This is a genomic window from Dactylosporangium sp. NPDC000555, from assembly GCF_040300025.1.
Lineage (GTDB): Bacteria > Actinomycetota > Actinomycetes > Mycobacteriales > Micromonosporaceae > Dactylosporangium.
This window is the reverse complement of record NZ_JBEPDB010000029.1, coordinates 1-88,993: the sequence shown is the minus strand read 5'-3', so window position 1 is coordinate 88,993 and position 88,993 is coordinate 1. Positions and strand designations below refer to the sequence as shown.

Below are 88,993 nucleotides of genomic sequence, written 5' to 3'. Positions count from 1 at the left end.
TTCCCCGCGCCGGCCGCTTCGCCCGGTCTGGCTCGGCCCCGCGCCGGGCGCTTCGCCCGGTCTGGCTCGGCCCCGCGCCGGCCGCTTCGCCCGGTCTGGCTCGGCCCCGCGCCGGCCGCTTCGCCCGGTCTGGCTCGGCCCCGCGCCGGGCGCTCGCGGCAGGAGCGGTCAGCGAGCGACGCGGCCCGAGTCGGCGTCGGCCTCGGCCGGGACGGCCCGGCGGGCGCGGCGTCACTGCGGCGGGTCCTCGCGGAGGGCGGCGAGCAGGGCCTTGTACTCGCTGTCGACCAGCTCCGGGGCCTGGAGCTGGCGCGGAGCCGCCTCGACCTGCGGTGGCGCGGGCAGCTCCTCGGCGCTCAGACCGAGCTCGGCCAGCTTGCGGGCGCTGACCAGAACCCTGGCCTCCAGGGAGCCAACGGCCCGGTTGTACGACGACACGGCCGTCGACAGCGACGTGCCGACCTTCGACAGGTGCTCGCCCATGGTGCTCAGGCGGGCATACAGCTCGCGGCCCGTCTGGTGGACGGCCAGGGCGTTGGACGTCAGGGAGTCCTGGCGCCACGCGTAGGCGATGGTGCGCAGCAGGGCGACCAGCGTGGCGGGTGTGGCGAGGACCACATTGCGGGCGAAGGCGTGCTCGAGCAGGGCCGGGTCGTGCTGGAGGGCCGCGTCCAGGAACGTGTCGGCGGGGACGAACAGGACCACGAACTCGGGTGCCGGCTCGAAGGCCGACCAGTACGACTTCGCGGACAGCGCGTCGACGTGGGTGCGCAGGTGGCGGGCGTGCTGGGTCAGGCGGGCCGTGCGGGTCTGCTCGTCGGGGGCCTCCAGCGCCGACAGATACCCCTCCAGGGGCGCCTTCGCGTCCACCACCACCTGACGGCCCCCGTGCAGGCGCACGATCAGGTCGGGGCGCACCACGCCGGCGTCTGTGGCGACGCTCACCTGCTCCTCGAAGTCGCAGTGCTCGAGCATCCCGGCGGCCTCGACGATGCGGCGCAGCTGGTGCTCGCCCCAGCGACCGCGGACCGTGGGGGCGCGCAGGGCGGCGACCAGGCGGTGGGTCTCGGTGCGCAGCTCGCCGGAGACCTCGTGCATGGCACGCACCTGCTCGCGCAGCGACTCATACGCGCCGACGCGGTCGCGCTCCAGCTCCGCCACCCGTCGCTCGTATCGCAGCAGCGCCTCGTGCAGCGGCGTCACCGCGTCGGCCACGGCGTCCTGGGTCTGGCCGCGGGCCTCGAGGGTCAGGCTGCGCAGCGACGCCTCCAGGCGCGCCTCGCCATCGCGGGTCGCTTGCAGCGTGGCCTGCAGTTTTGCCACGTCGATGGCGGAGCGTGACCGAGCGACATACCAGCCGAGGGCGGCGCCGGCGAGGAGGCCGATGAGCAGGAGGAGGAGATCCACGCTATTCAGCATGCCGTAGGGGTATGACAGAAACCGGTACCGTCGACGCATGGGTTACTCGTCCTGGTTGGAGTGGTGACGGTGTTCGGCTTCGGGCGCAGGAAGCGCGAGGCGCAGCAGCTGGCCGATGCGCGGGAGGAGGCGCTTCGGTGGTATGAGCGCCTCGGTGGGCAGCTGATGAACCTCTCCGGCGAGGAGCCGGCGGTCAAGCAGGCGCTGGTGGACGCGAGCGAGCGGTACAACGCCGCGGGCGGGCAGCTGGAGCGGGCGACGAGCCTGAAGCAGTACGACCTTGCCCGCGAGACCTCGCTGGAGGGGCTCGCCTACATCCGGGCGGCCCGCACCGCGATGGGCCTCGACGCGGGGCCCGACCTTCCGGCGCTGGCCGGCGCGCGGGCGGGGCAGATCACCAAGGAGCGCGAGATCGCCGTCCAGGGGCACACGTATCGCGCCAGCCCCCAGGCCGGCGACACGACCCCCTACTACTACCCGGGCGGCGCGGTCGCGGGCCGCGGCGTCCCGGCCGGTTGGTACTCCGAGCCCTGGTGGAAGACGGCCCTCGTCGCCGGCGCGTGGGGCATCGGCTCGGTCCTCGTCTTCGACGCGCTGTTCAACTCGAGCTGGGGTGACCACGGCTACGACGCCGCGTACAACGCCGGCTTCGATCAGGGCCTGGACCAGGGCTACGACCAGGGCTTCGACCAAGCCGTCGGCGACGGCGACTTCGATGGTGGCGACGGCGGAGACGGCGGCGACTGGGGCGACGCGGGCTTCGGCGACTTCGGCGACTTCGGCGGCGACTTCTAAGCGGGGATCCGGGCGCTGCGGCGCCCGGACAATCGCGGTGCCGAGAGCCTCAGTAGCGGTGCGCCCCGCGGAACGCCTGCTCGGCCAGGGACAGGTCCGACGCCGCGGCGCGGGCGAAGGGGCTCGTCGGGCCGAGGAGCTCGGCGTAGACGGTCTGGGCCGCGCGGTACTCGGTGATGGCCTCGTCCAGCCGGCCCAGGTCGTGCAGCACGCTCGCGAGGCGGTGGCGCGAGACGGCCGTGTCGAGGTGGACCGGGCCCAGCAGGCGCAGCCGGCTGCCGAGGACCGCCCGGTGCTCGGCCTCGGCGTCCGGGAGCCGGCCCGCGTGGTGCAGCGCCGACGCGAGCAGGCTGCGGCTCATGAGCGTGTCGCGGTGCTCCGGGCCGAGCAGCTGGGCCCGGGCACGCATGACCGTGCGGTGCTCCTCGATCGCCCGGTCGAGCTCGCCCATGTCCTGGTAGACCTTGGCGAGGTTGCTGCGCGAGATCAGCGTCTCCTGGTGGCCGACGCCCAGCACGCGCGTGCGCGACTCCAGGACCCGCTGGTGCTCGGCCTCGGCCCGGATCAGGTCACCCAGCTGGTGGTAGATCGTGGCCAGGTGACTGCGGCTGGTCAGCGTGTCCGGGTGGTCCTCGCCGAGGATGCGCATCCGCGCGGTGAGCGCCTCGTCACACTCGACGAGGGCCTCGGCCAGCCGGTCCAGGTCGCGCAGGACGGTCGCGTGCTGGTCGCGGGCGGTGAGCGTGTCCGGGTGGTCCCAGCCGAGGGCGTGGGCGCGGGCTTCGACGATCTCGCGGTACGCCTCCTCGGCCTCCTGTAGCTGCCCGCGCCAGTGCAGGTCGGTCGCGCGCTGCCAGGTCGCGGAGTCGTCGTAGACGTGGGGCGTGGGGGAGGGGCGGCGGCGTGGCTCCGGGGCCGGCCACCCGACCGGGTCGGTCGCGTTGTCGAGGTGGTCCGCCATGGGAGCGCCGTAGAAGGCGTCGTCCACGCGGGCCGGCTGCTGGACGGGGATCGAGATCGGCGGCTGGGGATGCGGCGGCTGGGGCGGGGCGGTCGGGCGGCTCGGGATCCGCACGGGCTCGAACACGTCCGGCTCGTCGAGGACCTCGGCCGGCACGTCGATCGGGGACTCGTGGTCGCGCCGGCGCAGCTCGTGGCGCAGCGAGACGATCGCCTCGGAGATGGCGTCGGAGTGGTCGCCGATCCGCCACGCGACCACGGCCACGGGCCGGTCCAGCGCGGTGCTCAGCTGCCGGACGGAGCTCAGGATCGGGTCGTCCGGGGAGGCGTTGACGATGACCAGCGCCGCCTGGAACGCCGCGGTCGGGCCGACCAGCAGCGCCTGCAGGGTCGCCTGCATGCGCGCGATGGAGAAGCCGGTGCCGGCCCGGACGTCCACGATGATGTGCGCCTCGGACATGGCGATGGGGCCGAGGAAGTACCCGAAGACGGGCTGCAGCTTCTGCCCCTCGCGCCCGGCGGCCTCGTAGAGCGCGGCGTTGGCGCCCTCGTGGTAGGCGATCGCCTGCGGGGCGTGGCCGCGGATCAGCTGCACGAACCGGTCGTAGGCGCCCTCGGCGTCGCCGTCCTGCTGGGCCCGGCCGGCGGAGGCGAGCCGCTCCTCACGATCGCCGGAGCGAACCACGATCGCGCCGCCGGACAGCCCCGCCAGCCCGACCAGCACGCCCGCGCCCACCAGCGCCGCGGCGCCGGCGGTGCTGCGGAACTGCACCGTCGTCAGCACGCCCAGGGCTACCAGGGCGAGCCCGACGAACACGACGAGAAATCGGGTCTGAGCACTCCATCGTCCGCCAGTCATCGGTCCTCTTCACTCGCGACGTTCGACCCCGAGAAACCTCCGACGTTCAAACCCGAGAACCTCCCGAAGATCACTGCGGGCGACTAGCCGAGATCCGTAGCGTGACGCGAATCCTCCCACGAACCGTGGCGTCCACGGTAGATCGACGCCGCCGAGCCCGCCATTCATGCCGGTCGGCCGGGGGAGCTGTCAATTACCCGACACTCACAACAGCGAGTCGCGCCACTGCGCGTGCAGCTCCGCGTAATGCCCGCCGCCGCCGATCAGGGCGGACGGTGGCCCGTCCTCGACGATGCGCCCGCCGGACATGACCAGCACCCGGTCGGCGATCTCCACCGTGGACAGCCGGTGCGCGATCACCAGCGCCGTCCGGGATGCCAGGATCGTCCGCAGCGCCCGCTGGACCTGCCGCTCGCTCGGGATGTCCAGCGACGACGTCGCCTCGTCGAGAATCAGCACCGCGGGGTCGGCCAGGAAGGCCCGCGCGAAGGCCACGAGCTGGCGCTGCCCGGCCGAGAGCCGGCCGCCGCGCTTGCGCACGTCGGTGTCGTATCCGTCGGGCAGGGCACGGATGAACGCGTCCGCGCCGATCGCGGCCGCTGCCGCCTCGACCTCGGCGCGCGAGGCCCCCGGCCGGCCGAAGGCGATGTTGGCGGCGACGGTGCCGGAGAACAGGTAGTTCTCCTGGGTCACCATCACGATCGCGCGGCGCAGGTCATCCTCGGCGAGCGAGCGCAGGTCGACGCCGTCGAGCGTGACGCTGCCCCCGGTCGGGTCGTAGAACCGGGCCACGAGCTTGGCCAGTGTCGACTTCCCCGCGCCGGTCGCGCCGACCAGCGCGACCGTCTGCCCGGCCGGCACGAGCAGGTCGAGCGCCGGCAGCACGGGCCGCCCGGTGTCGTAGGCGAACGAGACGCCGTCGAAGGTCAGCTCGCCGCGCGGGTCGGCCAGGCGCACCGGCGAGCGCGGCTCGGGCACGGCCGGCCGCTCGTCGAGCACCGCCGCCAGCTTCTCCAGCGCGGCGGTGGCCGACTGCAGCGTGTTGTAGAACTGCGACAGCTCCTGCATCGGCTCGTAGAAGCGGCGCAGGTACAGCAGGAACGCCGCCAGCACGCCCACCTCGGTGCGCCCGTGCAGCACCCGCCAGCCGCCATAGGTCAGCACCACCGCGATCGAGACGTTGCCGATCGTCTTGATGGCCGGCGAGTACGTCGCGACGAGCCGCTGCGCGTGCACGCTCGCCCGCCGGTAGTCGCCGTTCACCGCGGCGAAGATCTCGTCGTTGCGCCGCTCGCGACGGAAGGCCTGCACCGCGCGGATGCCGCCGAGCGACTCCACGAAGTGGATGATGACCAGCGCGATCGTCTCCCGGGTCCGGCGGTACGCCCGCGCGCTGGCCCGCTGGAACCAGCGCGACAGCCACAGCAGGAACGGGAACGACGCCAGCGTGACCAGCGCCAGCGGCGGGTCGAGCCAGAGCAGGATCCCGGCCACGGACAGCACCGACAGCGCGGCGAGCACCAGGTCGTCGAGGGCGCCGTCGACGAGCTCGGAGATGTTGTCCACGTCGCTGGTGAGCCGCGCGATGACCCGGCCCGACGTGAACCGCTCGTGAAAGCCGATGGACAGCCGCTGCAGGTGGTCGTAGACGCGGGTGCGCAGGTCGAGCAGCACGGCGTTGCCGACCCGGCCGGACATCGCCAGAAACGCCCGCCGCGTGCCGAACTCCAGCACGGTGGCCAGCCCGAACAGCGTGGTCACGAGCACGAGCGCCGGCGGGTGGCCGATGCCCCGGTCGATGCCCAGCTTCACCAGATACGGCCCGGCCATTCCGGCGAGGTTCTGGGCCAGCAGCAGTGCGACGAGCGCGGCGATCGCCAGGCGGTGGGGGCGCAGCAGCGAGCCCAGCAGCCGCCGGCTCGCGACGCGCTGGGTCGGGTCGGGCTCCTCCGTCGCGGTGCCCCGCCATTGCTGGACGTCAAGCATCGACGACGTCCTGCCGGGCAAGCACGTCCCGGTAGCCGGGGCACGAGGCGAGCAGCTGCGAATGGGTCCCGATCGCGGCGATCCGGCCGCCGTCGAGGAACGCGACACGGTCGGCCAGCGCGATGGTCGAGGGCCGGTGCACCACGAGCAGCGCGGTGGTCCCGGCGAGCACCGTGGACAGCGCCGACTCGACCAGGGCCTCGGTGTGCACGTCGAGCGCGGACAGCGGGTCGTCCAGCACCAGCACCCGTGGGCGGCCGAGCACCGCCCGGGCCAGGGCGAGGCGCTGTCGCTGCCCGCCGGACAGCGACAGGCCCTGCTCGCCGATGCGGGTGTCCAGGCCCCATGGCAGGTCGTAGGCGAAGCGCGCCTGCGCGATGTCCAGCGCCTCGGCGATCTCGGCCTCGCTGGCGTCGGTGCGGCCCAGGGTGAGGTTCTCCCGCACGCTCATCGAGAACAGCGTCGGGTCCTCGAACGCGGTGCCGACGATGCGCCGCAGCGAGTCGAGCCCGATGTCGCGCACGTCGTGCCCGTCGATGGTGATGCTCCCGGCGTCCACGTCGTACAGCCGCGGCACCAGCGACACCAGCGTCGTCTTGCCGCTGCCGGTCAACCCGACGACCGCCACCGTCTCGCCCGGCTCGACCTCCAGGTCGATGCCGCGCAGCACCGGCCGGCCCGGCTCGTAGCCGAACTCGACGCCCGTGAAGCGCAGCCGCCCCCGCGCCGTGGACAGCGAGACCGCGCCGGGGCGGTCCGCAATGGACGGCTGGGCGTCCATGACCTCGTAGATGCGCGCGGCCGCGCTCATCGCCTCCTGCGCGTTGGCGACGATCCAGCCCAGGATGTCGATCGGCCAGACCAGCATCACCTGCAGCGCGACGAACGCGACCAGCGTGCCGACCGTCAGCCGCCCCTCGGAGACCGCGACCGCTCCGGCGACGAGCACCACCGCGAGCGTGACGTTGGGCACCAGGTCGAACTGCGACAGCGTGCGCGCCACCATCCGGCTCTTGCCGACGCCGAGGTCGTGTACGTGCCGCGCACCGCCGGCGAACTGCGCGCTCATGTGGTCGCGCCGGCCGAACGCGCGGATCACCCGGATGCCCTGCGCCGACTCCTCGATGCGGGTGGTCAGGTCGCCGAGGGAGTCCTGCAGCTCGCGGGAGGCGGCGAAGTATCGTCCGGTGAACCGGCGCGCGATCAGGAACAGCGGGATCGCGCTGAGCGCCACGAACACGCCCAGCGGCCAGTACAGGTGGATCAACAGGACGGACACGGCGATGTACGTCGCGAGGTTGAGCACGAAGAAGAACAGCCCGAACGACAGGAACCGCCGGATCGAGGACAAGTCGGAGGTGGCCCGCGACAGCAACTGCCCGGACTGCCAGCGGTCGTGGAACTCGATCGGCAGCCGCTGCAGGTGCGCGTAAAGGTCCTCGCGCAGCCGGGCCTCCATGCCGACCGACGACGCGGACTGCGCCCAGCGGCGGATGAAGCTCAGCGCGCCCTCGCAGACGCCGAGCGCGACCGCGAGCGCACCGAGCAGGAACAGCCCGCGGGTGTCGCCGTGGCGTACCGGCCCGTCGACCACGCGCTGGATGAGCAGCGGGATGGCCAGGCTCGCGGCGGTGGAAAGCACGGCGGCGACCATCGACCAGGCGGTGAGCGCGTAATACGGCTTCAGGTAGACCCGCATGCGCCAGAGGGCGTCGGCCCGGCCCCGGATGGACCGCCGCGCCTCGGCGGGCGCGGCGGTCGTCGGCATGGGTCAAACGTACGTGCGAATCACATCGGCGCCAACCGATATTCAGATGGCTTCATGATCGAGCAGCCACCGCTTGACCGGCAGGCCCCAGCGGAACCCGCCGAGCGTGCCGTCCAGGCGCAGCACCCGGTGACACGGCACGAACAAGGCCGCCGCGTTGCGCGCGCACGCCATCGCGGCCGCGCGCACCGCCGCCGGCCGCCCCGCCCGCGCGGCGAACTCGGTGTAGGTGACCGGCGCCCCGGCCGGCACCTTGCGCAGCACCTCCCACGCGTGGTTGAGGAACTCGCCGCTGTGCTGCCGCACGGGCACGTCATCGATCGCCGTGAGGTCACCGTCCACATAGGATTGGAGCGCCTTCGACGGCAGGCCCAGTTGCCCGCGATGCTTCGGTTGCCCGGTCAGCCTGGCCGTCGCCGGCGTCAGCAGCGCCAGCGCGCGCACGTCGCTCGTCCAGCCGCTGGCCAGCACGGCCTCGTCCGCGTCGACGATCATCGTGAAGGGGCCGGCGGGGGTGTCGGTCGTCGTGTAGTACGTGCTCACTGCATCCTCCAGAGTCGGATCGCGGCGTAGGAACGCCAGGGCCGCCAGCGCTCGGCGTGCGCGGCCAGGGTCTTCGGTGTGTCGGGCAGCCCGGCGGCCCGCGCGCCGCGCAGCACCCCCAGGTCGGTCGGCAGGAACGCGTCCGGGTCGCCGAGGGCACGCATCGCGGTGTACTGCGCGGTCCAGTCCCCGATCCCGGGCAGCGCCCTGAGTCGCTCGACGGTCTCCGCGCGGTCCCCGCCGCCGTCGAGGTCGAGCTCGCCCGTGGCCACCGCGGCGGCCAGCGTGCGTAGCGTGCGCCGGCGCGACTCGGGCATCGAGAACGCCTCGTCCGGCAGGGCCAGCAGTTCCTCCGCGGTCGGGAACAGCCCGGCGTCGGCGGCGATCAGCCTGCGCAGCACCGTGCGCGCCGCGGCGACCGAGATCTGCTGCCCGACGACGGCGCGCACCGCGATCTCGAAGCCGTCGGTCGCGCGGGGCACGCGTACCCCCTCCTCCTTGAGCACCACGGGCGCGAGGGCGGGGTCGGCGCCGAGCACCGTGTCCACGGCGACCGGATCGGCGTCGAGGTCGAACAGCCGCCGGCAGCGAGCCACCGCGGGTGCGAGGTCGCGCACGTCGGCCAGGTGCAGGGTGGCCGCGACATGGCCGGCCCGCGGCACGAGCGTGGCGCGCCCGGGTCCGTGCGGCAGGCGGAGATTGCGGTGGTACCCCTCGTCGTCGACCGCGTCGATGCCGTCGACCGCCCGATCACGCAGGAACGACAGCAGCGACTCGGCGTGCAGCGGCGCCCGGAACGGCAGTCGCACCGAGATCACGCCCTCGTCCTGCAAGGTCAGGTCCGGCTCGATGGGGCTTCGCGCGGACTGACCCGGAGCGGGCGCCGGCCGGCCGCGGCGGGCGCGCAACTGCGACGGGGTGCGCCCGTAGATCTCGCGGATGGTGTCGTTGAACTGCCGCACGCTGCCGAACCCGGCCGCGAAGGCGATCTCGGCCAGCCCGAGCCCGGTGGTCTCGATGAGCACCCGCGCGGTCTGCGCGCGCTGCGCCCGGGCCAGCGCCAGCGGGCCGGCACCCACCTCCGCGGTGAGCATCCGGTGCAGGTGCCGCTCGGTGTAGCCGAGCCGGCCGGCGAGCCCCGGTACGCCGTCGCGATCGACGACGCCGTCGGCGATGAGCCGCATGGCGCGCCCGACCACGTCGCCGCGCACGTCCCAGTCGGGTGAGCCCGGCGCCGCGTCGGGCCGGCAGCGCAGGCAGGCCCGGTAGCCCTCGCGCTGCGCGGCCGCGGCAGTCGGCAGGAAGCGCACGTTCTCCGCCTTCGGCGTGATCGCCGGGCAGGACGGCCGGCAATAGATCTTGGTCGACTTGATCGCGGTGACGAACACGCCGTCGAAGCGCGAGTCACGGCTGATCGCCGCCTTGCGACAGGTTTCGAAGTCGAGTTCCACGACTCCATCCTGCCCCGTGCGCGGGGCAGCGACTGGCGGTTTTCGGACGCGTATGTTCCGTCGCCCCGACCGCCTACTGTGGTGGCCACCGAACACGCGGAACACGAGACGGAGGCGCCGATGAGCGAGTACGGTTCCGGGCCTGAGACCGGCAGCGCACAGGGTGACGCGTCCCTCGCGCCGGCCGGTGGCGACGGGCCGGCGGACGAACTGTCCGCCGCTGAGCCGAACGTCGTCACGATGCACGGCGAGCACGGCGAGACGATCTACGCGATCGACACGGATGGCGACGGCACCGCCGACATCGTCGCGTACGACGACGACAGCGACGGCCGGGTCGACCGCTACGCGATCGACACCGATGGGGACGGCACCCTCGACACCGAGCTGCGCGACCTCGACGGCGACGGCCGGATCGACGCGGTGTTCATCGACACCGACAACGACGGCGACAAGGACGTGGCGGTGCTGGACACCAACGGCGACGGCCGGTTCGACCGGGTCGTGGCCGACCTCGACAACGACGGCAACATCGACACCGACGTGCGCGACACCGACCACGACGGCGTCGCCGACTACATCGCCCGCGACGTCGACGGCGACGGTCGCCGCGACTACACCGTCACCGACAGCGACCACGACGGGCGGTTCGAGACGGTGCGCTACGACGACCCTCTCGCGCAGGCCTAGCCCACGGAGAACCCGGAGTGTGAGGTGGGCCGCGACGCCGTGCAGGTGGAGGACTGACGGCGCACGCGGCCCAGGGGGTGGGCGGACCGGGCAAAGGGGGTACCGTCCGGGCCACCGACGGAAAGGTGCGGATCACGAGGGTTTTCCGTTACACCTCCCGCCGGCCCGTCAGTGCGTGCCGCGCCGGGTCAGCCACCGCTCGCCGAAGTCGACGAGCTCGCGCTGGCGCATCAGGCGGGCGACGCCTGCGCCGACCGGGCCGGTCCGCTCGCCGCCGGTGATCTCCGCGAAGTCCTTGCCGAGCGGCTCGAACAGCGACGTGTCGTCGGCGAGCTCGCGATACGCCACCCAGCGCCGTTCCCCGTCGACCAGCATGGGCGATCCCTGCCGCAGGTACCGCCCGGGCACCTCGGTCCGGTACTCGGCCAGGTGCAGCGAGGTGTTGTTGTCGTGCCCGACGCCGAGCAGCAGCACCCAGGCGTCCGCCTCGTAGAGCCGGGCGAGCGGCGAGCCCTCGCCGAGCCCGTCGTCGAGCTCGTGCCCCTCGGTGATGCGCGCGGCCAGCGGCCCGAGCGCGGCGAAGGAGACCGTCGGGTGTGCGCTGCGCAGCACGCCGGGGAAGGAGCGGAAGCACTCGACGATCGCCCCCATGTACGCGGTCGGCGTCGTGCGCGGGTCGTAGGCCGGCGTCTCGGCGCGGATGGTCGCCCACCAGTCCGGCGGCACGGGCGGGTTGCCCCAGTCCGCGGGCTCCGTCAGGTGCCGCGAGTGGGCCGGCATGACGAGCGTGCCGTCCGGCCCGATGGCCCGCAGCAGCGCGAGCACCACGGCCTGGGCGCCGCCGGCCACCCAGCCGAGCCGGGACAGCGACGAGTGGGCGATGACCGTCGCACCCTGCGGCAGGCCGAGCTCGCGCAGCTGCCGCGCGATCCCGTCGACGGTGCCCGGGCGGGTCGTGCGCGCCACCGCATCGGCTTCCATCTGTTCATAATGAGCCATGACGCAGTGGAGGCTGTCCGGGTTCGGTGACGAGATCGACGCGGATCCCGCGGTACAGCTGCAGGTGCTTTCGGCTCTTGGCGCGGCGCACGTCGAGCTGCGCAGTGGCTGGGGCGTCAACGTGGCCGACATGTCCGACGAGGACGTCGCGCGGCTGGCGGACCTGCTGGCGCGGCACCGGATGGCGGTCTCGGCGATCGCGTCGCCGATCGGCAAGACCGGCGTCTACGACGACCCGGACACCGAGCTACGCCGGCTGGGACGCGTGGTGGCGGTCGCGCGGCGGCTCGACGCGCCGTACGTGCGGCTGTTCTCGTTCTACCGCCCCGACGGCGTCGACGTCGCCGCGACCCGCGACACGGTGCTGCGCCGGATGCGTGCCTTCGCCGACGTGGCCGAGCGCGAGTCGGTGGTGCTGGTGCACGAGAACGAGAAGGCCATCTACGGCGACGTGCCCGAACGGGTGCTCGACCTGGTCGAGTCCGTCGGCTCGCCGGCCCTGCGCCTGGCCTGGGACAACGCCAACTTCGTGCAGGTCGGCGTGCGCCCGTTCACCGACGGTTACGCGATGCTGCGCCCGTACGTGGCGTATCTGCAGGTCAAGGACGCCCGCGCCGCAGACGGCACGGAGGTGCCGGCCGGACACGGCGACGGCGAGCTGCGCGAGACCCTGACCGCCCTGCGCGACGACGGCTGGACCGGCTTCGCCTCGCTGGAGCCCCACCTGGCCGACCCGTCCCGCCCGGACGTACTGTCCGGCCCGCGCCACTTCGGCGAGGCCGCCCGAGCCTTCGCCGCCCTCACCGCGGAACTGGGCATCCACCTGGCCTGACCACCGCGGTCTTCCCGCGGGGTTCCGGGACGGGCCCCCCGGCAGCGCCCGAGCGAAGCGAGCGCCAGGCTAGGAGCCGGCCTGGCGTGCATGCGCCGAAGGCGCCCGCAAGAGGGGGTGAGGTGGTGCGCCGAGCGCCGTTACGGGACCGCAACCGGGACGCAGGGGCGCGGAGCGCAGGCAAAGGGTGCCGCGCAGCGGCATGGGGGGCTCCGGGGTGGGAACCCCCCGGCAGCGCCCGAGCGAAGCGAGCGCCAAGCTAGAAACAGCATTGCGTAAGCTGACGTGTCGTGGCACTCAGCATCGGCATCGTCGGCCTGCCCAACGTGGGTAAGAGCACCCTGTTCAACGCCCTGACCAAGGGGGACGCGCTCGCCGCGAACTATCCGTTCGCGACCATCGAGCCCAACGTCGGCGTCGTCGGGTTGCCCGACGGGCGGCTCGGGCGGCTGGCCGAGCTGTACAGCTCGCAGAAGGTCATTCCAGCGCCGGTGTCGTTCGTCGACATCGCCGGGCTGGTGCGTGGGGCCTCGAAGGGGCAGGGGCGCGGCAACGCGTTCCTCGCGAACATCCGTGACGCGTCGGCCATCTGCCAGGTGGTGCGCGCGTTCTCCGACCCCAACGTCGTGCACGTCGACGGCAAGGTCTCGCCGCGCGATGACATCGAGACGATCAACACCGAGCTGATTCTCGCCGACCTGCAGACCATCGAGAAGGCGCTGCCGCGGCTGGAGAAGGAGGCGAAGGTCCGCAAGGAGCGGGCCGGCGTCGCCGCTGCCGCGAAGGCCGCGGGGGAGCTGCTCAACGAGGGCACCACGCTGTACGCGGCCGGGTTCGACGTCTCCGAGCTCGGCGAGCTGCACCTGCTGACCGCGAAGCCGTTCCTGTACGTGTTCAACGTGGACGAGGCCGGCCTAGCCGACCCCGCGTTCCTCGACGAGCTGCGCGCGCTCGTCGCGCCGGCCGAGGCCATCTTCCTCGACGCGAAGATCGAGTCGGAGCTCACCGACCTCGACGAGGACGAGGCCCTCGAGCTGCTGGCCTCCATCGGCCAGCCGGAGCCCGGCCTGCACCAGCTGATCCGGGTGGGCTTCCGCACGCTGGGGCTGCAGACGTACCTCACCGCCGGCCCGAAGGAGGCCCGCGCCTGGACGATCCCGATCGGCGCCACGGCCCCGGAGGCCGCGGGCGTCATCCACTCGGACTTCCAGCGCGGCTTCATCAAGGCCGAGGTGGTCTCGTTCGAGGATCTGATGGCGGCCGGCTCGATGAACGCCGCGAAGGCCGCCGGCCGCGTCCGCATCGAGGGCAAGGAGTACGTCATGCAGGACGGCGACGTCGTGGAGTTCCGGTTCAACGTCTAGCGATGTCGTACAACCTGGACGTTGAAGAGGACCAGATCCAGGCGGAACTCGACGCCATCCAGCCGCTCAAGATTGCTTGAGGTTCTGAGCCACCGTGGAGTGGGTGTTCGACGGTGAGGTCATCGAGTGGCGCGGACCGGCGCCGTATTTCTTCGTGGCCATGTCGCAGTCTGACAGCGCCGAACTCAAGGATGAGGCGCGATCGCTGATCTACTGGGGCCAGGTTCCGGTGTGCGTCGTCATCGGGGACACGGAGTTCAGCACGGCGCTCTTCCCCAAGGACGGCCGTTATCTGATTCCGCTCAAGGTCGCCGTCAGGGAGGCGGAGGGCATCAACGAGGGCGACGTCGTGGCGGTGACGCTGCGTCCTGGGCGGCCCGATGACCATCGGTGACGCGACCGTCTGGCCGGCGCTTGTGTTCTTGGCACCGCGGACCTGGCAGGGTCGGGGCCGCCCTTCAGGCAGGCCACGGCCCGCTTCGCCCAGTCTGGCTCGGTCGGCTTCGCGATTCCGACCCAGACCAGGCGCTCACGGGAGGAGCGGTCCGCAGGTGACGCGGCCCGAGCCGGAATCAGGCGGCGCCGGCGATGATGTTCTTGTACAGGTCCTCGATGCGGGCGGCCAGTGTGACCTCGCCCGGGGAGAGGTCCGAGTCGGTGGTGCCGGGGACGCGGAGGCGGAGGCGGATCTGCGTGCGGCCGTCCAGGCGGCGAACGTCCGGGCGGACGCCGACCGCGTCGGCGACCACTTTCATTCGCTCGGTGAGTGCCGCATGCTGGGAATCGTCAAGATGCAGCGTCCGGCGGATCTCGCCGCCGTCGTGCGTCCAGCCCTGCAGTAATGCCAGCGCATCGCTGAGATAGTCACGATGATCGTCGTTCCACCGTGCCCGCATGTCGACCTACCCTCCCACGGCATCGTTGCCGGCTTGTGGCCGTTTCGAAGCCTGCCCGTCATCAACGGTGTATGCAAGTCTGACTAGCAACCGGTGGATCTGTCCACGGCCACATTTCCCGCGTCTGGTGAACAACAGGGCAGAGCCGGCCACCAGAACTTCATTTCGATCTGGCACCCTGGTTGCCTGTGCAGACCGAACGGGTGATGCCAAGGATCATCGTCGGGGCAGCGATCATCTCCGATGGTCGCGTACTGGCGTGCGAGCGTGCCCAACCGCCCGAAATGGCCGGTAAATGGGAGTTTCCCGGGGGCAAGGTCGATCCCGGGGAGACCGAGGAGCAGGCCCTGGTCCGAGAGTGCCAGGAGGAGCTCGGGGTCGACGTCGAGGTGGGGCTCCGGGTCGGCGACGACATCGAGATGCTCGGCGGCACGGCGATTCTCCGGGTGTACGTCGCGACCCTGGTCAACGGCGCGCAACCGGTTCCGCTGGAGCACAGCGACCTGCGCTGGCTGGCCGTCGGCGAGCTGGACAGCGTGCCCTGGCTCCCGGCCGACGCGCCGATCGTGCACGCGCTGGAGCCGTTGTTACCTTCGACCCCGTGAATGTTACGTACCCCGAGGTCGGCGCGACCCGCGAGGGGCCGCTGCCGGACGGCTATCAGCACATCACTCGGCGTGTCCGGCTCGGCTCCGGGGCGGAGCTGTTCCGGGCGGCCGCCGACGCCCTGGCGCGCTGGCAGCCGGAGCGCGGCGCGGGGCTGCGGGTGCGCAGCTCGGCGGACCGGGTGGCCCTTGGGGTGGAGTTCTCCGCCGGGATCGGGGTCGGCGCGCTGCGGCTGTGGGCGCCGTGCCGGATCGTGTGGGTGGTGGACGAGCCGGACCGCTACGGGTTCGGGTTCGGCACGCTGCCCGGGCACGTCGAGACCGGTGAGGAGTCGTTCCTGCTCTCCACGGACGAGACGGGCGACGTGTGGTTCGAGGTGCGGGCGTTCAGCCGGCCGGCGAAGTGGTGGGTGCGGCTGGGCTCCCCGGTGGCGCGGCTGGTGCAGCACAGGGTGACCGACCGGTACGTCGACGCGATGCGGCGCCTCTGACACACGAAGAGCCGCGGACCCGGGCGGATCCGCGGCTCTTGCGTGAATGCGTGACTAGTGGCCGTCGGTCGGGTGCTGGTAGCGCAGCTTCTCCGGCGGCAACGGGAATTCCTGGTCGTCGCCGAACGGGGAGGCCGCCGCGGCACGGTCCAGGTAGAGCTCCGCGACCGTGAGCTTGCCGTCGGCGCCGAGCGCGGGCTCCTGCGGGACGGGGCCCGGCTGGCCCCAGTGCGAGCCCGAGTCCGACGCCTTGCCCGGCGAGGAGTGCGCCAGGGCCGGCTCGTCCAGCTGGTCACGGCGGAAGATCTTGCGCCCAAGCCAGGTCACCGGGTCGTACCTCCGATCAACAACGCGTTCCTTCATCGGAATGATCGCATTATCCGTGATCTTGATGTGCTCGGGGCACACTTCGGTGCAGCATTTGGTGATGTTGCAGTAGCCGAGGCCCTGTTCGGCCTGGGCCACCTCCTTGCGGTCGGTGCGCGCGTCGAGCGGGTGCATGTCGAGCTCGGCGGCCCGGATGAAGAACCGGGGGCCGGAGAAGGCCCGCTTGTTCTCCTCGTGGTCGCGGATCACGTGGCACACGTTCTGACACAGGAAGCATTCGATGCACTTGCGGAATTCCTGCGAGCGCTCGACGTCGACCTGCTGCATCCGATACTCGCCGGGCGCCACGTCCTTCGGCGGCGCGAACGCGGGCAGCTCGCGGGCCTTCTGGTAGTTGAAGTTCACGTTCGTGACCAGGTCGCGGACCACCGGGAACGTGCGCAGCGGCGTGACCGTCACGGTCTCGTTGTCCTCGAACGTCGACATGCGGGTCATGCAGCCCAGCCGCGGCTTGCCGTTGATCTCCATCGAGCACGAGCCGCACTTGCCGGCCTTGCAGTTCCAGCGCACCGCGAGGTCGGGGGTCTGCGTCGCCTGCAGCCGGTGGATGACGTCGAGCACGACCTCGCCCTCGTTGACCTCCACCTGGAAGTCCTGCAACGAGCCGCCGGTGTCGTCGCCGCGCCAGACGCGGAAGTGGCGCTTGGTACCCATCACAGCTCCTCGTCGGTCATGTACTTGGCCAGCTCACTGCGCTCGAACAGGCCCTGGAGCTCGGAGCGCATGACCGGCAGCGGCTTGCGCTCCAGCCGGACGTCGTCGCCGTCGAGCGAGCAGACCAGGTTGATCCGCCGCCAGTTCGGGTCCATCTTCGGGAAGTCCTCGCGGGTGTGCCCGCCGCGCGACTCGTTGCGCTCCAGCGCTGCCTTCGCGGTGCACTCGGAGACGATGAGCATGTTGCGCAGGTCCAGCGCCAAGTGCCAGCCCGGGTTGTACCGTCGGCCGCCGCCGACTCCGACCTTCTTGACCCGCTCCTTGAGCTCGGCCAGCCGCGTGATCGAGTCGCGCAGCTCGCCCTCGCGGCGGATGATGCCCACCAGCGTGCCCATGATCTCCTGCAGGTCGTGGTGCAGGCTGTACGGGTTCTCGCCGCCGTCGCCGCGCTGCAGCGGGGCCAGCGCCGAATCCACGGCCGCGTCGACCGTCGCCGCCGACGGCTTGCGCCGCTTGGTCTGCTCGGCGTACGCGGCCGCGTGCTCGCCCGCCCGCTTGCCGAACACCAGCAGGTCGGACAGCGAGTTGCCGCCGAGCCGGTTGGAGCCGTGCATACCGCCGGACACCTCGCCGGCCGCGAACAGGCCCGGCACGGCCGCCGCCGCGGAGTCGGCGTCGACCTCGATGCCGCCCATCACGTAGTGGCAGGTCGGCCCGACCTCCATCGGCTGCGCGGTGATGTCGACGTCGGCCAGCTCCTTGAACTGGTGGTACATCGAGGGCAGCCGCTTGCGCACCTGCTCTGCCGGCAGCCGGCTGGCGATGTCGAGCAGCACGCCCCCGGCCTTCGTCCCGCGGCCCGCCTTGACCTCGGCGTTGATCGCGCGGGCGACCTCGTCGCGAGGCAGCAGCTCGGGCGGGCGCCGGTTGTTGTCCGGGTCGGAGTACCAGCGGTCCGCCTCCTCCTCGGTCTCCGCGTACTGCTTGCGGAAGACGTCGGGGACGTAGTCGAACATGAACCGCTTGCCGTCGGTGTTGCGCAGCACCCCGCCGTCACCGCGCACCGACTCGGTCACGAGGATGCCCTTGACCGACGGCGGCCAGACCATGCCGGTCGGGTGGAACTGCAGGAACTCCATGTTGATCAGCGTCGCGCCGCTGCGCAGCGCCAGCGCGTGCCCGTCGCCCGTGTACTCCCACGAGTTCGAGGTCACCTTGTAGGACTTGCCCACGCCGCCGGTGGCCAGCACGATCGCGGCCGTCTCGAACAGCACGAACTCGCCCGACTCGCGGTAGTAGCCGAACGCGCCCGACACCGCACCGTCCTCGATGAACAGGTCGGTGATCGTGCACTCCTGGAAGACCCGGATCCGCGCCTCGTAGTCGCCGTGCTCGACGTAGTCCTCCTGCTGCAGCGAGACGATCTTCTGCTGCAGCGTGCGGATCAGCTCCAGGCCGGTCCGGTCGCCGACGTGCGCCAGCCGCGGGTACTCGTGGCCGCCGAAGTTGCGCTGGCTGATCTTGCCGTCCTTCGTACGGTCGAACAGCGCGCCGTACGTCTCCAGCTCCCAGATGCGCTCCGGGGCCTCCTTGGCGTGCAGTTCGGCCATCCTGAAGTTGTTCAGGAACTTGCCGCCGCGCATCGTGTCGCGGAAGTGCACCTGCCAGTTGTCCTTCGCATTGACGTTGCCCATAGCCGCGGCGGCGCCGCCCTCGGCCATGACCGTGTGCGCCTTGCCGAACAGCGACTTCGAGATGATGGCGGTCTTCTTGCCCGCGAGCCGGGCCTCAATGGCGGCCCGCAGCCCGGCGCCGCCCGCACCGATCACCACGACGTCGTAGGTGTGTCGCTCGATGTTCGTCATCGGGGGAGTCCTAATTCCAGATTCGGAGGTCGTTGATCCAGCCGGCCGACACGGCCATGATGTAGGCGTCGGTCAGCAGGACCGTGAACAGCGAGGTCATGGCGAAGGTGCCGTGGCGGGTGTTCAGCTTGGAGATCAGCGTCCACAGCTTGTAGCGGACCGGGTGCTTCGAGAAGTGCTTGAGCCGCCCGCCCATGACGTGCCGGCAGGCGTGGCAGCTGGCCGTATACCCCGCCAGCGCGATCACGTTCACCACGATGATCAGCGACCCGAGCCCGATGCCGAACCCGCCGTCGGTGCCCTTGAACGCGTGCAGCGCGTCCCAGATGTTGATCAGCAGAATGACCGACGCGAGGTAGAAGAAGTACCGGTGCGAGTTCATGAAGACCAGCGGGAACCGCGTCTCGCCGCTGTACTTCTTGTGCGGCTCCTGCACCGCGCACGCCTGCGGCGACAACCACAGCGACCGGTACCCGCTCTTACGGTAGTAGTAGCACGTCACCCGGAAACCGGCCACGATCGGGAACGCGGCCAGTCCCAGCGGCAGCCAGAACGGGAACTCCCCGAACGGCCTGCCGAAGTGCGAGGAACCAGGCACGCAGGAATCGCTCAGACACGGGGAGTACAGCGGCGTAAGGTATCCATACCTCTCGACGAAGTACCAGTCCGCCATGAAAATGCGGATCGTCGAATAGACGATGAAGAACAGCAGAATGGCCGCGATGGACAACGGCGAAGCGCGCCACCCGTCCGTCCGCAATGTCTTGGCGCTGATCGCAGCGCGGGCCCCCGCGCCCGAAACTGACCGAGGCCTGGTAGGCGTGGTCGTCATGGTAGGTACTCCCTGGACGGCCTGGTGAAGAGTTCTCCGAGGTGTTGATCTGTGGTCGGTGCACACGTTACGCCCGACACCCGCAGCGACGTGCGTTGGGAGTCTGGCGCGTGTCGGTACGGCGCCGAAAGACCTTCCTGCAAATCCCCCGCTCGCTGTGGAGAACTTCACTCCCAGCTCATGGGACACGGCAATCCCACAGGCCCCCACCGTTAGGACAACCGTTTGGATCCCTCGGGCCCGCCGCCGCGGTTGCTCCGCTCGCCACTTCGGAAACAGCGCTCCGCACTGATCCGGATGCTCTGTGTGCAGACGCCGTTACCGCACCCCGCGTAGGCCCATGGGCATTTATCTGGATGTCAGATCGACACCTCGCAGTGGCTGGATGCCGTTGCAGTGCGTACGGACGTCGTGCGTACGAGCGCTGTGCGTACGGACGTCGTGCGTACGGACGCCGTCGCCATCCATGGCACAGGGTCGCACGGACGGGTGTGCGCGGCCCCCGGCGCTGGCCCCGACCGCCTGGCTGGCCGGCGCGGGTCCGGCCGTCCAGCCCCCGGCCTCGCGGTCGCCTCAGCCCGACGCGCCCCCGGTGTAGTTCCACGACGCCAACCGCAACGCCGGTGCCACGAATCCCGACTCCGCCCAGGGCCCCGGCTGTTCCACCGCCCGGGTCCCCACCCCGAGCACCGCCCCCGGCCCGAGCGCCTGCGCATACGACTGGGTGAACCGGAAGTTCCGCACCGGCGTGGTGATCACCCCGTCCTCGATCAGCCACACCCCGTTGCGGGTCAGGCCGGTCACCACCAGCGTCCGCGGGTCGAGCACCCGCGTGTAGTGGTTGTCCGTCACGAGCAGCCCGCGCTCGACCCCCGCGACGAGCGCCAGGACCGACGAGTCCGCCGCCGGACCGTCCACCTCCACCGGCGCCGGTCCCTCCGCCGGCAACAGTCGCAGGCTGGAGGCGATCGCCCCGAAGCTGGCGCCGCCCGGGATGGCGTGCCCGGTCGACTCGGCGCCACCGCCGGCCCGGGCCGCCGTGCGCCGGTCGTGCACCACCGCCGCCGAGAGGCCGCCGTCGACCAGCACCACCCGCTTGCGCGGCGTGCCCTCGACATCGAATGGGATCGCCGTCGCGTCCGGCTGGGAGGCGTCCTCCACCAGCGTCACGGCCGGGTCGAACTGCGCCTCGCCCACCTGCAGGAACGACTGGCGGTCGAGCACCATCCTGGCGTTGAACCCATACATCGCCAGGAACTGCAGCACGTCGGCCACCGCCGCCGGCTCGAGCACCACCTCGTAGCGCCCCGGCGGCAGCTCCACCGGATCGGCCCCGGCCCGCGCCTTCGCAGCGGCCCGCGCGCCGAGCACCGCACCGTCGATGTCGGCCAGCCGCACCGCCGCCAGCCGGGCCAGTCCGTCAGACGTGGGGGTGCGCACGATGCCGTCCATCGCCGCGCTGGTCCTGGCCGCGCTCAGGTGCTGCCCGGCCGAGTTGGCGTAGACGACCCGGGTCGTGGACGTGCGGCAATACCCGGCCGCGTCGAGCCCCCGGGCCTGGTCGACGAACGCCCGCACCCGCGCGGCCCGCTCGTCCGGCGAGGCCGCCGCGGTCTCTTCGTCGAGGTTGCCGGTGGACGTCAGCGGTGCCGGTGGTGCCAGCCCCGGCCACGTCGGGTCGGCCGGCGCCAGCCGCATCGCGTCGACCGTCCGCCGGACCAGGTCGTCGAGCCCGTCGAGCACCGTCGTGGACGTGGTCGCCGTTCGCCCGTCGGCATGCAGCCGCAGCCGGACCGAGGTCGTCTCGTCGGCCACGTTCTGGTGGATGTACGAGTTGGCGAACCGGGTCAGCGACAGCGCGTGCCGCTCCACCGTCACCTCGGCCTCGATGCCGGCCCCGACCAGCTCGAGCACCCGCTGCGCCAGGTCGGTCTCCGTCGCCGCCACGCTCATCCCCGCACCCCCACGCGCACGTTCTGGAACCGGGCCGCTGCGGCCGGGTGCCCGGTGTGGCCGATCTGGCCGGGCTGGCCCTTGCCGCAGTTGGGCGTGCCCCACGACACGATCTCCGAGCTGAGCATGTCCATCGACCCCCAGAACCGTGGGCCGATGCCCGTATACGTCGGGTTGCGCAGCATCCGGCCGAGCTTGCCGTTCTTGATCTCCCAGCCGATCTCGCAGCCGAACTGGAAGTTGAGCCGCTTGTCGTCGATCGACCAGGACCGGTTGAGGTCCATCAGCACGCCGTCGTCGGTCGCCGCGATCATCTCCTCCAGCGTGTGCGGCCCCGGCAGCAGCCCGACGTTGGTCATCCGCACCATCGGCAGCCGCGCCCACCCGTCGGCCCGCACGCTGCCCGCGTAGTCGAGCCCGGCGACGGCGGCGGAGTCCCGCCCGGCGAGCGTGCCAACCCAGATCCCGTCCCGCACGGCGAACCGCTGAGTCGCCGGGGTGCCCTCGTCGTCATACCCGAACGACCCCAGCGCCCCCGGGATCGTCGGGTCGATCGTGATGTTCATCAGCTCCGACCCGTAGCGGAGCTGGTTGAGCTTGGCGAGGTCGAGCCACGACGTGCCCGCGAAGGCCGCCTCCCAGCCGAGGATCCGGTCCAGCTCGATCGCGTGCCCCACCGACTCGTGGATCTGCAGCGCCATCTGCTCGCTGCCCAGGATCAGCGTCGTCTCGCCCGCCGGGCACTGCGGCGCCGACAGCAGCGCCCGCGCCTCCTCGGCGATCCGCGCCGCGTGCGCGCTCAGGTCGAGCTCGTCGACGAGCTCCCAGCCGCGCGTGCCGTATTGCCCGCGGTAGGACGGATAGGACCGCCGCTGCGTCTCCCCATCGCCGATCACCGTCGCCGAGATGCCCGCCCCCGACTCGCGGATGTGCTGGTCGATTCGGTGCCCCTGCGACGACACGAACCATTTCCGCGTGTCCCAGACCTGATAGAGCCCCTCCGCGATGTCGGCGCCCGCCTTGTGTGCCTCCGCGGTCGCGCCGGTCAGCAGATCGCCCTTCACCGACAGTGCCACCCCGAGCGGGTCCACCTCGCAGGCGCTCGCCCACGAGTCCACCCGTGCCTCGACGTCGACCAGGTCGAGCGCCGGCCCGGGCACCGTCGCCGATGCCCGCGCGATCGCCGTGGCCCGCTCGCCCGCCCGCCGCGCCGCATCTCGGCCCAGGTCAGGCACCGCGAAGAAGCCCCAGCTGGACCCGACCAGCGCCCGCACTCCGACGCCCGCGTCCTCGTCCTGGCTGAGCTCCTCGATCTCACCGTTGCGCGCCGTCATCGACTCGGACCGCCGGTGCATCACGCGGGCATCGGCATACCGAGCCCCGGCCGCGAGGGCCGCCTCGACCGCCGCGGTCGCCACGTCGAATTGGGTCATGCTTTGACAGTACCGAGGGGGTACGACAGTTTTGGGCGGACAGGACCCTATGCCGACGCCTCGGTTACCCGATCAGCTCGTTGATGTGCCCCGCGAGCGCGATGTCCTTCTCCGTCACCCCGCCCGCCGAGTGCGTCGACAGCCGGAAGGTCACCGTCCGCCACCGGATGTCGATGTCAGGATGGTGGTCGGCCTGCTCGGCGACGTGCGCGACCTCCGCCACCAGCCGTATCCCGTCCAGGAACGAGGGCGCGGTCACCGACCGTTCGATGCCGTCCGCGTCGCCGGACCACCCCGCGAGCTTCGCCAGCGCGGCGGTCACCTTTTCGTTGCCGAGCACATCAGCCATGGCTCCGAACCTACTCCCGGCTTGCCGCCTTTTGCCGTACCGGCTGCTTTCTGGACTCCGCTCACCTGCGCTGCCGGCGGCCGCGGATGATGCTTTGCAGTACCGAGATGAAAACGACGACGACCACCGCGGCCCCGATGGCGGCGATCACGGCGACCGAGCGGTCACCTCCGGCGTCCTTGCCCGGTCCGGCGGAGGGCGATGCCTCGGGCGCCGCACTGGGTGAGGCCGGCGGGACCTCGGCGGTGAGGGCCTTGACGAGGTCGAGAATGCCGTAGCCGTACTCCGGATCACGACCTGGCGCACCGGCGTCCTGCGCGGTGTAGGTGAGCCGCCGAATAACCTCCTGCGCGCTCAACTGCGGATACTTGGCCCGAACGAGCGCGGCAGCCCCCGCGACGATGGCAGCAGCGTCGCTGGTGCCGGTGCCCTTGCGGTATCGCGCGCCGAAGTCCAACGAGACTATGTCGACAGCCGGTGCGGTGATGGCTACCTCGGGACCGGTTGTCGATATCTCCGCGTGATGACCCTGCTGGTCGATGCCACCGACGGCCAGGACTCCCGGCATCCGGGCCGGGTAAGCGACGGTCTTGGTGCCAGGCAGATTGCCGGCGGCGGCGACGATGACCACGTCCGCGGCCAGCGCCTTCTCGAGTGCTGCCCGCATCGCCGGATTCTGGCTGACGTCCAGCGCGATACAGATGACCTTGGCGCCCTGTGCGGTCGCCCATTCGATTCCGGCGGCCAGGTTTGCCGGGTCGCCGCCGAATTCAGGCGCTCGCGACACACGCAGGGGCAGGATGCTGGCCTTGGGGGCGATGCCGAGCACGCCGTCGTCGTGACCCTTGCCCCGCCCCGCGATCAACCCGGCCATGGCGGTGCCGTGGCCGTCGGTGTCGACCCGTCCCTCGCCGGAGCGGCCGAACTCATTGCCTGGCAGTACGGCCGAGGTCAACTCCGGTGCGCTGGCGTCGACGCCGGAATCGGCTACACCCACGACGACACCCTCGCCCTGGCTTATTTTCTGCGCATCCGCGACGTGGAGGTAGGCGAGATGCCACTGCTGGTCACGTGCCGAGTCGGCTGCCGCCGGGGTCGGAGTGCCGGTCACTGCTGCTGTGACGACGATGGCCAGTGCCGCCAACCGCCGCCGGATCAACGATCGAGGCCGATCACGCCTGGAGTGACGTCGTGATACTCCGTGCCGTTCGACGCTTCGAGCAAAGGTGCCACTCCCTCCTCGACCGTCCACTGGTTGTCTGGGTCGCCTTTCCGCTCAGGGCGTCGTCTGGCGTATATCTCATAATCCGGATCGCGCCAGCCGCCTGCCGTTGAGCGCTCCTCGCTTCGGATGTAACGCTGGTCAGCGGCTGCCTGGGCTGTTGACGAGCGGGTCAATGGGACGTGCCGACCGCCAGTTGTCGGCGCCGCAGTCCCCCCTCGGAGTACGCCGTCGGCCGGAAGAACCGACCGATTCAGCGGCTCCGAAAACGGGCGTCCTACGGGCTCGCCGATGACACCGTTGAATCGCGGAGGACCCTGCCGGCGGAGCGGATCAATCAGTGGGGGAGTGCCAGTCGGTGGACGCAGGGTCGTGGGCGACGGCACGGCGTTTGGCGGAAGCCCGGGCAGAGGTGCGGAAATGACCGGCGACGTGGACGGAGGCGGCGGGAACGACGGGACTGTCGTGGGCGCCGGTGTGCCGGCCAGGACCGGCATATCGATCAGGCCGCCAGGTGCGGGTACGACGGCGTTGTCGTTCAGTGACGCCGGGGGATTGAACCGAGGCTGCGCCAGATGTGACCGGGGGCCGCTTCCATCGCCGTCACCGCTGCTGGACTGGAACGTGCTCAGGCCGATTCCGGCGTCCATGCGGTTCATGTGCGTGATCTCGACTTGTTCTGCGGTTGCCTCGGCGATCCGTTGGTCCATGTTCTCCATGACGGTCCGTGCCTGCTGGTCTACTCCGCGTTGGTAATGGGCAATGACATTCGGTGTGTCCGGCACCCAGCTGTCTGGCACCCAGCTCGCGAGCGGATCGGCGGCTCTGGCTGCGTTGTGGTCGTTGTACTTCTCCTGCAGCGGTTCGAGACGCTTCCGCGCTTCCTGCACAGCGTCGGTGATGCGCTCGTAGGTGTGCTGGACCCGGGCTGCGGCGGTGACGGCCTGCCGGATCAGGTCTGTCATCGAGTCCAGCTTGTCGAGGAACAGGCTGGCGGCCGGGCTGCCTTCGGGCTTCCAGTGCTGTGTCAGTTGATCACGCAGACCGCCCAGCAGCTTCAGCTGATCAGTGAGCAGTTCCTGCTTTTCCTGCCACGCCGCGATGTGCCGATCCGCGTCAGCCTGTCGCTCGTTGGCGACCATCTCCCACAGGCGCGGTGTGTCCCACTTGTCATAGGTGCCGGTCATGCGACGCCCCGCTTGACGCCCCGCAGGTCCTTGATCTCGTCGAGATCGGCCTGCCGATCCTGCATCTCGACGGCGCGTCGAGCCGCGACGGCGGCCGCCGTCGCGTCCCGCACCTTCGCCGAAGCGCCCTCCATCACGACGTCGGCGTCTTCGGCGGACAGCTTGTCAGCGTGGTCGTACGCCGTGACGATATCCTGGGTGGCCTGGGCGAGGACGCCGACGTTGTAGACCAGCGTGTCGAGGAATTCGATGGCCCTGTTCATCTGGTCGTAGTACTGCGTCGCGGCCTGCTGCACTATGGGGCTTCCGCTGCGCTCGCCGAACGCGGAGTGCCACATGAGCTGCTGTTTGATGCGATCGCCCCGCGGTGGAATGCCCTTGTCCGCGCTGGCTCGCAGCCGCTCGCCGACGTCGAGGACGCCGGCCTTGTTGATTTCGATCTTGTGTTGGTCCGCCACGGTGCCTCCCCCGTCCGTGCGTTGAAGTTCAACGTAGCCGAGCTGCGCAGGAGTAGAAAAGACGACATGTCGATGGTTGGGGTCACGCGGGAGTTGTTGGTGCGCACTGTGGACACCTGGGCGCCCGGGAATCTGCACGCTGCGCACGGAGCGACATTTCTGCATGCCTCGGGCAACGGGATCGATCACGCGGCGGCCGAAGGGGCGGTGCGGGCGTTCGCCGAGTTCGGGGACCGGCTTCGGGGGCGGCTGACGTTGTTGTTCGTGGCGCCCGGGGTGCAGGCGTTGCAACCGCGTGTTCAGGAAATTCAGCGGGAATTGCGTACGCCGCCGGAAATGGCCGTTCACGTCGTGCCCGGCGGCAATGTCGCGGCGGTGCTGAAGGCGGCCGGCGCAGGGGCGGGGCCGCTGCTTGCGGTCATTGACGAAACCGTCGACAAAAACCTTTCAGCGGCAGCTGTACTCCTCACGGCCCCGGCCGGCACGTGGGGTGCCCAGCGCGCGGAGCTGCGGCGGGCGGGGTTGGAGCTGACGGCCGGCGTGGAGCTGGTGGACGGCGCGGACGAGCTGCTCGTCGGGTTCGGCACGCGGTCGGCGAAGAGCCTGGAGGCGTTCAAGAGCGAGCTGTGGGCCCTCGACGAGTACGCCGGCGTGCGCTACCGCGATCCGCAGGACCCCGAAGGCCACCTCATGGACATCTCGCTGGAGCCGAACCCGGGCGCGCTGCGGCGCGAGATCCTGCAGGAGCTGCGCGGCGGCGGCATGACGGTGACGGAGCTGAAGCGGTTCGCGCTCACCGACACCGTGTATCGCGCCGCCGACGCGCAGAAGGTCGTCACGGCGCTGCTGCACGCGGGCGCCGTGACGCGTTCGCCCGAGGGTGGGCGGCTGGGTGGCGACGTGGTGATCAGCCTAACGACCGGCGGATGAAGTCCAGCTCGATGCGCAGCAGCTTCTCGGCCAGGCCGCCCGCGGCCATGTGCGTGGCGCCCGTCAGCGGGATCATCGAGTGCGGCCGGCCCGCGGCGAGCAGCGCGGCCGACAGGCGCAGCGTGTGCGCGGCGACCACGTTGTCGTCGACCAGGCCGTGGACCAGCAGCATCGGGCGGGCGTCCTCGGGGCGCACCGGCGGCTCGGCGGCCAGCTCGACGAGGGAGTTGTGCGCGTACACGTCGGGCGCGTCGGCGGGCAGCCCCAGGTATCGCTCGGTGTACGCGGTGTCGTAGAGGCTCCAGTCGGTCACGGGCGCGCCGACGACCGCGCAGTGGTACACGTCGGGGCGCCGCAGCACGCCCAGCCCCGACAGCCAGCCGCCGAACGACCACCCGCGGATCGCGACGCGACCGAGGTCGAGGTCGGGGTGCTTGTCGGCGAGGGTCTCGAGCGCGTCGACCTGGTCGGACAGGATCACGTCGGAGAAGCGGCGGTGGATGGCCTTGTCGAAGCTCGGCGCGACGCCGGGAGTTCCGCGGTTGTCGATGGAGACGACGGCGAAGCCCTGGTCGGCCCACCACTGTTTCTCCTGCCAGCGGGCCCGCGCGGCGACGACCTCCTGGTGGCCGGGGCCGCCGTAGATCGCCACGAGCACGGGCAGCTTGCGGCCGGCGACGTGGCTGCGCGGATAGAGCACCCCCGTCGGTACGCGCCGGTCCGTGACCCGTTCGAGCGCCGGCCTCGGCGCATAGGGAGGCGTCGCGGCGAGCGACGGGATCTCCCCGATTGGTTCGCCGTTATGGATGATTCGGCACTGCCATCCATTGCCTTCCAGCGTCTGGGACGCGATCACGACGGTGCGTCCGGCCGCCTGCGCCTGGTGCCACCCCGGCTCGGTCGTCAGCCGCGTCGCCCGGGGGCTGGACTGGGTGACCGGAATATGGAAGACGTGCTGCTCGCTGGGCTCGCCGTCGCTGGCCTCCACCACGAGATCGCCGTCGAGGCGGCCGGCCACCCTCCTGACGTACAAATTGGGGGGTGTGATGAGGCTGCCGTCGGCGAACAGGCAGCGCGCGTCGTAGCCGTCGTGGGCGAGTTCGCCGCCGACCAGCACCCTCCCGTCGGTGAGGTGGGCCGGCGTGCCCGGGACCGGCTCGACCCAGCGCGGATCGGCGAGCTCGGCGTGGACCTGCGTCTCGCCCGTGCGCGGATCGACGGCGATGACGAGGCCGTGCTGCTGCAGGCGACGCAGGACCGTCAGCAGCGGACCGCCCTGCTCGGACCAGGACGCGGCCACGAGATACGGGTAGGTCTCGCGGTCCCAGTGCACGTCGACCCAGCCGCCGTCGAGATCGAGCACGTGCAGCGTGACCTTCGCGTTGGTCGAGCCGGCGTGCGGATAGGCGACCGTGGTCGGCGGCTGCTCCGGCAGCGAGGGGTCGTGGAGGTGCCAGCGGGGCACGCGCGACTCGTCGACCCGGGCCGTGAGGATGCTGCGGCCGTCGGGCGACCACCAGTATCCCCGAAAGCGGTGGAACTCCTCGGCCCCGATGAACTCGGCCAGGCCCCAGGTCACGCCCTCCTCGCCGGCCAGCACGTTGTCGGTGCCGTCGGCCTCGATGACACGCAGGGTGCGGCCGGTGACATACGCGATTCGGCGTCCCGTCGGGTCGAGCCGCGGGTCGACGACCGGGCCGACCGTGTCGAGCTCGGTCACGTCGCCGGTAAGCAGGTCGACGCGGAACAGCCGGCCGCCCAGCGGGAAGACGGCGAGCACGCCGGCCCCGTCGAGCGCGAACGAACCGATGCCGCCGGCGGACAGCCGCAGCCGCTCGCGCAGCGCCCGCTCGGCCGGCGGCAGGTCCGGCTGGTCGCGTAACAGGGTCGCCGGGTCGGCCAGGCAGCGCTCGGTGCGCGCGGCGACGTCGAAGACCCACAGCGCGTCGCTCGGGTCCTCGGGGCCCGACGAGCGCAGGAAGATCACCCGCGCGCCGTCCGGGCTCACCGTGACTGCGCGGGGTGCGCCGTAGGAGAAGCGACGGGTTCGTGCGGCCAACTCCGGATAGTCCACCCCGGAATGTTGACTCGTGGCCGCCGGATTGTCATGTGATTGGGCGGGAACGTCACTCGGGGTGCACATCGGTCTACACGGACCGTGGCGACTGGAAGAACTGTCGGTGGCACGCCGTAGAGTTGCCCACGTGAGTCCTCGGAGCATCCTGTTCGTCCATGCACACCCCGACGACGAGTCGATGGGGACCGGCGCCACGATGGCCCGCTACGCGGCCGACGGCGCCCGTGTCACCCTGGTCACCTGCACTCTCGGTGAGGAAGGTGAGATCCACGTGCCCGCGCTGGCCGGGATCGCCGCCGCCGAGGGCGACCAGCTCGGTGGGTATCGCGTTGCCGAGCTCGCCGAGGCCTGTCGCTGCCTCGGCGTCACGGATCACCGGTTTCTCGGCGGCGCCGGGCGGTATCGGGACTCCGGCATGATGGACACCCCGGCCAACAAGCATCCGCGCGCGTTCTGGGGCGCCGACCTGGAGGTCGCCGCGAGGGAGCTGCTCGAGGTGCTCCGCGAGACGCGCCCGCAGGTCGCCGTCACCTACGACCCCAACGGCTTCTACGGCCACCCGGACCACATCCAGGCGCACCGGGTGCTGACCCGGGCCGTCGAGCTGGCCGACGCCGAGGGGATCGCACCCCAGAAGGTGTATTGGACGGCGGTGCCGCGCAGTGTGCTGGAGGCCGGCATGCGCGAGTTCCGCGACTCGAGCGACAACCCGTTCGCGGAGATCGAACGGCCGGAGGACCTGCCGTTCGGCACCACCGACGAGGGCATCGCGGCCCGGGTGGACGCCCACGAATACGCGGACGAGAAGACCGCCGCGCTCAAGGCCCACGCCACGCAGATTCCGCCGTCGTCCTGGCTGTTCTCGATCGCGGGCAACTTCGGCGCGGAGTTCATGGGCGTGGAGTATTACCGGCTCGCGCGCGGCGCGAAGGGCCCCGGCGTGGGGCCGTACGGGTGGGAGGAGGACCTGTTCGCGGGTCTTGAGGTCGACGCGCGGAGGCCGCTGGAGCCGCGGAAGGTGCCGGTGGGGGTGCTGGAGACCACGGCGCTGGGCGGTTCGGCGCTGGAGGCAGGGTTGTCGTGAATACCAAGCGCAAGGGCCCGCCGCGGCCGGAGGGGCGATCTTCCGCGAAGCTCGCACCCAAGCCGCCGGTGCCGCCGGACTCGGCCGTTGCGCCCGACTTGAGCGAATCGCCCGCATCTGGCGGCCCATCGGCGTCCGGCGCATCGTCCGAGCGGGGCGCGACCACCGGGTCGGCCGAGCGCGGCGCGGGCGGCGGATCCGCTCGGCGAGGCGCGCCAGACGTGACGGATGGCGGGCCGGCCGGGTGGGTGGCGCCCGGACTCGAGGGCGGCTTGGCGGACAGTCGCGCGAGCAGCGAGTCGGACAAGCCTGATGTTACGGATGCGCCGTCAACATCGGGGCCTGCCTGGCCCGAAGGAGCGTTGACGGATGGAGCGGCAGGGTCGGGCGGCGGGCGGCGGAAGCTGTCCTCGGAGTGGGCGCACCGGCTCGACATCGTCATCACGGTGGCCGGGCTGATCGTCGCCACGCTGCTGGCGGTAGCGCTGGCGATCATCGAGGCGCTGTATTCGCCGCTGCGCATCGGGGGCGTCCGTGTGCCCGTCTCGCTGCTGATGGCGGTGGTGACCAACCCGCTGCTTGGGTGGTTCGCATATGCCACGACCGGGCGGCGCTTGGCGGCGCTCCTGCCCGCCGCGGCGTGGTGCGTGATCTGGATCCTCGCCGCGGGCCGCACCTCGGAGGGTGACCTGATCATCACCAACAACAACTGGGTGGGCCTGCTGACCCTGTTCGTGGGGCCGCTGGCGTTCGCGATCGGGATCTACGTGTCGACGATGCGGCAGCGCATCGCCCCGCGCCGGCCGAGCGATCCCGCTTCGGGCTCCTCCTCGTCGAATGCGTCAAGGCCGGCCGACAGCTAGCAAGAGGCTGGCCGACAGCTAGCAAACGCGCCGCTGCCACGCCACCCGAGGCCGGAGCGCAGTCGACCAGCCATCGGCGCGTGGTCGACGAGTCGGCCGACACGTGGCCGGCGGGGCCTGGGCGGTCGCTGGGGCGATCGTCGCTGGTGGGGCCGGGCGGAAGTGCGGCGCATTCGCAGTTGTGGACCGACTCGGGAACGGCCAGGTGCTTTGTGCGCCATGTGAGGAATGCTTCTCGGGGCCGCGTCCGACCGCGGGGGGCGGCGCCATTGCGGTGGTCGAGTAAAGTCGCGCCGCGTTGCTAGGAAACTCCGAGGCGGCGGGTCTTGCGCCACGCAGTGTAGACGGGTAGACACGTTTCCGCGCCGTGCGTTGAGGGTGTCGGCCGATCGGGAACCAGATTGACGGAGGCTTGCGATGAAGGAGCGATTGCTGCCTATCGGGCTCGTCGCGGGGGGCCTCTTTCTGGTCAATGTCGTCGCGCGGCTCGTGGTGCGGTTCGGGGCCGGGGACGACGACGCCAAGCAGATCACCATCGGGCTCTGGGCGCTGATCGCGGTCGGGGCGGTGATGATTCCCGTCGCGTTCTGGTATGGGCGGAAGCACCCGATGGTTCGCGTGATCGGGGAGCTCGGGCTCGCCGTTGTGGTCGCCTGCCTGCTGGCCGTGCTCATCGGGCCGTTCGTGTCGGGGGTCGGGCCGTTCAGCAACGGGGCCGGGCTCGTTTTCCGGCAGTTCTTCTACTTCGTGGGGCTGTCCGCGATCGGGGCCGTGATCGGGCTGCTGCTGTTGATGACCACCGGGCTGGATCACCGGTCGCAGTCGTGGAAGCGGTACATCGAGCGGTCCGGCACGAAGCCGCGCAAGGCCGTGCGCCGATAATCCCGAAATCGGCCTAGAGCAGGCGCCGCGACGAATAGACGTGGTGGGTGGCGAAGCCCAGCCTCTCGTACAGCGCCACCGCCGGCGTGTTTCGCTGCTCGACCTGCAGATAGGCGTCGCGGGCGCCCAGCGCCGACGCCCAGTCGACCAGGGCGGCGATGAGGAGCCGGGCCAGGCCGCGGCGGCGAACGCGTTCGTCCACGCCGATCAGCGACAGGCCCAGCCAGCGCGACTCCGGGTCGGCCACGCAGCCGCGGGCGGTGGCCAGCAGGGTGCCGCTCTCGTCGTACCACTCGGCGAACCGCACGTGCGGCACGGCTGTCAGCACATGGCGGGCGGACTCCGGCAGCGGGCCCTTCCGGCCTCCCACCGCGGCCAGCCATTCGGCGGACGGCGATGTCGCCAGTTCGATCCGGCCGCCCGCCGCGAGCCGCGAGGAGGGCGCGGCGGGTGAGGAGCCGGGCGAAATGCCGGGTGAAGTGCTGCGGGGGGAAGATTCACGGTCAGCGATCAGCTTCGCCAAAGGCGCCGTCATCATCTGGGTCGCCGGCATCGCGGTCCAGCCGTGGCGCTCGAGTTCGTCGTCGAGGCGCTGAAACAACGGTACCGGGACGCTCATGGCGGGGACGAGGGCTCGTTCGCGGTACCACTGCCGCACGAACTCGATCGCGTCGGACAATGGGATGTCGGGGTCGCCGATCGTGAGGGCCGAGTTGGCGCGCTGGGTCCAGCCGTCGGTGGCGCGCAGCAGCCAGTCGCCGAGGTTGGCCTGCTCGCGGGCCGGCCAGCCCAGCGCGGCGGCGGCCTCGAGGGACTCGGTGGGGGTGAAACGGCGGCGCGGAGGCACCGGCTTGGCCCTGGCGATCTCATTGATTGGAACGCGCACCGCGCCCGAGCGGGCACTGATTGTGAGATGCGTCTCGGTGGCCTCGAGCAGGCGGCCCAAGATGTCCGAAAACACGGGTCGTTCGTCTCGCATGCCGACGAATCGGCGCACGACGACGCGCTGCCCCACGTGTTGTGGCCCGAGCACGATCGACCTCCCGTGAACCTGGATACTAGGCTCGTACCGCCGCGGTAGGGATGCGGCGGGGTCTGTCAGCCCAGGCTGGCAGCCTCAGGCGCGAAAGAGGGCGACCCGTGACATACATCATCGCCGAACCCTGCGTGGACCTGCTCGACAAGGCCTGCATCGAGGAGTGCCCTGTCGACTGCATCTACGAGGGCAACCGCATGCTCTACATCCACCCCGACGAATGCGTGGACTGCGGCGCCTGCGAGCCGGTGTGCCCGGTCGAGGCGATCTTCTACGAGGACGACGTGCCGGAGAAGTGGAAGGACTTCGTCGGCGCCAACTACACCTTCTTCGACGAGCTGGGTTCGCCCGGCGGCGCGTCGAAGGTCGGCAAGATCGAGAAGGACGCGCCGTTCGTCGCCGGCCTGCCGCCGCAGGAGCGCGACCACTGACCGGCACCGTTTCCGCAGCAGGGGCCCGGCGCGCACTGGCGGCCGGGCTGCCGGACTTTCCGTGGGACCGGCTCGAGCCGGCCAAGGCGGCGGCCGCCCGCCACCCGGACGGCCTGGTCGACCTGTCGATCGGCACGCCGGTCGACCCGGTGCCCGCGATCATCCGCGCGGCGCTGGCCGAGGCGTCCGACGCGCCGGGGTATCCGCTGACCGCCGGCACCCCGCGCCTGCGCGAGGCGATCCGCGACTGGGTGACCCGCTGGTGTGGCACCGGGTCCGGGTCGTTCGGCGTGCTGCCCACGATCGGCTCGAAGGAGCTGGTCGCCTGGCTGCCCACGCTGCTGGGCCTCGGGCCGGGCGACACCGTGGTGATCCCGCGGGTGTGCTACCCGACGTATGAGGTCGGCGTCCAGCTCGCCGGCGCCGACGTCGTGCGCGCCGACTCGCTGACCTCGCTCGGGCCGGCGCGCGTCGCCATGGTCTGGATCAACTCGCCGTCCAACCCGACGGGCCGGGTGTTGCCCGAGGCGCACCTGCGCAAGGTCGTCGAGTGGGCCCGCGAGCGCGGCGCGATCGTGGTCAGCGACGAGTGCTATCTCCCGCTGCCCTGGGAAGCGTCCCCGGTGTCGATCCTGTCGGTCTGTGACGGCGTGTTCGACAATGTGCTCGCCGTGCACTCGCTCTCGAAGCGTTCGAATCTCGCCGGGTATCGTGCGGGCTTCCTCGCCGGCGACCCCGCCCTGGTGGACGAGATCCTCGCGGTGCGCAAGCACGCCGGCATGATCGTGCCCGACCCGGTTCAGGCCGCCATGATCGCGGCACTGGGCGACGAGTCCCACGTGGACGAGCAGCGGGAGCGCTACGCGCGGCGACGCGCGATCCTGCGCGAGGCCTTCGAGCGCGCCGGGTTCTCGGTCGAGCATTCGGAGGCTGGACTGTATCTCTGGCTGACCCGCGACGAGGACTGCTGGTCCACGGTCGGCTGGCTGGCCGAGCGCGGCATCCTGACGGCGCCGGGCGCCCTCTACGGCCCGGCGGGGGAGCGGCACATCCGGGTGGCGCTGACCGCCACGGGCGAGAGGGTCGCCGCGGCGGCGTCCCGCCTCTGAGCGGCCACTGGCCCGGCACCGGCCGTCGTGGCGCTGACCGCCCACGGGCGAGAGGGTCGCCGCGGCGGCGTCCCGCCTCTGAGCGGCCACCGGCCCGGCAGCGGCCGCCGAGGCATTCGGCTACCGCGCGTGAAGCCTGGCGACGGACCGCTGCCGGGCCCATGGGCCGCCGCGGCGCGCGCCTGCGACGCCGCGGCGGATGGGCATGGGGACCGGCGGGCGCCGGGTCCGGGGCTCAGTTCGCGTGCAGGTCGGCGTTGAGCTCGATGCCGCGGCCCTGGCGCTCGCGCACCTCCAGGCGGCCGCTCACCGAGTCGCGGATGAAGAGCAGGTTGCTCAGGCCGGACAGCTCGCGCGCCTTGGCCACGCGGCCGTCGGGAAGGGTGAGCTTCGCGCCGGCGGTGATGTAGCAGCCCGCCTCGACCACGCAGTCGTCGCCGAGGGAGATGCCGATGCCCGAGTTCGCGCCGAGCAGGCACCGCTCGCCCAGGCTGATGGTCTCCTTGCCGCCGCCCGAGAGGGTGCCCATGATCGAGGCACCGCCGCCCACGTCGGTGCCGTCGCCGACCACGACGCCGGCCGAGATGCGGCCCTCCACCATCGAGGTGCCCAGCGTGCCGGCGTTGAAGTTGACGAAGCCCTCGTGCATCACCGTGGTGCCGGGGGCCAGGTGGGCGCCCAGGCGCACCCGGTCGGCGTCGGCGACGCGCACGCCCGACGGGGTCACGTAGTCGACCATCCGCGGGAACTTGTCGACGCCGAACACGGTCAGCCGGCGCCCGGCGCGGCGCTCGATCGCGCGCAGCTCGTCGACCTGATCGGGCAGGCACGGGCCGGCCGAGGTCCAGGCGACGTTGGCCAGCAGGCCGAACTGCCCGTCGAGGTTGGCCTGGTGCGGCCGGATCAGCCGGTGCGAGAGCAGGTGCAGGCGGAGATACACGTCCGCCGTGCTCACCGGCGCCTCGCCGAGCGACTGGATCTCGACGCGGACCACCTCCGTGCGCAGTCCCAGCAGAGCGCTCGAAGAATCCGGCAGATCAGAAATATCGGAGAAATCAGTGAGGGCGGTGGCGGTGGTGCCGAGGCCCAGGTTGCCTGCCGGGAACCAGGCGTCCAGCACCTGGCCCGAGGAGGTCACGGTGGCCAGGCCCAGCCCCCACGCGGGGGAGTCGATGTAGGCGGTCGTCACGTGACCGAACGCTACCCCATCTAGTGTCAAAGCCATGTTCACCCGTGATGTCCTCGCCGATCCCGTCGCCCTGACCCGTGCTCTCGTCGACATCGAGTCGGTCTCGGGCAACGAGGCCGAAATCGCCGACCGCGTGGAGGAGGCGCTCGCCGCCACCGACCTGAAGGTCGAGCGGTTCGGCCACACCATCGTGGCGCGGACCGAGCTCGACCGGCCGCAGCGCGTGGTCCTCGCCGGGCACCTCGACACGGTTCCGCTGCACGACAACTTTCCGTCGCGGACCGAGGACGGTCTGATGTGGGGCTGCGGCACCGCCGACATGAAGGCCGGCACGGCGATCGCGCTGCACCTGGCGGTCACCGAGGCGGCGCCGCGCCACGACGTGACGTATGTGTTCTACGAGTGCGAGGAGGTCGACTCGGCCCGCAACGGGCTGAGGATCCTCGCCGATCGCAACCCGCACCTGCTGACCGACGCCTCGTTCGCGGTGCTGCTCGAACCCACCCACGGCCTGATCGAGGGCGGATGCCAGGGCACGCAGCGTGTGCTGGTGCGCACCTCCGGCAAGCGCGCGCATTCGGCCCGGTCCTGGCTCGGCGAGAACGCCATCCACAAGGCCGCGCCGATTCTCGAGCGCCTGCGACGGTACCGCGAACGCATCGTCACCATCGACGGCTGCGAGTTCCACGAGGGGCTGAACGCGGTGCGGATCACCGGGGGCGTGGCCGGCAACGTGATCCCGGACGAGTGCGTGGTGGAGGTCAACTTCCGCTTCGCGCCCGACCGGGACGAGGCGGCGGCCGCCGATCACGTGCGCGAGGTCTTCGAAGGCTTCGAGGTCGAGTTCGTCGATTCGGCGCCCGGCGCGCTGCCGGGGCTCGACGCGCCGGCCGCCCGCGAGCTGCTCGCCGCGACCGGCCGCCCCCCGCGCGCGAAGCTGGGCTGGACCGACGTGGCGCGCTTCGCGGTGCTGGGCATCCCCGGCCTCAACTACGGCCCCGGCGACCCGAACCTCGCGCACAAGCAGGACGAGCACGTCGAGATCGACAAGATCGTCGAGGGCGCCGAGGTCATGCGCCGCTGGCTGCGCGCAGACGCCTGACCGGTCCGGAGCGAAGCGGAGGGGCCGGTCAGCATGGGCGCAGCTTGGAGGTCATGCGGCCGGAGCGCAGCGGAGGACGCCTGACCGGTCCGGAGCGCAGCCTGACCGAGCGGCCGCGACGAAGCGAGGACTACCGAGCGCTACACGGCCTCGGTCGGAGACTCCTCGGGTACCGAATCCAATTGACGCATCATCCGGCGGACCGCGACCACCTCGCGGATCCGCCGGTTCATCTGCCGCTTCCGGCGGTCTTGCTCTGTTCCCGTCATGCCCGGTCCCCCCTGCCCTGCCAACCGGTATATCGGGTAGGACGCGGCGAGAGGGCCGAACGTTGCCCCCTGCACCCGTTTTCCTACCGAAACCGGCCCATCATCGGGGCGCGGGTGGCCCGGTGACGAAGGTCTTGCCGTCCGGATAGGGCCACGCGTTGGCGACGCAGCCCTCCAGCCCGAAGCTCTGGCGCGCCATCACGGGGGCGAGGGCGCCATTGCGCGGGCAGACCGCGTGCCCGTTGCCGACGAAGTGCCCGACCTCGTGGTTGACGACCATGTTGCGGTACTCCGCCACGCTCGGATACCACGCGACCGCGAGCAGCCAGCGCTTCAGGTTGATGATGACGTCCCGGCCGCCGCGGCAGGAGACCTCGCCCTTCGTCCGCACGCCGCGCTGGGCGCACATGGTGTCGGTGGTCGACGGCGTGGCCAGGTGCACGGTCAACTCGCTCGCGCTGCCGGCCGGGACGCGCTGGAACGAGAACCGGCCGCCGGCGATCCAGCTGCGTGAGTCGCCGAGGGTGTGCTGCACGGCGTCGGCGAAAACCTGGGGATCCACGCCCGAGCCCTGCTCGGTCGCGACGACGTAGTGCACCAGATGTCCTGCGGTGCCGACGCGCTCGCCGCCGCTCGCCGCATAGTCGAACTTCCCGTTGCCCTTGCTCGGCACGCTCGGCACGCTCGACCGCGCCGATGAGGGGTCCGCCGAAACGGGTCCGTCCTCGAACACGGACGGTGAGGGCTCGGGCGCCTCCGAGGACGGGGCGACAGAAGGCGGCGCCGCCACGAGGGGTCCGGGGGGCGAGGACGGCCTCAGGCCGTACCAGATGAGGAGAGCACCCGCCAGGAGCACGCACAGCGGCGCGAACAGCAGCCATCGCCGACGCGTCATGGCGGTATTGGACCACGCCGAGGCGGGTCTGGTGGGCCCGGTCTCCTGTGATCCACGTACCGTGACAGGCATGAGCGAGCCCAAACACAGCCGGCCGCGGGAACGGCACCGCGGAATGGTGACGCTGCGACGCGACGCGATTCCGCCGAGTACCGCCGACCAGCGGCTGCTCGACTCGCACCTGCGGCACGAGTGGAAGACCAAGGACGCGTGGCGGGCGCTGCGCATCCTCAGTGAGTTCGTCGAGGGCTTCGACACACTCGCCGACGTGCCACCCGCGGTGAGCGTGTTCGGCTCGGCGCGCAGCAAGCCGGAGAGCCCGGAGTGGCGCATGGGCGAGGATCTCGGCGGCGCGCTGGCGCGGGCCGGCTACGCGGTCATCACCGGCGGGGGCCCGGGCGTGATGGAGGCCGCGAACAAGGGCGTGGCCGAGGCCGGTGGGCTCTCGATCGGGCTCGGCATCGAGCTGCCCTTCGAGCAGGGTCTCAACGAGTGGGTCGACATCGGCATCGACTTCCGGTATTTCTTCGCCCGCAAGACGATGTTCGTCAAGTACGCCCAGGCGTTCGTCGTGCTGCCCGGCGGCTTCGGCACGCTCGACGAGCTCTTCGAGGCCGTGACGCTGGTGCAGACCCGCAAGGTCACCAGGTTTCCGGTGGTGCTCATGGGCACCGAGTACTGGAGCGGCCTCGTCGACTGGATCCGCGGCACCATGCTGCCCGACGGCAAGATCGGGCCCGAGGATCTGGACCTGCTGTTCCTGACCGACGACGTCGACGCGGCCGTGCGGCACATCCAGGAGGCCGCCGAACAGCTGGAAGAGGACAACAAGCTGGTCGAAGGGGGCTGAGGTGGCGGCGATCGGTGTGTTCTGCGCCTCCTCGCGGCTGCTCGAGCAGCGGTGGCTGGACCTCGCGTACGACCTCGGCGTGGAGATCGGCCGCCGGGGCCACGGCCTGGTCTCCGGCGGTGGCTGCGTCGGCATGATGGGCGCGGTGGCCGACGGCGCCCGGGCCGGCGGGGCCCGCACGTACGGCGTGATACCGCAGAACCTCCTGGATCTGGAGGTGGCGGACACCAAGTCGGACGAGCTGGTCGTGACCGACGGCATGGCCTCGCGCAAGACCCTGCTGATCGAGAAGGCCGACGCGTTCATCACACTGCCCGGCGGCCTGGGCACGCTGGACGAGCTGTTCGAGGTCTGGACGACGGGCATGCTCGGTCTGCACCGCAAGCCGATCCTGCTGCTCGACGCGGACGGCTTCTACGCCGGCCTGCTCGAGTGGCTGGGCGGCCTGGCCCAGCACGAGTTCGTCCGGCCGTCGGCGATGTCGATGCTGCTGGTGTCGCGCGGCATCGACGAGTCGCTGGACCTGATCGAGGCGTCGCTGCTGGGCGTGGTTCAACGGTGACCTCGCGTAACCGGCGGTAATGTCGATGCGATGAATCGCAGGACAGCGTGATTGCATAGCCGCGTGACCGCGACAGCTTCCCCTCCGGGTCAGCGCCGTGCCTACCGGCTCGTGCGCCGCCCCCCGGTCGCGGCCGTCCCGGTCTACGCCGACCCCTGGCAGCGCCTTGTGATCGAGCACACCGCCGGGCCCCTGCTCGTGATCGGCGGGCCCGGCACCGGCAAGACGAGCACCCTCGTCGAGGCGGTCGCGGCCCGGGTCGACGAGGGGGGCGACCCCGAGGGGATCCTGGTCCTGACCTTCGGGCGGCGCGGCGCGGTGCGGCTGCGCGACCGGATCGAGGCGCGGCTCGGGCGCTCGAGCGGGCTGCGCACCACGGCGGAGCCGATGGTCCGGACCTTTCACGGATACGCGTTCGGGCTGCTGCGCCGCGCCGCCGTCGAGCGGGGCGAGGCCTCGCCCCGGCTGCTGACCGGGCCCGAGCAGGACCTGGTGATCCGCGAGCTGCTCGCCGGGTCGGCGGCGCCGTGGCCGGAGTCGCTGCGCGGCGCGCTCAACACGCGCGCGTTCGCCACCGAGCTGCGCGACCTGCTGCTGCGGGCGGTCGAGCGCGGGGTCGGGCCGGCCGGGCTGGCCGAGCTCGCCAGGGCGCACCGGCGCGAGGACTGGGCCGCCGCGGCGGCGTTCTTCCAGGAGTACCGCCAGGTCCTGGCGCTGCGCGACGCGACCGCGCGTGGATCGGCCGCCTACGACTACGCCGAGCTGGTGCGGGCGGCGAGCGTGATGCTCGCCGACGATGCCGACCTCCTGGAGCGGGAGCGGCGGCGGCTGTCTTATGTGTACGTCGACGAGCTGCCCGACACCGACCCGGCCCAGGTCGAGCTGCTCGAGCTCATCGCCGGCAACGGCAAGCACCTGGTCGCGCTGGCCGACCCGGACGCCTCGACGTTCGCGTTCCGCGGCGCCGACCCGGCGATCGTCGGTGACTTCGCCACGCGTTTCCCGGGTGCGGTACAGGTGACCCTGCCGCACTCCCGGCGGCTCGGCGAGGGGCTGCTGGCGCCGGTCGGGCGGATCGCCGCACGGCTGCGCGGCCCGTCCCGGCACCGGGCGATGCTGCCGCAGCGAAGCGGCGGCACGGCGGAGACACGCACGTTCGCGTCGGAGACGTCGGAGGCGGCGTATATCGCACACCGCCTGCGCGAGGCGCACCTGCTGCGTGGCGTGCCGTGGGCGCGCATGGCGGTCGTGGTGCGCTCCACCTCCCGACAGCTGGCGCCGCTGCAGCGGGCGCTGCACTCGGCCGGGGTGCCGACGGTGACCGAGGCCGAGGACCTGCCGCTGCACCTGCAGCCGGCGATCGCCCCGCTGCTGCTGCTCCTGCGGTGCGCGCTCGACGACACCCGGCTGGACGAGGACGCGGCGGTGGCGCTGCTGCACTCGCCGCTGGGCGGGGCCGACCCGCTGGCCGAGCGGCGGCTGCGGCAGGGGCTGCGCGCGCTGGCGCTGGCCGCCGGCGACCGGCGCGCGTCCGGCGTGCTGCTGCTCGCCGCGCTGCGCGACCCGGCCGAGCTGGCCATGGTCGATCGGCGATGGGCCGCGCCCGCCCGAGCCGTGGCCGGACTGCTGCGGCAGGCCCGCGACGCGGCGGCCCGGCCCGGCGCGACCGCCGAGGAGGTGCTGTGGGCGGTGTGGCACGCCGGCGGCCTGGCCGAGCGCTGGTCCGCCCTGAGCGCCCGCGGCGGGCACCGCGGCTCGGCCGCGGACCGGGACCTCGACGCGGTCGTGTCGCTGTTCGACGCGGCGGCCCGGTTCACCGACCGGCTGCCCGGCGCCGGCACCGACGTGTTCCTCGACCACGTCGAGGGACAGGACCTGCCGGCCGACAACCTGGCGCCGTCGGCGGACCGGGGCGACGCGGTGCGCATCCTCACCGCGCACGCGGCGAAGGGCCTGGAGTGGGACGTCGTCGCCGTCGCCGGCGTGCAGGAGGGCGTCTGGCCCAACCTGCGGCTGCGCGGCAGCGTGCTCGGCTCGGAGCTGCTGGTCGAGGTGCTCGCCGGGCGCGCGATGGAGACGATCGGGCGGCTGTCGGCGCTGCTGGACGAGGAGCGCCGGCTCTTCTACGTCGCCGTGAGCCGGGCCCGCGAGCAGGTGCTCGTCACCGCGGTCGTCTCGGGCGACGGCGAGGAGCAGCCGAGCCGGTTCCTGACCGAGCTGTCTTGGGAAGGACAGGACGCGGAGGACGCGGAGCTGGACGGGCAGCCGGCGTTCGAGCCGCCCCGGGCGCTGACGCTGCCGACGCTCGTGGCTGAGCTGCGGGTCGCGCTCGTCGATCCCGACACGCCCGAGGACCGCCGCGCCGCGGCCGCCGGGCTGCTGGCCCGCCTGGCCGCCGAGGGGGTAGGAGGTGCCGACCCGGACACCTGGTGGGGGCTGCCGGCCCTGTCCGACGACCGGCCGCTGGTCGACCCGGGCGAGCCGGTGCGGGTCACGCCATCGACCGTGGAGAGCGTCGACCGGTGCAGCCTGCGCTGGCTGCTGGAGCGGCACGGCGGCGCGCTGACCCCGTCGCCGGAGCAGTCGATCGGCAACCTCGTGCACGCCGCGGCGATGCTGGCCGCCGACGCGAGCGCGGACCGGGCGCAGCTGGTGGCGTATGTCGCCGACCGCTTCGACGCGATCGAGCTCTCCGCGCGCTGGCTGGCCGGCCGCGAGCGGGACCGCGCGGAGACCATGCTCGACAAGCTCATCGGCTGGCTGGCCGGCAACCCCCGCCGGCTCGTCGCGATCGAGCAGGACTTCCTCGTCGAGCTCGCCGACCCGGAGGCGCCGGTCGAGATCAAGGGCCGGGTCGACCGGCTGGAGTTGGACGAGCGGGGCCGGCTCGTGGTCGTGGACCTCAAGACCGGCAAGTCCATCCCCGCCAACGCCAACCTGGCCGAGCATCCCCAGCTGGCCGCGTACCAGGCCGCGATCGAGCTCGGCGCCTTCGAGGAGTCATCGATGCCGGGGGGCGCCTCCCTGGTGCAGCTCGGCGGCGAGACCAGCGCCGCGCGGGAGCAGGTGCAGCCGCCGCTCGGTGACGCCGACGACCCGAACTGGGCCCAGGCGCTGGTGCGGCGCACCGCGAGGACGATGGCGGCGTCGACCTTCAGCGCCGTGGTGAACAACAAGTGCCGCGTCTGCCCGGTGAAGACCTCCTGCCCCGTCTCTGGCAAAGGCCGGCACGTCGCATGACCGGTCCGGAGCGGAGCGGAGGGGCCGGTCATCGTGGGCGCAGTGTCAAGTCATGCCGTGGCCGGAGCGGAGCGGAGGTTTCGGCATGACCGGTCCGGAGCGCAGCGGAGGGGCCGGTCATCAGCTGGCTCAGTCTTCAGGGCATGCCGACGAGCGAAGCGAGGGGGCATGACCATTCCGAAGTACACGCCGGTGGAGTTGGCCCGGCTGCTCAAGCTTCCGGCGCCCACCCGGCAGCAGGCCGACGTCATCGCCGCGCCGATCGGGCCGCTGCTAGTCGTCGCGGGCGCCGGCTCGGGCAAGACGGAGACGATGGCCGCGCGGGTCGTGTGGCTGGTCGCGAACGGGCACGTGCGCCCGGAGCAGGTGCTCGGCCTGACCTTCACCCGGAAGGCCGCGGGCGAGCTGTCGCACCGCATCCGGCAGCGGCTCGGCCAACTGGTGCGCCGCCTGGGCCGCGACGACCTCATCGCGGGCGAGCCGACCGTCGCCACCTACCACTCCTACGCCGCCCGGGTGGTGCGCGAGCACGGCGTGCGGGCCGGCTTCGAGCCGTCCACCCGGCTGCTCACCGAGGCCGCTTGCTGGCAGCTCGCCGACGCGGTGGTGCGGGCGTACGACGGGGACATGACCGCGGTGTCGTCCGCGCCCTCGACCGTCGTCGACGCCGTGCTGCACCTGGCCGGCGATCTCGCCGAGCACCTGCGCGAGCCCGCGGACGTGGCCGCATGGACCGGACGGTTCTTCGCCGAGGTCAACGCGAAGAGCGGCAAGACGGTCAAGCCGGTGCGCGACGTGCTCTCCCGGCAGCAGGCGCGCCTGCAGCTTCTTCCCCTCATCCGGCAGTACTCCGAGAAGAAACGCCTGCTGGAGGCGATGGACTTCGGCGACCAGCTCTCCCGGGCGGCCACGGTCGCGGTCGCGCACCCCGAGGTCGGGCAGGTCGAGCGGGACCGCTTCCGGGTGGTGCTGCTCGACGAGTACCAGGACACCTCGCACGCCCAGGTCGTGCTGCTGCGCGCGCTGTTCGGCGGCGGGCATCCGGTCACCGCGGTCGGCGACCCGTGCCAGTCGATCTACGGCTGGCGCGGCGCCTCGGCCGGCACGCTGGACCGTTTCCCGACCGAGTTCCCGGTCGAGACCCGGGGCGGTGACACCGAACCGGCGCCGCTGCTGTCGCTGACCACGAGCTGGCGCAACCGGCCGGAGATCCTCGACGTGGCCAACGCGCTGTCGCTGCCGCTGCGCTCCTCCGGCGCCCGGGTCGAGGAGCTCGCACCCGCCGACGTGCTGGCCGAGCCGGCGTCCACCGCGACGGTGCACTGCGCGCTGCTCGACACGTACACCGAGGAGGCCGCCTGGCTCGCCGACCGGGTCCTCGCCTCGTGGCGGCTGGCCGCGAAGGTCGACCCGGACACGTTCCCGTACGACATCCCGGTCGAGGACCGGCCGTCGACCGCGGTCCTCGTGCGCACCCGGGCCCAGATCCCGGCGCTGGAGAACGCGCTGCGCTCGCGGGGCCTGCCGGTCGAGGTCGTGGGCCTCGGCGGGCTGCTGGACACGCCCGAGGTGCGCGACGTCGTCAGCATCATGCGGGTGCTCGCCGACCCGGCCGAGGGCGCCGCGCTGCTGCGCATCCTGACCGGCCCGCGCTGGCGGATCGGCCCGCGCGACCTCGTCGCCCTGTACCGCCGGGCCCGCGCGCTGGCCGCCGCCCGCCGCCACGGCGACGCGAACGCGGAGCCCGAGCTCGCCGACCGCCTCGACGAGGCCATCCTGGTCGAGGCACTCGACGACCTGGGTGAGCCGGAGGCGTACTCCGCCGAGGGACACCACCGCTTCGTGCGCCTCGGCGCCGAGCTGCGCGCCCTGCGCCGCCGCCTCGACCAGACGCTGCCCGACCTGGTCGCCGACCTGGAGCGGGTCACCGGCCTCGACGTGGAGGTCGCGGCCCGCCCTGGCGACGCCGGCCTGGGCCGCGGTCACCTCGACGCGTTCAGCAACATCGCGGCCCGCTTCGCCACGGAGTCGGAGGGTGCGACGCTGAGCGCGTTCCTGGCGTTCCTGGCCGCGGCCGAGAACGAGGAGCGTGGCCTGGCGCCGGGCGAGGTCGAGGTCGTCGAGGGCGCGGTGCAGATCCTCACCGCGCACGCGGCCAAGGGCCTCGAGTGGGACGTCGTGGCCGTCGCCGGGCTGTGCGCCGACGTCTTCCCGGGCCCCAGCAACGCCGGCGACCACTGGCTGCGCGGCCTGGGGGTGCTGCCGTTCCCGTTGCGCGGCGACCACGCCGGCCTGCCGACGCTGGACCTCTCCGGCGTCGCCGACGTCAAGGGCGTGGTGAACGCCCTGGAGACGTTCAACCGGGACTGGCGCGAGCACGACGTGCGGGAGGAGCGGCGGCTGGCGTACGTCGCCGTCACCCGCCCCCGCCGGCTGCTGCTGGCCAGCGGGTACTGGTGGGGAGAGGGCGTCAAGCGGGCCCGCGGCCCGTCGGTGTTCCTGGAGGAGATCCGCGAGCGCTGCCTGGCCGGCGCCGGGGTGGTCGACGCGTGGGCGCCGAAGCCGGAGTCCGACGCGCAGAACCCGACCGCGTTCGACGTGCCCAGCGCGAGCTGGCCAGCCGACCCGCTCGGCCCCCGCCGGCCGCTGCTGGAGGCGGCCGCCGCACTGGTCCGCGCCGCCCCGGCGTACGACGTCCCGTCTTCCGATGCGCACATTGACCCGGCGCCCGACGCGCCGGAGGTGGCCGATTCGGTGGTGGTGCCCGATTCGGTGGTGGTGCCCGATCCGGTGGTGGCGCGCTGGGCCGCGGAGGCCGGGCTGCTCCTGGCCGAGCGGGCCCGGCTCGGCCCCCGCGCGGACGCCGCGGTCGAGGTGTCGCTGCCCGGGCACCTGTCGGTGTCGCAGCTCGTGGCCCTGCGCCGCCCGCTGCCGGCCCGCCCCGACCCGTATGCCCGCCGCGGCACGGCCTTCCACCACTGGCTGGAGCAGCGCTTCCGGGCCGAGCGGCTGCTGGATCTCGACGAGCTGCCCGGCGCCGCGGACGAGGGCGCCGCGCCGGACGCCGCCCTGAGCGAGCTGCAGGCGCGCTTCCTGGCCGGCGAGTGGGCCGACCGGGTGCCGTTCGACGTGGAGGTGCCGTTCGCGTCGGTCATCGCGGGCGTCGTGGTCCGCGGCCGGATGGACGCCGTGTACCGCTACCCGGACGGCCGCTACGACGTCGTGGACTGGAAGACCGGCGGCCGCCCGGCCGGCGCCGACGCCACGGCCGCGGCGGTGCAGCTGGCCGCGTACCGGCTGGCCTGGGCCGAGCTGCGGGGCGTGCCGCTCGACACGGTGGGTGCCGCGTTCTTCTACGTGCGCAGCGGCGAGACGGTCCGCCCGGCCGACCTGCTCGACGAGGACGGCCTGCTCGCCCTCATCGCCTCGCTGCCCTCGTCCCGATAGCCCCGAGGCTCGGCGTGCGGAAGCGCGAACGCATTGGCAAGGTTCCGACAGCTCGCTGTCGGTGGAACCGGTTGCTCCTCGAAGCTGTCCAAGAGGGCATGCGAGGAGAAGCGTTCGGGATGCAGGCATCGCACGTTCGCGAGATCGCCCTGGTGGTCGGGATCGCGGTCGCCGGGGTGCTCACCGTCGCCTTCATCGTCCTCGGGGCCGCCGCGGCGGACGGGCCGCGGTATCCGCAGGTCACCCAGCTGAACCCGCCGCCGCAGCCGCAGCCCTGAGCCGCCTCGAGCAAACCTGACCCGGCCGCCTGCGGGGATCGCTGGCCGTCGTCGCGTCCGGCTGCGACACTTGGGCGTGAGATGACCGAGCAGCGTTCGCCCTGGGCCGTGCCGGACACGCAGACCGTGATCGAACCGGTCGGGAGCGAGTCCGCGCCGCCGTCCCCGACCCGGCCGATCCCCAGCGGGTCGGGGGATCCCGCACGCGTCGCGTCGGGATACGCCTCGGGGCGCGGCTCGCGGCTGGGCACACCGCCGATCGGGCCGCCGCCGGACATGAGCAACTCCGGGCCGGACGATGACGACGACCCGGTCCGGCGCAACCAGCGGATCATGAAGTGGCTCGGCGGGGGTGCCGTCCTGATTGTCGCGATCGGGCTGATCGTGATCCTGGTGTCGGTGCTGACGAACAACGCGACGACGCCGGGCGGCCTGTTCAACCGGCACGCGCAGGCGCCCAGCGACACGCGACCCGAGCTGGCGCGGCGCTGCCCGCCGCCGAGCATCCCGCCAGACAACCCCAACCGGGGCGGTGATGAGGTCCCGGCGGGGCCACGGACCGTCGACAGTGAGTCGGGGATCAGCTACAAAGAGTTCGGATCACCCTGGCGGCCCCTTCAGGAGAACTGGCACGAGCTGGGTGAACTCAAGATCGTCTATCGGATCGGGCAGGACTTCATCACCGAGCCGGACTACGACGGCAACGGCAACAACTACCACGCGACGATCCTCTCCGGGCACGTGCCGGCCGCGGTCAACGACGGCATGGTGCTCGACCTGCACTGCGTCGGCGACCAGATCGCCGCAGACGTGCGGGTCAGCTTCTACCCCAAGGGCAACCAGCTCGAGCAGATCGAGGCCAAGGATCTGACGCTCGGCGGGCGCCCGGCCCGGCTGCTGAAGTTCCGGCTGCACTTCAACCAGGTCGGGTTGCGGGCCAAGAGCGAGCTGGTGTCGATCGCGCTGGTCGATCTCGGCAAGCCCGACGCGGCCATCCTCTACGTATCGATCCCCGACACGCACCGTCAGTACGACCACGTCGCCGACGAGGCCCCCGCCAGCATCCGCCCGGCCTGAGCTGCGCCCGGTCGGGCTCGGCTGGCGCGGGTTGCGCTCATCCGGCACGCTATCGCGCATGAAGCAGCGGCTCGCTCTCGCCGTGGCGATTGGATTCGCCGTGGCTGCCCTGCCGGCCCTTCCCGCCCGGGCGGACGTCATCCGTGACGCCGAATGGCACCTGCGATATCTCGGCGTCGCCGAGGCCAACCAGAGCAGCCGCGGCGAGGGCGTCACCGTCGCGATCGTCGACCGCGGCGTCGACCGCACCCACGACGACCTCGTCGGCGCCGTTCTGGACCCGGTCTTCGTCGGCCGGGGCAACCAGCCCTCGCCCACCGACCAGCCCTCGCAGGGTGACGCCTTCGGCGCCGACCCCGACGGCCACGGCACCGCGCTGGCGGGCGCCATCGCCGGGCACGGCCATGGCAACGGCCGCGGCGACGGCGTGATCGGCGTGGCGCCCGGCGCCAAGGTGCTGCCGGTGGTGCTCGACACGCCGGCCGACCGCCGGCCGGGCCCGGACGACCTGGCCGCCGGCATCGAGCTGGCGGTCTCGCATCGGGCCGCCGTGATCGTGGTCGGGTATTCCGTCGCCCCCGGCGATCGGCTGGCGCAGGCGATCCGCGACGCGCTGGCCGCCGACGCGATCGTGGTGGCCGCCGACGGCGACCAGCCCGGTCGCCAGTTCGAGCCCTACCCGGCCGCCTACGACGGGGTGCTCGCCGCGATCCCGCTCACCCGGTCGGGCGACGTGCGCGTGCGATCGGCCAGCGGCCGGCGGCTCGGCCTGGGCGTGCCCGGGTTCCAGATCATGACCACCAACAGCGGCAACCGATACCGGGTCGACGACGGCAGCGCCTCGCCCGGGCTGCTCGCCGGCGCGGTCGCGCTGGTGCGCTCGGCGTATCCGGGCGCCCGGGCGGACGAGATCGTGCGCCGGCTGATGCTGACCGCGGTCGACGCCGGCCCGAAGGGGGTCGACCCGGAGTACGGCCTCGGTCGTCTCGACCTGGTCCAGGCCCTCACCCGGCGGCTACCGCCACCCTCGCCCTCACCCTCGGTGAGCGCGCCAGCCACCGGCGTGTCGCCGGTCGCCGCGCCGGTTGCGACGCCGCCGCGGCCGCGGTCGCGGGGCGAGTACGGCTGGCTGCTCGGCCTGCCGCTGCTGGCGGTGATCGCGGGTCTGGCCTGCTACGCCGGACTGGCCGAACGCCGAATCCGGCGTTTGTCCCAGGACGAAGTAGATTCGGTGGGTGTCCAGTCGTAGCCCCGCCGTGCGGATCCCGGCGTCCAAGTATCCCGTCGAGCGCTTCACCCTGCCCAACGGCCTGCGGGTGGTGCTGACCCCAGACCGCGCCGCGCCGGTCGTCGGTGTGGCGGTCGTCTACGACGTCGGCATCAGATCCGAGCCGCAGGGGAGCACCGGATTCGCCCACCTGTTCGAGCACCTGATGTTCCAGGGCTCGGAAAACCTCGAGAAGCTCGCGCACTTCCGGCACGTGCAGGGCTCGGGCGGCACGTTCAACGGCTCGACACACTTCGACTACACCGACTACTACGAGACGCTGCCCGCCAACGCGCTTGAGCGTGCGCTGTTCCTCGAGGCCGACCGCATGCGCGCGCCCCGGCTCAACGAGGAGAATCTGCGCAACCAGATCGACGTGGTCAAGGAGGAGATCCGGGTCAACGTGCTCAACCGGCCGTATGGCGGGTTCCCCTGGCTGCGCGTTCCCCCGGTCATGTTCGACACGTTCGCCAACGCGCACGACGGCTACGGCTCCTTCGAGGACCTCGAGTCGGCCACCGTCGCCGACGCCGCGGACTTCTTCGACCGGTATTACGCCTGCGGCAACGCGGTGCTCGCGGTCTCCGGCGACTTCGACGTGGCCGTCGCGACCGAGCTCGTCGAGCGACACTTCGGCGACGTGCCGGCCCGGCCCGCCCCGCAGCGGCCGGACTTCGCCGAGCCCGACCTGACCGCGGAGCGCCGCTCCTCATACACCGACCGCCTGGCGCCCATGCCGGCGGTCGCGGCCGCGTGGCGGGTGCCCGATCCGATCAGCGATCTCTCCGCATATCTGCCGTATGTGGTACTCGCCGAGGTGCTCACCGACGGAGATGCCTCCCGCCTCGTCGAGCGCCTGGTGCTGCGCGACCGGTCGGTGACGAGCATCGGTGGGTACATCGGGTTCATGGGGGAGCCCTTCGCCGTACGGGACCCCACGGCCCTGGTCCTGCAGGCGTTCCTGCCGCCGGGCGGGGACGTGGACAAGGTCCTGCGCAGCGTCGAGGAGGAGTGCGCGCGCATCGCGAGCGACGGCCTAGCCCCCGACGAGCTCAGCCGCACGCAGGCGCGCATGGCGACCCACCTGCTGCGCGACACCGACGCGGTGCTGGGCCGCGCGCTGCAGATGGCCGTGCTGGAACAGCAGCGCGGCGAGCCGGAGCTGCTCAACCGGCTGCACACGCTGATCGGTGAGGTCACCGAGGAGCAGATTGTCGCGGCCGCGGGGCAGCTCGTCCCGTCGCGCCGTGCCGCGGTCGAGGTCATCGCCGGAGGAGCCAAGTGACTGTGACAATCCCGCCGCGCGCCCTGCCGGTGCTCGGGCCCAACCGCCCCCTCAAGCTGCCGACCACCGTCGAGCAGACGCTGGACAACGGTCTGACCGTGATCGCGCTGCGCCGCGCGTCGGTGCCGCTGGTGGAGGTACGCCTGCGGGTGCCGTTCGCGCAGGCGCACCTGGCGCGGGCCGCGCTGCTGACCCAGACGGCGCTGTCCGGCACCTCGACCATGTCGACCGTCGACATCGCCGCCGAGCTGCAGAAGGTCGGCGGCGGGCTGTCCGCCGGCGCCGACCCCGACCGCCTGCTGATCTCCGGCAACGCCCTCGTCGACGGCCTCGACCGGCTGCTGGACATCCTCGCCGAGGTGCTGACCGACGCGGCCTACCCGGCCGAGGAGGTCGACACCGAGCGGTCCCGGCTGGTCGACCGGATCCGGGTGGCGCAGAGCCAGCCCGGCCACCTGGCCCGGGTGGCACTGCTCAAGCGGATGTACGGCAGCCACCCGTACGCCGTGCAGACGCCCTCGCCCGAGCAGGTCGAGGCGGTCGTCCCCGACGAGCTGCGCGCGCTGCACGCCGAGCGGCTGCACCCCGCCGGCGCCACGCTCGTGGTCGTCGGCGACCTCGAGCCGGAGCAGGCGATCGCCGCCGCGGAGCGGATGCTCAGCAAGTGGAACGGCGGCGGCGTCGTGGCCGAGCTGCCGCCCACCCCCGCGCTGGTGCCCGGGCCGCTGACCCTGGTCGACCGGCCCGACTCGGTGCAGTCCTCGCTGCGCCTGGCCCTGCCGGCGGTGTCGCGCAAGCACCCGGACCACGCCGCGTTGCAGCTGGCCAACCTGGTCTTCGGCGGCTACTTCTCCTCCCGGTGGGTCGAGAACATCCGCGAGGATAAGGGGTACACCTACGGCCCGCACTCGCTGATCGAGCACGCGGCCGCCGGCTCAGCGCTGGTGCTCTCCGCCGAGGTGGCCACCGAGGTGACCGGCCCCGCGCTGCTGGAGACGCTCTACGAGCTCGGGCGGATCGCCAGCCTGCCGCCGAAGGACGAGGAGCTGGATCAGGCCCGGCAATACGCCCTCGGCACGCTGCAGCTGGGCATGTCCACCCAGGCCGGGCTCGCCGGTCTGGTGTCCACTTACGCCGGCTTCGGCCTGCGGCTGGACTACCTGGCCGAGCACGCGGCACGGCTGGCCCGGGCCGGCAAGGACGATGTGGCCGCGGCCGCCGCGCGATACCTCGCCCCGACCGGGGCCGCCGCGGTGGTCCTCGGCGACGCCGCCAAGGTCGAGGACTCGCTGGCCGCCCTGACGCCGGTCATCCGGGCCGAAGAGTCGTGACAGCCGTGCGGCCGAGCGCCGATGCATCGCGGGACCGGCCCGGCCCGCCGCTCGCGCGCGGGCCGCTGGACCGGGCGGCGCACCGGCGTAACGACGAGGCGTGGCTCTCGGCCGCATGGGACCGGTCCCGGGTCGTGGTCGTCGACGACGGCCACGTGCTGGTTCGCCCGGGCGACCCGCCGGAGCTGGTGCTCCTCGACCCGGCCGACGCGCCGGCCGGGGAGCGCTTCTTCCTCGGCGAGGAGGACGGGACCGTGTATTTCGCGGTCGCCGCCGACACCGTGCCGATCGACGGCACCAGCCGGGTCAACCTGCGCCAGGTCGGGCACGCGCTGTCCGACCTGCCGGCGGGGCTGTTCATCACCGCTGTCGCGCTCGCCAACTGGCACTCGCGGCATCCGTACAGCCCGCTGAGCGGCAAGCTGACCGTCGCGGCGCAGGGCGGCTGGGTCCGGATGACGGAGGACGGCGGGGAGACGCTCTGGCCGCGCACCGACCCGGCGGTGATCATGCTGGTGCACGACGGCGTGACCGGGCCCGACGGGCGCTGCCTGCTCGGCTTCAACGCGCAGTGGAAGGCGCTGGGCGCCACGGTGCCGCGCTTCTCGACGCTGGCCGGGTTCGTCGAGCCCGGCGAGTCGGCCGAGATGGCGGTCGCCCGGGAGGTGCTCGAGGAGGTCGGGGTCCGCGTCGGCGACGTCAGCTATGTGGCGAGCCAGCCGTGGCCGTTTCCGGGCTCGCTGATGCTGGGCTTCCACGCGCTCGCCCCGGCCGGCGCCGCGATCACGGTCGACGTCGAGGAGATCGCCGAGGCGCGCTGGCTGACCCGCACCGAGATCGCCGCGGTGCTCGACGGCGAGTCGCAGGAGTTCGGGCTGCCGTTCCCCGCGTCGATCGCGCACTATCTGATCACCGAGTGGCTGCACGCCTGAGCGCCTCGGCGCGCCACAGCTTCAGCACGGCGGCGGCCTGCGCGGGCTCGACCTCGCGCAGGCCGCCGTAGCGGATCGCGCCCGTTCAGCTACCGACAGTTTCCAGGTGCTTCTTGACCTGCACGATCGACGGGTTCGTCAAGGCCGTGCCGTCGTCGAAGCGCAGCGTGGGAACGGTCTGGTTGCCGCCGTTGACGCTCTCGACGAACTTGGCCGCCTCCGAGTCCCGCTCGATGTCGACGACCTGGTACTGGATGCCCTCGCGGTCCATCTGGGTCTTGAGGCGGTGGCAGTAGCCGCACCAGGTGGTCGAGTACATGGTCAGCATGGCGTGGTTCCTCCAAGAAGCATCGGCCGGGTCACACAAGGCAAAACCGCATAACACCGCACCCGGCTGGAATGATGTCCAGCTGTGGCGGACTCCTCAGAGATTCTCGCGGGGCCCATCCTGGACGGCCTGGATCCGGACCAGTCGGTCGCGGTGACCGCCCCGGCGGGGCCGCTGTGCATCCTGGCCGGCGCGGGCACCGGCAAGACCCGGGCGATCACGCACCGCATCGCCCATCGCGTCCGGTCCGGGCAGGTCCGCGCCCAGCACGTCCTCGCCGTGACGTTCACCGCCCGGGCCGCGGCCGAGATGCGCGAGCGGCTCGGCCGCCTCGGCGCCGAGGGCGTGCAGGCGCGCACGTTCCACGCGGCGGCGCTGCGGCAGGTGCGATACTTCGCGCCCCGCCTCTTCTCCGGCCGCGAGATGCCCGAACTGCTGGACAGCAAGGCCCGGCTGGTCGCGCTCGCCGCCACCGGGGCCGGGCTGAAGACCGACCGCGAGGCCTCCCGCGACCTGGCGAGCGAGATCGAGTGGGCCAAGGCCTCGCTGATCGAGCCCGACGACTACGCGGCCGCGGCGGCCAAGGCCATGCGCGAGCCGCCGTTCGACGCGGCCAAGGTCGCCAAGGTGTACGCGCACTACGAGCGGATCAAGCGCGCCCAGGGCGTGATCGACTTCGAGGACATGATCCGCGCCGCGATCTGGGCCATCGAGGAGCACCCGGACGTGGCCGAGCAGGTCCGGGCGCAGTATCGGCACTTCGTCGTCGACGAGTATCAGGACGTCAACCCGATGCAGCAGCGGCTGCTGGAGGCCTGGCTCGGCGACCGCGACGACCTGACCGTGGTCGGCGACGCCAGCCAGACGATCTACTCGTTCACCGGCGCCAGCGCGTCGTACCTCGTCGACTTCAAGCGCCGCCACCCGGCGGCCACGGTGGTCCGGCTGGTCCGCGACTACCGCTCCACCCCGCAGGTGGTCGGCCTGGCCAACGCGGTCATCTCGCGCGCCCGCGGCGACCTGTCCCGGCTGCGCCTGGAGCTCGTCGGCCAGCGCGCGGCCGGCCCGGAGCCGGCCGTGCACACCTTCGCCGACGAGCCGGAGGAGGCCGCCGCGGTGGCCGCCCGATGCGCGGAGCTGATCGCCGCCGGCACCCCGGCCCGCGAGATCGCCGTGCTGTTCCGGGTCAACGCCCAGTCCGAGGTCTACCAGGAGGCCCTCGCCGAGGCGGGCGTCCCCTACGTGCTGCACGGCACCGAGCGCTTCTTCGACCGGGTCGAGGTCCGCGAGGCGATGATCGCCCTGCGCTCCTACCGCGGTGACACCGGCGGCGGCCTGGTGGAGACCGTGCACCTGGCGCTGGAGCGGGTCGGCTGGCGGCCGGACACCCCGCCTGCCGGCGGCGCGCAGCGCGAGCGCTGGGAGGCGGTCGCCGCGCTGGTCAACCTGGCCGAGGGCAGTCCCGGGCCGGCGCTGGAGGACTTCAACGCCGAGCTGTCCCGGCGCGCGGCGCTGCAGCACGTGCCCACCGTCGAGGGCGTCACGCTGTCGTCGCTGCACTCGGCCAAGGGCCTGGAGTGGGACGCGGTGTTCCTGGTCGGCCTCGCCGAGGGCACGCTGCCGGTCATCCACGCCCGCACGCCCGACGCGGTGGAGGAGGAGCGCAGGCTGCTGTACGTCGGCGTCACCCGGGCCCGGCACACCCTGTGGCTCTCCCACGCCGCCGCCCGCACGCCCGGCGGCCGCCCCCGCCGCCCGAGCCGCTTCGTGCCCTCTGCCAGAGGCCAACTCGCCGCCTCGCCCGACGCCCGCCACCCGCGACGCCCGCTCGACAAGGCCGCCGTGGCCGGCCGGGCCCGCCGGGTCATGGCGGTCTCCTGCCGGGTCTGCGGCACCGGGCTGTTCAACGGCGCCGACCGCAAGCTCGGCCGCTGCGCCACCTGCCCGTCGGACCTCGACGAGGAGCTCCTCGCCCGGCTCGTCGACTGGCGCGCCCGGCTGGCCGCGATCCAGAAGGTCCCGGCGTTCGTCATCTTCACCGACGTCACCATCTCGGCCATCGCCGAGCGCCGTCCCGGCCGCCGCGAGGAGCTCGCGGCGATCGCCGGCATCGGCCCGCGCAAGCTCACGCTGTACGGCGACGACGTCCTCGCATTGATCGGTGGCGCCACCGTCGATGGCCTCACCGACGGGCATGCCTGACCAGTCCTGTTCTCCCCGCCGCGCTCCGGTCTGGCTCCGGCCTCGGCCCGGCCGGTCACCCGGACGTGCCGTTTCGCCGCCCGCGTAACGACCGCCGGGCGCCGCGCTCCGCCGTCGCGGCGTCAGCTCGGCGCCGTTGACCTGCGCGAACGCGGCGGACCGTGCAGCGGTTCAGTCGGTTGCCGGGCCGCTGGAAATGTGACAAGGACTTTCTCCGGAAATTCGATTGCCCTACCGTTGAGGCACGGCATAGCCTGCGAACACGACGCCGGAAGACCGGCGGCGACCGATCACGAGTCTGCGGAGAGAAGGTGGCACCCGTGAAGCTCTATTCAATCTTGGAGCGGCGCTCGCTGCTGCCTGCCGTCTGCCCGTCGGCCGTGTCGGCCCGTCGCCTCTTGGCGTCGCCCGCCTCGCTGCAATGGCAGGAGTCCGCCCTGGCTCAGGACTTGGCGCTGACTCCGTCTGCCGTCGAGGCGGCCCCGGCCGCCGTCCCGGCACCGTCCGCGCTCGTCGCGGCGGTCGCTACCGGGTCGGTCCGGGTCGACCTGCCGGTTCGGGGCACCGAGCCGGGTGGCAAAGAGCAGACCCGCACCGACGTCATCCGTATCGATGAGATCCATGTCGCCTCGGCGGCTCAGCTCGACCAGCGCGGAATCCGGGTTCAGGGGACCACTGGGTTCAGCGCGAAGCACGACATGACGGCTCCGAAGCCCAATGGCGGAGTCCGCGGCATACCACCTCGAGGCAGGCCGGTCTAGCAGAGACCGACTCACCGGCTCACCTCGAGGCCGCGGAACCCGTTACCGGGATCCGCGGCCTCATTCATTTGCACCGGACGATCACACCAAACGATCGACAAACAGAAAGGGGTGACCGGGATGAGTCTGGCCTTGGCATCGATCGACGTGCGCGTCGAGTCGGCCGTGGACGAGCGTCTCCGCGTCGCTGCGCGAGGCGTCAAGTCCGACCTGCCGTGCCGCACCTTCGACCCGGACCTGTGGTTCGCCGACTCGCCGGCGGAGCTCGAGCTCGCGAAGTCGCTCTGCGTGGAGTGCCCGCTCCGCGCCGAGTGCCTGGCGGGCGCGATCGAGCGCGCCGAGCCCTGGGGAGTCTGGGGCGGCGAGATCTTCGAGCGCGGCGCCGTCGTGCCGCGCAAGCGTCCGCGGGGCCGCCCGCGCAAGGAGGACGTCGCTCGCGACGCCGTCCTGCGGGTCGAGGTCGCGGCTCGCACCGCGGCGGTCACCGCCGGGGTGGCGGCCTGACATGAACGCACATCGCCTGCCAGCCAGCCGAGTGTCGCGCGCCGCGCGACCGACCCGGCTTCGTCACACCGAGATCAGCACCGACGTACGAACCAACCGACCCAGGAGCTTCGCGATGTCCTTGCAACTACTTCATGAAGCACTGTCGCGCGCGCGAATGCGTGGGCCTCAGGCTCTGAAGCGCTCTGAGGCTTACCCGTCCGCCCGTCAGATCGCCATGCGCGCCAAGCGCGAGCAGGAGCAGCACCTGACCCGACACTGAGATCGGCAAACGGGCCCCTCGCCATGAGGGGCCCGTTTCCGCGTCTCCGCCTTCCGGTTTCCTACTTGCGGCGCCGGGTCTTCTTCACCGCCGGCTCCTTGGCCGCCGGATCGGCGAAGCCCGGCAGCCACTCGGTCAGGATCGCCCGGTAGCCGGCCCGCGCCTCCAGTTGGCACAGCACACCGATCGAGCCCAGCGTCACGCGGTGCACCATCATGTACGACGGGGGTAGGTTGAGCTGGCGGCTGAGCGCATAGGCCGGGCTCTTCGGGTTGGCCAGCCGCCCCGCCTCGGCGCGCAGCCAGGCGCGGCTGAACTGGAACTCTTCGTCGGCGATCGGGTTGAGCATCGGCCGGATGTAGCCGAGCACCGCAGGCGCGTCGACCTTCGCGTCGAGCTTGATGAATCCCTCCTGCTGCAGGCCCTCGAGCACGGCCTGCGAGTCGCCGGCCAGGGCCAGCCGGGTCAGCCGGCCGATCACCTCGGGGTGCCCGCCGGGCAGGTGGGCGACCGCGCCGAAGTCGAGCACGCCGAGCCGGCCGTCGGCGAGGAGGCGGTAGTTGCCCGGGTGCGGGTCGGCGTGCAGCATCTCGGCCCGGGCCGGCGCGGAGAAGTGCAGCAGCGCCATGAGGTGCCCGGCGCGGTTGCGTTCCTCTTCGCTGCCTCCGGAGATGATGGCCGACAGCGGCTTGCCCTCGACCCATTCGGTCACCAGCACGCGCGGCGACGAGGCGAGCACCGGCGGCACGTAGATGTCCGGGTCGCCGTCGAACGCCTTGGCGAACGCCGTCTGCGACCGGGCCTCGAGCTCGTAGTCGAGTTCCTCGGTCACGCGGTCGCGGATCTCCTGCACCAGCGGCTTGACGTCGAGGCCCGGCTGGATCGCCTTGAACAGCCCCGCGAAGCGGGCCAACTGGTTGAGGTCCGAGCGCAGCGCGTCGCCGGCGCCTGGGTACTGCACCTTGACGGCCACCGACCGCCCGTCGCTCCAGACCGCCCGGTGCACCTGCCCGATGCTCGCCGCGGCGGCCGGCTTGTCGTCGAACTCCTTGAACATCGAGCGCCAGTCCTCGCCCAGCGACCCGGACAGCACCCTGTGAACGCTGGCGGCCGGCAGCGGCGGCGCGGCCTCCTGCAGCTTTGTCAGGGCCGCCCGGTAGGGCCCGGCGAGTTCCTCGGGCAGGGCGGCCTCGAACACGGAAAGCGCCTGCCCCATCTTCATCGCGCCGCCCTTGAGCTGCCCGAGGACGCTGAAGAGGTGCTCGGCGGTGCGGCGCTGGACGTCGGCGGAAACCACGTCGGCGGCCATGCCCGTGACGCGCTTGCCAAGGCCGAGGGCGGCTCGGCCGGCCAGCCCGAGGGGGAGTGACGCCAGCCTTGCGGTGCGGGCGACTGCGCCCCTAGGGATCTCGGTCACAAGTCATTCTTACCCGTTCGGAGCACCTCGACGACGGCGACGGCAGTCACAGCGTGGGTGGGCCACCCATTCGCGACGCCGGAACTCGCCGGGCCGGGCGATTTCGACGATCGCCGCCTCGGTGCGCGGCGGCGCCCCGTCGAGGTACGAGAGCACCTCGTCGGCGGCGAAGGCGGCCCCGGCCATCGCCGTGGTGAGCGCGCACGGCTCGCCGACGCCGGGCGGGGCGGTGGCCAGCTGGGCGGCCAGCACGGGCCACGCCGGGTCCCGGTCGCGCCGGTGCAGGTCCAGGCAGAGCCGGCAGGGGGAGCCGGCCGGGCGGACCAGGGGGCCGACGAGGACGGTGCCCAGCCGTACGGTGACCTCCAGCCGCGGCAGCGTGTGCAGCCGGATGCCGCGGCGGGCCAGCGCGGGCGGGTGCCGGTCGCCGACCCTGACGACGAAGTCGACGTTGTCCGACCGTACCGACGAGACATCCACGCCCGGCGCGAACCGCACGATCGCCGTGCAGGTCGCGATCGCCCGCGATGCGGCGACGTCCTCGGATGCGAGCCCGCCGACGGCCACGTCCGCGTGGGTCGCGGTGCCCTCGACGACCGGGTGCACGTGCCCGACGCCGGCCCCGGCCAGCGCGGTGGCCAGCGGCGCGACCAGCGGCCCGTCCCCGGCCACCACGACCCGCGAGGCGGTGCGCCGGCGCAGCACGTCGGCCGGGGTCCGGGCCTCGTCGCCGGCGCGCAGCCGTAGCCCGATGGCGGCCGCCTCGACGGCGAGCCGGGCGCCCACCGGCCCCGGCAGCCCGGTGGGCACCAGCGCGTGCGCGCCGACTACGAGCCCGGCCGAGCGCAGGGCCTGCACCAGATCGAGCACATCGGCGCCGTCGAGCCCGAGCGACTCCGCGGCGGTGAGCAGCGCCTGCAGCGTGTGCGAGCCGTCGAGCAGGTCGAGCACGCGGGCCAGCTCCGGCCGGCGCAGCTCCAGCACGATCGCGGCGGAGGGGTCGGTGCCCAGTTGGACGGTGCGCTCGTTGCGCCAGAGGCGCCGTAGTCCGGGTAGCAGCGTCGGTCGCATGCCCGAAACGCTCGCACGTCCGGGGCCCAGCCATAGTCGGTTATCCACAGCACGATCCACCGTGGACTTGGGTTATCCACAGCCCGTGGCCGGGTTATCCACAGGCTTGCGGTGCAAAAGGCCGCATTCCGCCCGGGAAGGCCAGCCGGATGGGCCCCTGCCGGTTCGGCCGCTCGTGTCCTGCTGTGCGCGGGTCGATGGTTCAGGTCTTGGCCTGTTCGCCCCACGAGGACGGAACGGGCGCCCACCGGGCCGGGGCGGCCCGGTGGGCGGGCAGCGCAAGCGCGCCGCCGAGCCAGGTCCACGCGACGACTCTGGGGGCTCACGGACAATGCCGCATAACCGAAATATCGGATATGTCCGTCATGGAGTGGCGGACGTATCCGGGTCAAATGCCGGGGTGGGGAGGCGGGTCCTCCCGGCGGGGCTTCCGGGCGCGCTCTGCGCCGTGCGGCCCGGTTCGGGGCTTGCCGTGGACGCCGGGCCGGGAACACCGGGCCGGGCAGTGCCGAGGGCGCTGAGCTCAGGCCTTGCCGAGGATCCGGTTGACCGTGGTGCCGCAGACCGGGCACGCGCCCTTCGCCATCTTCATGCCGGTCTTCGATATGGCGATCTCGCCCTCGAAGTCCCGCTTCTCCTTGCACTTGACGCAGTAGCCGTTGTAGGTCTCGGCCACGATGCCCTCCTCATCTCGGTCCGGCACGCCCCGCGCACCGGTGCTGACCAGCTAGGCCAACGTGGTGAGTGTGCCTTGTCGGACACTCGGGGAAAGTGTGGTTAGACGGGACACGCCGAGCGTAATCGGAAGATCTTCCTCCAACCGCACCGTACACACTATGCACAGCGTGAGGACAGCCATGTGGGTAACGCTGTGGGTTGTGGTGGATGAAATCCGCGCTGGGGCCCTCGCAGCCCCGGAACGGCCCGGTCATCCGGTGGAATCTTTCCGACGAGCTGCCACGAATGGGTGATTTACGGGCGCGCTCCGAGAGATTGGCCCTTGCGAAGAGATGGCCGCGTCCGGCTAGCGTTCCTCCGTGAGCGGTACCCGAGGGGGACCGGCATGACGCGCAAGCCGGTCATCGAGGTGCGGCGCAGTAAGCGCCGCCGACGCACGGTGTCTGCCTACCGCGACGGTGAGCGGGTGGTCGTGCTGATACCGGCCCAGTTCTCCCGTGCGGAGGAGCGCGAATGGGTCGATCGCATGCTGGAGCGCCTTGCCGCCCGTGAGCAGCGCGCCCGCCGGACCGACACGGACCTCACCACCCGCGCGCAGCGCCTCGCCGCCCGCTACCTGCCCGATCACCCCACGGCCGCCCGCCCGGCGAGCGTCCGGTGGGTGCAGAACCAGAACGGTCGCTGGGGATCTTGCACGCCGGCAGACGGTACCATCCGCATCTCGCACCGCGTGCAGGAGATGCCGGACTGGGTCATCGACTACGTTCTGCTGCACGAGCTGGCACACCTGGTGATTCCGAGCCACAGCAGCGCGTTCTGGGCGCTCGTGGCCCGCTATCCGAAGGCGGAACGGGCCCGGGGGTATCTTGAGGGGGTGTCAGCGGCGGCCGGTCTCGGGATCACCGAATGACGGCGGCCGCGGTCGTCGCCCTCCTCGTGCCGGTGGCCTGGTCTCCGCCGGGCACCGACCTCGACTCCTGGCGTGCCGCGATGGCCGAGGACCTCGTCGACCTGCTGACCCCGCTGCCGCGTATCCAGCCGGCCATCGCCGCCGTCGCGGCGGACCTTCCGCTGGCCTCCAAGATCGCCTGGCCGACGACCCGGATCTACGAGGTCGAGACCCCTACCATCCGCGCCGCGCTTGCCGCGGCGGCCGCCGACGGCCACGACAAGGCTGCGGTGGTGCTCGCCGACGCGCCCGACCTGCCGGGCATGCTCATCGGCAAGCTGCTGCGACCCCTTGCGACCCGCGCGGTCGCGATCGCACCCGCCCACGACGGCGGGCTGCTGGGCGCCGCCGCCCGTCTGCCGCTGCCGGAGTGGCTGCCCGAGCTGGACGCGGAGACGGGCGACGTGGTCACGGCCCGCCGACCGGCCCCGGAGCCCACGCTGGTCGCAGCGGCGCCCGGCTGGCACCGCCTGCGCGGCCCGTCCGACCTGCGCCGCCTTGACCCCGCCCTGGATGGCTGGGAAGCCACCAGGGCGATCCTGAGCTGACCAGGGCGCCGCTCACCCCGGCCCTGGTCCTCGTTACTCCTTCGGCTCCTCGCCGCCCATCTCCTTGCTGAAGCCGAGGTCGCCCAGGTCGAGCTGGGTGCGGGCGAACATGTCCGGGTCGGCGAACGCCTCCTCGTCCGGCAGCAGGTCGGGGTGGCCCCACAGGGCGTCCCGGCCGCTGATGCCGCGGTGGTCGGCCAGCGCGTTCCACAGCGCGGTGGCCTCGCGCAGCCGCCGCGGGCGCAACTCCAGGCCGACCAGCGCCGCGAAGGTCTGCTCCGCCGGGCCGCCCGCGGCGCGCCGGCGCCGGAACGCCTCGGAGAGCCGCACGACGTCGGGCAGCCTATCGCCGGCCGCGCGGTCGACCACGTGGCAGACCCAACCCTCGATCAGCGCGAGCGCGGTCTCGAGCCGGGCGAGCGCGGCCCGCTGCTGCGGGGTGTCCTCGGGCGTGAAGATGCCCTCGAGCACGAGCTCCTGCGGGTCGCTGCCCAGCGTCGACGGGTCGATGCGGCTCATCGCCTCCTCGATCGCGTCCCGGTCGACGTGGATGCCGGCCGCATACGCCTCGACCGCGGCGAACACGTGGCCGCGCAGCCACGGGACGTGGCCGAAGAGGCGCTGGTGGGCGGCCTCGCGCAGGGCGACGTAGAGGCGCACCTCGTCGTCGGGGATCTCCAGGCCCGTGCCGTACTCCGCGATGTTCGCCGGCACCATCGCGGCGGTGCCGGCCGGACCCAGCGGCAGGCCGATGTCGCCGGCGGAGAGCACCTCCGCGGCGAGCGAGCCGAGCGCGGTGCCCAGCTGGCCGCCGAGCAGCGCGCCGCCGAGCGAGGCGACCATCGAGGTCATCGGGCCCATCTGGGCGCGCATCTCCTCGGGGACCAGCTCGGTCATCGCGGAGACCATCCGCGCCGCGACCGGGTCGCAGAGCTTGCGCCAGACGGGCAGGGTCTGGTTGAGCCACTCGCCGCGGCTCCAGGCGGAGGTCGCGCGCACGCCGGACGGGAGTGAGGACTCAGGGTCGAGCCAGAGGTCGGCCAGGCGCAGCGCCTCGATGACCGCGGCGCGCTCAACGGCGGTGACCGCCGGGTCGCCGACCGGTTTGGCCGCGTCGGTGCCGGCGTCTTCGCCGGGCACCGGCACGGGGACGCCGGGCATCGCGAAGCCAACCGGGAACTGCGACATGCCGGCCGCCGGGCCGCCGCCGGTCAGGTGGGCCTGGGCCAGCTGCCGAGCCAGATCCCAGTTGACCGGACCGCCGCCGGGGGTGGCGAACAGCTGCTGCAGCTGGCTCAGAAATTGCTGCATCTGGCGCGGATCATTGGGATCCGGCACGTCGCCGCCAGACGGACCGAAGCCGAACGGGATATCTGCGGGCATTCCACAACGGTACTCGCTTCCAGGTACATCGAGCCGGGAGCGCTAGGCTCGCCGCCATGAGACGTCGTGGGCTCACCGTGCTGTTCGGCGCGTTGCTGCTGTTGGTGCTGTCCTGGCAGGCGACCGTGGTCAGCGTGCCGTATGTCCAGATGGGACCTGGCCCGACGTACGACACCCTCGGAACGGACACGGGCAAGCCCGGCGGTCGTCCGATCATCAGCGTCGAAGGCGCGGAGGTCACGAAGTCCAAGGGCCAGCTGCGCATGACGACCGTCTCGGTACAACCGGACCTGACCCTGCTCGACGCGATGATCGGCTGGTGGCAGGACGACCGCGCGGTCGTGCCGCGCGAGCTGATCTACCCGCCGAACCGCTCCCAGCAGCAGGTCGACGAGGACAACGCCCGCGACTTCCAGCGGTCCCAGACCTCGGCGGAGACCGTGGCACTGCGCAAGCTCGGCTACCCGATCCTGGTGGCGGTCGGCGAGGTCTCCGCCGGCTTCCCCGCCGAAGGCAAGCTGCAGAAGGGCGACGTCATCAAGGCCGTCGACGGCACCGCGGTCGACGCGCCGGACAAGCTCACCGAGCTGGTGCGGGCCAGGCCGGCCGGCACCGCGCGCCAGGTGGAGATCGTCCGCAACGGACAGCCGCAGACGGTCGAAATCGCCACCAAGGCCGGCGACGACGGCAACCCGCGCCTCGGCGTGCAGGTGACCACGACCCAGCCGCACCCGTTCAAGCTGAGCATCCAACTGGACAAGATCGGCGGCCCGTCGGCCGGCCTGATGTTCACGCTCGGCATCATCGACACGATCGAGCCCGAGGACCTGACCGGCGGGATGATCATCGCCGGCACGGGCACGATCGACGACGCCGGAAACGTCGGACCGATCGGCGGCATCCCGCAGAAGCTGGTCGCCGCGAAGGCCGCCAAGGCCAAGGTGTTCCTGACGCCGGCGGGCAACTGCGCCGAGGCGATGGACAACCCGCAGCCCGGCCTTCCATTGATCAAGGTGAACAACGTGGACGATGCGCTCGCCGCGCTGGATGCGCTGCGGGCTGGTCGGACACCGACGCTGTGCAGCCGATGACTAGGCTGAACGAGTTTCTGGTGGCGCGCGCGGCACGGCGTGGGGGGTGCGGGGTGGCAATCTCCCGTCACGTCTGGCGAAGCGGCGCAGGCCAGAAACAGCTGTTTCCGTACGCGAACGGGCGGAGCCGACCGTGGTAATGCGTAATCCGATGACCAGGGTGAGCCGGCGTGGCCGGGTCACGATCGCAGTGCTGGTGGTCGTCTTCCTACTGTTCACGCTGTTCGACCGGGTGGTCGGGGCGTGGGCCGACTATCTGTGGTTCTCCGAGGTCAAGTATCCCCAGGTCTTCACCGGGGTGCTCACGACCCGCATCTGGATGTTTCTGATCTTCGGCGTGGCGATCGGGCTGATCATCGCCGGTAACCTGTACCTCGCCTACCGCACCCGCCCGCTGCTGCGGCCGCACTCGGCCGAGCAGCACGCGCTGGACCGCTACCGTCTCTTCCTCCTGCCGCACATGACCGGCTGGATCCTCCTGGCGGCCGGCCTGATCGGGCTGTTCTCCGGCCTCTCGGCGCAGGGGCACTGGCAGGAGTGGATGCTGTTCAGCAACAGCACCCCGTTCGGCCGGACCGACCCGCAGTTCCACGTCGACCTCTCGTTCTACGTCTTCGAGTACCCGTTCTGGCGGTACCTGCTCGGCGTCGCCTTCACGGCCGTGGTCTTCGCCCTGATCGGCGCGTTGGCGCTGCACTACCTCTTCGGTGGCGTCCGGCTGCAGGGCGCCGGCGAGCGGATGACCACCGCGGCCCGCGCTCACCTCTCGGCCCTGGTCGCGGTCTTCGTGCTGCTCAAGGCGGCCGCCTACTTCCTCGACCGGCGCGGCCTGCTGCTGGACAAGTTCCCGACCCAGGAGCTCTACGGCGCGGGCTACACCAACATCAACGCCCTGCTGCCGGCCAAGGAGATCCTGGCCTGGATCTCGATCGTCGTGGCGATCGCGATCCTGGTCTTCTCCAACGCCTTCATGCGCAACCTGATGTGGCCCGGCCTTGCGCTGGGTCTGCTCGCGCTGTCCGCCGTCGCGGTCGGCGGCATCTACCCGGCGGCGGTGCAGTCGTTCACCGTCAAGCCGAGCCAGTTGCAGAAGGAGTCGCCGTACTTCCAGTACGCGATCGACGGCACGCGCGAGGCATACGGGTTGACGGAGGTGAAGGTCGAGCCGTACGCGGCGGACAACACCAGCCCGCCGAACAGCCTCGTCGACGGCTCGGACGTCACGGTCAACAACATCCGGCTGCTCGACCCGGCCGTCGTGGGCGAGACCTACACCCAGCAGCAGCAGGTCCGTGGCTTCTACGAGTTCAACCCGAAGCTCGACATCGACCGGTACACGATCAAGGGCAAGACGCAGGACTACGTCGTCGGCGTCCGCGAGATCAACTACAACCAGCTGCAGCAGAACAACTGGCAGAACCGGCACAGTGTGTACACGCACGGCTACGGGTTCGTCGCCGCGCCCGCCAGCCAGGTGGTCTGCAGCGGCCAGCCGTTCTACGTCTCCGGGTTCCTCCGCGACGCCACCAAGCAGGACGACAAGCCCGGCGAGTGCTCCTCCGAGGAGGACCTGATCCCCGTCGAGCACCCGCAGATCTACTACGGCGAGCAGATGGGCGACGTCTACGCGATCGTCGGCAAGTCGAAGGCGAGCGACCGCAACGCCGAGTTCGACCGGCCCATCGGCGGTAACGGCAGCACCTCGAACGGCGACCAGTACTCGACGTACGACGGCAGCGGCGGCGTCGCGGTGAACACCTTCGGGCGCCGGCTGCTCTACGCCGCCTACTTCCGCGAGGCGAACTTCGTGCTCTCCGGCGTGCTCAACGACCAGTCCAAGGTCCTGTACACGCGCGACCCGGCGACCCGGGTGCGCAACATCGCGCCGTTCCTGACCCTGGACAGCGACCCCTATCCGGCGGTTGTGGACGGCAAGATCCTGTGGATCATCGACGGCTACACCACGTCGGCGACCTACCCGTACGCGCAGAAGCTCAACTGGAACACGGCGATCCAGGACTCCTCGACCGCCGGACGGGTGTTGCCGGATCCCCGCCAGGACGTGAACTACCTGCGCAACTCGGTCAAGGCCACGGTCAACGCCTACACCGGCGAGGTCACCCTCTACGCCTTCGACGAGTCCGACCCGGTGCTGAAGACCTGGAACAAGGCCTTCGGCGGCAAGCTGGTCAAGCCGCGCTCGGCGATCTCCCAGGGCCTGATGGACCACCTGCGGTACCCGGAGGACCAGTTCAAGGTCCAGCGCGACCTGCTGAGCCGGTTCCACGTCACCACGCCCGAGGGCTTCTTCTCCGGGCAGGACTTCTGGGAGGTCCCGAAGGACCCGGCGAACTCGACGGCCGACCAGCCGCCGTACTACCTCGTCGCGAAGCTGCCCGGCCAGGATTCGGCCCGCTTCCAGCTGACCGCGGCGATGGTGCCACGGAAGCGGGGCAACCTGGCGGCGATCATGTCCGCCTCGTACGTCAACGGCAAGCCCACCTTCCAGGTGCTGGAGCTACCGGCCAACACGGCGATCCAGGGCCCGAACCAGACGCACGGCACCATGACGTCGATCCCGGACGCGCGAAAGGAGCTGACCCAGTTCACCTCGCAGAACTCCGAGGTGTTCTACGGCAACCTGCTCTCGCTGCCGGTCGCCAGCGGGATGCTGTACGTCGAGCCGATCTATCTGAAGGCGAAGAACGAATCGACGTTCCCGCGCCTGCAGAAGGTGCTGGTCGCGTACGGCCCGAAGTACCTGGCCTACGCCGATGACCTGGCCTCCGGCCTCGAGCAACTGGTCAAACAGATCACCGGCCAGTTGCCGCCGCCCCAGACGGACACCAACCAGAACCCGGACCCGGGCCAGACCGGCAACCCGCCGCGCACGCCGCAGGTCCAGGAGGCGGTCGCCACCATGAACAAGGCGATCGCGGACCTCAGGGCCGCCCAGCAGTCCGGCGACTTCGATGCGTACGGCAAGGCGCTCAAGGCCCTGCAGGACGCTATCGCGAGGTACGAGGACGCGGTGAAGGCGGCCGGCGCGACTCCGTCGGCGGGCGCGTCCCCGAGCGCCCCACCGTCGGCCGGGGCCTCTCCGTCGGTGTCCACGCCGCCGCCCTCCGGCTGACCGAACCACCGTTTCACCCGGGCCGGCCGCCAGTCGGCCGGCCCGGGTGACGCCCAACACGATCACACTCCGGCGATTTGGAAGTCGGGACGACCGTGCGCTAATGTGAACAAGCCGACGCGGGGTGGAGCAGCTCGGTAGCTCGCTGGGCTCATAACCCAGAGGTCGCAGGTTCAAATCCTGTCCCCGCTACTCATCTGAACGCCCCCTGCTCACGCGGGGGGCGTTTCGCCGTTTGATGAGTAGCCAGGTCCGCTCGCTTCGCTCGCTCCTGGGGGTGGGGGAGCTTCGCTCCACCCACGCCCCCTCAAAACCGTGGTGGGTTGCGGGCGTGGGTGGCTTGCGGCTTTGGCGGTCGCTTCGCTCCACCCACGCCCCCTCAAAACCGTGGTGGGTTGCGGGTCGTGCGTGTGTCGCGGTTTTTTGCGATCGCTTCGCTCCGCCTGCGGCCCCTCAACACCGCAGCGGGGTGCGGTTTGGGCGTGGCTCGGGTTCTGCATTATCACGGAGTGAACGTGCTGCTTTTTGTGCATGTTCACTCCGTGATCATGGCGAACATGATGGCTGGTCGCCGCGCCGTTCCGGCGCGGCATCCCGCGGCCGTTGCCGCAGTCCGCGTTCGTCATCAACCAGTCCGGCGCGTCGGAGTCCAGGTCGGCGCAGTGCAGGAATGGGAGGGTGAGCGTTCCGCTTCTACGCTGCTTCCAGACTTTCCGGGGACGGGTCAGGACTGGACGGGCTCGGGTCGGGACTGGAGGGGCACGGGCGACGGGCTGCGCAACCTGCGCACGAAGGAAGCCGAAGGCGCGTGCAATCAGGTGCGGCCTGCGGGTCTTTGCCGCGTCAAATGCCGGAGGCGCAGCAACAGGCGACCGCGCTGCGCATCTGTGGCCGGTAGTCGATTTGGTCTGTGGTGATCGACGAAGTACGCTTTGGGAGCCGACGCGGGGTGGAGCAGCTCGGTAGCTCGCTGGGCTCATAACCCAGAGGTCGCAGGTTCAAATCCTGTCCCCGCTACAACCCTGAGGGGCCCCTGCTTTATGGCAGGGGCCCCTTGCCGTTTGGGTTGTAGCTTCTTCGCGCTCGTTCCCCAGTGGGGGAGCTTCGCTCTACCCACGCCCCCGCAAACCCGTGGTGCGGGTTGCTCGTGCCCCCGGTTGTGCCTCGTTCGGGGCCGCTCGCGGCGTTTGACGCTTGCCCGGAATGACAAGGGCGGATGTTCCGGCCTCATCCGCCCTGCGGAGCCGGGCGGTATGGCTGAGATAGCACGAGACCTGCTCATGATCCGGAGGCGGCGGGTGACGCTTGCAGGATGACTGACCCCGTTACCGGCACCCGAGCGACGTACGATGCGATCGCCGCGGAGTTCGAACGTCTTTGTGGACCCGGCCGCAGGAACGCGGTCTCGTGGTTATTCCCCGACGGGCCGGCCCACAGCAGCGGCTGGCTCGATGGCTCGGCACAGAGCGGACCGGAGGCCCACTTCGCGCCCGTCGCGATGCAGGAGAGCCTGTACGAGACGCCCGCGGACGACGACGGATCGATCGGCGGCGGCGAGGCCAGCGGCAGCCGCTGCGCCGAGGACGGGTGCGCCCGGGGCGGGTGTGCCGCTCTATAGTCGGACGGTCACTACGGGGGAAAGGTGGCTTCGGATGGTCATGCTCGATCGGATGCGTGGCGCATCGGCGGAGCTTTGGAGTCGCGCCGGCCCGGCGGGCGGGGTGCCGCGGTGGGTGTACCGGGCCGGGCTGGGCGCGATCCTCCTGGTGGCGTTCGCGGTCCGGTTCTACCGGCTCGGCGCCGTGCCGAGCGGGCTGAACCGGGACGAGGCGTCGGCCGGGTACGAGGCATATTCGCTGCTGCATCACGGTACCGATCGATGGGGAAACCACCTGCCGGTATACTTCCCGGCGTTCGGGTCGGGCATGAACGTCCTGCTGTCGTACCTCGAAATCCCGTTCATCAAGGTGTTCGGGCTGTCGGTGCTGTCGCTGCGGCTGTTGCCGGCCGCGCTCGGGGTGCTCAGCGTCTATTTGTTGTACCTGCTGGTGCACCGCATCGCCGACCGGACGACCGGGCTGGTCGCGAGCGCGCTGCTGGCCGTGCTGCCGTGGCATGTCATGGCCACCCGGTGGAGCCTCGAGTCCAACGTGCTGCCGTTCTTCGTGCTCGCCGGGGTGCTGACGATGGTCTGCTGCTACGGCGCGGCGGACCGGCGCCGATGGGCGCTGCCGGTGTCGCTGCTGCCGTTGGCGATTTCGTTGTACGCGTACGGGATCGCCGCCGTCGTCGTGGTTGGGATCATCGTGCTGTTCGCCCTGGCCAACTGGCGGGTGATCCGCGCGCACAAGGTCGGCTTCGGGCTGAGCCTGGCCGGCTTCGGGGTGCTGGCGCTGCCGTTCGGGCTCTTCTTGCTGGTGAACAACGTGCTGCACCGGGCACCGCACTGGCTGTCGGCGCTGCCGTTCAGCGTGCCGCTGCTGACCGTGACCCGGCTCGACGAGGTGTCCGCCGACGGCACGCTGATCGGTAACGTCCGGTTCGTGGCGTCGGGCTTCGACGACGGGCTGATCTGGAACGTCCTGCCCGGCTGGCTGCCGCTCGGCCCGGTCGTCGTGCCGCTCGCGGCGGTCGGCTGCTACTACGCCGTGCGCCGCCGCGGGATGCTGCTGGCGCCGCTGTGCTGGTTGCTGGCGTGCCTGCCGCTGTTCCTCGTCGCGCCGCTGAACGTCAACCGCGCCAACGCCCTCTACCTGCCGCTGGTGGCACTGAGCGCTGTCGGGCTGGTCGAGGTCGGCCGGTCGCTGCGCGAGGCCCGAGGCGGCCGGGCCATCCCCGCGGTCCTGTTGAGCCTGGCCCTGGTGTACAACGCACTCTTTTGTCTCGACTATTTCAAGAGCGAGGAACGACTGACCCGGGCGGCCTTCTCCGACGGCGTCGACCACGCGATCCAGCAGGCCCACACCGCCGCCGCCGGAACTGAGCCGATCTTCGTGTCGGAGATCCCGCTGAACTACATGTACGTGCTGTTCACCCTGCAAACCGACGCGGTGGACTTCCAGCAGCACGCCGAGATCCACGTACAGGGCACCGGCTACTACGTCCGTAACTACCGCAACTTCTATTTCCACGCCGGCGACCCGGCGCTCGCGGCCGGCCCGACCTACGTGACGGTGCTCCAGACCTTCGAGCAGCCGCCGTGCCCGAGCCCCCAGGACCTGTACCGCACGCAACTGTGGAAGGTGCAGCGCTGCACCAAGGCCTGAGGCGGCCCGGAGCGCACGTGAAGGATGCCGGATTCAGCGCCCGAATCCGGCACTTCGCGCTCTGGTGACGCCGTTACGGACCCTTCCAGCCGGGATCGGTAACGGTGCGGAACTGGCGGGCGGTCAGGCCGAACCAGCGGTCGGTCAGTCCTTCGTCGCGCATGCCGAGGCGCCGTGCGACCGCCTGCGAGGCGTGGTTGTCCGGGTCGGTGAGGGCGAGCACCGGCCGGTCCACCTGGTCAAGCAGCCGTCCGGCGGCGGTCGTGGCGAGGCCGCGGCCCTGGTGCTCGGGGTGCACGTGCCAGCCGATCTCGACCTCGTCGGTCGGGCCGGCGGCGTCGTGCAACGGCAGCAGCAGTACGGTGCCGACCGGTCGGTCCTCGCCGTCGGGGACGATCGCCCACAGCCCGTACGGCGGCTGGAGGCCAGTCCCGCGCTCGTGCCATCGGGTGAGGCGCTGCCGGGCCTCGTCGAGGTCCTGCAGCGCCCGCCGCGGGTGCGGGCCGAGGTGGCGCATCACCTCCCAGCGGGAGTAGAGGTCGAAGAACGCGTCGAGGTCGTCGTCGCGCCAGGGCCGCAGCCGCAACGCCGGGGCCGGGTTCGGGGTGGGGGTCGCCATCGGACCATGATGCCGTAGCGCGGGCGGGGGCGAGCGGAACGTGACGCCGAGCCGGCCAGCCAACGATGGGCGCCGATGCCGGTGGCGGTCGCGGCGCCGTGTGGCGAGCCCGCGGGGCTACGGATATGCCAGGTGCCACACATATTCAATGCTTCGATTAGTATGAATGTTTGGTCCGGGTGGACGATCGCCGCCCGGCTGCGCGTCGACGCGCGCAGCGTGCTGCTCGGCGTGTACGCGGTCGCCACCGCCCGGATTACCGGCGCCAACCCGGTGGTCGCCCAGTTGCTGGTGAGCAACCGGTTCCGGCCCGGGCTGTCCGCGATCGTCAGCAACATCAGCCAGACCGGGCTGCTCGTCGCCGACGTCGCCGGGATCACCGTCGACGAGGCGATCGCCCGCACCCGCCGGGCGTCGGTCAACGCCTACAAGCACGCGTACTTCGACGTCGCCGAGTGGAAGGCCATGCTGGCGGCGAAGGGCGTCGAGCTCGGCAGCTACTACAACGACCGCCCGTCGCCGCTGCCGCAGTCCACGGTCACCGTCGTGCCGCCACTGGACGTGCTCCGGGCCGCGCTGCCGCAGACCTCGGCGCCGCGCTGGACGAACCTGCCGTACTTCAACGAGCGCCTCATGGTCACCATCGACGACGCGCCCGGCGCGGTCGCGTTGCTCGTGCTCGCCGATACGCATTACGTGCCCCGCCAGCAGATGGCAGCCCTGGCCAACGAGATGGAGGAGGTCGCCGTCGCCGCGGCCGTCGACCCGCAGGCCTCGACGAAGATCGACTGAGGTCTCGGCGAGAACTGTTCCTTGGCCGTCCTCGTTGACCACGCCACGCGACCGCCAGCCCGCGCACCATCGGTGACACCGTCCGCGGGGCGCCCGATCGCGTGTGAGTGAAATCCGGCAAGACCGACGCCGTCGGCGGTTTCCTGGCGGCGGGCGGGGCAGAGTGCGACCGTGGTTCACGTTCATCATCGCACCGCGCACGTCGACGGGCAGACCGTCTTCTACCGCGAGGCCGGCGACCCGGCCGCGCCGCACGTGGTGCTGCTGCACGGCGCGCCGGCCAGCTCGCGCATGTTCCGCGAGCTTATCCCGCGGCTGGCCGGCGACTACCACGTCGTCGCGCCGGACCTGATCGGCTTCGGGCTGGGCAGCGCGCCGCCGGTGACCGAGTTCGAGTACACGTTCGACCGGCTGGCGGACGTGGTCGAGGCGTTTCTGGCGCAGCGGGGCATCATCGAGTACGCGATGTACGTGCAGGACTACGGTGCGCCGACCGGCTGGCGGCTCGCGCTGCGCCACCCGGAGCACGTCCGGGCGATCGTGTCGCAGAACGGCAACGCCTACGAGGAGGGCTTCGTCGACACGTTCTGGGAGCCGCTGTGGCGCTACTGCGAGAGCCGCACCCCGGAGAACGCCGAGCCCCTGCTGGAGGCGCTGAGCGAGCGCGGCATCCGGTGGCAGTACGTGCACGGGGTACCGAATCCGGATCTGGTGGACCCCGACTCGTGGCTGCACGACCACGCGCAGGTCAGCCGGCCCGGCAACCACGAGGTGCAGCTCGCGCTCTTCGCCGACTATCCCAGCAACGTCGTGATGTACCCGGCGGTCCACGACTACTTCCGGGCGTCGCAGGTGCCGCTGATGGCGGTGTGGGGGCGCAACGACCGCATCTTCGGGCCGACCGGCGCGGAGGCGTTCCGCCGCGACCTGCCGGACGCCGAGATCCACCTGCTCGACGGCGGCCACTTCCTGCTCGAGTCCCACCTGGACGAGGCCGCGCCTCTGATCGCCGGCTTCCTGGATCGGACCATGGACCGCGGTCGATCAGGCTTGGGGGAAGGGTCAGCCCGCCGGCGCTGAGGTCCGGGCCGGGCCACCGCGCGAGCGGGGCGCATGCCGGCGCGTGTGCGTGGACAATGAGGTGTATGGCCACGAAGCGAGGACGGGTCCGCGTCGAGCCCGGCGCCAAGCGTGTCCGGGCCTACCTGGGCGGCGTGCCGGTCGCCGACACGGTGGCACCGCTGCTGGTGTGGGAGACGCCGCACTATCCGGCGTACTACTTCCCGGCCGCCGACGTGCGCGCCGAGATGCTCGTGCCGGACGGCGAGGTCAAGCACTCGCCCAGCCGGGGTGACGCCGCGGTGCACACGGTCGCCGCGGGCGGGCGCACCGCGCCGGGCGGGGCGCTGTACTACGCCGACTCGCCGATCGAGGAGATCCGCGGTCACTACCGCTTCGAGTGGGGCGCGATGGACGCCTGGTTCGAGGAGGACGAGGAGGTCTTCGTCCACCCGCGCGATCCGTATACCCGCGTCGACATCCTGTCCAGCTCCCGCCGGGTCCGGGTGGAGATCGGCGGTGTCACCGTGGCCGAGTCCGACGCGCCGCGGCTGCTGTTCGAGACGGGGCTGCCGGTGCGGTACTACCTGCCGAAGCCCCACGTGCGGATGGACCTGCTGGAGCACACCGACTCCGCCACCGGCTGCCCGTACAAGGGTAAGGCGGAGTACTGGTCGGCCCGCATCGGCGGCGAGCTGCACCCGGACGTCGCGTGGTCGTATGCGACGCCGCTGCCGGAGAGCCGGTCGATCGCCGGCCTGGTGTGCTTCTACAACGAGCGGGTCGACACATACGTCGACGACGTGCTCATGCCGCAAAGACACAATTAAGGCTGTTGTGGCTATCGCCTGTTCGGTCAGCCATTCCTGCTGAATGGATTACTCGCCGTTTCTTGATGTTCATCTCGTGCATGTCCGGCGTGCGATCAGTTACGCGCGGCCCGTCATCGCCGATATCGAATGTCAGCACGGTGGCCTGCGCGCCCGCATGCTACGAGCATCCCGGCGTGCCGGTAACGAACATTCGGGGAGGAATGTCCACATGCTGCCGCCACGGTTCATTTTCCTGGCGATCGTCACACCCGACGATGACGACTCTGTCGCGGACCGGCAACAGCTGACCGCATGGATGCTGTGCTCGCCCAACAATCGGATCCTGGGCCGCGGGGAGCGACCCTTCGACACCGAGGGGCAGTGCCGCGAGGCCGTGCTCGGCCTGGTGCGCGCCGCCGACCGCCTCAGCCCCGTGTCGAGCGCGCTGGGCAGCAGCGGCCACTGGGTGTGGCGGGTCCAGCTCGACGGTGCGCCGGTCGCGGTCTCGCACCGCTCGTATCTGCGGGCGCGCGAGTGCCAGTACAACGTCGGGCGATTTCTGGCGGCGCTGCCCGCCGCGCTGCTGACCGAGGGCCGGCGGCTGCTGCGCGAGGCGCCCCGAGCGGTCGAGCGGATGACCCACGGCGTGACGGAGGCGGCGCCGCAGCGTGGCGCGCGGCGCGATCCGGCCGGGCGGGTCGCCTGATCCCACCCGTTTCGCCGAATATCTGAACACATCGTCCGATCGCGGTGGCCGAAATGGTGACCGCGCCGATAGCGCCTGCCTTCCAAACGGCGCAAAAACGGCGCAAAAAATGCTTCATTCGTCGTTCATGATTCGACTCCCGATATTTGGTTCGCGACTGCCAGCGTGCCTTCCGCATCCATTCGTGGGCGCAAGAGAAATGTCAGGGAACTTCGGCAAGGCGGAAGGGCTCTTCAATGAGAAGACTCAGCAAGGCCGGCCTCGGGATCCTGGGGGCCACGGCCCTCATGCTCACCCAGGCCACCGCGGCGCATGCCGACCACGCCCCCGAGGCCGTGGACGTCGTCGGCATCGGATCGGACACGATCCAATACGCCCTCAACTTCCTCGCCGACGGGGACTACCTCGGCAACCCGGGCTACAACGCGTCCGGCGGCCGCGTCATCAACTTCGACGCGACCGGCGACGCGAACGGCAAGCTGACCAACGGCGCTGGCGTGGTGCTGCGCGCTGGCACCGTGCCGGTCGTCCGGCCCAACGGCACCTCTGGCGGCGTCAGCTTCTTGAACAACAGCGACAAGGGCACGACCCACAAGGTGCAGTTCGTGCGCATGTCGCGTCCGCCGACGAAGGGCGAGGACGACGCCGCCGCGACGAACGGCTGGGGCGGCCTGCACTGCTACCAGCTGGCGCTGGACGGACTGAAGATCGCGGTGTCGAACCAGGTGACGACCAACGCCGGCACCAACGGCATCAGCAAGGCCGACCTGGCGCAGATCTACTCGGCGACCGGCACCATCCGCAACTGGGGCCAGGTCACCGGCTGGAACGGCCCGGCCGGGGCGGCCAACACGCCGATCCTGCCGATCCTGCCGCCGTCCACCTCGGGCACCGAGCAGTTCTTCATCCAGCAGCTCGGCCTGACCGAGGCCCAGCTTCGCTCGGACATCTTCCGGGCCGAGGAGCACGACCCGACGCCGATCCAGGGCAACGCGAACGCGATCGCGCCGTTCTCGACCGCCCGGCAGGTCATGATCCACAACGGGTACTTCAACGGCGGCACCCGGCCGAGCGTCGACCCGGTGAAGCTCCTCAGCACCGGTTTCTCCACGACGCGCCCGGTGTACATCGTCGTGCGCCAGAACGAGATCAACGCGAAGTGGAACAAGGAACTGTTCGCCCCGGGCGGGTTCCTGTCGCGGTCGTTCCTCGCGCAGCCGCTGATCGAGGACGCGGCGGGCTTCACCTACCAGTACGCCGACGCCGGCCTGTGCCACACGGCCTGACGCCGGTCGCACCACCAGCTCGTTCGCAGGTCCGCAATCCCGGTCGGCGCCGCCGGCCGGTTCCACAGGAAGGGAGCCCCAAGTGGGCATTCGCTCGAGGTCGTTGATGGTCGGGGCGGCCGCTCTGGTCGTCGCGGCCGGCGTTCTCGTGAGCGGGGGCAGCGCGTTCGCGGCGACCATCACGCCGCCGTTCGAGCCGGACCCGAGCGTGAGCGGCAGCCTCACGCTGTACAACGCGGCCGGCCAGGTCATCACCGGCGGTAGTGTGAACGACAGCCCGATCGTCGCCTACGCGGAGGCGGACGGGCACGGCCGGGAAGACGACAGCCGCGCGTTCCTGCGGGTGGCCACGCCGAAGGCCAACACCCCGCCGGACCAGTTCGTCAGCGGCCTGCTGACGAGCGCGCAGAACTTCCCGAACGCCAACGCTCCCGCCCCGCTGAACACCTCGCCCAACGCGGTCGCGACCGGCATCACCGGCGTGCCGAGCCTCGCGAGCTACATCGCGTTGAACCCGAACACCGAGACGGCCGCGAACCTGGCGAACATCTACCAGCTGCGGCTCATCACCACGGCGCCGGGCCAGCCGCAGAACACGAACTACTACCGGGTCGACATCCAGGTCAACCCGGCGGCGGGCACCTGGGAGGTCGTGTACCCGGGCACCAAGACCAACACGACCACCACGCTGACGGCCAGCCCGAACAGCCCGGCCAGCCACGGCAGCCAGGTCACCCTGACCGCCAAGGTGGCGCCGGCGGGTGCCGCCGGTTCGGTGCACATCTTCGACGGCGCCAACGACCTCGGCGCCGCGACCTACAACGCCGCGACCGGCACCGCCACCCTGGCGACCACCCCGGCCGACGGCAACCACTCGTTCACCGCGCAGTTCACGCCGGCCAACACGGACTCGTTCAACGGTTCGACGTCCTCGGTGCTGGCCTACACGGTGAACCCGGCCGGCACGCCCACCACCACCACGCTCTCGGTGAACCCGCCGAGCGGCACGACGGCCGGTGGCAACGGCAAGCTCGACGTCAACCTCTCCGCGTCCGTCGCTCCGGCCGGCACCGCCGGCTCGGTGCACTTCTTCGACGGCGCGACGGACCTCGGCGCTGGCGACTACAACGCCGGGACCGGTGCCGCGACCCTGACCGCGAGCCTCGGTATCGGCAACCACGCGCTGATCGCCACCTTCTCGCCGAGCGTCGGCGGCGTCCAGTCGTCGTCCTCGTCGATCATCAACTACGCCGTTGTGGGCAGCAACTCGGCCGCCGTGCCGGTCGAGGCCCAGAACGACACCGAGCCCTTCGCGGGCGCCCTGTCGCTGCAGGTCGCGTCCGGCACGGCCGTGCGCCTGACCCAGATTCCGGTCGACGACCCGAACGGCCACCCGGCGCAGGCGACTGACCCGACGGGTCACCGCCACGCCTGGGTGTTCACCGGCTCGCTGACCGGCGTGTCGGTGAACGACACCCGTCCGACGCAGGACGGCTGGACGCTCAACGGCCAGGCCAGCGACTTCGTCAGCGGCTCCACCACGGTGACGGCCAGCAACCTCGGCTGGACGCCCGCCCTCGCCACCGGCAGCGACGCCGAGGGCACGCCGGCGGCCGGCTCCGCGGTCGACTCCAAGCTCAAGACGGCCGGCAGCGACGGTCTGCACACCAGCAGCCTGTTCGCCAAGGCCGCCCAGGGCAACGGTCTGGGTACCCAGCACCTCAGCGCCTCCCTGGAGCTGCGGATTCCGGACACGTCCCCGACCGGTCTGTACCAGAGCACCCTCACGCTGACCCTGGTCAGCCCGTAACTCGCGGCCAAACCGCGACAGCACCACAAAGTGCCAGGCCGGCCGGTTCCCCCGGTCGGCCTGGCTCCCAGCATCTGCGGTCCTACCTCGCCAGCGCCGGAACGGAACCAGTCATGAAATCAGCCCGCACGAGCCAGCCGTACCTCCGTCTCGCCAGCATGTTCGTGACTGTGTTCGCGACCGTGACCGCGCTCCTGCTGGCCGGCGCCCCCGCGCGCGCCGAGCCCAGCGACGACGGTAATCGCGTGTGGTCCGTGCGGCCCGCCACCGCCGACGGCAAGCCCGACCGGCGCACGCACTACACGCTCCAGGGCGACCCGGGGGGCAAGGTCGAGGAGCGCGTGCTGATCACCAACTCCAGCAAGGTCCGCGCCTCGTTCGTCGTCTACGGCACCGACGCGTTCAACACGAGCACCGGCGCGTTCGACCTGCTCCCCGCCGCGACGAAGCCGACCGGCATCGGCTCGTGGATGAAGTTCCCGAGCCAGACCGTCGACATCGACGCCGGTGCCAGCGTCTCGGTGCCGTTCCTCATCGACGTGCCGGCGAACGCCACGCCGGGGGACCATGCCGGCGGCGTCGTGGTCTCGCTGGCCACCGGCGGCACCGACGTGAAGCTGGACACCCGCGTGGCGGTCCGGTTGTACCTCAGGATCGCCGGCCTGCTGCGTCCCACGCTCGAGACGCAGAAGGTGCGGGCGACGTACAACGGCGTCGGCAACCCGATCGGCAAGGGCGGCGTCGACGTCACGTACACGGTCGTGAACACCGGCAACATCCGGCTGTCGAGCCACGCCCGGGTCACCGTGACCTCCGCGATCTTCGGCGCCCGCCTTGGCGGCGAGGATCGCAAGGACCTCGCCGAGCTGCTGCCCGGCCAGCGCGTGACGTACACCGCGCACGTCGACGGCGTCTTCCCGGCCGGTCCGATCGACGCCAACGTCGAGCTCGAGCCCTACCCGGACGCGACGCAGCCCGTCGGCCAGCAGATCGCGGCGGCCAAGGCGTCGGTGACGATCTGGGCCGTGCCGTGGCTGCTGACGCTCCTCATCGTGGCCGTCCTCGTCGGCCTGGCCCTGCTCATCCGCCTGCGCTTCGGCCGGCCGCGCCCCGGCAAGGGCAAGGGTGACGACCCCAAGAAGCCGACCCCGCCGACCCCGCCCCGGCCGAGCGCCGGCGGCCCCAAGCGGCCCACGCGGGCCATCCGCGACATGCCCGCCGTCGGCAAGCCTTCAGTCGGCGCGTCCGAAAAGGCCGGGGCGAGCGCCGGGGCCGCCACGTGACCCGGCGCATCTCGACCGGCGCGGCCCTGCTGGTCGTCGCCGCCGCCCTCGCTCTGCTGACCGCGTGCGGCAAGCACGAGGAGCGCGTGCCCTACCACGACGACCGCTCCACCGGAGCGATCGTGCTCTACGGCGCCGACGACAAGGTCAAGACGTCCGGCAAGCTGTCCGACAAGCCGTTCGTGGCCAAGGCCGTCAGCCAGGCCGCCGCGCCCGCCCCGTACGACGGGGAGGGGCGCAAGGCGAGCCTGCTGGCCTACCAGCCGCGGGCGGGCGTCGACCCGCAGCTGTGGGCGGGCACCTACCTGACCGGCGCGAGCACCTACGCTGACGCGGCGCACCCGGCCGTGGAGGCGCCGGCGCAGGGGCTGTCGCTCGCCGAGTTCATCGAGCGGTACCCCACCCGCTGGGACGGCCTCGTCCAGCTGCGGATCTACCTCGGCGTGCCCAACGAGCCGACGCTGAACAGCTCGTACGCGACCGCCGACCTGAAGGTCGAGGGCGACACCTGGACGCTGCTCGGCGCACGGTCCGACGCCGCCGCCGGGCCCCGGCGTCCGGCGCGGCCCGCGGACGGCCTCCGGCTGGCGCTCGGGGCGCCGGCTCGCGACGAGGGGGTACCGATCCTGGTCGACGTGAGCGGCAGCCCCGGGCCACCCGGGCCGTCCGGGTCTACCGGGCCGTCGACGTCGCCGACCGGCCCGCCCGGCGGCGACCTGCCCCGGACCGGCCTCAACATCCTGCTCATCGCCGGCGTCGGCGTCGGCCTCGTGGCGCTCGGCGCCGCCGCGCTCAGCGCCGCCCGCCGGCGCAACGTCCGTACCGGGAGTCGGTCATGACCCAGACGATCCAGTTCGCCGAGGCGCCGTATTCGGACGTGCCGCCGCCGGCCACCCTCGACGCCAGGCACATCTCGGCCTGGTTCGGCGCGCGCAAGGTGCTCGACCGGGTGTCGCTGACCATGCACGCCGGGCAGGTCACCGCGCTGATCGGCCCGTCCGGCTGTGGCAAGTCGACGTTCCTGCGCATCCTCAACCGGATGCACGAGCTGGTGGCCTCGGCGCAGCTCGCGGGTGAGGTGTTGCTCGACGGCGAGGACATCTACGCGGCCGGCCGGCGCATCACCGAGGCCCGCCGGGACATCGGGATGGTGTTCCAGAAGCCCAACCCGTTCCCGACGATGAGCATCTACGACAACGTCGTCGCCGGGCTCAAGCTCACCGGCAAGCGGGCCCGCCGCGCCGAGAAGGACCGCCTCGTCGAGGAGTGCCTGGTCAAGGCCGGCCTGTGGCGCGAGGTCGCGGACCGGCTGCAACAGCCCGGCGGCGCGCTCTCCGGCGGCCAGCAGCAGCGGCTGTGCATCGCCCGGTCGCTCGCCGTACGCCCGCGGGTGCTGCTCATGGACGAGCCCTGCTCGGCACTGGACCCGACCTCGACGAGGGTCGTCGAGGAGACCATCGCGGAGCTCGCCACCGAGGTCACGATCATCATCGTCACGCACAACATGCAGCAGGCGAACCGGGTCTCCGACCAGTGCGCCTTCTTCCTGGCCGAGCAGGGCCAGCCCGGCGTCATCGTCGAGCACGGGCCGACCGAGGAGATGTTCGGCAACCCGCAGGACCCGCGCACCGCCGACTACGTCCACGGCAGGTTCGGATGAGCGACCTGCGGGCGGTCGAGGACCTCCATGACACCTCCGGCGGGCCGGATGCGGCGGACGTGCCGCGCCGGCTCGTCAGCCGGCCGGCGATCGCCGACCGGATCTTCCGCATCGGCAGCACCGGCATCGGCGCGTTCGTGCTCGTGATCTTCGGCGCGATCGGGTTCATGCTCGCCATCGCGGCGGTGCCGACCCTGCGCCGGTACGGCTGGCACTTCTTCGTCGAGAACGAGTGGCAGCCCGAGCGCGACCAGGTCGGCATGTCCGAGGTCCTGCTCGGCACGTTCCTCGTCGCCGCCGTGGCCCTGATCGTGGCCTTCCCGCTGGCGCTGACGAGTGCCCTCTACATCAGCGAGTACGCCCCGGCGAAGCTGCGCGGTGCGCTCGTGGCCCTCGTCGACCTCATGGCGGCGGTGCCCAGCATCGTCTACGGGCTCTGGGGCCTGTTCATGCTGCAGCCCTACCTGCTCGAGGTCGCGCATTGGATCCACCAGAATCTCGGGTTCATCCCGCTGTTCAGGGTGAACACGGACCCCGACGCGCCGATGTGGGCGCAGGCGCGGTACACCGGCTCCATCTTCATCGCCGGGGTGGCCGTGGCGATGATGGCGATCCCGATCGGCTGCGCGGTCATGCGCGAGGTCTTCGCGCAGGCCCCCATCGGCGAACGCGAGGCGGCGCTGGCCCTGGGCGCGACCCGGTGGGGCATGGTCCGCGCCGTCGTGCTGCCGTTCGGCCGCGGCGGCATCATCGGCGGCACGATGCTCAGCCTGGGCCGTGCGCTCGGCGAGACCGTGGCGGTGCTGCTCATCATCGCCCCGATCTTCGACCTCAAGGCGCGAATCCTGGAGAACGGCGGCATCACCGTCTCCTCGCTGATCGCCAACCGGTTCGGCGAGGCCACCGCGGTCCAGCTGTCGGCGCTGCTCACGGCCGGGTTCGTGCTGTTCGTCATCACCGTGATCGTCAACACGATCGCCGCCGTCATCGTCAGCCGCAGTCGCAGCGGCGCGGCGACCGAGATCTGAGCGGGGGAGCGCCATGACGGCCGTCATGCCACAGAACCAATCGGCGGACCCGGTACCGCAGGTGGGTCCGCCGCCGGCGGCGCCGGAACTCCCGCCGGACCTGCCGCGGAAGCTGCAGAGCAAGACCATCGACGACCGGGCCAGCGTCATCGGCGCCGGGGCCGGCTCGCTCGCGCTGACCTGGCTGTTCTACACGCAGGTGCTGCTGCTGTCCGGCCTCACCGGCTTCCTCATCTGCTGGTACCTGGCCTTCGTCGTGCTCTACGCCGTCGTCACGGCGGTCGGCAACCCGCGCCCCGTGGTGGCCGACCGGGTCGCTTCGGCCGCGCTGCACGCCGGCGCCGGGCTCGTCGGCCTGAGCCTGGCCCTGACTTTGCTCTACACGCTCTTCCGGGGCGCACCGGCCCTGCCGCACCTGAACTTCTACACGAAGGACATGGCCGGCGTGCCCGGCGACGCGCCCCTGGACCAGGGCGGCATCCTGCACGCGATCGTCGGCTCGTTCATCGAGGTCGGCATCGCCGTGGTCATCTCGCTGCCGCTCGGCATCGCGACCGCCGTCTACATGACGGAGGTCGGCGGCCGGTTCTCCCGGATCGTGCGCACCCTGGTCGAGGCGATGACCGCCGTGCCGGACATCCTCGCCGGCCTGTTCATCTACACGACGCTCATCGTGGCGTTCAACTTCCCCAAGAGCGGCTTCGCGGCCGGGCTGGCGATCTCGGTGACCATGGTGCCGATCATCGCCCGCGCCGCCGACGTGGTGCTGCGGGTCGTGCCGGGCGGCCTGCGCGAGGCCGGCCTGGCGCTCGGCGCCTCGCAGTGGCAGGTGGTCCGCCGGGTCGTCCTGCCGACCGCTCGCCCGGGCCTGGCCACCGCGCTGATCCTGGCGATCGCCCGCGGCGTCGGCGAGACGGCACCCGTCCTGCTCACCTCCGGCGCCTCGACGTTCATGAACTGGGACCCCGTCCACTTCACGATGAACTCCCTGCCGCTGTACATCTTCACCGCGGTGCGCAGCGGCCAGCCGAACAACATCACCCGGGGCTTCGGCGCCGCGGTGGTGCTGCTCGTGCTGGTGCTGCTGCTGTTCGCGATCACCCGCTGGCTCGCGCGGCCGCGGGTCGGCCGCCGCTAGCCCCTGTCATGACGATGCCGGACCACCCCGATATTGCGAGGAAGATCAGCATGAAGCCCACCATCCCCGCCTTGCCCGGAAGGCGTGCCGGCTCGGCCGCGCGGCGCGCGGCCGTGTTCAGCGCCGTCGTGGCGTTGCTGCTGGTGGCCACCGGGCGGCCGGTCGCCGCCGCGGCGCACGTCCGCATCGAGGGCACCGGATCGTCATGGAGCGCCAACGCGCTCGCCCAGTGGATCAGCGACGTGACGCCGCAGGGCCTCCAGGTCGTGTTCACCGCGCTGGGCTCCGCGAACGGCCGCAAGGACTTCGCGTACCAGACCAACGACTTCGCGATCACCGACATCCCGTTCCAGGGCTCGGACGCGCTGACCGGCGAGGACGACACCCCCAAGGGCCGGCCGTACGCGTACCTGCCGCTCGTCGCCGGCGGCACCTCGTTCCCGTACCACATCGAGGTCGGCGGCAAGCTGGTGCGCGACCTGCGGCTGTCCGGCGAGACGCTCGCGAAGATCTTCACGAACCAGATCACGAACTGGAACGACCCGCAGATCACCGCGGACAACAACGGGCGCAAGCTGCCGTCGCTGCCGATCGTCCCGGTGCTGCACGCCGAGGGCTCCGGCTCCACCGCCCAGTTCACGCGGTACCTCGTGAAGCAGCACCCGGGCATCTGGGGCGCCTTCGCCGGCCGGAACGTGCCGACGGAGTATTACCCGCACAAGGGCAACGCCGTGCCGCAGACCGGCTCCGACGGCGTCATGAACTTCATCGTGTCGAAGGCCGGCAACGGCGCCATCGGCTACGACGAGTACTCCTACGCGCTGAACATCAAATACCCGGTCGCCAAGATCGGCAATGCGGCCGGCTACTTCACCGAGCCCACGGAGTACAACGTAGCCGTGTCACTGACGGCGGCGACGATCAACACCAATCCGGACTCGCCGGAGTACCTGATCCAGAACCTCGACAAGGTGTACGTCCACCCGGACGAGCGCACGTACCCGCTGTCGTCGTACTCGTACATGATCCTGCCGACCGGCGCCGCCACCGACAAGAACGAGAAGCGCCTGACCACGGCGAAGCGCCAGACGCTCGCCGACTTCGTGAGCTACTCCATCTGCGCCGGCCAGCAGAGCATTGGCACCAAGGGGTACTCGCCGCTGCCGCTCAACCTCGTGAAGGCGGGCTTCGAGCAGATCGCGAAGCTCAAGACGGCCGACCCGGCGGTGGAACTGCGGAACACGCCGGAAACCAGCTGCAACAACCCGACGTTCGTGCCCGGTGACCTCAACCGCAACCACCTGGCGGAGATCGCGCCGAAGCCGCAGCCCTGCGACAAGACCGGCGCCGGCCCCTGCCCGCCGAAGGGGTCCAACAGCGGCGGCTCGAACAACAACGGTGGCAACGGCAACGGCAGCGGCAATGGCAACGGCAACGGCTCGGGCGGTGGCAACGGCGGCACGAACGGCGGCGGGACGGCCGGTTCCGGCGGCAGCGGCGGCACGACCGGCGGGACCGATGGCGGCGCGCAGGTCGATCCGGACACGGGCGAGGTGATCGGCGGCAGTGGCAGCGGCGACGGCAGCGGCGGCAGCGGCGGGAACGGAGCCAGCGACGCCAACGCGATCGGCACGCCGACCGACCTCGCCGCCTTCCGCGCCAACCGGTACGCCTCCGTGCTCGGTCCGGTCGCGGCCGGCCTGCTGCTGCTCGTGCTGTTCGTACCGGCGCTCTTCGCCCGCCGTCTCGCGGCCCGCAAGGACGAGCGGTGAACGGCCGCCGCCGCGCCGCCGGGCTGACCCTGCTGATCCTGGCGCTGCTGCTGCCCGCGGCCACGTTCAGCGCGGCGCCGGCGAGAGCCGACAGCCCGGCGTACAACGAGACCAAGACCTTTGCCCGCAAGCACCTCAACGCCGACGGGACCGAGACCGTCGCGGACACCCGCACCGTGACCGTGCAGGTGAGCCAGGTCGAGCGGCTCAAGGCCCGGCAGCAGATCGAGGTCAAGTGGAGCGGCGCGCACCCCAGCCACGGGGTGGTCGACAACCAGAACGCGGCCGACGCGCTCTACCAGGAGTACCCGGTCATGATCATGCAGTGCCGGGGTGACGAGCGCAGCGGCACGCTCAACCCGAGCACGTGCTGGACGCAGGGCTTCGACCAGCGCAAGGACAACTACAACATCCCGTACATGTTCCCGCCGTGGCGGCTGGACCGCGACGCGACCGCGGCCCAGCGCAAGCAGGTGGTCGGCTTCCCCGACCCGGTGCCGGCCGCGTGCCCCGGCCCGATTGACCAGGTGGCGCACTACGAGCCGTTCGTCGCCGAGGACAAGACCGTCTACCGGCCGCTGACCAGCTACGACAAGACTGACGTCTGCGGCAAGGTGCTCGCGCCGGACATGGTCAACGTCGAGGACAAGGCCGCGCCGCCGGGCAACACGACATACGCCAGCACCGACAAGGACGGCAACGGCAGCGCCAAGTTCGTCATCTGGACCGGGCTGGAGAACGCCTCGCTCGGCTGCTCGGCGAAGGTCTCATGCTCGCTCGTGGTACTGCCGATCATGGGCATGAGCTGCGACGAGACCTACGCGGACATGCCGGCCAACGACCGGCCCGCGCTCGGGCGTCAGTCCGACAGCGCCCAGGCGGCCTGCCGCGCGACCGGCCAGCACGAGGTCAACGAGTTCCTGCCCTCGCCCATCGGCCGCTACCAGGTCGACACCGCCGTGACCGCCGCCAACTGGTGGAGCCCGTCGATCTGGAAGCACCACTTCAGCATCAAGCTCGGCTTCGGCACCTCGGCGAACGTCTGCGACATCGGCGATATCCGGCTGCCGGTGGAACTGTTCGGCTCCGAGCTCATGCAGGAGGCCATCGCCCAGTGGGCGCCCGCGTTCTGCTCCGACCCGTCGCGGTTCAAGTTCCGCCAGGTGCAGATGGGCGAGCCGCTGGCCAAGAGCAACCTCGACGACGGCAAGATCAGTGCGGCGCTCGTCAGCCGGCCACCGGACGACGGCGACTACGGCAGACCCGTGGTCAACGCGCCGATAGCCGTCACCGGTTTCGCCATCAGCTACGTGATGGACGACAAGAACCACAACGAGTACAAGAGCCTCAAGCTCAACCCGCGGCTCATCGCGAAGCTGCTCAGCGAGTCCTATCCCGGGCGGCCCGACCTGACGGCCCTGTTCAAGGACGAGGACAAGCTGCCGGCGGACCATCCGTACCGCGCTATGGCGAACAACCCGACCTTCGTCTCGGTCGACCCCGAGTTCAAGGCGCTCAACCCGGACGTCGGCGACTCGCTCTACGAGGCGCTGTCGGCCAGCGCCCTCATCGCGCTGTCCGGCAACTCCGACGTGATGTGGGCCCTGACGGCGTACCTCAACGCCGACCCCGACGCCCGCGCGTTCCTCAACGGCGAGGCCGACCCGTGGGGCATGGTGGTGAACCCCGGCTACAAGGGCATCGAGCTGCCGCAGGAGTTCTGGCCGCTGCTGGACACGTTCACCGACCCGAGCTTCACGCCGTACAGCACCTGCGGCCTGCCCGAGGAGTTCATCAAGCAGTTCCCGATGCAGCCGTACGGCCCGCTGCTCGCCTCGCCGGTGACCACGATGATGCAGACGGTGGACCGGCTGCAGTTCGGCCAGTCCAACGCGCGCATCCGGTGCGCCGTCTTCTACGACACCAGCAACACGCCCGTGAGCGCGAACCTCAGCCCGTACGGGCGGCAGCGCCGCGGCGACCGGTTCGTGCTCGGCATCACGTCGCTGGCGCAGGCGCAGTACTACCAGCTCAACACGGCGGCCCTGCAGACGACGTCGACGGTGGGCAAGTCGGCGAAGTTCACCGACACCACGGGCCGCACGTTCGCCGGCCCCGGCGACGCGTCCCTCAAGGCCGCGATGCGGCTGGCCAAGCCGGACGCCACGGCCAACGCCTGGGTCATGCCGTACGACACCATGCGGACCCCGGCGGGCGCCGACGCCTACCCGGGCACGCTGCCCGTCTACGCCGCGGTCGCGACCAAGGACGTGCCCGGCGACGACCCGGGCCGCCTGGCGCAGCTGCTGCGCTTCGCCGTCGGCGACGGGCAGGTCCAGGGCACCGAGAACGGGCAGCTCCCGCCCGGCTACCTGCCCCTGACCGCGGCGAACGGGTTCGGCGACTACGTGCGGTACACGCTGAAGGCCGCCGACGCCGTGGCGCGCCAGCAGGGCGAGGTGCCGCGGGTGGTACCCGAGACCACTCCCGGCCAGGACGGTTCCGGCGGCTCGAACAACGGCTCGAACGGCGGCAGCTCCGGCTCCGGCTCGGGCGGCACGACGGTGCCCAACAGCGGCAGCCGCCCGTCGGCCGCCCCGAGCGCCTCGGCGAGCCCGCCGGCCCAGCCGGTGGCCCAGCCGGTCGGCACGACCGCGCTGCTCTCCTCGGTCCTGGCCTCGTGGGGCCTGCCGGTGATCCTGCTCGTCGGCCTGTGCGCCGGCTGCGCGGGCACGATCATGCGCTTGATCACCGGCTTCAACGACTGGCGACGGAGTCTGTGATGAAGGTGCTCTCCCGCGGCCTGATCACCCTGGCCGTCCTCTGCGGCTGGCTGCTCACCTACCTGCTGGGCGCCAGCGCCCTCCGCCAGGAGCACGACCAGCGCGAGCTGTACAACGAGCTCCGCCGGACGCTGGCCTCGGCGGAGACCCCATTGGGCGGCGCGATCGACCCCGGCACGCCGATCGCCCTGATCGTGGCCCCGGTCATCGGCCTGAGCCAGGTGGTCGTCGAGGGCACCGACGGCGACGTGATGCGCTCGGCCCCCGGCCACCGCCGCGACACGCCGCTGCCCGGCCAGCCCGGCACGAGCGTCATCTACGGCCACGCCGCCGCGTACGGCGCCCCGTTCGGCGACCTCACCGCCCTTGCCCCCGGCGACCACTTCACCGTCACCACGGGCCAGGGCGAGTTCGACTACGAGGTACAACGGGTGCGCCGCGCCGACGACCCGGCCCCGACGCCCCTGCAGAAGGGCGGCAGCCGCCTGATCCTGGCCACGGCGGAGGGCCAGGGCTGGCGCACGGGCTGGGCGACGGACCGGGTGGTGTACGTCGACTCGGTGCTGAAGGGCGATCCCAAGCTCGGCCCACCCGGCCGCCCCTCGATGATCGACGTCCGCGAGCGGGCGATGCAGGCCAACCCCGACGCCCTGGTACCCCTGGTGCTGTGGCTGCAGCTGCTGGCCGGGGCGGCGTTCGGCGGCACGTGGGCCGCCCGGCGCTGGGGCGCCCTGCAGACCTGGATCGTCGGCGTGCCGGCGATCCTGGCCACGCTCTGGGGCGTGACCGACGCGCTGGGACAACTGCTGCCCAACCTCATCTAGGTGAGGCCGCGGGTGCCGTTATCAGTGTTCACCGGGGTCGCGAATAACGGTTCGAGCACGGCACCCTGCGCTGCTACGGTGGCCCGCGTGAGTGATCGACTGCGGGAGATCGCCCGCCAGACCGTCGCGATCGCCGAGCGCGGCGAATACGCCGACGGGGCTGGCGGGCCGGTCTCCATCGCCGCCGCGGTGGCGGAGGCGGTGGCGGGCACCCGCCTCTACGAGCCGCACGAGCCGCTCCCCGCCGGCCGCCCCGCCGCCGGACCGCCCGCGATCGAGGTGACCCGCGAGTCGACGCTCGCGGCCGCCCGCCGCGCAGGCGAGGACGCCGCGACGCTCGTCTTCGCCTCCGCGAAGAACCCCGGCGGCGGCTTCCTCGGCGGCGCGCAGGCGCAGGAGGAGAGCCTGGCGCGCGCGTCCGCCCTGTACGCCTGCCAGCGCACCGCGTCCGCGTTCTACGACTTCCACCGGGGGCAGCGCGACCTGCGCTACAGCGACAGGGTCATCTACTCGCCGGGCGTCCCCGTCTTCCGCGACGACAAGGGACGGCTGCTCGACTCGCCGTACCGCACCTCGTTCCTGACCGCCGCGGCCCCCAACCTCGGCGCGATCCTGCGCGGCCAGCCCGCCGACGCCGGCGAGGTGCCCGCCGTGCTGCGCGCCCGGGCCGCCCGGGTGTTGCGGGTCGCGGCCGCCCATGGCCACCGGACCCTGGTCCTGGGCGCGTGGGGCTGCGGCGTCTTCCGCAACGCGCCCGCCGAGGTGGCCCGGGCCTTCGCCGTCGCGCTGCGCGAGGTCCCGTGCTTCGACCGCGTGGTGTTCGCCGTCTACGACCGCCTGCCCGGGACCCCGGTCCACCAGGCGTTCGCTGAGGCCTTCCCGGCGAACGCCTGAGCTCTGGGACTTTAGACGGGACGGCCGTGCCAGCGGCCAAGGGCCGCGAGTGCCGCACGGCGGCCGACGGCGGCGCCGATCTCGTCGGTGTGACGGAAGTGCACGCCCTCCCAGACCCGCGCGTCGATGTTGTCGCGGGTGAGCTCCGACCACGCGGAGTACCGCAGCGTCACGTCGGCGGCGGCCGGGCTCGTCAGCGTGAACGGCGCCCGCGGCGGGCCGGCCAGCGTGTCCAGCACGGCCTGCGCCGCGCCCGCGTAGGTGGTGTGGCCGCTGGGGTACTCCGGATGCGCCGGCGTCGCGATGAGCGGCGTCCAGGCCGGGTCGGGTGCGACCGCGCCGGTGCGGATCGCGGTCACCGGGCGCCAGAACAGGTAGCGGTACTTCGCGCGGTAGGTCGTGATCTGCGCGTCGATCGTCGCGGCGTGGAACAGCGCGACGAGCCCGATGCGCCGATCGAGCGGGCGCCGGTCCGCGGCGTGCGACCCGTGCGGCGCGAGCGTCGTGCGCAGCGCCCCGGTGAAGCCGTTGAGCGACGTCTGCGACCAGAACCGCGCGACCGCGGTCTGCGCCGGCGTGCGGACGGCACTGTCGAGCGCGCCGACGGCCCGCGACTCGGCCAGGTCCCGCAGGAACACCGCGCTGTTCAGGGCCGGCGGCGGGCCCGGCAGCAGCGGCTCCACGTCGCGCACCAGGAACGGCCGGCCGTCGCCCTGGCCGGACTGCACCGGCGCCGCGAACGCGGGCGGCGTCGGCTGCCACACCCCGGGCGCGGCGGGCACCTACCTCGCCGTGGCGAG

Annotated in this window: 76 protein-coding genes and 2 tRNA genes; 50 read left to right on the top strand and 28 right to left on the bottom strand. The window is 71.6% G+C overall.

The window, feature by feature from the left end; genetic code table 11:
• Nucleotides 1-231 precede the first annotated feature (231 nt).
• On the bottom strand, nt 232-1,419 hold the full coding sequence (locus ABT297_RS19460; protein ID WP_350551229.1) for a DNA recombination protein RmuC: 1,188 nt from the start codon (nt 1,417-1,419) through the stop codon (nt 232-234).
• A 63-nt stretch (nt 1,420-1,482) separates the two neighbouring features.
• Between ABT297_RS19460 and ABT297_RS19455 the strand changes: the two genes are divergently transcribed.
• On the top strand, nt 1,483-2,214 hold the full coding sequence (locus ABT297_RS19455) for a hypothetical protein (RefSeq protein WP_350551226.1): 732 nt from the start codon (nt 1,483-1,485) through the stop codon (nt 2,212-2,214).
• A 49-nt stretch (nt 2,215-2,263) separates the two neighbouring features.
• Here ABT297_RS19455 and ABT297_RS19450 read toward each other — a convergent pair whose 3' ends face one another.
• The 5 genes from ABT297_RS19450 to ABT297_RS19430 form a co-directional block, all read right to left on the bottom strand.
• Entirely contained in the window at nt 2,264-4,033 is a 1,770-nt protein-coding gene (locus ABT297_RS19450; RefSeq protein ID WP_350551224.1) for a tetratricopeptide repeat protein, read from the bottom strand.
• Nucleotides 4,034-4,237: 204 nt separating this feature from the next.
• Nucleotides 4,238-6,019 carry an ABC transporter ATP-binding protein gene (locus ABT297_RS19445; protein WP_350551221.1) on the bottom strand — a complete coding sequence of 594 codons (1,782 nt, stop codon included), beginning with the start codon at nt 6,017-6,019 and terminating at the stop codon, nt 4,238-4,240.
• Nucleotides 6,012-7,787, bottom strand: coding sequence for an ABC transporter ATP-binding protein (locus tag ABT297_RS19440; RefSeq protein WP_350551219.1), 1,776 nt, complete (start codon nt 7,785-7,787; stop codon nt 6,012-6,014). The genes ABT297_RS19445 and ABT297_RS19440 overlap by 8 nt, the downstream gene beginning before the upstream one ends.
• Before the next feature lie 42 nt (nt 7,788-7,829).
• Entirely contained in the window at nt 7,830-8,282 is a 453-nt protein-coding gene (locus ABT297_RS19435) for a methylated-DNA--[protein]-cysteine S-methyltransferase (protein ID WP_350551244.1), read from the bottom strand.
• Nucleotides 8,283-8,326: 44 nt separating this feature from the next.
• Nucleotides 8,327-9,781, bottom strand: coding sequence for an AlkA N-terminal domain-containing protein (locus ABT297_RS19430; protein WP_350551216.1), 1,455 nt, complete (start codon nt 9,779-9,781; stop codon nt 8,327-8,329).
• Nucleotides 9,782-9,901: 120 nt separating this feature from the next.
• Here ABT297_RS19430 and ABT297_RS19425 point away from each other — a divergent pair, with 120 nt between their 5' ends.
• Nucleotides 9,902-10,471: a hypothetical protein gene (locus tag ABT297_RS19425; RefSeq protein WP_350551213.1), complete on the top strand. Its 570-nt coding sequence runs from the start codon at nt 9,902-9,904 to the stop codon at nt 10,469-10,471.
• A 168-nt stretch (nt 10,472-10,639) separates the two neighbouring features.
• On the opposite strand, the gene ABT297_RS19420 is transcribed toward ABT297_RS19425, so the two are convergent.
• Nucleotides 10,640-11,452: an AAC(3) family N-acetyltransferase gene (locus ABT297_RS19420; protein WP_350551210.1), complete on the bottom strand. Its 813-nt coding sequence runs from the start codon at nt 11,450-11,452 to the stop codon at nt 10,640-10,642.
• A 16-nt stretch (nt 11,453-11,468) separates the two neighbouring features.
• On the opposite strand from ABT297_RS19420, the gene ABT297_RS19415 reads away from it, so the two are divergent.
• From ABT297_RS19415 to ABT297_RS19405, 3 genes are all read left to right on the top strand, one after another.
• A complete protein-coding gene (locus ABT297_RS19415; RefSeq protein ID WP_350551208.1) occupies nt 11,469-12,302 on the top strand; it encodes a sugar phosphate isomerase/epimerase family protein in 834 nt (277 codons plus the stop codon).
• Nucleotides 12,303-12,592: 290 nt separating this feature from the next.
• On the top strand, nt 12,593-13,666 hold the full coding sequence (ychF, locus tag ABT297_RS19410; protein WP_350551205.1) for a redox-regulated ATPase YchF: 1,074 nt from the start codon (nt 12,593-12,595) through the stop codon (nt 13,664-13,666).
• Between the two features lie 103 nt (nt 13,667-13,769).
• Nucleotides 13,770-14,060, top strand: coding sequence for a DUF1905 domain-containing protein (locus tag ABT297_RS19405; protein ID WP_350551202.1), 291 nt, complete (start codon nt 13,770-13,772; stop codon nt 14,058-14,060).
• Nucleotides 14,061-14,238: 178 nt separating this feature from the next.
• Here ABT297_RS19405 and ABT297_RS19400 read toward each other — a convergent pair whose 3' ends face one another.
• Nucleotides 14,239-14,562, bottom strand: a complete 324-nt coding sequence (locus ABT297_RS19400) for a pterin dehydratase (RefSeq protein WP_350551200.1) — start codon at nt 14,560-14,562, stop codon at nt 14,239-14,241.
• A gap of 206 nt (nt 14,563-14,768) precedes the next feature.
• Here ABT297_RS19400 and ABT297_RS19395 point away from each other — a divergent pair, with 206 nt between their 5' ends.
• Nucleotides 14,769-15,167: a (deoxy)nucleoside triphosphate pyrophosphohydrolase gene (locus ABT297_RS19395; RefSeq protein WP_350551242.1), complete on the top strand. Its 399-nt coding sequence runs from the start codon at nt 14,769-14,771 to the stop codon at nt 15,165-15,167.
• Entirely contained in the window at nt 15,164-15,658 is a 495-nt protein-coding gene (locus tag ABT297_RS19390; protein WP_350551197.1) for a DUF1990 domain-containing protein, read from the top strand. The genes ABT297_RS19395 and ABT297_RS19390 overlap by 4 nt, the downstream gene beginning before the upstream one ends.
• 54 nt (nt 15,659-15,712) lie before the next feature.
• Here the strand turns inward: ABT297_RS19390 and ABT297_RS19385 are convergent, their stop codons facing one another.
• The 9 genes from ABT297_RS19385 to ABT297_RS19345 all read right to left on the bottom strand — a co-directional run bounded on the left by ABT297_RS19385 (nt 15,713) and on the right by ABT297_RS19345 (nt 25,998).
• The gene (locus ABT297_RS19385) at nt 15,713-16,699 is read right to left on the bottom strand and encodes a succinate dehydrogenase/fumarate reductase iron-sulfur subunit (RefSeq protein ID WP_350551194.1); all 987 of its coding nucleotides are present in this window, start codon (nt 16,697-16,699) and stop codon (nt 15,713-15,715) included.
• The gene (locus ABT297_RS19380; protein ID WP_350551192.1) at nt 16,699-18,564 is read right to left on the bottom strand and encodes a fumarate reductase/succinate dehydrogenase flavoprotein subunit; all 1,866 of its coding nucleotides are present in this window, start codon (nt 18,562-18,564) and stop codon (nt 16,699-16,701) included. The genes ABT297_RS19385 and ABT297_RS19380 overlap by 1 nt, the downstream gene beginning before the upstream one ends.
• A 10-nt stretch (nt 18,565-18,574) precedes the next feature.
• Nucleotides 18,575-19,396 (bottom strand): succinate dehydrogenase subunit SdhC, encoded by an 822-nt coding sequence (gene sdhC / locus ABT297_RS19375; RefSeq protein WP_350551189.1) that lies wholly within the window; start codon nt 19,394-19,396, stop codon nt 18,575-18,577.
• A gap of 573 nt (nt 19,397-19,969) precedes the next feature.
• Entirely contained in the window at nt 19,970-21,349 is a 1,380-nt protein-coding gene (locus tag ABT297_RS19370; protein ID WP_350551186.1) for a TldD/PmbA family protein, read from the bottom strand.
• Complete coding sequence (locus ABT297_RS19365) at nt 21,346-22,782, bottom strand: TldD/PmbA family protein (protein WP_350551183.1); 1,437 nt, start codon at nt 22,780-22,782, stop codon at nt 21,346-21,348. Before ABT297_RS19365 ends, ABT297_RS19370 begins: the two co-directional genes overlap by 4 nt.
• 64 nt (nt 22,783-22,846) lie before the next feature.
• Nucleotides 22,847-23,131: a 4a-hydroxytetrahydrobiopterin dehydratase gene (locus ABT297_RS19360; protein ID WP_350551181.1), complete on the bottom strand. Its 285-nt coding sequence runs from the start codon at nt 23,129-23,131 to the stop codon at nt 22,847-22,849.
• 61 nt (nt 23,132-23,192) lie between these two features.
• Nucleotides 23,193-24,275 (bottom strand): type VII secretion-associated serine protease mycosin, encoded by a 1,083-nt coding sequence (gene mycP, locus ABT297_RS19355; protein WP_350551178.1) that lies wholly within the window; start codon nt 24,273-24,275, stop codon nt 23,193-23,195.
• Between the two features lie 11 nt (nt 24,276-24,286).
• Nucleotides 24,287-25,540 (bottom strand): hypothetical protein, encoded by a 1,254-nt coding sequence (locus ABT297_RS19350; RefSeq protein WP_350551175.1) that lies wholly within the window; start codon nt 25,538-25,540, stop codon nt 24,287-24,289.
• Entirely contained in the window at nt 25,537-25,998 is a 462-nt protein-coding gene (locus ABT297_RS19345) for a hypothetical protein (protein ID WP_350551172.1), read from the bottom strand. Before ABT297_RS19345 ends, ABT297_RS19350 begins: the two co-directional genes overlap by 4 nt.
• Before the next feature lie 21 nt (nt 25,999-26,019).
• Between ABT297_RS19345 and ABT297_RS19340 the strand changes: the two genes are divergently transcribed.
• Nucleotides 26,020-26,928, top strand: a complete 909-nt coding sequence (locus ABT297_RS19340; RefSeq protein WP_350551169.1) for a hypothetical protein — start codon at nt 26,020-26,022, stop codon at nt 26,926-26,928.
• Here the strand turns inward: ABT297_RS19340 and ABT297_RS19335 are convergent.
• Entirely contained in the window at nt 26,906-29,002 is a 2,097-nt protein-coding gene (locus tag ABT297_RS19335; protein WP_350551166.1) for a prolyl oligopeptidase family serine peptidase, read from the bottom strand. The genes ABT297_RS19340 and ABT297_RS19335 overlap by 23 nt on opposite strands.
• A gap of 130 nt (nt 29,003-29,132) precedes the next feature.
• On the opposite strand from ABT297_RS19335, the gene mshB reads away from it, so the two are divergent.
• The 3 genes from mshB to ABT297_RS19320 all read left to right on the top strand — a co-directional run bounded on the left by mshB (nt 29,133) and on the right by ABT297_RS19320 (nt 31,834).
• Nucleotides 29,133-30,089, top strand: coding sequence for an N-acetyl-1-D-myo-inositol-2-amino-2-deoxy-alpha-D-glucopyranoside deacetylase (mshB, locus tag ABT297_RS19330; RefSeq protein ID WP_350551163.1), 957 nt, complete (start codon nt 29,133-29,135; stop codon nt 30,087-30,089).
• A 362-nt stretch (nt 30,090-30,451) separates the two neighbouring features.
• Entirely contained in the window at nt 30,452-30,952 is a 501-nt protein-coding gene (locus tag ABT297_RS19325; protein ID WP_350551160.1) for a hypothetical protein, read from the top strand.
• Between the two features lie 417 nt (nt 30,953-31,369).
• A complete protein-coding gene (locus ABT297_RS19320; protein ID WP_350551157.1) occupies nt 31,370-31,834 on the top strand; it encodes a hypothetical protein in 465 nt (154 codons plus the stop codon).
• 13 nt (nt 31,835-31,847) lie between these two features.
• Here the strand turns inward: ABT297_RS19320 and ABT297_RS19315 are convergent, their stop codons facing one another.
• Nucleotides 31,848-32,867 carry a GNAT family N-acetyltransferase gene (locus tag ABT297_RS19315; protein WP_350551154.1) on the bottom strand — a complete coding sequence of 340 codons (1,020 nt, stop codon included), beginning with the start codon at nt 32,865-32,867 and terminating at the stop codon, nt 31,848-31,850.
• 107 nt (nt 32,868-32,974) lie between these two features.
• Between ABT297_RS19315 and fdxA the strand changes: the two genes are divergently transcribed.
• Entirely contained in the window at nt 32,975-33,301 is a 327-nt protein-coding gene (gene fdxA / locus ABT297_RS19310; protein ID WP_350551151.1) for a ferredoxin, read from the top strand.
• Nucleotides 33,302-33,336: 35 nt separating this feature from the next.
• Nucleotides 33,337-34,410, top strand: coding sequence for a succinyldiaminopimelate transaminase (gene dapC / locus ABT297_RS19305; RefSeq protein WP_350551240.1), 1,074 nt, complete (start codon nt 33,337-33,339; stop codon nt 34,408-34,410).
• Between the two features lie 235 nt (nt 34,411-34,645).
• Here dapC and dapD read toward each other — a convergent pair whose 3' ends face one another.
• On the bottom strand, nt 34,646-35,599 hold the full coding sequence (dapD, locus tag ABT297_RS19300) for a 2,3,4,5-tetrahydropyridine-2,6-dicarboxylate N-succinyltransferase (RefSeq protein ID WP_350551148.1): 954 nt from the start codon (nt 35,597-35,599) through the stop codon (nt 34,646-34,648).
• Nucleotides 35,600-35,633: 34 nt separating this feature from the next.
• On the opposite strand from dapD, the gene dapE reads away from it, so the two are divergent.
• Nucleotides 35,634-36,701 (top strand): succinyl-diaminopimelate desuccinylase, encoded by a 1,068-nt coding sequence (gene dapE, locus ABT297_RS19295; RefSeq protein WP_350551145.1) that lies wholly within the window; start codon nt 35,634-35,636, stop codon nt 36,699-36,701.
• A 369-nt stretch (nt 36,702-37,070) separates the two neighbouring features.
• Here the strand turns inward: dapE and ABT297_RS19290 are convergent, their stop codons facing one another.
• Nucleotides 37,071-37,865 (bottom strand): DUF3152 domain-containing protein, encoded by a 795-nt coding sequence (locus ABT297_RS19290; protein ID WP_350551142.1) that lies wholly within the window; start codon nt 37,863-37,865, stop codon nt 37,071-37,073.
• Nucleotides 37,866-37,935: 70 nt separating this feature from the next.
• Between ABT297_RS19290 and ABT297_RS19285 the strand changes: the two genes are divergently transcribed.
• From ABT297_RS19285 to nudC, 10 genes are all read left to right on the top strand, one after another.
• Nucleotides 37,936-38,715 carry an LOG family protein gene (locus ABT297_RS19285; RefSeq protein ID WP_350551139.1) on the top strand — a complete coding sequence of 260 codons (780 nt, stop codon included), beginning with the start codon at nt 37,936-37,938 and terminating at the stop codon, nt 38,713-38,715.
• Nucleotide 38,716: 1 nt separating this feature from the next.
• Nucleotides 38,717-39,277: an LOG family protein gene (locus ABT297_RS19280; RefSeq protein WP_350551136.1), complete on the top strand. Its 561-nt coding sequence runs from the start codon at nt 38,717-38,719 to the stop codon at nt 39,275-39,277.
• Nucleotides 39,278-39,388: 111 nt separating this feature from the next.
• Nucleotides 39,389-42,517, top strand: a complete 3,129-nt coding sequence (locus ABT297_RS19275; RefSeq protein ID WP_350551238.1) for an ATP-dependent helicase — start codon at nt 39,389-39,391, stop codon at nt 42,515-42,517.
• A gap of 168 nt (nt 42,518-42,685) precedes the next feature.
• Nucleotides 42,686-45,964 carry an ATP-dependent helicase gene (locus ABT297_RS19270; protein ID WP_350551133.1) on the top strand — a complete coding sequence of 1,093 codons (3,279 nt, stop codon included), beginning with the start codon at nt 42,686-42,688 and terminating at the stop codon, nt 45,962-45,964.
• A 119-nt stretch (nt 45,965-46,083) separates the two neighbouring features.
• Nucleotides 46,084-46,242, top strand: a complete 159-nt coding sequence (locus ABT297_RS19265) for a hypothetical protein (RefSeq protein WP_350551130.1) — start codon at nt 46,084-46,086, stop codon at nt 46,240-46,242.
• A gap of 81 nt (nt 46,243-46,323) precedes the next feature.
• Entirely contained in the window at nt 46,324-47,319 is a 996-nt protein-coding gene (locus ABT297_RS19260) for a hypothetical protein (protein WP_350551127.1), read from the top strand.
• 58 nt (nt 47,320-47,377) lie between these two features.
• The gene (locus ABT297_RS19255) at nt 47,378-48,568 is read left to right on the top strand and encodes a S8 family serine peptidase (protein WP_350551124.1); all 1,191 of its coding nucleotides are present in this window, start codon (nt 47,378-47,380) and stop codon (nt 48,566-48,568) included.
• Between the two features lie 7 nt (nt 48,569-48,575).
• Nucleotides 48,576-49,871 (top strand): M16 family metallopeptidase, encoded by a 1,296-nt coding sequence (locus ABT297_RS19250; RefSeq protein ID WP_350551236.1) that lies wholly within the window; start codon nt 48,576-48,578, stop codon nt 49,869-49,871.
• Complete coding sequence (locus ABT297_RS19245; RefSeq protein ID WP_350551121.1) at nt 49,868-51,202, top strand: M16 family metallopeptidase; 1,335 nt, start codon at nt 49,868-49,870, stop codon at nt 51,200-51,202. Before ABT297_RS19250 ends, ABT297_RS19245 begins: the two co-directional genes overlap by 4 nt.
• A complete protein-coding gene (nudC, locus tag ABT297_RS19240) occupies nt 51,199-52,134 on the top strand; it encodes an NAD(+) diphosphatase (RefSeq protein ID WP_350551118.1) in 936 nt (311 codons plus the stop codon). Before ABT297_RS19245 ends, nudC begins: the two co-directional genes overlap by 4 nt.
• Before the next feature lie 85 nt (nt 52,135-52,219).
• Here the strand turns inward: nudC and ABT297_RS19235 are convergent, their stop codons facing one another.
• On the bottom strand, nt 52,220-52,462 hold the full coding sequence (locus ABT297_RS19235) for a mycoredoxin (protein ID WP_350551115.1): 243 nt from the start codon (nt 52,460-52,462) through the stop codon (nt 52,220-52,222).
• A 117-nt stretch (nt 52,463-52,579) separates the two neighbouring features.
• On the opposite strand from ABT297_RS19235, the gene ABT297_RS19230 reads away from it, so the two are divergent.
• The 3 genes from ABT297_RS19230 to ABT297_RS19220 all read left to right on the top strand — a co-directional run bounded on the left by ABT297_RS19230 (nt 52,580) and on the right by ABT297_RS19220 (nt 55,929).
• Entirely contained in the window at nt 52,580-54,664 is a 2,085-nt protein-coding gene (locus ABT297_RS19230; protein WP_350551233.1) for an ATP-dependent DNA helicase UvrD2, read from the top strand.
• Between the two features lie 311 nt (nt 54,665-54,975).
• Nucleotides 54,976-55,425 (top strand): hypothetical protein, encoded by a 450-nt coding sequence (locus tag ABT297_RS19225; RefSeq protein WP_350551113.1) that lies wholly within the window; start codon nt 54,976-54,978, stop codon nt 55,423-55,425.
• 120 nt (nt 55,426-55,545) lie between these two features.
• A complete protein-coding gene (locus ABT297_RS19220; RefSeq protein ID WP_350551110.1) occupies nt 55,546-55,929 on the top strand; it encodes a WhiB family transcriptional regulator in 384 nt (127 codons plus the stop codon).
• Nucleotides 55,930-56,252: 323 nt separating this feature from the next.
• Here ABT297_RS19220 and ABT297_RS19215 read toward each other — a convergent pair whose 3' ends face one another.
• From ABT297_RS19215 to ABT297_RS19205, 3 genes are all read right to left on the bottom strand, one after another.
• Nucleotides 56,253-57,608 carry an ABC1 kinase family protein gene (locus ABT297_RS19215; RefSeq protein WP_350551107.1) on the bottom strand — a complete coding sequence of 452 codons (1,356 nt, stop codon included), beginning with the start codon at nt 57,606-57,608 and terminating at the stop codon, nt 56,253-56,255.
• A gap of 9 nt (nt 57,609-57,617) precedes the next feature.
• A complete protein-coding gene (locus ABT297_RS19210) occupies nt 57,618-58,679 on the bottom strand; it encodes a hypothetical protein (RefSeq protein WP_350551104.1) in 1,062 nt (353 codons plus the stop codon).
• A gap of 523 nt (nt 58,680-59,202) precedes the next feature.
• Nucleotides 59,203-59,358 (bottom strand): DUF5679 domain-containing protein, encoded by a 156-nt coding sequence (locus ABT297_RS19205; protein ID WP_425516560.1) that lies wholly within the window; start codon nt 59,356-59,358, stop codon nt 59,203-59,205.
• A 384-nt stretch (nt 59,359-59,742) separates the two neighbouring features.
• Here ABT297_RS19205 and ABT297_RS19200 point away from each other — a divergent pair, with 384 nt between their 5' ends.
• Entirely contained in the window at nt 59,743-60,267 is a 525-nt protein-coding gene (locus ABT297_RS19200; RefSeq protein ID WP_350551101.1) for a M48 metallopeptidase family protein, read from the top strand.
• Nucleotides 60,264-60,854 (top strand): hypothetical protein, encoded by a 591-nt coding sequence (locus ABT297_RS19195; protein ID WP_350551098.1) that lies wholly within the window; start codon nt 60,264-60,266, stop codon nt 60,852-60,854. Before ABT297_RS19200 ends, ABT297_RS19195 begins: the two co-directional genes overlap by 4 nt.
• A 33-nt stretch (nt 60,855-60,887) precedes the next feature.
• On the opposite strand, the gene ABT297_RS19190 is transcribed toward ABT297_RS19195, so the two are convergent.
• A complete protein-coding gene (locus ABT297_RS19190; protein ID WP_350551095.1) occupies nt 60,888-62,237 on the bottom strand; it encodes a zinc-dependent metalloprotease in 1,350 nt (449 codons plus the stop codon).
• A 56-nt stretch (nt 62,238-62,293) separates the two neighbouring features.
• Between ABT297_RS19190 and ABT297_RS19185 the strand changes: the two genes are divergently transcribed.
• The 6 genes from ABT297_RS19185 to ABT297_RS19160 all read left to right on the top strand — a co-directional run bounded on the left by ABT297_RS19185 (nt 62,294) and on the right by ABT297_RS19160 (nt 69,727).
• Nucleotides 62,294-63,328, top strand: coding sequence for a YlbL family protein (locus ABT297_RS19185; RefSeq protein WP_350551092.1), 1,035 nt, complete (start codon nt 62,294-62,296; stop codon nt 63,326-63,328).
• Nucleotides 63,329-63,479: 151 nt separating this feature from the next.
• On the top strand, nt 63,480-66,461 hold the full coding sequence (locus ABT297_RS19180) for a UPF0182 family membrane protein (protein ID WP_502885594.1): 2,982 nt from the start codon (nt 63,480-63,482) through the stop codon (nt 66,459-66,461).
• Nucleotides 66,462-66,579: 118 nt separating this feature from the next.
• Nucleotides 66,580-66,653 (top strand) — tRNA-Met (locus ABT297_RS19175).
• 751 nt (nt 66,654-67,404) lie between these two features.
• Nucleotides 67,405-67,478: transfer RNA gene (locus tag ABT297_RS19170), tRNA-Met, on the top strand.
• Between the two features lie 295 nt (nt 67,479-67,773).
• Nucleotides 67,774-68,079 (top strand): hypothetical protein, encoded by a 306-nt coding sequence (locus ABT297_RS19165; protein WP_350551086.1) that lies wholly within the window; start codon nt 67,774-67,776, stop codon nt 68,077-68,079.
• Between the two features lie 34 nt (nt 68,080-68,113).
• Nucleotides 68,114-69,727 (top strand): phospholipid carrier-dependent glycosyltransferase, encoded by a 1,614-nt coding sequence (locus ABT297_RS19160; RefSeq protein ID WP_350551083.1) that lies wholly within the window; start codon nt 68,114-68,116, stop codon nt 69,725-69,727.
• A 73-nt stretch (nt 69,728-69,800) separates the two neighbouring features.
• Here the strand turns inward: ABT297_RS19160 and ABT297_RS19155 are convergent, their stop codons facing one another.
• Complete coding sequence (locus tag ABT297_RS19155; protein WP_350551080.1) at nt 69,801-70,346, bottom strand: GNAT family N-acetyltransferase; 546 nt, start codon at nt 70,344-70,346, stop codon at nt 69,801-69,803.
• 162 nt (nt 70,347-70,508) lie between these two features.
• Here ABT297_RS19155 and ABT297_RS19150 point away from each other — a divergent pair, with 162 nt between their 5' ends.
• The 15 genes from ABT297_RS19150 to ABT297_RS19080 all read left to right on the top strand — a co-directional run bounded on the left by ABT297_RS19150 (nt 70,509) and on the right by ABT297_RS19080 (nt 88,193).
• Complete coding sequence (locus tag ABT297_RS19150) at nt 70,509-71,138, top strand: hypothetical protein (protein WP_350551077.1); 630 nt, start codon at nt 70,509-70,511, stop codon at nt 71,136-71,138.
• Nucleotides 71,139-71,309: 171 nt separating this feature from the next.
• Nucleotides 71,310-72,218 carry an alpha/beta fold hydrolase gene (locus tag ABT297_RS19145; protein WP_350551075.1) on the top strand — a complete coding sequence of 303 codons (909 nt, stop codon included), beginning with the start codon at nt 71,310-71,312 and terminating at the stop codon, nt 72,216-72,218.
• A gap of 65 nt (nt 72,219-72,283) precedes the next feature.
• Entirely contained in the window at nt 72,284-73,027 is a 744-nt protein-coding gene (locus tag ABT297_RS19140) for a DUF427 domain-containing protein (RefSeq protein ID WP_350551073.1), read from the top strand.
• Nucleotides 73,028-73,070: 43 nt separating this feature from the next.
• On the top strand, nt 73,071-73,715 hold the full coding sequence (locus ABT297_RS19135; protein ID WP_350551071.1) for a hypothetical protein: 645 nt from the start codon (nt 73,071-73,073) through the stop codon (nt 73,713-73,715).
• A gap of 236 nt (nt 73,716-73,951) precedes the next feature.
• A complete protein-coding gene (locus ABT297_RS19130) occupies nt 73,952-75,001 on the top strand; it encodes a PstS family phosphate ABC transporter substrate-binding protein (protein ID WP_350551069.1) in 1,050 nt (349 codons plus the stop codon).
• Between the two features lie 82 nt (nt 75,002-75,083).
• Nucleotides 75,084-76,811 carry an Ig-like domain repeat protein gene (locus ABT297_RS19125; RefSeq protein ID WP_350551067.1) on the top strand — a complete coding sequence of 576 codons (1,728 nt, stop codon included), beginning with the start codon at nt 75,084-75,086 and terminating at the stop codon, nt 76,809-76,811.
• 113 nt (nt 76,812-76,924) lie between these two features.
• Nucleotides 76,925-78,094, top strand: coding sequence for a WxL protein peptidoglycan domain-containing protein (locus ABT297_RS19120; protein ID WP_350551064.1), 1,170 nt, complete (start codon nt 76,925-76,927; stop codon nt 78,092-78,094).
• The gene (locus ABT297_RS19115; RefSeq protein WP_350551061.1) at nt 78,091-78,933 is read left to right on the top strand and encodes a hypothetical protein; all 843 of its coding nucleotides are present in this window, start codon (nt 78,091-78,093) and stop codon (nt 78,931-78,933) included. The genes ABT297_RS19120 and ABT297_RS19115 overlap by 4 nt, the downstream gene beginning before the upstream one ends.
• Nucleotides 78,930-79,754: a phosphate ABC transporter ATP-binding protein gene (locus ABT297_RS19110; RefSeq protein WP_350551059.1), complete on the top strand. Its 825-nt coding sequence runs from the start codon at nt 78,930-78,932 to the stop codon at nt 79,752-79,754. The genes ABT297_RS19115 and ABT297_RS19110 overlap by 4 nt, the downstream gene beginning before the upstream one ends.
• Nucleotides 79,751-80,782 carry a phosphate ABC transporter permease subunit PstC gene (gene pstC, locus ABT297_RS19105; protein ID WP_350551056.1) on the top strand — a complete coding sequence of 344 codons (1,032 nt, stop codon included), beginning with the start codon at nt 79,751-79,753 and terminating at the stop codon, nt 80,780-80,782. The genes ABT297_RS19110 and pstC overlap by 4 nt, the downstream gene beginning before the upstream one ends.
• A 25-nt stretch (nt 80,783-80,807) precedes the next feature.
• Nucleotides 80,808-81,920 (top strand): phosphate ABC transporter permease PstA, encoded by a 1,113-nt coding sequence (gene pstA, locus ABT297_RS19100; protein ID WP_350551053.1) that lies wholly within the window; start codon nt 80,808-80,810, stop codon nt 81,918-81,920.
• Between the two features lie 50 nt (nt 81,921-81,970).
• Nucleotides 81,971-83,692 (top strand): substrate-binding domain-containing protein, encoded by a 1,722-nt coding sequence (locus ABT297_RS19095; protein WP_350551050.1) that lies wholly within the window; start codon nt 81,971-81,973, stop codon nt 83,690-83,692.
• On the top strand, nt 83,689-86,475 hold the full coding sequence (locus ABT297_RS19090) for a hypothetical protein (protein WP_350551048.1): 2,787 nt from the start codon (nt 83,689-83,691) through the stop codon (nt 86,473-86,475). The genes ABT297_RS19095 and ABT297_RS19090 overlap by 4 nt, the downstream gene beginning before the upstream one ends.
• Complete coding sequence (locus ABT297_RS19085; RefSeq protein ID WP_350551045.1) at nt 86,475-87,299, top strand: sortase domain-containing protein; 825 nt, start codon at nt 86,475-86,477, stop codon at nt 87,297-87,299. Before ABT297_RS19090 ends, ABT297_RS19085 begins: the two co-directional genes overlap by 1 nt.
• 87 nt (nt 87,300-87,386) lie before the next feature.
• Nucleotides 87,387-88,193, top strand: coding sequence for a TIGR02452 family protein (locus tag ABT297_RS19080; RefSeq protein WP_350551043.1), 807 nt, complete (start codon nt 87,387-87,389; stop codon nt 88,191-88,193).
• An 11-nt stretch (nt 88,194-88,204) separates the two neighbouring features.
• On the opposite strand, the gene ABT297_RS19075 is transcribed toward ABT297_RS19080, so the two are convergent.
• Entirely contained in the window at nt 88,205-88,975 is a 771-nt protein-coding gene (locus ABT297_RS19075; RefSeq protein ID WP_350551040.1) for a vanadium-dependent haloperoxidase, read from the bottom strand.
• Between the last annotated feature and the right edge of the window lie 18 nt (nt 88,976-88,993).

Coding starts and splice junctions, on each gene's coding strand:
- ABT297_RS19450 (WP_350551224.1), bottom strand. CDS start 4,033: ATGACTGGCGGACGATGGAGTGCTCAGACCCGATTTCTCGTCGTGTTC.
- ABT297_RS19425 (WP_350551213.1), top strand. CDS start 9,902: ATGAGCGAGTACGGTTCCGGGCCTGAGACCGGCAGCGCACAGGGTGAC.
- sdhC (WP_350551189.1), bottom strand. CDS start 19,396: ATGACGACCACGCCTACCAGGCCTCGGTCAGTTTCGGGCGCGGGGGCC.
- ABT297_RS19140 (WP_350551073.1), top strand. CDS start 72,284: ATGGCCACGAAGCGAGGACGGGTCCGCGTCGAGCCCGGCGCCAAGCGT.
- ABT297_RS19395 (WP_350551242.1), top strand. CDS start 14,769: ATGCCAAGGATCATCGTCGGGGCAGCGATCATCTCCGATGGTCGCGTA.
- ABT297_RS19435 (WP_350551244.1), bottom strand. CDS start 8,282: ATGATCGTCGACGCGGACGAGGCCGTGCTGGCCAGCGGCTGGACGAGC.
- pstA (WP_350551053.1), top strand. CDS start 80,808: ATGCCACAGAACCAATCGGCGGACCCGGTACCGCAGGTGGGTCCGCCG.
- ABT297_RS19350 (WP_350551175.1), bottom strand. CDS start 25,540: ATGACCGGCACCTATGACAAGTGGGACACACCGCGCCTGTGGGAGATG.
- ABT297_RS19360 (WP_350551181.1), bottom strand. CDS start 23,131: ATGGCTGATGTGCTCGGCAACGAAAAGGTGACCGCCGCGCTGGCGAAG.
- ABT297_RS19385 (WP_350551194.1), bottom strand. CDS start 16,699: ATGGGTACCAAGCGCCACTTCCGCGTCTGGCGCGGCGACGACACCGGC.
- ABT297_RS19260 (WP_350551127.1), top strand. CDS start 46,324: ATGACCGAGCAGCGTTCGCCCTGGGCCGTGCCGGACACGCAGACCGTG.
- ABT297_RS19200 (WP_350551101.1), top strand. CDS start 59,743: ATGACGCGCAAGCCGGTCATCGAGGTGCGGCGCAGTAAGCGCCGCCGA.
- ABT297_RS19085 (WP_350551045.1), top strand. CDS start 86,475: ATGAAGGTGCTCTCCCGCGGCCTGATCACCCTGGCCGTCCTCTGCGGC.
- ABT297_RS19400 (WP_350551200.1), bottom strand. CDS start 14,562: ATGCGGGCACGGTGGAACGACGATCATCGTGACTATCTCAGCGATGCG.
- ABT297_RS19160 (WP_350551083.1), top strand. CDS start 68,114: ATGGTCATGCTCGATCGGATGCGTGGCGCATCGGCGGAGCTTTGGAGT.
- ABT297_RS19135 (WP_350551071.1), top strand. CDS start 73,071: ATGGATTACTCGCCGTTTCTTGATGTTCATCTCGTGCATGTCCGGCGT.
- ABT297_RS19460 (WP_350551229.1), bottom strand. CDS start 1,419: ATGCTGAATAGCGTGGATCTCCTCCTCCTGCTCATCGGCCTCCTCGCC.
- ABT297_RS19180 (WP_502885594.1), top strand. CDS start 63,480: ATGACCAGGGTGAGCCGGCGTGGCCGGGTCACGATCGCAGTGCTGGTG.
- dapE (WP_350551145.1), top strand. CDS start 35,634: ATGTTCACCCGTGATGTCCTCGCCGATCCCGTCGCCCTGACCCGTGCT.
- ABT297_RS19165 (WP_350551086.1), top strand. CDS start 67,774: ATGACTGACCCCGTTACCGGCACCCGAGCGACGTACGATGCGATCGCC.
- ABT297_RS19095 (WP_350551050.1), top strand. CDS start 81,971: ATGAAGCCCACCATCCCCGCCTTGCCCGGAAGGCGTGCCGGCTCGGCC.
- ABT297_RS19270 (WP_350551133.1), top strand. CDS start 42,686: ATGACCATTCCGAAGTACACGCCGGTGGAGTTGGCCCGGCTGCTCAAG.
- ABT297_RS19220 (WP_350551110.1), top strand. CDS start 55,546: ATGAGTCTGGCCTTGGCATCGATCGACGTGCGCGTCGAGTCGGCCGTG.
- ABT297_RS19195 (WP_350551098.1), top strand. CDS start 60,264: ATGACGGCGGCCGCGGTCGTCGCCCTCCTCGTGCCGGTGGCCTGGTCT.
- ABT297_RS19110 (WP_350551059.1), top strand. CDS start 78,930: ATGACCCAGACGATCCAGTTCGCCGAGGCGCCGTATTCGGACGTGCCG.
- ABT297_RS19185 (WP_350551092.1), top strand. CDS start 62,294: ATGAGACGTCGTGGGCTCACCGTGCTGTTCGGCGCGTTGCTGCTGTTG.
- ABT297_RS19130 (WP_350551069.1), top strand. CDS start 73,952: ATGAGAAGACTCAGCAAGGCCGGCCTCGGGATCCTGGGGGCCACGGCC.
- pstC (WP_350551056.1), top strand. CDS start 79,751: ATGAGCGACCTGCGGGCGGTCGAGGACCTCCATGACACCTCCGGCGGG.
- ABT297_RS19415 (WP_350551208.1), top strand. CDS start 11,469: ATGACGCAGTGGAGGCTGTCCGGGTTCGGTGACGAGATCGACGCGGAT.
- ABT297_RS19120 (WP_350551064.1), top strand. CDS start 76,925: ATGAAATCAGCCCGCACGAGCCAGCCGTACCTCCGTCTCGCCAGCATG.
- ABT297_RS19155 (WP_350551080.1), bottom strand. CDS start 70,346: ATGGCGACCCCCACCCCGAACCCGGCCCCGGCGTTGCGGCTGCGGCCC.
- ABT297_RS19445 (WP_350551221.1), bottom strand. CDS start 6,019: ATGCTTGACGTCCAGCAATGGCGGGGCACCGCGACGGAGGAGCCCGAC.
- ABT297_RS19235 (WP_350551115.1), bottom strand. CDS start 52,462: ATGCTGACCATGTACTCGACCACCTGGTGCGGCTACTGCCACCGCCTC.
- ABT297_RS19210 (WP_350551104.1), bottom strand. CDS start 58,679: ATGCGACCGACGCTGCTACCCGGACTACGGCGCCTCTGGCGCAACGAG.
- ABT297_RS19420 (WP_350551210.1), bottom strand. CDS start 11,452: ATGGAAGCCGATGCGGTGGCGCGCACGACCCGCCCGGGCACCGTCGAC.
- ABT297_RS19440 (WP_350551219.1), bottom strand. CDS start 7,787: ATGCCGACGACCGCCGCGCCCGCCGAGGCGCGGCGGTCCATCCGGGGC.
- ABT297_RS19380 (WP_350551192.1), bottom strand. CDS start 18,564: ATGACGAACATCGAGCGACACACCTACGACGTCGTGGTGATCGGTGCG.
- ABT297_RS19190 (WP_350551095.1), bottom strand. CDS start 62,237: ATGCCCGCAGATATCCCGTTCGGCTTCGGTCCGTCTGGCGGCGACGTG.
- ABT297_RS19320 (WP_350551157.1), top strand. CDS start 31,370: ATGAAGGAGCGATTGCTGCCTATCGGGCTCGTCGCGGGGGGCCTCTTT.
- ABT297_RS19255 (WP_350551124.1), top strand. CDS start 47,378: ATGAAGCAGCGGCTCGCTCTCGCCGTGGCGATTGGATTCGCCGTGGCT.
- ABT297_RS19290 (WP_350551142.1), bottom strand. CDS start 37,865: ATGACGCGTCGGCGATGGCTGCTGTTCGCGCCGCTGTGCGTGCTCCTG.
- ABT297_RS19285 (WP_350551139.1), top strand. CDS start 37,936: ATGAGCGAGCCCAAACACAGCCGGCCGCGGGAACGGCACCGCGGAATG.
- ABT297_RS19370 (WP_350551186.1), bottom strand. CDS start 21,349: ATGAGCGTGGCGGCGACGGAGACCGACCTGGCGCAGCGGGTGCTCGAG.
- ABT297_RS19150 (WP_350551077.1), top strand. CDS start 70,509: ATGAATGTTTGGTCCGGGTGGACGATCGCCGCCCGGCTGCGCGTCGAC.
- ABT297_RS19365 (WP_350551183.1), bottom strand. CDS start 22,782: ATGACCCAATTCGACGTGGCGACCGCGGCGGTCGAGGCGGCCCTCGCG.
- ABT297_RS19265 (WP_350551130.1), top strand. CDS start 46,084: ATGCAGGCATCGCACGTTCGCGAGATCGCCCTGGTGGTCGGGATCGCG.